General features: G+C 40.4%; 130 protein-coding genes, 1 tRNA gene, 2 pseudogenes, 1 riboswitch and 2 other annotated features (2 of these 136 cut by a window edge). Of the genes and pseudogenes, 12 read left to right on the plus strand and 121 right to left on the minus strand.

The genetic code is table 11. The features are described from left to right. The 11 genes from clpX to ilvE all read right to left on the minus strand — a co-directional run. Nucleotides 1-989: the 5' portion of an ATP-dependent protease ATP-binding subunit ClpX gene (gene clpX, locus BA79_RS06810; protein WP_007501568.1), read on the minus strand. It extends 277 nt beyond the left edge of the window; only the first 989 of its 1266 coding nucleotides appear in the window; the start codon lies at nucleotides 987-989; its stop codon lies off the left edge, out of view. 251 nt (nucleotides 990-1240) lie between these two features. Further along, nucleotides 1241-2515 carry a trigger factor gene (gene tig / locus BA79_RS06815; protein ID WP_035701776.1) on the minus strand — a complete coding sequence of 425 codons (1275 nt, stop codon included), beginning with the start codon at nucleotides 2513-2515 and terminating at the stop codon, nucleotides 1241-1243. Between the two features lie 240 nt (nucleotides 2516-2755). Beyond that, nucleotides 2756-3763: a DNA damage checkpoint antagonist DdcA gene (gene ddcA, locus BA79_RS06820; RefSeq protein ID WP_007501571.1), complete on the minus strand. Its 1008-nt coding sequence runs from the start codon at nucleotides 3761-3763 to the stop codon at nucleotides 2756-2758. A gap of 123 nt (nucleotides 3764-3886) precedes the next feature. Beyond that, nucleotides 3887-4486, minus strand: a complete 600-nt coding sequence (gene leuD / locus BA79_RS06825; protein WP_008342843.1) for a 3-isopropylmalate dehydratase small subunit — start codon at nucleotides 4484-4486, stop codon at nucleotides 3887-3889. A 15-nt stretch (nucleotides 4487-4501) separates the two neighbouring features. Then, nucleotides 4502-5917, minus strand: a complete 1416-nt coding sequence (gene leuC / locus BA79_RS06830; RefSeq protein WP_007501575.1) for a 3-isopropylmalate dehydratase large subunit — start codon at nucleotides 5915-5917, stop codon at nucleotides 4502-4504. A 42-nt stretch (nucleotides 5918-5959) separates the two neighbouring features. Continuing rightward, complete coding sequence (gene leuB, locus BA79_RS06835; protein ID WP_035701780.1) at nucleotides 5960-7057, minus strand: 3-isopropylmalate dehydrogenase; 1098 nt, start codon at nucleotides 7055-7057, stop codon at nucleotides 5960-5962. A gap of 18 nt (nucleotides 7058-7075) precedes the next feature. Next, nucleotides 7076-8629, minus strand: a complete 1554-nt coding sequence (locus BA79_RS06840) for a 2-isopropylmalate synthase (RefSeq protein WP_008342850.1) — start codon at nucleotides 8627-8629, stop codon at nucleotides 7076-7078. Further along, nucleotides 8616-9644 (minus strand): ketol-acid reductoisomerase, encoded by a 1029-nt coding sequence (ilvC, locus tag BA79_RS06845; protein ID WP_007501581.1) that lies wholly within the window; start codon nucleotides 9642-9644, stop codon nucleotides 8616-8618. The genes BA79_RS06840 and ilvC overlap by 14 nt, the downstream gene beginning before the upstream one ends. An 18-nt stretch (nucleotides 9645-9662) precedes the next feature. Further along, nucleotides 9663-10181: an acetolactate synthase small subunit gene (gene ilvN / locus BA79_RS06850; protein WP_007501584.1), complete on the minus strand. Its 519-nt coding sequence runs from the start codon at nucleotides 10179-10181 to the stop codon at nucleotides 9663-9665. Next, nucleotides 10178-11902: an acetolactate synthase large subunit gene (gene ilvB, locus BA79_RS06855; protein ID WP_035701783.1), complete on the minus strand. Its 1725-nt coding sequence runs from the start codon at nucleotides 11900-11902 to the stop codon at nucleotides 10178-10180. Before ilvB ends, ilvN begins: the two co-directional genes overlap by 4 nt. A 122-nt stretch (nucleotides 11903-12024) precedes the next feature. Continuing rightward, nucleotides 12025-12272: a binding site (T-box leader), on the minus strand. An 8-nt stretch (nucleotides 12273-12280) separates the two neighbouring features. Further along, nucleotides 12281-13195, minus strand: coding sequence for a branched-chain-amino-acid transaminase (gene ilvE / locus BA79_RS06860; RefSeq protein ID WP_008342856.1), 915 nt, complete (start codon nucleotides 13193-13195; stop codon nucleotides 12281-12283). Nucleotides 13196-13627: 432 nt separating this feature from the next. On the opposite strand from ilvE, the gene BA79_RS06865 reads away from it, so the two are divergent. Continuing rightward, a complete protein-coding gene (locus tag BA79_RS06865; RefSeq protein WP_035701785.1) occupies nucleotides 13628-14671 on the plus strand; it encodes a lactonase family protein in 1044 nt (347 codons plus the stop codon). A gap of 31 nt (nucleotides 14672-14702) precedes the next feature. Here the strand turns inward: BA79_RS06865 and BA79_RS06870 are convergent, their stop codons facing one another. From BA79_RS06870 to BA79_RS06960, 21 genes and pseudogenes are all read right to left on the minus strand, one after another. Then, nucleotides 14703-15122 (minus strand): YkvA family protein, encoded by a 420-nt coding sequence (locus tag BA79_RS06870; protein WP_008342863.1) that lies wholly within the window; start codon nucleotides 15120-15122, stop codon nucleotides 14703-14705. 95 nt (nucleotides 15123-15217) lie between these two features. Continuing rightward, on the minus strand, nucleotides 15218-16384 hold the full coding sequence (gene dltD, locus BA79_RS06875) for a D-alanyl-lipoteichoic acid biosynthesis protein DltD (RefSeq protein ID WP_035701787.1): 1167 nt from the start codon (nucleotides 16382-16384) through the stop codon (nucleotides 15218-15220). Next, the gene (gene dltC / locus BA79_RS06880) at nucleotides 16384-16620 is read right to left on the minus strand and encodes a D-alanine--poly(phosphoribitol) ligase subunit 2 (RefSeq protein WP_017367737.1); all 237 of its coding nucleotides are present in this window, start codon (nucleotides 16618-16620) and stop codon (nucleotides 16384-16386) included. The genes dltD and dltC overlap by 1 nt, the downstream gene beginning before the upstream one ends. A 21-nt stretch (nucleotides 16621-16641) precedes the next feature. Further along, the gene (gene dltB, locus BA79_RS06885; protein WP_035701789.1) at nucleotides 16642-17826 is read right to left on the minus strand and encodes a D-alanyl-lipoteichoic acid biosynthesis protein DltB; all 1185 of its coding nucleotides are present in this window, start codon (nucleotides 17824-17826) and stop codon (nucleotides 16642-16644) included. Further along, nucleotides 17823-19328, minus strand: a complete 1506-nt coding sequence (gene dltA / locus BA79_RS06890; protein ID WP_035701791.1) for a D-alanine--poly(phosphoribitol) ligase subunit DltA — start codon at nucleotides 19326-19328, stop codon at nucleotides 17823-17825. The genes dltB and dltA overlap by 4 nt, the downstream gene beginning before the upstream one ends. A gap of 14 nt (nucleotides 19329-19342) precedes the next feature. Then, the gene (locus BA79_RS18980; protein ID WP_024427820.1) at nucleotides 19343-19492 is read right to left on the minus strand and encodes a teichoic acid D-Ala incorporation-associated protein DltX; all 150 of its coding nucleotides are present in this window, start codon (nucleotides 19490-19492) and stop codon (nucleotides 19343-19345) included. A 254-nt stretch (nucleotides 19493-19746) separates the two neighbouring features. After that, nucleotides 19747-21045 carry a Kelch repeat-containing protein gene (locus BA79_RS06895; protein WP_035701792.1) on the minus strand — a complete coding sequence of 433 codons (1299 nt, stop codon included), beginning with the start codon at nucleotides 21043-21045 and terminating at the stop codon, nucleotides 19747-19749. 456 nt (nucleotides 21046-21501) lie between these two features. Continuing rightward, nucleotides 21502-22110, minus strand: coding sequence for a DUF4241 domain-containing protein (locus BA79_RS06900; protein WP_035701793.1), 609 nt, complete (start codon nucleotides 22108-22110; stop codon nucleotides 21502-21504). A gap of 48 nt (nucleotides 22111-22158) precedes the next feature. Next, nucleotides 22159-22884, minus strand: a complete 726-nt coding sequence (locus tag BA79_RS06905) for a hypothetical protein (RefSeq protein ID WP_035701795.1) — start codon at nucleotides 22882-22884, stop codon at nucleotides 22159-22161. A 383-nt stretch (nucleotides 22885-23267) separates the two neighbouring features. Further along, entirely contained in the window at nucleotides 23268-23672 is a 405-nt protein-coding gene (locus tag BA79_RS06910) for a DUF3800 domain-containing protein (RefSeq protein ID WP_155923901.1), read from the minus strand. 40 nt (nucleotides 23673-23712) lie between these two features. Continuing rightward, on the minus strand, nucleotides 23713-24429 hold the full coding sequence (locus tag BA79_RS06915; protein ID WP_035701800.1) for a hypothetical protein: 717 nt from the start codon (nucleotides 24427-24429) through the stop codon (nucleotides 23713-23715). Between the two features lie 351 nt (nucleotides 24430-24780). Then, nucleotides 24781-25062, minus strand: a complete 282-nt coding sequence (locus BA79_RS06920) for a hypothetical protein (protein WP_050827536.1) — start codon at nucleotides 25060-25062, stop codon at nucleotides 24781-24783. Between the two features lie 750 nt (nucleotides 25063-25812). Then, nucleotides 25813-25886: transfer RNA gene (locus tag BA79_RS06925), tRNA-Arg, on the minus strand. 120 nt (nucleotides 25887-26006) lie between these two features. Next, complete coding sequence (locus BA79_RS06930) at nucleotides 26007-26531, minus strand: YfcE family phosphodiesterase (RefSeq protein ID WP_035701804.1); 525 nt, start codon at nucleotides 26529-26531, stop codon at nucleotides 26007-26009. A 14-nt stretch (nucleotides 26532-26545) separates the two neighbouring features. Next, complete coding sequence (locus BA79_RS06935; RefSeq protein ID WP_155923902.1) at nucleotides 26546-27148, minus strand: XTP/dITP diphosphatase; 603 nt, start codon at nucleotides 27146-27148, stop codon at nucleotides 26546-26548. A gap of 10 nt (nucleotides 27149-27158) precedes the next feature. After that, entirely contained in the window at nucleotides 27159-27887 is a 729-nt protein-coding gene (gene rph, locus BA79_RS06940; protein ID WP_007501599.1) for a ribonuclease PH, read from the minus strand. Between the two features lie 151 nt (nucleotides 27888-28038). Beyond that, entirely contained in the window at nucleotides 28039-29100 is a 1062-nt protein-coding gene (locus BA79_RS06945) for a GerMN domain-containing protein (protein WP_035701809.1), read from the minus strand. A gap of 101 nt (nucleotides 29101-29201) precedes the next feature. After that, on the minus strand, nucleotides 29202-30020 hold the full coding sequence (gene racE / locus BA79_RS06950) for a glutamate racemase (protein ID WP_007501604.1): 819 nt from the start codon (nucleotides 30018-30020) through the stop codon (nucleotides 29202-29204). Between the two features lie 7 nt (nucleotides 30021-30027). Beyond that, a complete protein-coding gene (locus BA79_RS06955; RefSeq protein ID WP_007501606.1) occupies nucleotides 30028-30468 on the minus strand; it encodes a MarR family winged helix-turn-helix transcriptional regulator in 441 nt (146 codons plus the stop codon). Between the two features lie 149 nt (nucleotides 30469-30617). Further along, nucleotides 30618-30704: pseudogene (gerE, locus tag BA79_RS18985) on the minus strand (spore germination transcription factor GerE); the annotation flags it as partial. A gap of 34 nt (nucleotides 30705-30738) precedes the next feature. Then, entirely contained in the window at nucleotides 30739-32262 is a 1524-nt protein-coding gene (locus BA79_RS06960) for a recombinase family protein (protein ID WP_035701812.1), read from the minus strand. A 159-nt stretch (nucleotides 32263-32421) separates the two neighbouring features. Here BA79_RS06960 and BA79_RS18720 point away from each other — a divergent pair, with 159 nt between their 5' ends. The 3 genes from BA79_RS18720 (at nucleotide 32422) to BA79_RS06975 (ending at nucleotide 34261) form a co-directional block, all read left to right on the plus strand. Further along, a complete protein-coding gene (locus tag BA79_RS18720; protein ID WP_051626181.1) occupies nucleotides 32422-33363 on the plus strand; it encodes a hypothetical protein in 942 nt (313 codons plus the stop codon). 73 nt (nucleotides 33364-33436) lie between these two features. Further along, a complete protein-coding gene (locus BA79_RS06970) occupies nucleotides 33437-33625 on the plus strand; it encodes a hypothetical protein (protein ID WP_035701814.1) in 189 nt (62 codons plus the stop codon). Between the two features lie 144 nt (nucleotides 33626-33769). Next, entirely contained in the window at nucleotides 33770-34261 is a 492-nt protein-coding gene (locus BA79_RS06975; protein ID WP_035701815.1) for a hypothetical protein, read from the plus strand. A 272-nt stretch (nucleotides 34262-34533) separates the two neighbouring features. On the opposite strand, the gene BA79_RS06985 is transcribed toward BA79_RS06975, so the two are convergent. The 53 genes from BA79_RS06985 to BA79_RS07210 form a co-directional block, all read right to left on the minus strand. Beyond that, nucleotides 34534-35355, minus strand: coding sequence for a peptidoglycan recognition protein family protein (locus BA79_RS06985; protein ID WP_035701820.1), 822 nt, complete (start codon nucleotides 35353-35355; stop codon nucleotides 34534-34536). A 46-nt stretch (nucleotides 35356-35401) separates the two neighbouring features. Then, nucleotides 35402-35821: a phage holin family protein gene (locus BA79_RS06990; RefSeq protein ID WP_035701821.1), complete on the minus strand. Its 420-nt coding sequence runs from the start codon at nucleotides 35819-35821 to the stop codon at nucleotides 35402-35404. Between the two features lie 42 nt (nucleotides 35822-35863). Then, nucleotides 35864-36043, minus strand: a complete 180-nt coding sequence (locus tag BA79_RS06995) for an XkdX family protein (RefSeq protein ID WP_035701823.1) — start codon at nucleotides 36041-36043, stop codon at nucleotides 35864-35866. Beyond that, nucleotides 36040-36339 (minus strand): hypothetical protein, encoded by a 300-nt coding sequence (locus BA79_RS07000; RefSeq protein ID WP_035701826.1) that lies wholly within the window; start codon nucleotides 36337-36339, stop codon nucleotides 36040-36042. The genes BA79_RS06995 and BA79_RS07000 overlap by 4 nt, the downstream gene beginning before the upstream one ends. 17 nt (nucleotides 36340-36356) lie before the next feature. Continuing rightward, complete coding sequence (locus BA79_RS07005) at nucleotides 36357-37715, minus strand: BppU family phage baseplate upper protein (protein ID WP_035701829.1); 1359 nt, start codon at nucleotides 37713-37715, stop codon at nucleotides 36357-36359. A 13-nt stretch (nucleotides 37716-37728) separates the two neighbouring features. Beyond that, entirely contained in the window at nucleotides 37729-39603 is a 1875-nt protein-coding gene (locus BA79_RS07010) for a right-handed parallel beta-helix repeat-containing protein (protein ID WP_035701832.1), read from the minus strand. 37 nt (nucleotides 39604-39640) lie between these two features. Continuing rightward, on the minus strand, nucleotides 39641-41392 hold the full coding sequence (locus BA79_RS07015) for a phage tail protein (RefSeq protein WP_035701835.1): 1752 nt from the start codon (nucleotides 41390-41392) through the stop codon (nucleotides 39641-39643). 11 nt (nucleotides 41393-41403) lie between these two features. Then, on the minus strand, nucleotides 41404-42240 hold the full coding sequence (locus BA79_RS07020) for a phage tail domain-containing protein (protein WP_035701838.1): 837 nt from the start codon (nucleotides 42238-42240) through the stop codon (nucleotides 41404-41406). Beyond that, nucleotides 42240-46673 carry a phage tail tape measure protein gene (locus BA79_RS07025; RefSeq protein WP_035701841.1) on the minus strand — a complete coding sequence of 1478 codons (4434 nt, stop codon included), beginning with the start codon at nucleotides 46671-46673 and terminating at the stop codon, nucleotides 42240-42242. The genes BA79_RS07020 and BA79_RS07025 overlap by 1 nt, the downstream gene beginning before the upstream one ends. Before the next feature lie 182 nt (nucleotides 46674-46855). Further along, complete coding sequence (gene gpG, locus BA79_RS07030) at nucleotides 46856-47218, minus strand: phage tail assembly chaperone G (RefSeq protein WP_035701843.1); 363 nt, start codon at nucleotides 47216-47218, stop codon at nucleotides 46856-46858. A 54-nt stretch (nucleotides 47219-47272) separates the two neighbouring features. Beyond that, a complete protein-coding gene (locus BA79_RS07035; RefSeq protein WP_035701845.1) occupies nucleotides 47273-47884 on the minus strand; it encodes a major tail protein in 612 nt (203 codons plus the stop codon). A gap of 2 nt (nucleotides 47885-47886) precedes the next feature. Then, nucleotides 47887-48285, minus strand: coding sequence for a tail completion protein gp17 (gene gp17 / locus BA79_RS07040; protein WP_035701848.1), 399 nt, complete (start codon nucleotides 48283-48285; stop codon nucleotides 47887-47889). Continuing rightward, nucleotides 48282-48686: an HK97-gp10 family putative phage morphogenesis protein gene (locus BA79_RS07045; protein WP_035701851.1), complete on the minus strand. Its 405-nt coding sequence runs from the start codon at nucleotides 48684-48686 to the stop codon at nucleotides 48282-48284. Before BA79_RS07045 ends, gp17 begins: the two co-directional genes overlap by 4 nt. Continuing rightward, a complete protein-coding gene (locus BA79_RS07050; RefSeq protein ID WP_035701854.1) occupies nucleotides 48686-49000 on the minus strand; it encodes a phage head closure protein in 315 nt (104 codons plus the stop codon). Before BA79_RS07050 ends, BA79_RS07045 begins: the two co-directional genes overlap by 1 nt. Continuing rightward, nucleotides 48990-49298 carry a head-tail connector protein gene (locus tag BA79_RS07055; protein ID WP_035701857.1) on the minus strand — a complete coding sequence of 103 codons (309 nt, stop codon included), beginning with the start codon at nucleotides 49296-49298 and terminating at the stop codon, nucleotides 48990-48992. Before BA79_RS07055 ends, BA79_RS07050 begins: the two co-directional genes overlap by 11 nt. A gap of 12 nt (nucleotides 49299-49310) precedes the next feature. After that, nucleotides 49311-49709: a collagen-like protein gene (locus BA79_RS07060; protein WP_035701860.1), complete on the minus strand. Its 399-nt coding sequence runs from the start codon at nucleotides 49707-49709 to the stop codon at nucleotides 49311-49313. Nucleotides 49710-49735: 26 nt separating this feature from the next. Then, nucleotides 49736-51031, minus strand: coding sequence for a phage major capsid protein (locus BA79_RS07065; protein ID WP_035701863.1), 1296 nt, complete (start codon nucleotides 51029-51031; stop codon nucleotides 49736-49738). A 39-nt stretch (nucleotides 51032-51070) separates the two neighbouring features. Continuing rightward, on the minus strand, nucleotides 51071-51694 hold the full coding sequence (locus BA79_RS07070; RefSeq protein WP_035701867.1) for an HK97 family phage prohead protease: 624 nt from the start codon (nucleotides 51692-51694) through the stop codon (nucleotides 51071-51073). Continuing rightward, complete coding sequence (locus BA79_RS07075) at nucleotides 51657-52937, minus strand: phage portal protein (RefSeq protein ID WP_035701868.1); 1281 nt, start codon at nucleotides 52935-52937, stop codon at nucleotides 51657-51659. The genes BA79_RS07070 and BA79_RS07075 overlap by 38 nt, the downstream gene beginning before the upstream one ends. A 4-nt stretch (nucleotides 52938-52941) precedes the next feature. Beyond that, nucleotides 52942-53121: a hypothetical protein gene (locus BA79_RS07080; RefSeq protein ID WP_035701870.1), complete on the minus strand. Its 180-nt coding sequence runs from the start codon at nucleotides 53119-53121 to the stop codon at nucleotides 52942-52944. Further along, on the minus strand, nucleotides 53121-54812 hold the full coding sequence (locus BA79_RS07085; protein WP_035702173.1) for a terminase large subunit: 1692 nt from the start codon (nucleotides 54810-54812) through the stop codon (nucleotides 53121-53123). The genes BA79_RS07080 and BA79_RS07085 overlap by 1 nt, the downstream gene beginning before the upstream one ends. 14 nt (nucleotides 54813-54826) lie before the next feature. Then, entirely contained in the window at nucleotides 54827-55342 is a 516-nt protein-coding gene (locus BA79_RS07090; protein ID WP_035701873.1) for a phage terminase small subunit P27 family, read from the minus strand. A 228-nt stretch (nucleotides 55343-55570) separates the two neighbouring features. Then, nucleotides 55571-55936: an HNH endonuclease gene (locus BA79_RS07095; protein WP_035701875.1), complete on the minus strand. Its 366-nt coding sequence runs from the start codon at nucleotides 55934-55936 to the stop codon at nucleotides 55571-55573. Next, nucleotides 55926-56282 (minus strand): hypothetical protein, encoded by a 357-nt coding sequence (locus BA79_RS07100; RefSeq protein ID WP_035701878.1) that lies wholly within the window; start codon nucleotides 56280-56282, stop codon nucleotides 55926-55928. Before BA79_RS07100 ends, BA79_RS07095 begins: the two co-directional genes overlap by 11 nt. A 74-nt stretch (nucleotides 56283-56356) precedes the next feature. Further along, entirely contained in the window at nucleotides 56357-56596 is a 240-nt protein-coding gene (locus BA79_RS07105; protein WP_035701880.1) for a hypothetical protein, read from the minus strand. 130 nt (nucleotides 56597-56726) lie between these two features. Further along, entirely contained in the window at nucleotides 56727-57590 is an 864-nt protein-coding gene (locus BA79_RS07110) for a DUF5677 domain-containing protein (protein ID WP_035701882.1), read from the minus strand. Nucleotides 57591-57709: 119 nt separating this feature from the next. After that, on the minus strand, nucleotides 57710-58081 hold the full coding sequence (locus tag BA79_RS07115) for a hypothetical protein (protein WP_035701883.1): 372 nt from the start codon (nucleotides 58079-58081) through the stop codon (nucleotides 57710-57712). A 240-nt stretch (nucleotides 58082-58321) separates the two neighbouring features. Next, nucleotides 58322-58864 (minus strand): site-specific integrase, encoded by a 543-nt coding sequence (locus BA79_RS07120; RefSeq protein ID WP_035701886.1) that lies wholly within the window; start codon nucleotides 58862-58864, stop codon nucleotides 58322-58324. Further along, entirely contained in the window at nucleotides 58861-59310 is a 450-nt protein-coding gene (locus tag BA79_RS07125) for an ArpU family phage packaging/lysis transcriptional regulator (RefSeq protein WP_035701888.1), read from the minus strand. Before BA79_RS07125 ends, BA79_RS07120 begins: the two co-directional genes overlap by 4 nt. A 13-nt stretch (nucleotides 59311-59323) precedes the next feature. Beyond that, a complete protein-coding gene (locus tag BA79_RS19805) occupies nucleotides 59324-59446 on the minus strand; it encodes a hypothetical protein (RefSeq protein ID WP_017358206.1) in 123 nt (40 codons plus the stop codon). An 89-nt stretch (nucleotides 59447-59535) separates the two neighbouring features. Then, nucleotides 59536-59925: a beta-sandwich lipoprotein gene (locus BA79_RS07130; RefSeq protein WP_035701891.1), complete on the minus strand. Its 390-nt coding sequence runs from the start codon at nucleotides 59923-59925 to the stop codon at nucleotides 59536-59538. Between the two features lie 167 nt (nucleotides 59926-60092). Then, complete coding sequence (locus BA79_RS19695; protein WP_035701893.1) at nucleotides 60093-60518, minus strand: hypothetical protein; 426 nt, start codon at nucleotides 60516-60518, stop codon at nucleotides 60093-60095. 18 nt (nucleotides 60519-60536) lie between these two features. Then, nucleotides 60537-60803, minus strand: a complete 267-nt coding sequence (locus BA79_RS07140; protein ID WP_035701897.1) for a hypothetical protein — start codon at nucleotides 60801-60803, stop codon at nucleotides 60537-60539. After that, nucleotides 60800-60976 (minus strand): hypothetical protein, encoded by a 177-nt coding sequence (locus BA79_RS19545; protein ID WP_169738187.1) that lies wholly within the window; start codon nucleotides 60974-60976, stop codon nucleotides 60800-60802. Before BA79_RS19545 ends, BA79_RS07140 begins: the two co-directional genes overlap by 4 nt. 15 nt (nucleotides 60977-60991) lie before the next feature. Next, a complete protein-coding gene (locus tag BA79_RS07145) occupies nucleotides 60992-61258 on the minus strand; it encodes a hypothetical protein (RefSeq protein WP_035701901.1) in 267 nt (88 codons plus the stop codon). A gap of 15 nt (nucleotides 61259-61273) precedes the next feature. Next, complete coding sequence (locus tag BA79_RS18990; protein ID WP_081826980.1) at nucleotides 61274-61753, minus strand: hypothetical protein; 480 nt, start codon at nucleotides 61751-61753, stop codon at nucleotides 61274-61276. Continuing rightward, entirely contained in the window at nucleotides 61750-61926 is a 177-nt protein-coding gene (locus tag BA79_RS19380) for a hypothetical protein (protein WP_155923903.1), read from the minus strand. Before BA79_RS19380 ends, BA79_RS18990 begins: the two co-directional genes overlap by 4 nt. Beyond that, nucleotides 61913-62296: a hypothetical protein gene (locus tag BA79_RS18725; protein WP_051626182.1), complete on the minus strand. Its 384-nt coding sequence runs from the start codon at nucleotides 62294-62296 to the stop codon at nucleotides 61913-61915. Before BA79_RS18725 ends, BA79_RS19380 begins: the two co-directional genes overlap by 14 nt. A gap of 3 nt (nucleotides 62297-62299) precedes the next feature. Beyond that, nucleotides 62300-62887, minus strand: a complete 588-nt coding sequence (locus BA79_RS07165; protein ID WP_035701904.1) for a dUTP diphosphatase — start codon at nucleotides 62885-62887, stop codon at nucleotides 62300-62302. A gap of 21 nt (nucleotides 62888-62908) precedes the next feature. Next, on the minus strand, nucleotides 62909-63370 hold the full coding sequence (locus BA79_RS07170) for a hypothetical protein (RefSeq protein ID WP_035701907.1): 462 nt from the start codon (nucleotides 63368-63370) through the stop codon (nucleotides 62909-62911). Nucleotides 63371-63397: 27 nt separating this feature from the next. Continuing rightward, nucleotides 63398-64657: a DNA cytosine methyltransferase gene (locus BA79_RS07175; protein WP_035701909.1), complete on the minus strand. Its 1260-nt coding sequence runs from the start codon at nucleotides 64655-64657 to the stop codon at nucleotides 63398-63400. After that, on the minus strand, nucleotides 64654-64902 hold the full coding sequence (locus BA79_RS07180) for a hypothetical protein (protein ID WP_035701911.1): 249 nt from the start codon (nucleotides 64900-64902) through the stop codon (nucleotides 64654-64656). Before BA79_RS07180 ends, BA79_RS07175 begins: the two co-directional genes overlap by 4 nt. After that, nucleotides 64899-65150, minus strand: a complete 252-nt coding sequence (locus tag BA79_RS07185; protein WP_035701913.1) for a hypothetical protein — start codon at nucleotides 65148-65150, stop codon at nucleotides 64899-64901. Before BA79_RS07185 ends, BA79_RS07180 begins: the two co-directional genes overlap by 4 nt. A gap of 33 nt (nucleotides 65151-65183) precedes the next feature. Then, nucleotides 65184-65393 carry an XtrA/YqaO family protein gene (locus BA79_RS07190; RefSeq protein WP_035701916.1) on the minus strand — a complete coding sequence of 70 codons (210 nt, stop codon included), beginning with the start codon at nucleotides 65391-65393 and terminating at the stop codon, nucleotides 65184-65186. A gap of 70 nt (nucleotides 65394-65463) precedes the next feature. Then, entirely contained in the window at nucleotides 65464-65637 is a 174-nt protein-coding gene (locus tag BA79_RS19550; RefSeq protein WP_169738188.1) for a hypothetical protein, read from the minus strand. A gap of 15 nt (nucleotides 65638-65652) precedes the next feature. Then, a complete protein-coding gene (locus BA79_RS19385; RefSeq protein WP_155923904.1) occupies nucleotides 65653-65787 on the minus strand; it encodes a BH0509 family protein in 135 nt (44 codons plus the stop codon). After that, nucleotides 65787-65930 carry a hypothetical protein gene (locus BA79_RS19555; protein ID WP_169738189.1) on the minus strand — a complete coding sequence of 48 codons (144 nt, stop codon included), beginning with the start codon at nucleotides 65928-65930 and terminating at the stop codon, nucleotides 65787-65789. Before BA79_RS19555 ends, BA79_RS19385 begins: the two co-directional genes overlap by 1 nt. Beyond that, nucleotides 65896-66429 (minus strand): hypothetical protein, encoded by a 534-nt coding sequence (locus BA79_RS07195; protein WP_035701919.1) that lies wholly within the window; start codon nucleotides 66427-66429, stop codon nucleotides 65896-65898. The genes BA79_RS19555 and BA79_RS07195 overlap by 35 nt, the downstream gene beginning before the upstream one ends. After that, complete coding sequence (locus tag BA79_RS19560) at nucleotides 66426-66581, minus strand: DUF6906 family protein (RefSeq protein ID WP_169738190.1); 156 nt, start codon at nucleotides 66579-66581, stop codon at nucleotides 66426-66428. Before BA79_RS19560 ends, BA79_RS07195 begins: the two co-directional genes overlap by 4 nt. 101 nt (nucleotides 66582-66682) lie before the next feature. Continuing rightward, complete coding sequence (locus tag BA79_RS07200; protein ID WP_035701922.1) at nucleotides 66683-67549, minus strand: AAA family ATPase; 867 nt, start codon at nucleotides 67547-67549, stop codon at nucleotides 66683-66685. After that, on the minus strand, nucleotides 67488-68348 hold the full coding sequence (locus BA79_RS07205) for a phage replisome organizer N-terminal domain-containing protein (RefSeq protein WP_035701924.1): 861 nt from the start codon (nucleotides 68346-68348) through the stop codon (nucleotides 67488-67490). The genes BA79_RS07200 and BA79_RS07205 overlap by 62 nt, the downstream gene beginning before the upstream one ends. Before the next feature lie 77 nt (nucleotides 68349-68425). After that, nucleotides 68426-68578: a hypothetical protein gene (locus BA79_RS19565; RefSeq protein WP_169738191.1), complete on the minus strand. Its 153-nt coding sequence runs from the start codon at nucleotides 68576-68578 to the stop codon at nucleotides 68426-68428. A 147-nt stretch (nucleotides 68579-68725) separates the two neighbouring features. After that, complete coding sequence (locus BA79_RS07210; RefSeq protein WP_035701927.1) at nucleotides 68726-68944, minus strand: helix-turn-helix domain-containing protein; 219 nt, start codon at nucleotides 68942-68944, stop codon at nucleotides 68726-68728. Between the two features lie 142 nt (nucleotides 68945-69086). Here BA79_RS07210 and BA79_RS07215 point away from each other — a divergent pair, with 142 nt between their 5' ends. Next, nucleotides 69087-69506 carry a helix-turn-helix domain-containing protein gene (locus BA79_RS07215; RefSeq protein WP_035701930.1) on the plus strand — a complete coding sequence of 140 codons (420 nt, stop codon included), beginning with the start codon at nucleotides 69087-69089 and terminating at the stop codon, nucleotides 69504-69506. A 211-nt stretch (nucleotides 69507-69717) separates the two neighbouring features. On the opposite strand, the gene BA79_RS19810 is transcribed toward BA79_RS07215, so the two are convergent. The 5 genes and pseudogenes from BA79_RS19810 to BA79_RS07235 form a co-directional block, all read right to left on the minus strand. Beyond that, nucleotides 69718-69840 (minus strand): hypothetical protein, encoded by a 123-nt coding sequence (locus BA79_RS19810; RefSeq protein ID WP_259407143.1) that lies wholly within the window; start codon nucleotides 69838-69840, stop codon nucleotides 69718-69720. Between the two features lie 18 nt (nucleotides 69841-69858). Then, nucleotides 69859-70947 (minus strand): AimR family lysis-lysogeny pheromone receptor, encoded by a 1089-nt coding sequence (locus tag BA79_RS07220; RefSeq protein WP_035701934.1) that lies wholly within the window; start codon nucleotides 70945-70947, stop codon nucleotides 69859-69861. Nucleotides 70948-71138: 191 nt separating this feature from the next. After that, nucleotides 71139-71288: pseudogene (gene gerE / locus BA79_RS07225) on the minus strand (spore germination transcription factor GerE); the annotation flags it as partial. Between the two features lie 206 nt (nucleotides 71289-71494). Continuing rightward, nucleotides 71495-72811 carry a CitMHS family transporter gene (locus BA79_RS07230; RefSeq protein WP_017358236.1) on the minus strand — a complete coding sequence of 439 codons (1317 nt, stop codon included), beginning with the start codon at nucleotides 72809-72811 and terminating at the stop codon, nucleotides 71495-71497. Nucleotides 72812-72966: 155 nt separating this feature from the next. Then, nucleotides 72967-73827: a LysR family transcriptional regulator gene (locus BA79_RS07235; RefSeq protein WP_007501609.1), complete on the minus strand. Its 861-nt coding sequence runs from the start codon at nucleotides 73825-73827 to the stop codon at nucleotides 72967-72969. Nucleotides 73828-73962: 135 nt separating this feature from the next. Here BA79_RS07235 and BA79_RS07240 point away from each other — a divergent pair, with 135 nt between their 5' ends. Continuing rightward, a complete protein-coding gene (locus tag BA79_RS07240) occupies nucleotides 73963-75093 on the plus strand; it encodes a 2-methylaconitate cis-trans isomerase PrpF family protein (RefSeq protein ID WP_035701937.1) in 1131 nt (376 codons plus the stop codon). 144 nt (nucleotides 75094-75237) lie between these two features. Here BA79_RS07240 and BA79_RS07245 read toward each other — a convergent pair whose 3' ends face one another. The 5 genes from BA79_RS07245 to BA79_RS07265 form a co-directional block, all read right to left on the minus strand. Then, nucleotides 75238-75954, minus strand: coding sequence for a biotin--[acetyl-CoA-carboxylase] ligase (locus BA79_RS07245; protein ID WP_035702183.1), 717 nt, complete (start codon nucleotides 75952-75954; stop codon nucleotides 75238-75240). Nucleotides 75955-76025: 71 nt separating this feature from the next. After that, a complete protein-coding gene (locus BA79_RS07250) occupies nucleotides 76026-76484 on the minus strand; it encodes an acyl-CoA thioesterase (RefSeq protein ID WP_007501614.1) in 459 nt (152 codons plus the stop codon). Nucleotides 76485-76607: 123 nt separating this feature from the next. After that, the gene (gene sdhB / locus BA79_RS07255) at nucleotides 76608-77372 is read right to left on the minus strand and encodes a succinate dehydrogenase iron-sulfur subunit (protein ID WP_008345969.1); all 765 of its coding nucleotides are present in this window, start codon (nucleotides 77370-77372) and stop codon (nucleotides 76608-76610) included. A 1-nt stretch (nucleotide 77373) separates the two neighbouring features. Continuing rightward, nucleotides 77374-79134 carry a succinate dehydrogenase flavoprotein subunit gene (sdhA, locus tag BA79_RS07260; protein WP_008345971.1) on the minus strand — a complete coding sequence of 587 codons (1761 nt, stop codon included), beginning with the start codon at nucleotides 79132-79134 and terminating at the stop codon, nucleotides 77374-77376. Between the two features lie 37 nt (nucleotides 79135-79171). Then, on the minus strand, nucleotides 79172-79780 hold the full coding sequence (locus tag BA79_RS07265) for a succinate dehydrogenase cytochrome b558 subunit (protein WP_007501622.1): 609 nt from the start codon (nucleotides 79778-79780) through the stop codon (nucleotides 79172-79174). 283 nt (nucleotides 79781-80063) lie between these two features. On the opposite strand from BA79_RS07265, the gene BA79_RS07270 reads away from it, so the two are divergent. Continuing rightward, nucleotides 80064-80507, plus strand: coding sequence for a YslB family protein (locus BA79_RS07270; protein ID WP_008345974.1), 444 nt, complete (start codon nucleotides 80064-80066; stop codon nucleotides 80505-80507). A gap of 374 nt (nucleotides 80508-80881) precedes the next feature. On the opposite strand, the gene BA79_RS07275 is transcribed toward BA79_RS07270, so the two are convergent. The 15 genes from BA79_RS07275 to zapA form a co-directional block, all read right to left on the minus strand. Beyond that, complete coding sequence (locus BA79_RS07275; protein WP_035701939.1) at nucleotides 80882-82117, minus strand: aspartate kinase; 1236 nt, start codon at nucleotides 82115-82117, stop codon at nucleotides 80882-80884. 131 nt (nucleotides 82118-82248) lie between these two features. Continuing rightward, nucleotides 82249-82426, minus strand: a riboswitch (Lysine riboswitch). A 61-nt stretch (nucleotides 82427-82487) separates the two neighbouring features. Further along, the gene (gene uvrC, locus BA79_RS07280; RefSeq protein WP_007501627.1) at nucleotides 82488-84260 is read right to left on the minus strand and encodes an excinuclease ABC subunit UvrC; all 1773 of its coding nucleotides are present in this window, start codon (nucleotides 84258-84260) and stop codon (nucleotides 82488-82490) included. Between the two features lie 139 nt (nucleotides 84261-84399). Then, nucleotides 84400-84714: a thioredoxin gene (gene trxA, locus BA79_RS07285; RefSeq protein ID WP_007501629.1), complete on the minus strand. Its 315-nt coding sequence runs from the start codon at nucleotides 84712-84714 to the stop codon at nucleotides 84400-84402. A gap of 246 nt (nucleotides 84715-84960) precedes the next feature. Further along, complete coding sequence (locus BA79_RS07290) at nucleotides 84961-86439, minus strand: alpha-N-arabinofuranosidase (RefSeq protein WP_008345980.1); 1479 nt, start codon at nucleotides 86437-86439, stop codon at nucleotides 84961-84963. Nucleotides 86440-86514: 75 nt separating this feature from the next. Next, on the minus strand, nucleotides 86515-87492 hold the full coding sequence (locus BA79_RS07295) for an electron transfer flavoprotein subunit alpha/FixB family protein (RefSeq protein WP_008345982.1): 978 nt from the start codon (nucleotides 87490-87492) through the stop codon (nucleotides 86515-86517). A gap of 44 nt (nucleotides 87493-87536) precedes the next feature. Further along, nucleotides 87537-88310, minus strand: coding sequence for an electron transfer flavoprotein subunit beta/FixA family protein (locus BA79_RS07300; protein ID WP_007501632.1), 774 nt, complete (start codon nucleotides 88308-88310; stop codon nucleotides 87537-87539). 31 nt (nucleotides 88311-88341) lie between these two features. Continuing rightward, nucleotides 88342-89121, minus strand: a complete 780-nt coding sequence (locus BA79_RS07305) for an enoyl-CoA hydratase (RefSeq protein ID WP_035701941.1) — start codon at nucleotides 89119-89121, stop codon at nucleotides 88342-88344. 25 nt (nucleotides 89122-89146) lie between these two features. After that, nucleotides 89147-89731 (minus strand): fatty acid metabolism transcriptional regulator FadR, encoded by a 585-nt coding sequence (gene fadR, locus BA79_RS07310; protein WP_017367816.1) that lies wholly within the window; start codon nucleotides 89729-89731, stop codon nucleotides 89147-89149. Nucleotides 89732-89905: 174 nt separating this feature from the next. Continuing rightward, complete coding sequence (locus BA79_RS07315; protein ID WP_008345988.1) at nucleotides 89906-91615, minus strand: AMP-binding protein; 1710 nt, start codon at nucleotides 91613-91615, stop codon at nucleotides 89906-89908. 100 nt (nucleotides 91616-91715) lie between these two features. Beyond that, nucleotides 91716-92171 (minus strand): Imm63 family immunity protein, encoded by a 456-nt coding sequence (locus tag BA79_RS07320; RefSeq protein WP_035701944.1) that lies wholly within the window; start codon nucleotides 92169-92171, stop codon nucleotides 91716-91718. Between the two features lie 162 nt (nucleotides 92172-92333). Beyond that, nucleotides 92334-92738 carry a DUF350 domain-containing protein gene (locus tag BA79_RS07325; RefSeq protein WP_007501637.1) on the minus strand — a complete coding sequence of 135 codons (405 nt, stop codon included), beginning with the start codon at nucleotides 92736-92738 and terminating at the stop codon, nucleotides 92334-92336. Between the two features lie 14 nt (nucleotides 92739-92752). Beyond that, nucleotides 92753-95110, minus strand: coding sequence for an endonuclease MutS2 (locus BA79_RS07330; RefSeq protein WP_035702186.1), 2358 nt, complete (start codon nucleotides 95108-95110; stop codon nucleotides 92753-92755). Nucleotides 95111-95131: 21 nt separating this feature from the next. Beyond that, the gene (gene polX, locus BA79_RS07335) at nucleotides 95132-96844 is read right to left on the minus strand and encodes a DNA polymerase/3'-5' exonuclease PolX (RefSeq protein WP_017358250.1); all 1713 of its coding nucleotides are present in this window, start codon (nucleotides 96842-96844) and stop codon (nucleotides 95132-95134) included. A 114-nt stretch (nucleotides 96845-96958) separates the two neighbouring features. Beyond that, nucleotides 96959-97492, minus strand: coding sequence for a CvpA family protein (locus BA79_RS07340; RefSeq protein ID WP_025207758.1), 534 nt, complete (start codon nucleotides 97490-97492; stop codon nucleotides 96959-96961). Between the two features lie 7 nt (nucleotides 97493-97499). After that, nucleotides 97500-97757: a cell division protein ZapA gene (gene zapA / locus BA79_RS07345; protein ID WP_008345998.1), complete on the minus strand. Its 258-nt coding sequence runs from the start codon at nucleotides 97755-97757 to the stop codon at nucleotides 97500-97502. 134 nt (nucleotides 97758-97891) lie between these two features. Between zapA and rnhC the strand changes: the two genes are divergently transcribed. Continuing rightward, a complete protein-coding gene (rnhC, locus tag BA79_RS07350; protein ID WP_008346000.1) occupies nucleotides 97892-98815 on the plus strand; it encodes a ribonuclease HIII in 924 nt (307 codons plus the stop codon). 246 nt (nucleotides 98816-99061) lie between these two features. Here the strand turns inward: rnhC and pheT are convergent, their stop codons facing one another. The 3 genes from pheT to BA79_RS07365 all read right to left on the minus strand — a co-directional run bounded on the left by pheT (nucleotide 99062) and on the right by BA79_RS07365 (nucleotide 103646). Beyond that, the gene (pheT, locus tag BA79_RS07355; protein WP_035701947.1) at nucleotides 99062-101476 is read right to left on the minus strand and encodes a phenylalanine--tRNA ligase subunit beta; all 2415 of its coding nucleotides are present in this window, start codon (nucleotides 101474-101476) and stop codon (nucleotides 99062-99064) included. 15 nt (nucleotides 101477-101491) lie between these two features. Then, a complete protein-coding gene (gene pheS / locus BA79_RS07360) occupies nucleotides 101492-102526 on the minus strand; it encodes a phenylalanine--tRNA ligase subunit alpha (RefSeq protein WP_008346004.1) in 1035 nt (344 codons plus the stop codon). Between the two features lie 376 nt (nucleotides 102527-102902). Further along, nucleotides 102903-103646, minus strand: a complete 744-nt coding sequence (locus BA79_RS07365; RefSeq protein ID WP_035701950.1) for a TrmH family RNA methyltransferase — start codon at nucleotides 103644-103646, stop codon at nucleotides 102903-102905. Between the two features lie 113 nt (nucleotides 103647-103759). Between BA79_RS07365 and sspI the strand changes: the two genes are divergently transcribed. Then, nucleotides 103760-103981, plus strand: coding sequence for a small acid-soluble spore protein SspI (sspI, locus tag BA79_RS07370; protein WP_008346010.1), 222 nt, complete (start codon nucleotides 103760-103762; stop codon nucleotides 103979-103981). A 45-nt stretch (nucleotides 103982-104026) separates the two neighbouring features. Here sspI and cstA read toward each other — a convergent pair whose 3' ends face one another. Together cstA and BA79_RS07380 are read right to left on the minus strand one after the other, a co-directional pair. Next, nucleotides 104027-105823, minus strand: coding sequence for a carbon starvation protein CstA (gene cstA, locus BA79_RS07375; RefSeq protein WP_035701952.1), 1797 nt, complete (start codon nucleotides 105821-105823; stop codon nucleotides 104027-104029). Between the two features lie 349 nt (nucleotides 105824-106172). Next, nucleotides 106173-107261, minus strand: a complete 1089-nt coding sequence (locus tag BA79_RS07380; RefSeq protein WP_017358255.1) for a M42 family metallopeptidase — start codon at nucleotides 107259-107261, stop codon at nucleotides 106173-106175. A gap of 180 nt (nucleotides 107262-107441) precedes the next feature. Here BA79_RS07380 and BA79_RS07385 point away from each other — a divergent pair, with 180 nt between their 5' ends. Beyond that, nucleotides 107442-107846: a hypothetical protein gene (locus BA79_RS07385; RefSeq protein WP_008346017.1), complete on the plus strand. Its 405-nt coding sequence runs from the start codon at nucleotides 107442-107444 to the stop codon at nucleotides 107844-107846. Nucleotides 107847-107863: 17 nt separating this feature from the next. Here the strand turns inward: BA79_RS07385 and BA79_RS07390 are convergent, their stop codons facing one another. The 4 genes from BA79_RS07390 to infC all read right to left on the minus strand — a co-directional run bounded on the left by BA79_RS07390 (nucleotide 107864) and on the right by infC (nucleotide 109326). Further along, nucleotides 107864-108130 (minus strand): DUF1294 domain-containing protein, encoded by a 267-nt coding sequence (locus BA79_RS07390; RefSeq protein ID WP_008346019.1) that lies wholly within the window; start codon nucleotides 108128-108130, stop codon nucleotides 107864-107866. Nucleotides 108131-108193: 63 nt separating this feature from the next. Beyond that, the gene (rplT, locus tag BA79_RS07395; RefSeq protein ID WP_007501659.1) at nucleotides 108194-108553 is read right to left on the minus strand and encodes a 50S ribosomal protein L20; all 360 of its coding nucleotides are present in this window, start codon (nucleotides 108551-108553) and stop codon (nucleotides 108194-108196) included. A gap of 31 nt (nucleotides 108554-108584) precedes the next feature. Further along, nucleotides 108585-108785 carry a 50S ribosomal protein L35 gene (gene rpmI, locus BA79_RS07400; RefSeq protein ID WP_003216324.1) on the minus strand — a complete coding sequence of 67 codons (201 nt, stop codon included), beginning with the start codon at nucleotides 108783-108785 and terminating at the stop codon, nucleotides 108585-108587. A 25-nt stretch (nucleotides 108786-108810) separates the two neighbouring features. Beyond that, nucleotides 108811-109326 (minus strand): translation initiation factor IF-3, encoded by a 516-nt coding sequence (gene infC, locus BA79_RS07405; RefSeq protein ID WP_024718649.1) that lies wholly within the window; start codon nucleotides 109324-109326, stop codon nucleotides 108811-108813. Between the two features lie 71 nt (nucleotides 109327-109397). Continuing rightward, nucleotides 109398-109529: a sequence feature (ribosomal protein L20 leader region), on the minus strand. 336 nt (nucleotides 109530-109865) lie between these two features. Between infC and BA79_RS07410 the strand changes: the two genes are divergently transcribed. Together BA79_RS07410 and BA79_RS07415 are read left to right on the plus strand one after the other, a co-directional pair. Beyond that, nucleotides 109866-110441, plus strand: a complete 576-nt coding sequence (locus BA79_RS07410) for a DUF4352 domain-containing protein (protein WP_035701957.1) — start codon at nucleotides 109866-109868, stop codon at nucleotides 110439-110441. 136 nt (nucleotides 110442-110577) lie between these two features. Beyond that, entirely contained in the window at nucleotides 110578-111357 is a 780-nt protein-coding gene (locus BA79_RS07415) for an HAD family hydrolase (protein WP_035701960.1), read from the plus strand. Nucleotides 111358-111412: 55 nt separating this feature from the next. Here BA79_RS07415 and BA79_RS07420 read toward each other — a convergent pair whose 3' ends face one another. Then, a complete protein-coding gene (locus BA79_RS07420) occupies nucleotides 111413-112333 on the minus strand; it encodes a methyl-accepting chemotaxis protein (protein ID WP_019743725.1) in 921 nt (306 codons plus the stop codon). 171 nt (nucleotides 112334-112504) lie between these two features. Further along, nucleotides 112505-113306, minus strand: partial view of a threonine--tRNA ligase gene (gene thrS, locus BA79_RS07425; RefSeq protein ID WP_007501674.1) — the final stretch only. The gene runs 1139 nt beyond the window's last position; only the last 802 of its 1941 coding nucleotides appear in the window; its start codon lies off the right edge, out of view — the gene reads right to left on this strand; the stop codon is at nucleotides 112505-112507.

Genomic DNA, 113306 nt, shown 5'->3' on the forward strand with positions numbered 1-113306 from the left:
TGCTTAACGAGCGCATTTTTAGGCTTCGTCAAGATTTCTACAAGTGCTTTTTCATCTAACGGCTCTAGGCTTGCAATAACCGGAAGACGACCGATGAATTCTGGGATTAAACCGAAGCGAAGTAAGTCTTCTGGCAGAACTTTTGATAGAAGGACTTCTTTCTCAAGATCTTCAATTTTATTTTCCGCACCGAATCCAATGACTTTTTGACCTAGGCGGCGTTTGATGATTTGCTCAATGCCGTCAAAGGCTCCACCACAAATGAAGAGGATATTTGTTGTATCAATTTGAATGAATTCTTGATGAGGATGCTTACGTCCACCTTGAGGCGGTACACTAGCGACTGTTCCTTCAAGAATTTTCAAAAGGGCTTGCTGTACACCTTCCCCAGATACATCACGAGTGATAGAAGGGTTTTCTGATTTTCTTGCTACTTTATCGATCTCATCGATGTAGATAATGCCTTTTTCAGCTTTTTCTACATCATAATCTGCTGCTTGGATCAGCTTTAGTAAGATATTCTCTACGTCTTCCCCAACGTAACCTGCTTCTGTTAAAGACGTCGCATCTGCAATCGCAAATGGAACATTTAAAATACGTGCAAGCGTTTGAGCAAGTAATGTTTTACCGCTTCCTGTAGGTCCAATCATAGAAATGTTACTTTTCGAAAGCTCAACATCATCAATCTTACTGTTGGAATTAATCCGCTTGTAATGGTTATAAACCGCTACAGCTAAGGATTTCTTCGCATTCTCTTGTCCGATGACATATTCATCAAGAATCTCCCGGATTTCATGAGGTTTCGGAACATCCTTGAATTCAACTTCTTCCTCAGTACCGAGCTCTTCTTCAACTATTTCCGTGCAAAGCTCGATACATTCATCACATATATATACGCCAGGTCCTGCGACCAGTTTACGCACTTGATCTTGCGTTTTTCCGCAAAACGAGCATTTTAATTGACCTTTTTCCTCGTTGAATTTAAACATTCTTTCACCCCTTATTCTTCTTCACTTGCCTGTAGCTAACAGTCAGCTACCCTTCTGGGTCCAGTATGTATGCATTTTACCATACTTTCCTAAAAGACGGTAATGATGTGTTTGTAACACTGCACATTGAGATATGTATGACAGAAAGATGCGACTTACACTATCGTTTCCAAAAGAAGCGATGATAAGTCAAAAATTGTACAAAACAAGGCACGAGTCACTCGCGCCCTGTTTTATTATTATGCACCATATTAACGGTTTTCTACAAGAAAATCAATTGCTTTACGAACTTTTAAATCTTCTTTCATTGCTTCAGTAGAACCGATCGCTTGTTTGATATTTTCAACTGGCATGTTGTATGCTTCAGCCATTTTTGAAAGTTCTTCTTCCACTTCTTCATCAGACACTTGTAGGTCTTCTGCAGCAGCAATTGCTTCAAGAGTAAGATTAGATTTTACGCGTTTAGCAGCATCTTCTTTCATTTGCTCTTTTAGCGCCTCTTCATCTTGTCCAGAGAACTGGAAGTAAAGCTCAAGGTTCATCCCTTGCATTTGAAGACGTTGTTCGAATTCTTTCATCATGCGGTCTAGCTCAGTGTCAACCATCGCTTGAGGAACGTCAACTTCCGCATTTTCAGAAGCTTTTGCTACTAGCTCTTCACGAAGTTTGCCTTCTGCTTCGTTTTCTTTTGCTTCTTCAAGACGTTTCTTCGTTTTTTCAGTTAATTCAGCAATCGTTTCTACTTCTTCATCAACATCTTTAGCGAACTCATCGTCAAGTGCTGGAAGTTCTTTTGCTTTGATTTCATGAATTTTCACTTTGAATACAGCTGGTTTACCTGCAAGGTCTTCAGCATGATATTCTTCTGGGAATGTCACTTCAACGTCTTTTTCTGCACCTGCTTCAAGACCAACCAATTGCTCTTCGAAACCAGGGATGAATGAACCAGAACCTACTTCAAGAGAGTAGTTCTCAGCTTTTCCACCTTCGAATGCTTCTCCATCAACGAATCCTTCGAAATCAAGAACAACTGTATCGCCGTTTTCGATTGCGCCTTCTTCTTTGACAACAAGCTCAGCTTGACGGTTTTGCATAGCTTTTAACTCTTCTTGGACATCTTCATCAGATACAGATGTGTCGTCTTTTTCTACGTTAAGACCTTTGTAGTCACCAAGTTTTACTTCTGGCTTCACTGTTACTTTTGCAGTGAAGATTAAGCTTTCGCCTTTTTCGATTTTCTCAACATCGATTTCAGGGCGGTCAACCGGCTCGATACCAGCTTCGTCGATTGCTTTCGGATATTCAACTGGAAGAAGAATATCTAGTGCATCTTGATAAAGAGATTCTACTCCAAAACGCTGCTCGAAAAGACCACGTGGTACTTTCCCTTTACGGAATCCAGGGATTGATACTTGCTTAACTACTTTCTTAAATGCATCATCAAGTGCTTTGTTAAATGTTTCAGCGTCAACTTCTACTGTTAAGACACCTTCGTTACCTTCTTGTTTTTCCCATTTTACTGACATGTGTGTTTCCCTCCAAAAATCTATTCAGATTGTGCGTTGTTACATTCTAAAGCATCATAAAGACTTCGTCCAATCAAAAACCACGCACTCCGCTAAAGAAGCGGTCTTATGTATACAACATTTGACTTGATTATACATAACGTCTTTCAACCGTTGGAATCTTACAACCGCACGATATATGCACAAATACAACCATTATATTATAACATAACAAGTCCGTCTTTCAACTAAATCGACAAATTACAAATAAGAAATTTCTTCAATATCTTTCAGCATTGTACAAGCTTCTCTCAGCTCTCGTTCGTTAAAATCATACAATAAATGCAATTCTTCGAGATCAATCTCGATCCCATGCATTTCATAGCCGACTTTATGAAGTGCCGCAGCCCAAAGACTCGGATCCGTATATTTAGGAAGAAATGGATATAGCACAAATAAGTGCCGGCGCCATAACTCTTCAACTCCTTGGTAAAGGGTTGGGTTCTCATTGCCGAGTGTGTCATCGAGCTTTCGAAGGACTTGCTGAAGCAGTGGCATTTGCTCTGGCTTGACAGCCTCAGAAGGAACAAGCGTTAAAGAATCACCGAACTTCGTCACATGAACCGGCTTTGCCACATCATGATCTGACAGAAGTTGCAGGATCAATGATTTGACCAATGGGTTTCCATCAGGCTTTTGTAGGATCGTATTTAATAGACCCATATGCGGCGTGATGTTTCGGTCTTTCAGCGAATGGATGAACTGCACCTGCTCTTCTGGCCGCTCGAGCATTTCATCTATATTGATTTCTCCGCTGCCTTCCTCGTCTTCATCTAAAATCTCTTCTGGTGATTCAATCATCTTTCTGCTAAATTCAAGCAGCTTATAAAAATGCTCCGCACTTTCTGCTGGAAGGTGATTTTCTTCAAGGACAGCCTCAATTGTTTGTTTGACTTCCTCGTACTCTTTCAGCTGAATTAAGATGGTCATATATACTTGAAGCACAGTGAAATAGTGGCCATATCCTTCATGTAGCATCTTTTCACAGACTCGCTTTGCATCCTGCAGCTCACCAAGCTCTAGAAAACAAATCGCCATACCGAGATGAATATCGGATTCTTCATCGTCATCATACGATTTCGCTTCTGAAAATAAGTGAAGCGCCTCTTGATACTGTTTATCTTTTAATGCTGCCATTCCTTTTTCAATCAGTCTTTCTTTCAGACCAGGAAACAAAATGACATTATCTTTCTTCTTGTCATGTTTCATGCTTACGTTCCTTTCGGGCGCATATTTTTTATCAGTTTACCAACGAAGGTTAGTAAACACAAGTAACGAGAGGTTTTCATGCAAAAAAGAAGCCGTCACACCACGGGGACGGCTTCTCGTTGTTTATGCACGCAGCCAGCTGCTACGTTTCTCTTCAAATGCCTGAATCTCATCTTCTAGTAACAATGTTAATGAAATCTCATCATAACCATTCAGAAGCATTTCTCTCCAGTGTGGATCTACATCGAAAGGAGTAACATTCCCTTCATGGTCTTGAATCTGTTGTTTTTCCAGATCAACTGTCATTTCATATCCTTTATTTTCATATGATGCAGCAAACGTTTTCCACACATCATAATCAAGGCGGATTGGAAGCATCCCGTTTTTAAAACAGTTTTGATGAAATATATCGGCGAAAGATGGGGCAATGACAATTTTGAAACCATAATCATCAAGTGCCCAAGGCGCGTGTTCCCTTGATGACCCGCAGCCAAAGTTTTCGCCTGCGATCAAAATAGAGGCTCCTTCATAAATCGGCTGATTGAGTTCAAAATCTGGATTCGGACTGCCATCTGCTAAATATCGCCAGTCAAAAAAGGCAAATCGGCCATATCCTGTTCGTTCGATTCTTTTCAAAAACTGTTTTGGAATGATTTGATCTGTATCTACATTTATACGGTTAAGCACAGCGGCTTTTCCTTTATGAGTGACTAAAGGCTCCATCTATGACACAACTCCTTACACGACTGTTTTCTCTTGATTAAACTTCCTGACATCGACAAATCGGCCATGTATGGCAGCCATTGCAGCCATTGCCGGGCTGACAAGATGCGTTCTTGCACCCTTCCCTTGACGTCCCTCAAAGTTACGGTTTGATGTAGATGCACAGCGTTCACCTTCTGGCACCACATCGTTATTCATACTGAGGCACATACTACAGCCAGATTCTCTCCATTCAAATCCTGCTTCTAGGAAAATTTCATGAAGACCTTCTTCTTCTGCTTGCAGTTTGACACTTTGTGAGCCAGGAACCACAATCGCTCTGACATGATCAGCTACTTTTTGTCCTTCAATCATAGAAGCGGCTTGGCGTAAATCAGTCATTCTTGAGTTCGTACATGAGCCAATAAACACATGCTCAATCGTAATATCTTCAATACGCTGATGCGGGTGAACCCCCATGTATTCATAAGCACGTTTTGCTTCTTTTTGGTCATCTTCTTGTGCAAAGTCTTCAGGTCCTGGAATGGCTGCATCCACAGGTAGCACCATTCCTGGGTTAATTCCCCACGTGACCATTGGTGAAATATGATTTCCATCTAAAACAATGGTTTTATCATAGGTCGCACCCGGATCTGTTCTTAGTTCTTTCCATTCTTTGATCGCTGCTTCAAAATCTTCACCCTGCGGTGCGTATTTGCGTCCGCGGCAATATTCAAAGGTCACTTCATCAGGTGCGATCAATCCTGCTCTTGCGCCTGCTTCAATTGACATATTACAAACGGTCATCCGCTCATCCATTGACATGTTTCTGAATACTTCCCCAGTGTATTCAATGACATAACCTGAACCGAACTTCACGCCATGTGCACCAATGACTGCTAAAATGACATCTTTGGCTGTTACCCCTTTTTGAAGCGTTCCGTCTACTCTAATTTCTAGTGTCTTCGGACGCTGCTGCCAAAGTGTTTGTGTGGAAAGCACATGCTCAACCTCACTTGTGCCAATCCCAAAGGCAAGTGCACCAAATGCGCCATGAGTAGATGTATGACTATCTCCACACACGATTGTTTTCCCCGGAAGTGTTAAACCAAGCTCTGGTCCAACGACATGAACGATTCCTTGGTCTACACTGTGAAGGTCAGCTAGACGGACCCCGAATTCAGCACAGTTGCGCTCTAGAGCACTCACTTGCTTCTTCGCAATCTCATCTTTGATCACAAATCGATTCACAGTCGGAATGTTGTGATCCATCGTCGCAAATGTGTTTTGTGGTCTTCGCACCTTGCGCCCTTTTTGTCTTAATCCTTCAAATGCTTGAGGTGACGTCACCTCATGCACCAAGTGCAGATCAATATATAAAAGGTCTGGTTTTCCCTCGCCATTTTTGACAACATGCTGATCCCATATTTTTTCGATGATTGTTCGAGGCATAACCCTTTTTCCTCCCTCTACCTAATTCAACAAGATTTCTATTTATACAATGGTTTTCGCCCGTTGTTTGAGTGCATCTACAACGGCTTTCGTGATATCATCAGTCGTTTCATACGTTCCCTCTTTTGATGCTAGGTCCTTTGTTCGTTTGCCAGAGGCAAGGACGGCTTCCACAGCTGCTTCAATTGCGGCCGCTTCTTCTTCTAAAGCAAAGGATGTTCTAAGCAAGCTGGCTGCTGACAATATAGTAGCCAGAGGGTTTGCGACATTTTGCCCCGCAATATCGGGTGCTGAACCATGAATCGGCTCATATAAATGAAGGCCGGTGCTTGATAAACTAGCAGATGGCAGCATGCCGAGTGAGCCAGTAATCATAGATGCTTCGTCACTTAAAATGTCACCAAACATATTCTCTGTCACGATGACATCAAATTGAGCGGGCTTATAAATAAGTTGCATCGCGGCATTATCGACGAGCATGTGCTCATATACGACATCTGGATATTGGGGTGCAACTTCTACTACCGCATCCCGCCATAGTTTACTCGAAGCGAGAACATTTGCTTTATCCACAGACGTTACTTTTTTCCGTCTCGTTAATGCCATGTCGAACGCTTCTTTTAATACACGAACAATCTCTTCCTTTGTATAAAGAAGTGTATCAACCGCAGCTTCTTTTCCTTCATCATCCGTGTAGCGCTCACTTGGTTCGCCAAAGTAGAGGCCTCCAGTTAATTCACGAACGATGACGAAATCTACTCCGCTAATGTGATCTTGTTTTAACGGTGAAGCCTCACTCAAGCTATTAAATACTTTGACAGGGCGGATGTTCGCAAATAAGTCCAGCTGCTTGCGAATGGAGAGCAAGCCTTTTTCTGGGCGAAGTTCTGGCGGGTTTTGATCCCACTTTGGTCCGCCAACAGCTCCTAATAAAATCGCATCTGCGCTTTTGCACACTTCTACTGTTTCTTTAGGGAGCGGATTGTTTTTTTCATCTATCGCTATACCGCCAATGAGAGCTGTTTCGAATTCAAATTCGTGTTGAAATTGAGCCGCTGTCTCTTTCAGGACAGCGACGGCTGATGTGACGACTTCCGGTCCGATTCCATCGCCGGGCAAAAGTGCAATTTTCTTTTTCATGAGTCCCTTCCTCCTTTCTTATGAGATGGCGTGATGTTTCTCAATTTCTATTAGGTTTGATTTAAAGATTAAATGTCTATTCACTGCATTGACGTAAGCTTTAGCCGATGCTTCCAGCACATCTTGCGCTACACCGCGTCCTGCTGTTTCTTTTCCTTCTATTGAAACAGTGACATATACTTCCGCTAGTGCGTCTCTGCCTTTTCCATTTGATTGAATACGATAGTCTAGCAAATGAATTCTTTCCTCCATACAGCGCTCAAGCGTGTTGTACACAGCTTCTACACTGCCTGCACCTGTAGCTGCTTCTTGAATGACTTCCTGCGTTTCTTGATTTTTAAGAGAGACTGTTGCTGTCGGCATTTGCTCTGTCCCATAATGAACTTGAAGACTTTCAAATTCATAGCCAATTTTACGGTCTGCTACTTTTTCTTCTAATATAATAGAGATCAAATCATCATCTGTGATTTCTTTCTTCTTCTCTGTTAAGTTCTTAAAAGTTTCGAAGAACTTATTGATTTCTTCTTCAGTCAATTTAAAGCCGAGTGTTTTTAAGCGGTCTTTAAACGCGTGTCTTCCGGAGTGTTTACCAAGGACAAGCACATCTGTTGTGACGCCTACAAGCTCTGGAGAGATAATTTCATAGGTTGTTTTTTCTTTGAGGAATCCATCTTGGTGAATACCTGATTCATGGGCAAATGCATTGTTTCCAACGACTGCTTTATTACGCGGTACAATCATACCTGAGTATTTGCTCACTACATCACTTGTGCGCTTAATTTCATTCAACTGAATGGTTGATTCGACTTGGTAAAAGTCTTTGCGAATATGAAGGGCAACTGCAATTTCTTCTAAAGCAGCATTTCCTGCGCGCTCTCCAATACCGTTGACAGCTGTTTCAATTTGATCTGCTCCGTTTTCAATGGCAGCAAGTGAGTTCGCTACAGCCATTCCTAAATCATCATGACAGTGTGCTGACAAGATGACTTGATCGATATTTGGAACGTGTTCCTTCATATATTTAAAGATATTTCCGTACTCTTTTGGTGCTAGGTATCCAACAGTGTCAGGTAAGTTAATGACACTTGCGCCTGCGTCGATCACTTTTTCTACAATTTCTGCTAGGAAAGAAAGATCTGTCCGGCATGCATCTTCTGCTGACCACTGAACAACTGGGAAGCGCTCTTTCGCATATTTCACCATTGAAACAGCTTGTTCAACCACTTCTTCTCGTGTTTTCTTTAGTTTATGCTTGAGGTGAATGTCAGAAGTCGCAATAAAGACGTGTATTCTTGGTTGAGCTCCATCTTTTAATGCGTCCCATGCAGCATCAATGTCACCTTTCACACATCGTGCAAGTCCTGCAACTGAACAGTTCTTAATCGTTCTTGCAATTTCTTGTACGCCTAAGAAATCCCCTCGGGATGAAGCGGGAAAACCCGCTTCAATAATATTAACCCCAAGGCGCTCAAGCTGCTTAGCAATGATTAGCTTTTCTTGTGCATTTAAGTTCACTCCTGGTGATTGCTCTCCATCTCGAAGTGTTGTGTCAAAAAAATTAATTTTTCGCACCGACGCTCACCGCTTCCTTTTTCTTTCCTTGTTTAACGAAAGGCATCATTTCACGAAGCTTTCTTCCGACGATTTCAATTTGGTGCTCATTTTCATTTGCATTGATTGCATTGAAACGTGGACGATTCACTTGGTTTTCAACAATCCATTCTTTCGCGAATGTTCCGTTTTGGATGTCAGTCAAGACTGCTTTCATTGATTCTTTTACTTTTGCATCCACAACGCGTGGTCCTGATACGAAGTCACCCCATTGCGCTGTATCAGAGATTGAATATCTCATACCTTCTAATCCTTCTTCATACATAAGGTCAACGATCAATTTCAGTTCATGCAGACACTCGAAGTATGCAAGCTCTGGCTGATAACCAGCTTCTGTTAATGTTTCAAAACCTGCTTTTACTAATGAAGTAAGACCTCCACAAAGAACTGCCTGCTCACCGAATAGATCCGTTTCTGTTTCTTCTTTAAATGTTGTTTCAAGAACGCCCGCTCTTGCTCCACCGATTGCTTTTGCATAAGCAAGTGCTTTGTCTTTCGCTTGACCTGATACATCTTGGTAGATAGCAAATAGTGCAGGTACACCAGCGCCTTGCTCATATGTTCTTCTTACAAGATGTCCTGGACCTTTTGGAGCCACAAGATACACATCTACGTCACTTGGAGGAACAATTTGATGGAAGTGAACGTTGAATCCGTGTGCGAATACAAGTGAATTCCCTGCTTCTAATTGATCTTTGATTTCTTCATCATATACTTTCTTTTGCTGCTCATCTGGAAGTAATACCATGACGACATCTGCTTGTGCTGCTGCTTCTTTTACTGTGAATACTTGATGACCGTCTTCTTGTGCTTTTGTATAAGATCCGCCTTTTCTTACGCCGACAATGACATCTACGCCGCTCTCTTTTAAGTTCAATGCATGTGCATGACCTTGTGATCCGTAACCAATGATAGCTACCTTTTGACCGTTTAATACGTTTTCTTGAATATCACCGTTATAATATACTTTTACCATTTGACTCTCTCCTTTTGTTTAGACAATTGAAATTGTTTTATTTGTTTGCGGCTTTTGCTGATTATCTCTCGCAAAGGCCGTGGTGCCAGTTCTGGCGACTTCTTTAATGCCGTATGGCTTAAGTAATTCAATGAGTGCTTCAATTTTTGAAGACTCACCTGTCACCTGAATGACGACACTCTCTCTGCTCACATCTACAATAGAAGCCCTAAACGGTTCAATGACCCCCGTGATCTCCATTCTAGATGCTGGTGCAGATACGACTTTTATCAAAGCCAGCTCTCGCTGAACGATTGATTGGTTTGTAATGTCTGTTACTTTCAGAACATCGATTTGTTTGTTCAGCTGTTTTGTCAGCTGTTCGATGTCTTTCTCCTGGTCTACATGGACGACGAACGTGATGCGTGATACATCTTGAATCTCAGAATGGCCGACCGTAATGCTTTCAATGTTGTAGTGTCTTTTAGTAAAAAGGCCTGTGATTCTGTTCAGTACGCCTGATCGATTTAATACAGTCAACACAATAATTCTTTTCAAGGTTTCACCCCCACCATCTCATGAAGTCCTTTCCCCGGTGCTACCATCGGGAATACTTTCTCATCTCTCGCTACATTGACATCGATGAAAACAGGCTCTCTAGACGTTAATGCTTCTTCGAGCTTTTCTTGCGCCTCTTCGTCTGATGAGATTCTGATCCCTTTAATGCCATAAGCTTCAGATAATTTCACGAAGTCTGGCTGCTCTGAAAATTTAGAATGTGAGTAGCGTTCTTCGTAAAAAATTTCTTGCCATTGTCTTACCATTCCAAGACTGTGATTATTGAGAACAATCACTTTCACTGGAAGGTTCAGCTCACGGATAACGGCAAGTTCTTGCAGGGTCATTTGGAAACCTCCGTCTCCTAAAATCGCTACAACCGTTGCCTCTTGATCAGCTAGCTGCGCGCCAATCGCTGCCGGTAAACCAAATCCCATTGTGCCAAGCCCACCAGATGTCACCCATTTATCGGCATTTTCAAATGGATAGAACTGTGCAGCCCACATTTGATGCTGTCCAACATCAGTTGCCACAATGGCTTCACCTTTTGTGAATTGATGAATGTATTCAATCAGCTTTTGAGGTTTAAAACCTTCAGCTTCGTTTTCGACATACCAGAGTGGATATTCTTCTTTCCACTGATTTAGCTGGCTCTTCCACTCGTCTGATTCACCTTGTTTCCCGTCCTGCTTGATCAGTTCTTGAAGCACTAGCTTACTGTCACCAACAACTGGGATATGGGTGTGAATGTTTTTACCAATTTCCGCTGGGTCGATGTCAATGTGAGCCACCTTCGCATGCTTTGCAAAATGATTGAGGTTGCCGGTTACCCTGTCATCAAATCTCGCTCCGATTGAAATGAGTAAGTCACATTGATTTAGTGCCATGTTCGCTGCATATGTGCCGTGCATACCCGCCATTCCTAGGAAAAGAGGATGCTTTGCCGGGAATCCACCAAGCCCAAGCAATGTATGAGCGACAGGGATTTGTTGCTGCTCTACATATTGCCTTAATTCTTCCGACGCTTTGCCGTGAAGAACGCCAGCTCCTGCAAGAATAACTGGTTTCTTTGCTCTGCTTACAGCTTCTACTAACTTGCGAATTTGCAAATAATTCGGCTCAATTTTCGGCTGATAACCTGGCAAATCGATTGGCTGATCGTATTCAAATGTCCCTTCAATGCCAGCGACATCTTTTGGAATATCAATCAAGACTGGACCAGGTCTGCCGGTTGTTGCGATGTGAAATGCCTCTTTAATGACACCCGGTAACTCTTCTGGACGTCTCACTTGATAGCTGTGTTTTGTGATTGGCATTGTGATACCAAGTACATCTGCTTCTTGGAAAGCATCTGATCCAATGACTGAGGTTGCCACCTGTCCAGTGAAGATAACCATAGGTAGTGAATCAATCATCGCATCCGCAATTCCTGTGACTAGGTTTGTTGCCCCCGGTCCTGATGTGGCAATAACAACGCCTGGTTTACCAGATACTCTTGCGTATCCCTCCGCTGCGTGAATCGCTCCTTGCTCATGTCTTGGCAGGACATGAAATAAACCGGAATCGTAAATTTTATCGTAGATCGGTAAAACAGCTCCGCCAGGATAACCAAAAATGACTTCTACTTTTTCTCTTTTGAGTGCTTCAATTAACATGAGTGCACCGTTCATCGTTTGTGGTGCATTTGATTTTTCCGTCTCCATTTGTACATTTGTCCCCATTTGATTTCCTCCTCTTTGTCTTGCTTCAGTCAAGTCCTTTCACCCTTTTCCATTCAAGATAGAGATATGAGACCATATAAAAAAGCCTTCTCACCCCACAATGACACTACTTTTCACTAGGTCAAAGGGGCGAAAAAGCTTTGTTTTTCGCGGTACCACCCTTGTTCACGGCAAATCATGCTGCCGTCTCATGGACATCTTTCATCCATTTTGGTAACGAGTGATGCAATGTCACTCGGTCTGCCCTACTATCATTTCAAGCAGACACTCAGAGGTGAGTTCACTTTAGAAAGTAACACCGGTTTCCAGCTAGCACCGGCTCTCTGTAGATACTGACTCTAAAGCTACTAGTCCTCTTCAACGTTTATCGATATCTATTTAGCTTGCGTGAATGTTCTCATCGGTAAAGACTACTTTTTCTCCTTCTTCAACGACTCGCTTACGGAATTGTTCAAGAAGTTTGTTTGTGTGGAACCCTGGTTTTCCTTCGCCAATGATACGACCGTCAACTTTTACAACAGCGATGACTTCGGCAGCGGTTCCTGTCAGGAAGACTTCTTCAGCTGTATACACATCATGTCTTGTGAAAGGTTCTTCTTTCACTTCGTAGCCTAAGTCTTCTGCTATCTCCATGATGGCATTTCTTGTGATGCCTTCAAGAGCGCCGATATAACCTGGCGGTGTATAGAGCTTACCTTTTTTATAAATAAACACATTGTCTGCAGAACCTTCTGCCACGTACCCTTGATCGTTCAGCATCAGCGCTTCACTCACACCGGCCATATGGGCTTCAATTCGGACAAGAATGTTATTCAAATAGTTTAATGATTTCACTTTCGGACTCAATACGTCAGGACGATTTCGCCTTGTCGGTACTGTCACAATATCAATACCTGTTTCATATAGGTGCTTTGGAAAGATGGCCAGCGGTTCTACAATGATCACTGTGTTGGCTCTCCCGCAGTTGTTTGGATCTAAGCCAAGATCACCGGCTCCTCTTGAGACAACAAGGCGGATATAGGCATCTTTTAGGCCGTTCCTTTCAACTGTATGAATCATTTTTTCAGTGAGCTCCTCAAGTGAATATGGAATGTTCAGCATAATGGATCTAGCGGAATCATACAGGCGATCTAAGTGTTCTTTCATTCGAAAGATATTTCCGTTATATACACGTATTCCTTCGAACACACCGTCACCATATAAGAAGCCATGATCATAAACTGAAATTTTCGCATCCTCTTTTTTCACGAGTTCATCGTTTAAAAAGATCCACTGTTCCTTTTGGTCTTCCATCTTCAGTGAGCACCCTCTCTTTCAAACAAAAAGTAGTTGAATTTTCAGACACTTTATATTGAAGTGTCTCACGCTTACTCTGCGTGTCTGTTTGCTTTTGTTGAACCCATCTTACGCCGCTTTCCATACAGTGTCAACAGCATTTTTAAAATTATTAGACAATTTAGACTAATCAAAATAAAATGTATACGCTTACACCTTTGCTAGACAAGGAATGAAAAAACTTAAAATTTTTTGTATTTTTTCTTCAATTTATTTACTCTACATGAACGGTTTTCTTTTGAACAAGCTTTTGTGATATTTTTTCACACGGTTTTTGAAGAATATTGTGAGATTTCATTGCGTTTGTTTTTTCCTTCAGCATGCCTTTCTAAAGCGTTTTCCTATGAATTTGTGATAGAATGAGAGCATCTAATAGAAGGAGGGCAATACATGGCTAACATCAGAGGTTATATCGGAACGTATACAAAAGGAGACAGCGAAGGAATCTATTCTTTTACTTTAAATACGGACAAGCAGCAGATTGAACAAGTAGAAGTGGCTGCAGAACTTGAAAATCCTACATATTTAACTGTCTCAGATTCTCAAAAGTTTGTGTATGCTGTTGTGAAAGAAGGAGCACAGGGCGGTCTTGCTGCGTATCAAATTGATGCCGACACCGGCGCACTTCGTTTCATCAACCAAGAGCTTGCCGATGGGGCTTCTCCTTGTCACGTCAGCGTGGACAGCCAAACGAAAACGGCGTTTACAGCAAACTATCATAAAGGAACAGCAGAGATGTATGAAATTGATGCTGAAAACGGCTCAGTGATCCGCACGCTGTCACAGGCGCAGCATGAAGGCACTGGACCAAACGAAGACCGTCAAGAAAAACCGCACACTCACTTTATGGGTTTGACACCTGATGAACAATTTGCAGTGGCTGTTGACCTTGGCACAGACGGTATTTATACGTATAAGAAAGAAAACGGCAAACTTGAGCTTGCCCATACATTTGAAACAAAACCAGGCAGCGGCCCTCGTCATATCACATTCCACCCAACGAAACCTGTGGCATATGTCATGACAGAGCTCAGCTCAGAGGTCATTGTACTTCGTTACTTTGAAGATGGTCATTTCGAAGAGATCCAAACGATCGCAACCATTCCTAATGACTTCACAGAGAATAATCAAGGCAGCGCCATTCATGTGTCTTCTGACGGTCAATTTGTGTATGCAGGAAATCGTGGACATGACAGCATTGCCATTTTCAAAGCAGATCATGACGGCAAACTAAGCCTCGTTGAAATTACTTCATCTGAAGGAAATTGGCCTAGAGACTTTGTCCTTGATCCAACAGAAGAATTTCTCGTTGGTTCAAACCAAGAATCTAGCAACCTTGTGTTATACAAACGTGACAAAGAAACCGGTCGACTCACTGTCTTACAATCAGACATCACCGTTCCGCATCCGGTTTGCGTGAAATTTTTAGGATAATGAAAAAAGCCTCCGTTTAGGAGGCTTTTCTTTAAGCAGACGGCATACCGCCATCTTCAAGCTTTTGATCAATGAAAGACGTATCGCTTTTTTCACCGAACCATTTTCCCAGCCTGTCTTTCGCTTTTCCTTTGACATCGTCATCAATGTACATTGCCACTTGAAGCAGAGCAAATGTGATGGCGCCTAGATCATCTGTGTAGCCGATCCCCACCAATGTATCAGGGATCAGATCAATCGGAAGGATAAAGTACCCTAGCGCCCCAATGATGAGGGTTTTCGCTTTAACCGGTACTTCGGGTTTTTGCAATGTATAATAAAGTAATAACACAGCATAGACAAGAGAAACTCCAGCTTTTTGTGCCGTCTTTTTTAACTTTTCCCAAAAGGCATGATCATTAAAATGCTTCTTTGAACGCTTTAATAGTTCTTTTTTCTCAGAACGATTCATCGTATCGCCTCCATATTCAGCATAGCCCTTCCACTTTATTTATACAAGAAATCCACTCATTCGACAAACAAAAAGCAGCAGAAAGCTGCTGCAATCTACTGCTCTTTGTAAAACTTTTCGATCGCCTTATCGATGTATACCCATCCTTTATACGACACATGAATCGTATCCTTAAAGAAATATGGGTCATACTCATGCGAAGTCAAATCTGCGACTTCATACCCATTATCTCGAATTTGACGATTGATTTTTTGATAATAATCTGTACGTCCCTCTTTCGGAAAACCAGTGTAATCATACCATTTTCCGTTGACGGGAATCGTCACAAATAAAGGCTTCGCCCCTGCCTGTTTTAAAATATCCAGCATGATCTGGAAATCTTTATATTCAGGTGATTCTGCATAAGAATTGTCGCGACGAGAATCCTTCATCTTTTTCATGATCGGCTTCAGCTTGCGGTCAAACAGTCTCTGATCAATATAAAACGGGTTGTCCCCTGCTTTTTCAGATCCTAAGACGCTCGCTTCTTTTTCAAGCTCAGTCCATGTTTTCCCTTTCACTGAAGGAGACGGACGAAGCTTGCGCTCATGCCCAGACCCGATCGTATAGTACATGTCTTTCTTTTGAAGCATGCCATAATACATTTTTGCAATAGGAGAAATCGCGCCATAGGCGAATTTGTTCCCAGAAAGCTCTGCTTTAAAAAGCTCTGTGATGACCATGTCGTTCTTTACTGCCTTAAACTTCATGATTCTTTTGATGAGCTCTTTTTTAACAGCTGGATCAATTTCTTTATTATAAGCGAGATCAAGCGCCTGAAGCGCTGAATAGTTAGGAGCAAAGTGATTCTCGTCTGATCCCCATTTGACAAACCACTGCGGGGACACGATAAACACAAGCTTTTTCCCTTTTAATTCATCCATATGCGCTGCAAAGTTCATGGCATGAATTAATGATTGCGATCCACCTTTTCCAACAAGATAAGGTGTAAACCCTTGAGGATTTTCATGAAAGACATTCGAAGGGTGATATGGATCAAAACGTGAGAGTTCAGAAGATCCATAGATCGGCAAATAAGTTGGATCTTTTAGCATTTCATCTTGTAAATAAAGCCCTTGGAACATCCCTGGATCTAATTCTGTGGCTGACTTTTGTAATTTGTCTTTTGGGATCAGATGTGAGAGCCATGTATTTGGTACAAGAAGAACACCAATGAATAGAACAGCCGCTAAAATAAGCGGCCCAAAAAAACGCTTTTTCATTACTTCATCTCTGCCAGCTGCTCAGCAATGTGATTCGGTGTATCCCACACATCACGATCAAATTCTGTAATTGGAACCATAATTCCTAGCTGACTTTCAATTGCCATGAGCAATTCAACTGTACCAAATGAATCAAGAAGACCTTCTTCAAAAATCGCAATCTCTGGATTTTCTTTCACAACGTCATCCTGACAAACCTCTGCAATAATACCGTATACTTGATTTTTAAATTCCATAATTTTCTACTCCCTTATCCATTAATGATGAAATGGTTTTCCTGAAAAAATATAAAAACCGAAACAAATGACGTGGAATGTAATAATGATCGACACAGCCATTGTGACCTTATTATCCGGCCACCACTTGTGCTTTTTATTCCACTTCTCAAATAAATTGTAACCGGACATCACAACTGCATGGTATAGTCCGTAAATAATATATTGAAGGGCGAGACCATGCCAAGCACCCATCAATAGAAAGAGGACAAAGTACCCAATATTTGATACAGCCATCCGGTTCTTGATCCACTTCTTCTTTGTCATAAAGAACACAAATCTCATAAACACATAATCTCTGAACCAGAAGGATAGCGACATGTGCCAGCGATTCCAGAAGTCTTTAATATTACGGCTGATAAACGGTTTATTAAAGTTTTCTGGTGATTTAATACCCATGATATAACTCACACCTACAGCAAATGCTGTATATCCAGCAAAGTCAAAGAACAAATACATACTGTACGCATACATATACGTTAACTGTTGAACAAAGTGACTGCTGCTAATGTGGTGAATATTCATCAGAATATACGTGTGAATGAGATAACCAATAATGAACTTATATAAGAACCCGATAAAAATTTTATGAATCCCTGCATATAAAAGATCACTGTACACTTCTTTTTCAGGCGGTGTATCCATATCCTTTTCAAACCGGCGGTAACGGTCAATTGGACCTGACGAAATCGTCGGGAAAAAGACGATGAAATAGACCAAACGGTGAATCGGGATTTTCTTTTTAATCAAGCCGTCTCTCGTCTCGATAATCAACTGAACACCTTTAAATGTTAAGTACGAGATCCCTAAAAAGCTCAGCCAGTTCATTGGTGGCGGTTGATGCGGCTGATGAGTTAAAAAGAACGGTAAAACCTTTGATAGTACAAGCGGCAAAATAGATGCCACCACTGCCATATAGAAGACAGACGCCCTGTTCGCCTTCAACCGGTACGCAAGATATAGGCGGATAATCAAGACTTGCCATACTGTGAACAAGAACAGCAACAAAGCGCCATGTGCATCCTTTGAGAAAATAAGCGCGAGTGCCACAACCGTTGCAAACATGTTGTAGCCCTGCATTCTTTTGCCGCAAAGACCAAGAATCATCGTCGGCAAAAGAAGAATACCAATTAGAATGAAGAAAAAGAATGAACTAAACGGAATCATAGAAGAACCTCTTTCGCGATTCTTTTACGGTCAACCTTCCCGTTTGGCGTCATGTACAGCTGCTCAAGATAGACAAACTTTCTTGGAATCATGTACGCAGGCAGTGAATCCGCCATTTCTTTCTTAATCGCACTTGTCAGCTGATATTCTTTTTCAAAGGAATGCTCAGTTGGGACAATTGCTGCAATTAAGTACTCCACATGCCCGTTTGGCTGAAACGGCACAATCACACAAGCATTGACATAGGTTGTCTCGCTTACATGATATTCAATTTCTTCAAGCTCCATTCGGTATCCATGTAGCTTAATTTGATAGTCCAGACGACCGTGGCACGTAATCAAACCATCCTGCGCCACACCTGCGTCACCTGTGCGGTAAGCAGGGCGTCCTTCGTATTCAAAGAACACTTTATCCGTTAAGGCTTGTTCACCTAAGTAGCCTCTCGTGACGCTTGGCCCCACGATGACAATTTCCCCTTTTTCCCCATCAGGGAGTGTCTTGCCTTCTTCATCTAAAATGACGATATCTGTATCCGGTTTGGCATAACCCACTGGTAAAGAATCGTGCTGATCAAGAATCTCCTGCGTGACTTCAATCGATGTAATCGCAACAGTTGCTTCAGTTGGACCATACGTATTAAAGACCTGCGCCTTAGGAAAACGCTCAAGAAGCGCACTTGCTACAGAGACAGGAAGTGCCTCACCGCAGAAAAGGAAAACGTTTAGCTTTGGTAAAAGCTCCCCTGTAAAGGAAGGATCCATTAAGCACATTTGCACAAAGGAAGGTGTGGATGTCCACACTTCAACGTCAGATTGACCAAGCGCTGCAAACATATCCTTCGGCTTATTCACAAGATCTTTCACTAAACAGTAAAGCGTGCCGCCTGATTGAAGCGTTGGATAGAGATCCATCACTGATAAGTCAAAAGAAAATGGCGCTTGATTTAAGAACGTGCGCCCCTCACCAATTGGGAAATCGCGGCACATCCACTCTGTAAAACTTTCTAAATTATTGGCTGTTACCTGAACGCCTTTCGGTTTTCCGGTACTGCCAGACGTATAAATAATGTAGAAAACATCATCTTGTTGAACCCACTGCGTGGATGGCGGTGCTTCTTTTTCAAGTGCTAAAAGCGATGCCGCACTCTTCACTTCAATGTGTTCTTCTACATCTAATACATTCTTCTCATTTGCACATATCAATAGACTGGCTTTTGAGCTTTCAATGATTGAGACGATGCGCTCGACAGGTATGGAGATGTCGACCGGAATATAAGGTCTGCCTGATTTCACAGTACCTAAGAAAGAAATCAGCATCTCTGGCTCCATATGACCGTAGACAATGACAGGTTCACTGCCAGCTGCGACTGCATCGATCGCACCAGCCATTTGGTCTGATAGACGCCAAAGCTCATCATATGTGATCGAAGCATGTTGAGAAACAAATGCTGGCTGTGTCGGTTTCGTTTGTTGGTATTCATGAATCGTGTGTAATAGTTTCATAGTTTAATCTCCAATTAAAAATCGTTGTAAATGAATGATCCCGTATTTGCTGTATGGAATCCGTAAATAAAGAACAATAATAGCAAAATAAGTAAGTAAAAGCTTGTATATCCTATCCATTTTACAGACTTATTTTCTGATAGCTTTTTGAATAGCATATTGATAACCTCTTTTCTTTTGACACTTATAAAGACGCATGGATCATCAAAAGAGTTTCATATCAAAACATAAAAATTTTAAGAATTGATGAAAAAAAGATGTCCAAAGTATGAACGTGTCTTCGGGCAAAGCTGTCTTATTGTAACAAAGATTTAATGTAATTGAAATGAAATGGAAGCTTAAATTTGCCTTAAAATTGATGAAAACTGTCGAACAAACGTAAAAGCCACCTAGTTTGACTAGATGGCTTTGATGTTATTTACTTTTTATATTTATTCACTTCGAACATGAGAATGTTGTTGAATACCACATAGTCCTTTTTACTTTCAAAAGGACCTTTGTTGTTGTCATGCTCGTCAATTTCATAAAACCCTGGACCTTCGCCAGCATCACGTTTTTTGTACCAGGATAGGAAGGCGTTGACTTCTTTCATTGAAAGGTCATACTCCTTTTGCAAACCATTGACCATTGTGATGATGAGAAGTGCATCGCCGTCTTCATCTGTTGTATCGTCTTTTGGTGGTGTGGTTGGTTCTGGGTCTTTGTCGCCTGGATTAGTTGAACCGTCTTTTGGTGGTGTTGCTGGATCTGGGTCTTTGTCACCGGGTGTTTCTGTATTGTTTGGAAGTTCCAGATCTTTTAAGGAGATAGAGATCACCGATTTATAGTTTCTATCAGCTAATCTTTTAAAACTATTATTAATACTAGATTCTTTTCCACCTATTACATACAAAGTATCATCGATTATTATTGAAGAAGCTGCTTGACGCATTTCAGTTCTTGTAGTGTTTATTTTGAGCAGTTCTTCCTTATCTAAAGAGTACACATAAAGATTGTATGGATTAACTGCTGGTACTATAATGTGATTTTTGTATGCAGAACTGGTGCGATATTCTGCTTTCATCCCATTTTTTTTAGTAGTCCAATTATTTGTAGAAGGATTAAATTCGTAAACTAGATTTTTGTTATTGCCAGACAGAACATAAAATTTATCATTTACCACTACACCAGTAGCAAATTTCAAATCAGCTGCTGGGTCATTTTCAGCCTTCCATTCATTTGTTTCTAGATTATAACTATGAAATTCGTTTCCTCCCCCTAAGACATAAATCTTATTACCGATAAATCCAGCATAAACATTATATTCCCCCTTTAATGTTTTAAAAGGAATATCCTCTAACTGAGTCCACTTGTTAGACTTAGTGTCATACACTTCAAATTTATTTAATGTTTTATTTTCTGATTCACCGCCTATTACAAATATCTCACTACCGACAACTACAGTTGCTGCTCCACCTCTTGGTGACAACATTTCTTTCTTTTCAGTCCATTTGTCTATACTGGGATCATACATAAAAGTTTTATTTGAATAAACACTAGTTGGAGTACCTCCACCAGCCAGATATATCTTACCGTCAACTACACCCACACTTGCGCCAACTCTTGCTTCAGGTAAATCAGATAATTTGTTCCATTCTAATGTTGTAGCATTTGCAATTTGCTTTGAATGCATAAAAGATAAAACTAATAACATAAATATAAAAATAAACTTTTTCAAAAAATGACACTCCTTTTTAAATTACCATAACTAGAATTTTTGTGATGACATAATCATATTTCCACTCAAAGAAATATGATTATTTTTTTATAAATTTAGCCCCTTCCCAAATTCTACTTCTTAGATTTTTCAAGTAGTTTATACCTATCATTATACACATTAACCATAATTTTACTAGTTTATAATTGTTCCTATTAGAGTATTATTTTCAAACAAAAGACCAAACACATAAAATCGAATGCTCTCAATTCTTTAAGAACAAAATCAGATTATGTGGGCATTTTCTTCTTAATTGAAGCAAATAATAATTTCTCATTTTTTAAAAAGAAGTGAATAACATCTTCACAATTAAAAGTAGCATAATGTCCTATTGATGGTATTTTCTCTAACAACTGAATCTATTCAAAAAACCCATGATTTCATGGGTTTTTCATTAATCCATTATAAGAAAATCCGTCACAAGGCTCCATTTCCATCCAGTCCCCAAAAGCTTGGATACATCCCGTCGCCGAAGCCTGTTGTAAACATGGAAATATCCACCTTGTCATGAAAACGGGTGACGAGCCAGTCCCATGTGAGCTTGTAGTTTTGCTCAAGTACTTCTGCAAATTCCTCATAAAAATAAAAATCATTGTCCTCTTTATATCGCTTATCCTCATACGCTTGAAGATATATAGCTGACTCCGCATCCATATAGCAGCCCATACCCGTATTTACACCGTATCCGAAGAACTCGTCTTCTTTCAATTGATTGAGTTCTTGCCCTATTCTTGTAGCAAGCTCCCATTCTATTGCTAGCTCGTTTGTAAACTTGATCATTGCATAGGCTACTCGTTCGTCTCCGCTTTCCAACCGCTTAACTACAAGTATAATAGGATATTTTCCTAGAGTAATCTTCCTCGTAAAAGATTGGTCCCCTTCTGAAACAAAAGGATCACAGGCAACAATATGACCGCTCGTGATCTCGATATTTCCGATCTGTTTGGCGAATAATTGATCACCTTCTTGACTGCTTGTTGTCTCTCCATTTCTATATAACAAGTAAGTTGGATTGATGTTGTACAAGTGATCTTTCTCCTTTCAGCATTTTGGACTCTTATTCTTAGTCGATATTTAGTAATATATATAAAAACCCTTGAAATAGTTATGTATATCAAGAATTTTATCGCCAATCTTCTTATAGTCTTCTTCTTTCTGTAACATTCCTTCCAGTTCAACAATTTTTCTTGCCAAGTCTTTTGGTAATATTGAAATGTATTTGTATATGTAGCCGGACAGTATTTCCTTAGTATCATTTCTGAAAACGCTGAGATTTTCCGTAGTTATACTAGAAGCTTCCATAGCTTTATTTAGATAGTAATTAGTGTGTTCATGCAGTAATTTTTTACTATCGTAATCTTCAGACTTAATTCTTTCTATATCTCCCTTTATAGAAAAATATATGTTAGATAAACACACTGTTAACTCTAAGTGTTGCACACCAATGGTATAAAATGCTTCTTCTTTTGCTTCCCTCCCCTCAATTTTCTTTTGGGTATTGTTCACAAGTATTGTAATAAAGATGGCAGTCACAGGTATGAGTAGGAAATCCACAATTAAATTAGGTAATATACTATCTAACCACTGTGAACAGTTGTACCTATTCATAAACACTGCTGTAAGTATAGCACTTAGAAAAAATGAAAGAGCAGCAATCCACTTATACTCTTTAGGTATATTTAAGTGTTTGTATTTCCTCCTTATAAAAAGTGTTAAGTAAGTTATGACTAGATATATTCCAATAATTATCGTTAAACTTAATAACTCATTGCCTGGAAAACATGAAGCAATACCATTCATAATAATTTCCCCCTTTTATTATTTAAGAACTTCAGTTTGTTTTTATCCTTTCTATCTTCTCTTAAAATAAAGTAATATATCAATTATGATTAGGATGTTAAAATTCCAATAAATTTTCAATTGAGATGTCAACTTTATATATTAGTATCGGCCATTCCATTAATCAACAGTTTTCATTAGGAATTATATTGCTGAAAATTTATTGCATTTGATAAGTGAGTAACAAATATATAAGCGTGTCCACGGGGCATTTTGATAAATTCTAAATTGTTTGTTCTAAATTAATTTGTCTTTTTTCCACAAATAATTTAATCGAACATAGAAAAAGACACTTTTCTATATAAAAGTAAAGCGCCTTCGTTATATATATTATTATTATTTTATTAATCATAAACATGGATTGTTGCCATATCTGTATTCAATCCATCTTCTACATCATTTAACAAATTTTCTATAGAATATCGTATTTCCTGAAGTCCAACCTTATCTATTATATAATCTGCTAATTCATCCTTATTGTTTTTATTACCTCCTTTTGGCCGAACATTATAGAGCCTATTTAAACTACCTGTAAATAAATCTGCTGCTTGTATTAATCGACTCAATTTTGAATCTAGTGGAACATAGTTATTAAGTACTAGATCATCTCCGTATTGTTCTTTAAATTTGCTACTTAGTAATTCAGAAAACTTACTAATGTTATAAGTATTATCATTATCATCTCTATCTTTGAAATAATTTATTTGCCTTGGTAGCACCACTCTTCCAGTTAGAATTTCATGTTCCATACCTTTAATTGTTAATCGATAGAATAAATCATTTATTATCTCATCGATAGGTGTTCGATAGTTTGGATTTGTTCACTGCGATCGCTCTAAAACTGACCATTGCGGAATTATCCAGCAAAACCTTAAAGAAGTCCTTGTATAATCTTAGTTCATCTCTATTTTTATTATTTAAATTCTTAAAGTGAAACTCATCTGGAAACCTAATATTTTCTTCTTTAGCTTTTTTTGTCCACTCTATTAACTCATGATTCAATAAACCATTATGTCTGTCATCTAATGCCCACACACTTCCTATAATTATATATTCGCTGTCTTTACCTGTCTCATCAGCATAAAGATGCATAATAGGAACTGTTGGTTTGTCTAATAAGGCCGCTTCCTTTTCAATTTCTTCACGTTCTCTTCTAATTTTTCTAGTTCTCTCATCTGATAAGAACAATTTGTATTCATTTTGGATTTTCGCTCTTGCTCTTACCAATGAACTTAACCTTTCATATTCATACATTTTCTTCAAATCTACTTTTTTGGAAGTATGTCCATGAAATTCTTCCCAAAATTTTATTTGCAGTGTAATATCTGACTTTCTTGCTTCAGGGTATTTGTTTAGTATTTTAGCAACCTTTTGCCTTAAAGTATTTGTAAGTCCAGATTGCACAGCAGTTATTAAAGCTTGTGCTTCCTGTCTTTTCCTCTCCTCTATAACTGGATCGATTACTTTTTCTTGAATTTCAATTTCTTTTTCATTTGAATGATTCATAGAAAACAGCCCCCTATATTCAAAAGCAATTACAAGAGATGATTGTCTTATTATTCTAAAGTTTAATTTTATTTCCACCTATTTTGCTAATCGAGAAATCCAAATTTTATGTTCCCCTTCTATTTAGACAAAGACTAAATCGTTAGACTCCAATAAGAAATAGTGTTCAGTATTTTCGGGATAATAAATTTGATCTCATTTCCCTTGATAAATTCATCAAAAATCTTTCAAGTTTGCCATAATTGAACTGTGTTTTGTTGTTGTTTGATTTGTCTATATTATCAACTCCTACCTTTATATCGGCAGGAAAAGAGCACACAGAACTATTCTCGAAATTTGTCGATCGACAAATCAATTTTCACCTTTCTCTTTCCTAGCGTAGACTTGCTCAAATGTTCTTAACATTAAGACAGCAACACTTCTGGCTCTTTTTCCTTTAATTACTATTGTTATAATAAAAATAAGTGATATAGCTGTGGTAACTAAAGCTAAAGCTTTACTTACATTAACATTAAATTCCATAGTGAAATATACAGCCACTAAAGGGACAAATGCTGGATAGTACTTAGAGACATCTCTTATGTTCTCAATATGGGCAAACCTCGATATTTTCTGAATATGTATAGATAACATCTTCTAACTCCATTAATTTCTTTGAGTATATTTCATTATCTAATTTCTTAATTTTCTTATTCTGTCTTTTATTTTTTATTACACGTTTCTTTCCTTTACCCAAATCTACTCACTCCTTGATTTTAATATCGGAGAAAATTGATAAAGTTGAGGTGCTTGCAAAATTTGTCGAACGAATCCTATAACTCGCTAAAGCAAGAAAAAATATATTAAATTTCAGAAAATTATACTTCTCCGTCCCACCTTCCATCTTTCAGTCCTAGCTCCCTGATCTTTTCTCCTTCAAACTTGTGTGTTGACGTTTCTATTGCATACTCACGTTCCTCAAGTTTCCAAAGACGTTTAAACAATCTTTATTCCTTCATATCCATGCACTTAATTCAGATTGGCTCTCTCCTTTGCTATCTTTTAGTAAATTGCCTCGATGCCATGTTGAGCAATCCACCAGCTGCTTTAAAGATTGCGGCCTGCATATTTGGTCCGTTTTCACGCTAAAGTTATTCAAAAACAATTAGGGCATACAAAAATGGATACAACTATGTCAATTTACGCTCATGTCATTGAAGAAGCTGATCAGAAATCAGCCACCCATTTTGATAGCTTCTTTGATACAAAAACAGGGAACGGAAATACTTAAAAATAAATCCGCTCCCAAAATCCTTTTTTGAAGCGATTTACGAACTTATGTTCTAAAGAACAAAAAAGCCTGAAACCCTTTATTATCAAGGGTTTCAGGCTTTTAATTTAATACGTCCCAGGAGAGATTCGAACTCCCGACCGACGGCTTAGAAGGCCGTTGCTCTATCCTGCTGAGCTACTGGGACATGTTGTTATGTAGTGTGCTTTGGTGTATTACCTCAGCGACAAGATTTATTATATTACTATTGTTCTTTAAAGTCAACGGTTTTTCGAAAGTTTTTTCATAAGGGGCAAATGCTGCACCCTTATGAAATACCTTCCAATATGACAGTGTTTTCGAGGTCTTGTATGACGTGACCTTCGTCCGTGAAAAACTGTACGTTTGCTTCGCTTCCATCTAGTGTCAGTATAGCATAGCTGCGCTCTTTGCGCACTCTTGGCAGGTGCACGCTGCCTGGGTTAATGAGCAGTTTTCCTCTTAGCAGTTCACTGCCAGGGATGTGCGAGTGGCCAAAGCAGATAATGTCTGCGCCTAGCTCTTCTGCACGGTAGTAGACTTGGAGCAAGGATTGTTTGATGCCATGCAGATGTCCGTGAGTGAGAAATAGTTTTCCGCCTCCATCCAGTGGGAGCAGGAGCTCTTCTTCAAAATCGCCCATAAAGTCACAATTTCCTTTGACGACTTTGTATCCTTCGAGTGCTGGGTGGTTCGTTTCGAGTTCTGAATCTCCGCAGTGAATCATCATGTCCACTTCATTCGCATGCCGTTTGGCAATGGTTTGAAGTTCGTCTGTGAGTCCATGACTGTCACTAATGATGAGTATCTTCATGGCTTCATTCCCCCTTATTCATTTGCGTCTAGCAGTGATGAAAGCTTTTGAAGCGCGACCGCTCGATGGCTGATCTTGTTTTTTTCCTCTGGTGATAACTCGGCCATCGTCTGGTCTTTGTCTTTGACGATGAAAATTGGGTCGTATCCGAAGCCGTTTTCGCCGATCGGTTCTTCTGCGATGAAGCCTTCTACTGATCCTTCTACCGTTTTTGTTTCTTTCCCCGGTATACTGACAGCCAGGGCACATCTAAATCTAGCAGTGCGGTCTTCTTTTTCGATGCCTTTTAGCTCATTCAGCACCTTTTCCACGTTCTCGGCATCGTTTTTATGCTCACCCGCATACCTCGCTGAATAGACGCCAGGTTTTCCGCCAAGGTAATCAATCGACAGACCCGAGTCGTCTGCAATCACCATTTCACCTGCTTTGGCTTGAATGGCCTCGGCTTTGATGATCGCATTTTCTTCAAAGGTATGTCCTGTTTCTTCGATCTCTTCCGTAAATCCGATGTCCGCTAGTGTTTTGACCGTGAATCCTTTTGGCTCAAGAATGGCTTTGAATTCTTTCGCTTTGCCCGCATTGTGCGTTGCGATGATGGCAGTTTTCATCCTGATCAAACCCTTCTCTTTATTCGATAACTTCTCCTGTCACTGCTTTTTGCTTTTCAATTAATTCTTTGATGCCTTTTTCGGCTAAATCAAGCAGTCCGTTTAGTTGTTCTCTTGAGAATGTCGCTTCTTCGCCAGTGCCTTGAAGTTCAACAAAGCGCCCAGCACCTGTCATGATGACATTCATATCCACTTCAGCTGAAGAATCTTCTTCATAATTTAAATCTAACAGAAGTCCCTGTTTAGAATCAATTCCGACGGATATCGCAGCTAAATAATCAGTGATCGGATTTTCTTTCAAAACGCCTTCTGATTGAAGCTTTTGAATCGCTAGTGTCATGGCCACAAATGCACCTGTAATAGATGCTGTGCGTGTTCCGCCGTCTGCTTGAATGACATCACAATCAATCCAAATGGTGCGTTCACCAAGCTTTTCTAAGTCAACGACTGCGCGCAGAGCTCGTCCAATTAAACGCTGGATCTCCATTGTACGTCCTGTGACTTTTCCTTTAGATGATTCTCTTATCGTTCTTTGAGCCGTTGCTCTTGGAAGCATGCTATATTCTGCTGTAATCCAGCCTTTTCCTTCTCCTCTTAAAAAAGGAGGTACGCGGTCCTCGATAGATGCGTTACAAATCACCTTCGTATTTCCCGCTGAGATTAAGACAGAGCCTTCTGGATGCGTGATGTAGCCTGCCTGTATTTCAATTTTTCTTAATTCGTCGTATTGTCTTTCATCTAATCTCATGTTTTACCTCCGTTACAATATACATTCCGCGCGGGTGTCAGCGTGGTTCTCCTATTAACTTTGACAACCTCGATCCGTTCTAATCGCTTGGAATAAAAAAGAGGCAGCGAATGTGCATGCCTCTTTTTCTCCATTATATCAATGTGTGACGTTAAAAACTACCTGTATTCACTTGTTCTGGTCTTGAAACTGGCTTTGTGAGTTCTGTTCCTTTTTCGTTCACAAGCTCTGCCTTTCCGTTTACCTTCACTGACACGCTTTTCACATCTGGCAGCTCTGTTAATGTCAGCACAATGCTATCAAGAACTTTTTGTGAAATGACCTTTTTCTTTTCATCTGCACTGCCAAAAATGGATTCATTGAAATCTAGTGTCACATGACCGTCTTTTACTTTCGGGACATCATTCAGCTTCACATCTTGATCAAAGTCTGTCAGCAATTGGCTTGTTTTGCTTGGCCCAGAGACGAGCTCATCAATGGCTGCTGTAATTGGATCATCATCGTCTTTTGGTGCTCTTTTGGTCACCGGGACATAGTACGTCTGTTTGTCAGATTCAGCTAAATAGTAGACGGTCACAGGCTTTGTCGATGTCATATCAGCCGCAGCCTCGTGCTGAATATTAATGCCGTCCTCTCTGCTTAAATCATCTGAAATCGGTGTCCCATTCACAGGCATCTCTTTTAATTCATGGCCATTCATCTTTAATTTGACTTTCGCTACCGAATCAAACTGCGTTAATGTCCAAGTGACTGATTGTAAAATGCGCTGTTCGTCTTCTTTTTTATAGTTTTTGAATTCATTTGAGAAATCCACAACCGCTGTGCCATCTTTAATATCGACAGATACGCTCGTGTCCGCCGGCAGCACGGCTCTGAATCCATTTGGCATCAGGTTAGAAATCGGTCCCCCGTCTACGAGGTATTCAAGTGTTTGTTTCGCACTTCCTTCATTTTTCGGCAGCGGAATGGATTGAGACACAACATACCCATTTTTATCAATTAAATATAATTCTCTCATGACGGTATCTGCTTGCTTCTCTTCTTTTCCTTCTTTCGCTGTTTGTTTCTCTTCTTTATTTTCTTTCACAAACGTGACATTTTGTGGTGGATCAATCTCTGTTTTCGCTTGGTCTGTTTGAAACAATCCGCATCCTGATAAAAGCATGGCTGACGCAATACACGTAACAGCTGCTGTAGTTCCTTTTTTCAGCATACTTCACCCTCCTCTAGTGGTTTGTACTAGTATGTATACGAGCTCCCTCAGAGGATTAGACCCTTTTCATAAAAAAATAACCCACTTCCATGAGAAGTAGGTTATTGCTGATATACGTGTTCAAGCGAAACCGTTTCGACCTTTCCTGGCAGGTAGCCGAACCAGTCTTGAGCGATGTTTTGAAAGTTTTGCTGCTGCCCTGTTGTATAAAAAGTATGAACAGGCTCTTCCTTCGAATCATTTAACAGCCCTTTATATGAAAGAATGGTGCTCGCTTCTCTCGCTGTCTCATCTCCTGAAGAAATGATGTTGACGCCACTGCCCATAAAGCGCTGAATCGGTTCTTTTAAAATCGGGTAGTGCGTGCAGCCAAGAATGAGCGTATCAATGCCTGTTTCTTTCATCGGTTCAAGAGAAGCTTTTACGACTTCATCTGCTGCATGATCTAAAAACGTACCACTTTCCACAAATGGCACAAGCAATGGACATGCCAGACTTTGAACAGTTAGTCCTGCTTTTAAAGAAAGCAGTGCTTCTTTATAGGCCTCACTTTTGATCGTATTGACTGTGCCGATGACGCCAATATGCTGATTGTTTGTCACCTTGATCGCTGTGCGGGCTCCGGGCTGGATTACGCCAATGACCGGGATATCAAGTGTTGCTTTAATTTCATCAAGTGCTATCGCCGTCGCAGTGTTACACGCAATGACAAGCATTTTAATATGGTGATGTCTTAATAGGTAGTGTGCCATTTCCCATGTATATTGAAGAACCTCTTCTTCTGCTCGAGGGCCGTATGGACATCGTTTTGTGTCGCCTACATAAATAATCTTTTCTTTTGGCAGTTGTCTCATGATTTCCTTCGCAACGGTTAAACCGCCTACACCGGAATCAATCACGCCGATGGGTTGATCCAACAAAATCGCCTCATTTTCTTTTCATTTGCTGCTGTAGTTTCGTTAAAGATTGGTTGAAAACGATGGCTTCTTCTTCTGAGAAAGCCCCTAGAAGTTCACTGACGTATTCTTGGCGTTTGACAATCACTTCTTGAATGATCCGCTCACCTTCAGGTAATAAATGAATGCGAACCACGCGGCGGTCAGACGGATCTTTCACCCGTTCAACAAGTTCACTTTTTTCCATTCGGTCAATTAAATCGGTTGTCGTGCTGCAAGCCAAATACATCTTTTGTGATAGCTCACCTATTGTCATATCTCCGAATTCATAAAGCCACTGAAGCCCTACAAATTGAGGAGGTGTAATCGTATATTGATTCAGAATTTCTCTACCTTTTTGCTTAATGATTGCAGCAATATGGCGCAATGATTTTTCAATTTCTGCAACATGGCCTGACTCATTCGTTTCCATTTCATTGATACCTCACTATAGCATCTCACTTTGATTAAAACGTACATTCCTATTTTCCTCGTTTTTCAATGAAATTGCAAGAAGAGACTCATGGAAACGATATAGAAATAACCGGCTCCTCCCTGGTGCGGAAGGAAAACCGGCTGACGTTAGAGCTCTAGCTCACCCATACGCAGAAGCTCGACTACGGCCTGTGAACGACCTTTGACTCCTAGCTTTTGCATGGCATTTGTTATGCATACCTTTTACAAATGAGTATAACTTACAGGATCATTTAAATCTATAATGAAAATTCATTTTTCCGTTTGGGTGGATGACAATATGATCAATGAGCTTATCGAACACATGCTTTAAATCTTTCTCTTTGTCTTCAAGCTCTCGAAGAACCGCTTGCATTTCCATCATTGAACTTTTCTCATCATGCACCTGCTGTAAGGAAAATAAACTCTGTTCAAGTTTAATTATATTAGATTGAATTTCATTGCGCTTTGTTTGGAACTCGGCTTTTGAAATAATCTGATCTTCTAAGTAAAGTTCCAGCAATCTTTTATTCTGTGTTTCTAAAGATTTCAACTCTACTTTAACAGACTTCATTTGTTTTTCTTTTTGTTCAATTGCATTTTTTCTGTAATCATGTGATATATCCTTGGAGAATTCGATTAGATTTTCAATGACTAAGTCCCTGACCTCTTCATAAGTAATTGGAACATGGTTAACACAACCTTCTTGACCAGCTCTTCTGTAATTACTGCATTTAACGTATTTCCAATACGTTTTTTCACCATTTTTTTTGGCTCTGCTTGTTTGGATAATCACCATATTAGAACCACATTTACCACAAATAAGTAATTGTCTCAACTCATTCCACGGTGTGAATTTAGTTTTTTTATTGACAGTCAGTTTATTATTTGCTTTTTCCCAATCCTCTCTTGATACAATCGGCGGGCAAAAGTCTTCGTAAACGGTCCATTTTTCTGGTGGATTTCGAATGAATTTTTTTCGACCATCAACTTTTATTGTAGTATGCCTATTAGCTATATGCACACCGCAATATATAGGGTTTCTTAAAATGGTTTGAACTGTTGTGAGCTGCCAATTACTACGTTTTTTTGGAGGTGGTATTTCACCTAGCTTACATTTTTCTTGCAAAGCGTATGTAACCCTTTTATGGCCCAAGCCCTCGTTATTATAAAGGTGAAAAATTAATCTAATAACTTGAGCTTCATTTTCGTTAATTACAAGGTGTTTACCCTCTTTCATATAACCGTAGGGCACTCGACCAGAATGTTCACCCCGCCTTGCTTTTGCTGCAAGTACACCACTTATATTGACTGACATAGACTTAGGTAACTGCTCCGCAAACAGAGCAGACATTTCAAATTTCATTGACGCTTTACTCTCGTAAAGAGAGTCATAGTCCTCTTCAAGAGTCACTACTCGAACCCCATTAGAAACCAAAATTTCTCTGATATATAAAGCGTCTTTCAGATCCCGAGCAAGACGAGTGATAGATTTAAAAATCACCATCTTTATTTCTTTCTTTTCCGCCAATGAAAAAATGTATTTCATGGCTGCCCTATCTTCAAGGACGGTTCCACTGATACCATCATCTAACAAAACAGAACGGTCATCCCATTCATAATTATGTTGCTCGATCCAGTACCTGCAAACGTCGATCTGGTTTTCTTTAGAACTTATTTGTTCATCTCTGTCCGTTGAAACCCTTGTATAAATTTTATAAGGGTAGTCGTCATATTTAATGATTTCTTCAACTGATGATTTTTTGAAATACATATAACACACCCCAATTGTTAATTGTTCTTACTAAATTATAACATCTTGATTGTTGATTTCGTTATATTCTTAATTATGAGAAATTACATTATTTCCCCTCTTTCCAATAAAAATTTGTGTTAGACTTAATTGGAAAATATTTGGTCTGGAGGGTTTGCATTGAATCGCATTAATTTCTTTCTCTTTTTAATTTTGTCCGCCTTATTCATATCTGCTTGTGGCAAAGCAGATAACACATCCACAAGTAACTCTAATAAAAAAGAAGAAAGCATTGAAACTAAAGAAAAATTAAACGTAAAGATCACCTTGAATAAAAAAATTAAAGACAATAAAAAAATTCTCATTAGCGGAAAAAGCAATTTACCTAAAGATACAGCATTATCAATTGATCTAAAATGTCCGGAATGTTCAACCTATTATTACGACTTCTCTACTGGTGTAAATGTTAAAGAAGGTGGAATGTTTGATTATGAATTTTCTAATGAAGAAGGCGAGGAGTTTGAAGGAGGGAAGTATATTGCTTATGTAGAAACGTCACCCGAAAATCTGCAAACTGAGGATGTTAGAGCGATTTTTGGAAAAGATGGAGCTAATCTTGTAGGTTCTAATGTTAGCGGTGATACTGATCGAGTAGCTACTGCTGAAATTAATTTTAAAATAAAGAATTCCTCAAAAGTTAAACAAAAAAGTAAGAAAGACAATGCTGCAGAAGTTACTAAAAAGAAGGATGAAGAACTGTCTATTTTGAAAAGTGAGACGGAACATGAAATTGAATCTATTGTAGAGGATAATTACAAGGCTGCCTCAATTGAAAAGATCGAAATTAATCAAGATATGAGTACTGACCAAGATAACAAACTAATCGCTCTTGTTTACCTGTCGTTTGATTTTAAAAATTCTGCTCAAACTTCTTATAACATGGTGGAAATGTTTAGTGATGATTTAGCTTCAAAAATTGGAACTGACAATAACACAATTAACCAAATCGCTGTATTTTGGAAAGTTCCTTATATAGATGAAGATGAAACATTAGCTAAATTCTCATACGAACGTTCAGGAGAACATATGATAATCACTGATAAAGTATCTTCTTTAAGATAACCCTTCGACTTGAAGGGTTTTTTATTTACGCTTATAATCGAACATATATTCTGTTTTTACAGGAGGGTATGCCGTGACGGATCTTGAAAGGAAGCTTTACCGAATCATCTACAACATGAGCCGGTTCCGTAAGAATCCCACGATCAATGAGCTTAAAAGGAAAACGGGTCAGGATGAGTCGACGATTCGTAAGGCGGTTAAAAACTTAGTTTCTCGCAAAGAATTAACGTGGGATAAGGAGAAAAGGGAATGGCGGTTTTAATAAGGGTGTTTCACAGTCTCGTCACAAATGACGGGACTTTTTTTAGTCTATTTTTACCATTTTTATAAAAAGTGTGGAAAATAAACCCTGTTAATTGTTACCATACGGGTGTGGGACAATACTTTTAGGGGGAGGATGTTTAGTATGAACGGTTTATTGCGCAAGCTGAATGTAAAACTTACACTTGTGTTAACACTTATTGTGACTCTTGGAATCACATCTGCTTTTGGTCAGGTATCAGCCAAAGAACAGTGGGACCCTCAAAAACAACAAAGAATTGCACAGGCTATTTTCGAAGCTGCTGCATACAATGAAGTAGATAAAACTTTTTCCTTTGATGAATCCAAAGTTATCAACGCTGGTTTACCAAAGGATATTTCATTAGAGATCAAAAATCATTTAGAATCATTGGCCGGAACTGATGCTGAAAAAGTGTATCAAGATCAATTAGTTGCACAGAAAAAAGGTGAAGTGACAACTATGGTTGCTCCGCTAGTGATATGGGCGGCCAAAGTATTGGCTGGCGCAGGTCTAGCATGGTTAGGTAAAAAGCTTTTAGATATGGGCGGCCATGAATTTTGCAAACGTTACAAGAACGAAAATAAAACAACTAAGTATGTTTGCAAATTCCTTTAATTTTTGAAAGGAAGTGGTTTAATTGAGAAAAACAAATTGGTTTCTGTCTGTGTTTATAACTGCTTTAATCTCCTTTGTAATTCAATCGGGATTAAGTAAATTTGGTGTTATTAACCTGTCCAATATTTGGGCAGACTTAGTTAGTTGGATTATAATTTTCTTTGTCGTTTTCATTGGCGTTGAAGCATCTTTTAGGACGATCAATAAAATGAAGCATCGAACTGAATAAAGACAAACAAAAAAGCCCCTCCAATAAGGAGGGGCTTCTCTGTTTACTTCAAGAGTGCTTCGAGTTTTGCTTTAGTCTTTGGACCATAGATGCCGTCTGGGGTTAACCCATGCATCATTTGAAATCGAGACACTGCATTCGCAGTCTTGGGTCCGTAGTACCCATCGATTCCATTGTTGATCGCTCCTTTATCAGGATAGAAATAGAGTGCTGCTAGTGCTTCTTGGATTCTCCTTACAGCGTCCCCTTTCATCAAAGGTGCTTTTACCTTAAAGATACCTGTTGGGAGCTTGTACACCTTCTTAGATGCTTTTTTCTTAGGCGTTGTTGCTGAGGTTGTTTTCTTAGGCTCAGAAGATGAAGTTTTTCCAACAATCGCCTTTAACTCTTTTTCAATGGCCGCTTTAAATGAGTTCCATCTACCTTCACCAAGGATACGGTGCGGACAATACTTCCCATTCCAGTCTTGATGCTTGCGTACTCGATCAACACCCCAACCACGTTCTTTCAGTAACTGCGCCACGAATTGAATGGCCAGCTTTTCCGCAGCTTTGTATCTAGCACCGCCAGACTCACTATAACAAATTTCAATCGCAATGGACTTGCGGTTACCAGTACCATTTGTACCATCACCTGAATGCCACGCATTGCGATCTAACGGAATAGCTTGAATCACCTCTTCATCGTCCACTGCAAAATGGTAACTCGTCGAACTTGTGTTATTGATCATATAGTTAATTTCATTTTCAGCTGCTGCGTCATTCGCTGTATTGTGGATTGTAATGTATTCCGCATTCATTACATTTGGACATTTTAAACCGTATCTGCTGGATGGAACCATTTTCTTTTTCACTTTGATTGCCATTCTTATCTACTCCTTAATTTGTTTTTATATAGAAAAAAGCCGCCGATTACTCAGCAGCTTTCTTTTCTGATTCTTCTTTTTGGCTGTCAGACTCGATCACATGAAGACGGTCTGTAATGGAAGCCGGAATTTTAACGCCGATCTGTGCAAGGTTCTCTACGATAGACAACCCTTCGTTTGCAATATAAAAAAGCACTGTCCCAAAGGTCAGCACTCCATTTAAACCCATAATCTGATCAATGATGTTAGCCACAATCACGACAACAAAACTAAGCATTTTCCGCACGTAACCGAACCATGCTGTACGACTGCGTAGCTTGCCGATCTTCCATGCTTTAATGATTCCTGTCAACACGTCGATGACACTCAACAGCAAGAGCAAGTCCAGAAATTTCACTCCACCAAATAAGTATGTCTTCGCTAAATCTAAAGTTTCAAAGTTAATAAACAATTTTATATCCCCCATTCATTTGTCACCTCCTTTCGAAGGCAAAATAAAAAGCACCTGTTAAGATGCTGTTGAACCTAAATCCACTGAGACAGCTGGCTTGTCAAACTTCAAACCTGTTATCTCTTCAAACTCTTCTTTTGTAATTACTTTCAATGAAACGTATTCCCTCATAATTTCCGGTGTATAAACGCCCCAATCCCAAAACACTTTTATATCGGCCGACGTTGGGTAGATCATGATGCCCCGCCTTTCTGCAACTGCGAAAACTGCAATGTAAGGAGAGCGACTTGTTTTTTTAGCATCATTACATCATCTGGTGGCGGTGGATCAGGCTGCAAACTATCAATGTATTCTTTAGTTGCTGCCTCAAACCATTCTTCTTTTTGAGGATCATACTTTGCAATAAATAGCCCATCTGGCGGTTGTTTATCTGTATAGCCTTTAGGTATTGCTTCTCCGTTATCTACATCTATTAAAATATCTTTGCCTGCTTGCCAAATGTAATTTTCATCATATTTATAAACCCAGATCATATTCGCACCTCCCATGCTTACTTTGCTTTAAAACGGAAACCAAACGTAATAAATTCATTGGGATTTACCGTATTAGAACAAGATTGAACGCAAACCCGACCGTCAGTGCCTATATAGGTTCGGTGATATTGCGGTACTCCTGGTGTTCCTACGCTTGATGCTACTCCAATAAAGTGCATGGATTGCAATGGTAAATATCCATCAAGCAATGTAAATGCCTCGACATCATTACCTATCACCCCACCAGTAATAGATCCAATTATCTCCACCACGCCAAAAGCATCTTTTGTGTAGCGTAACGTGTGCGGAAAGCCGTCTGATGATACATATTGCTTCCATCCTTTTGACAATGATGGTGTTTTCCAAGTGACTACGGCATCTCCGTCTGTTATGAGACGTTTCCAACCTCGAAAGCCTTGTGCATGGAACGTGCCAATCCAAGTCATATTATCAAATGACCTTGTGGCAATAATCCGTTTGTAATTAACTTCATTTTGCACATATGATGTTTCTAAAACTTCAATGTAATAGAAGCTGGAATCATTCTCTACTGGAAGATTTAACAGATTTGCTCCCATATAAAAACCTGTAGGCAGTAAAAAAATATCAGTACCGTTTGGCAACCTTGCAACTTTACCGTCGTTAGGTGTAAGCCTGTGCAGCTGGCCGTTATTCCAGCTACTTTTTTCTGATTCTGTTACGTGAATCTTTTTGTTTTCAAAGTGTGGATCGACATATTCTTGCGACTTTTTCAAGGCTGCATTTGCTTTATCTTGAGCGCCGTCGGGTGTCTCTGCATATTCATTCGTATATTTCTTAGCTGCCGCAAGTGCTGCATCTACTTTAGACTGCGCGCCTTCTTTTGTTTCGATTTTCTCTAGGTCATCAAACTTGACCCTCAGATCTTCAATTGTTTGTATAGACTCTTCGTAAAGCTCATTTATCTTAGCTCTTAAAGCCTCGAACTCGTCCACATAATACTCAGTGATCGGCACAATATCTTGATCTATAAGTGACTTAGATATATTGAAAGAGAACTGATGAACAGACATAGATTGATCATTCGTATAGTACAAATTTAATTCAGCTTGTACTATACCGTAGTGCTTGATCTCTTGATCTGACAAAACGTACTCGGCGTGACCGTTCACTCTATCAACTATCGTTACGTCTCGAATGAATCGGCTGCCGTCGGCCATAACTAATACAAGTTTTCCTGTGACAGCTGCTAGGGGCAGTGGTACTCCATCTTTCGTGAGCTTGAATATGAGCCTTGCTGTCTGACGATCCTGCGTCCAAAAATTTATACTGGTTGATATGCTTGAACTGGTATATGCGTTTACATCAAAATCAAGTGGACCGTTCTTGCGAATCATGTTATCACCTCTCTCATGTTACATTCTCGATTGTTTTAATTGGATCGACACTATCATCTTTTAAACTGCCTTCTGCGCCAGCTCCTTTAAGCCTGTTCCCAAAATGCTGAATCCGTGAACATTTGCTAGTCAAATACATTGCATACCTGCATTTCTTTCCTTTGACAGTCACAAATTTAACCGAAGAATCTTCTACACCATCCATCAAGATGACCCCGTAATATGGATTTGAAGAGGAAGTGCGCTTTCCCGCATTGTTGATATTAGCTCCGTCAATATCAATGCTTTTTGAGTCTCCAGAAACTGATATTCCTGAATACCCCACTTCATCTAGTCGCGTGCGGTTAATGCTGACGTTTTCGCATCCAAACTCCACTCGAATACCGTTTCCTTCAATATTTTTTCCAATGCTCAGATCAACTTGTCCATTCTTACAACGAGTCAGTAAAACCCCATGATGTCCTACATTATTAAACTCGTTGTCTGAAACAGTGAAGCCTACTACGTCAGATAGATGAATAGCATGCTTTACTTTAACGCCATCTATAAAGTTTCCATTAATTTTTACATCCTCGATTGTTTGATAACCTTTACGTCCATAAACTTGTATTGCATGACGGTCTTTTACGTTAATAAAAGTATTTTTTGAAACAATGTGCCTTTTCACTTTATTGACTCGATTTGTAGGATTCCCATTCTTATCTTGCGTATATTTCGATGTAACGGCCGGAAGTAGCAACCTTACACCAGACGCACAATTTAAAAAGGTGTTCCCTTCAATTAAAACATCTTCCCACTTGTTTCCCGAGATAGCCCATTCAGTTGTATCTTCCACAACGTTAAATAGAAATTTGATATTTTTATACCAAAATCCATCTGTGCTTGTATGTGAATCCATCGCACGTGCATAGCCGCCTAGCTTATCTGATTTACTGAAATGGCACCTTTGAACGATTATATTTTCAGAAGGGGTATTGTCATAGCTACCAAATGCCCCAAAGTTTTCAGAAGATCTCATAAGATCCAATTGAATAGCTGCTGAAAACCACCTATCGCCCTTATAATCTGCAAATCCAGAGAATTTGACATCATCTATCAATACGTTTTTGTTACCAGCGCAGTCTATGCCGTGTCCACCACATACATCACGTATGCTAATCCCTTTGATAACTATTCCATCTGCGTGAGCAAATCCTAAAACAGAACACTGTTCCTTATATTCATCACCAGCGCTATCAAACATCCCCTGACCGTCAATCAGCAAATTCCCATGTCCCTCATAGCCTTTGGTTTGATCGTCTTTGTCACCATTTACAAGCATTGACCCTATAAAGCCGCGCCGTATAACTGCACCAGCCTGTAAGGTCAAATGAGTATTTTTATAGATGCGGGCTGTCTCCATCAGCTTGTAATTACCAGGAGGAACGACAATATGCACAGGATATAATTTCGCAAGACTTAGTGCAGCCTTAAATCCAGATGTAAAACTCCCGTATTTCTTGATGAATTTTTTGAGATTAAGAGAAACCGCAGCATCTTCTATTTCCTGCTCAAGAATTTGAAAGTCATAGTCCAATCTGTCTTTTGCGGTGGGATGAATGGATGCATCCCTAGCGACACGAATATCTACGACTTCCTTTACGTCTTTTCCATCATGATTCAATACAAGATTGATAATCCTAGACCATAAGTTGTCTATACGATTTGCAACTGAATACAAACCGTGTTTGATTTGATTTGACGTATGAGCAATATCACTTGTTTTATGTCGTTTCAAATCATCTTCATTCTGATTCAAATGATTTTCTATAGACTGCATATCCTCTCGCAGCTGCTCTGCGTATTTCGAGTTTCGTCTAGTGTCATAGTCCTTTCTAAGCCTCACCATGTTCTCACTCTCCTTTTTTGGCAAAAATAAAAAGACCCTATCTAAGCGTCTTGAGCATGTCGTTTATATATCGTTGTAAATTTTTCATTTTCTTCACTTGATCTACATTAATACGCTGAATGTCCTTGCGGAAGTTCGCAAATGTTATCGTTGGGCTGCTATACGGATTGAGAGGGTTATGCTGAAATGATACAACCCTTAGATCATCCTCAAAGGTTATTCCATCTGCAGTATCCGCAATAACATGGATTGTGTCACCTAACCAAAAATCTTGTTCAATTTCAAGCAATTTCGGCTCATAGATTTTTTGGAATTCTACTTCCACAGTCATTTCTGGGTAAGGGTTAACATGCTTCTTTAACGCAGAAATAATGCTGCTAGATTTTTTGTACCTCTCGTCTTTAATTGGCTCCGCCCAACGTGGTTTACCTTCAATGAGAAATTTATCTTCATCGGGATGAATGTAAAGAACTGGCTCAAAAACATACTCAGGCTCTTTCTCTTCATCTTTTTTCACTTCTTTTTCATCTTCTGTTGTTTTGCCATCAACTTTTGAGTCAGAATCGGAATCTATTTCTTTTTGTGCGCCGTATCCCCACGCACGAGTAGTACAATTTTGGGAATCTGTCGTTATAGTGATACCTGGCATGTTATAACGACTATCAAGCACAAAGTCTATTTCTTGTCCCATCTTTTTGTAAACATGGATTTTGTAATTATCTACGTCTAACTCTATGTCATAATCTTCAATGATTTCATCCAGAAGCTCTGTGGAATTTTTTTCACCGAAGTTTTCTTGTTCCGCAGAAGAAATTTCATCATCTTTTGCATGAATGACATATTTGAAATCAGTTCCTTTGAGGGCAATATCTAGCGCTTCTTTAATGCTTAACTTCTTAGAAACTGTTTTTTCAATTCTGTTATTAATCAACAGGACAGTGAAGATGTGCGCAGCTGTAACCGTTTTTGTCAGCATTCCATTTTCTTGATGAAGACTCACGTTGGTAATATAGTATTTTTGATGATTATATTTCTTTTCATCGAGGTATAAAATGTTATCCACCACTAACAACTCAAACTCTGCAGCATTTTCCTGTGTACGAACTAACGAGAATGTAAACGATTTTTTACCTGTTGTATCAACTGTGAAATCAACTGACGCACCTGTGATTTCTATGACTTCCTTTCCATCCTTGCTTGAAACATGCAGCTGCGGGAAATCCACATCAGACGGTAAATTTTGATTGAGTGGTATGTCTATCCCATCGTATTCCCTGCTTGGGTAATCAGGACCAGTCGGTGTTTCTGGTTCACTCGGTTCTTCTGGTAGATCATCCAAATTATCATATTGTGTGAGCTTGTAAGTAAAAATGATGCTGTTTAATTTTGTAGCATAATTGATATCAGTCGCATAACCACCCTTTGCAACAGCAGCTGTAGCTTTTTGGTAGTCTTTTTCACCGACCACATCTTTATAACGACTCAAACGTGTGTATAGACTTCCTAGATCAGCAAGGCTCTCTGCATATGATGGATACTTTCTAAAGCGCGCTTTTACTCTCGTTTCATTGCCGTTCTTGTCCTGTTCTTTGGTCCACATTAATAAATATTTTCCGTTATAAGTCCCTTTGACTCCAAAGAGGTTGTTGGCTTGCTGAGATAGATCACTAGCGCCGAATCCACTTTCAAGGCAGCCTTGAGCGATGACAAGGCTTGCGAGTACATTGTACTTTTTTTGGACCCTTTGCGCTCCCGGTGCTAATTTTTTGATAAAGTCAACCGCAGCCATGTCATCCCTCCTTATGCATAGTAGAACCTTGTGTCAAAAACAATTTCAATATCACTTGCGTTCTGTATTTCAAAATCGTTTCGGCCGATATCAAGTGAGGGGAGCCTGCCAGATGTCTTTAGACGTTTTTTATTTGCGACGGTGTACTGTTTAATAAAAGAAACTTCCCTTGATTTAGATAGTTCATCTTCAATTTTCAATTGCTCCCCCGTTGTATGATTGATGATGGTTACACCTTTTCCCTTGGCTTTCAACGTCACTTGGTAATCATGTCTAAGTGGATTGATGCTGAAGTCCCCAATGTTGTAGATGCTGAACGTTTTTTTGTTTTTGAATGAATACTCTAGATCGTCACGCATCTCGATATTCATTCCGGGACTCCATCTTTCACCCTCAAAAGTTTGAGGATTTAGTGATGTACTTTTCGATTCAGCAGCACCCAAAACATCGGTGAATTCAACGCTAAAAACAACATGGTTCTTTTCTTTTTCCTTCGGAGTAGTGAAATTCCCCTCACACGTCACTAAAAACCTTCTGTTCGGAAGCAGGTCACATGAGATGTAGTATGGGAACGGTTTAACTAATAAAGCATATAGTTCACTTCTATAACTGTAGAAATTTTCAGCAATGATTGAGTTCATATATATTTCAAGCTGAATCTGTCTTTCTTTGTACCTCACATCCCGCGGATGTTGTGGCAATACAATACCGTTAATTCGTTGTAATGACACCGTCTCAAATTCTACGATTGGTGAGGCAGGTGTCAGGCTTAACGGATGGAAATGAGGAAGCAAGTCATTTAGACTTTGCTCACCTAATCCATTGTTAAAATCAATATATAACTCCATTACCTCACCCCACTCATAAATGCTTCTTTTCTAAAACGTTCACCTGTCGTTTGATCTAGCTTTCGACCATCCATGTAGTTGTTGCTATCTTTTGAGATTAATTGTTCAAAGCCTTTTTGCATCATCATTAATCCTTGAGACAGCAGGTCTATTTGTTGAGCCATAAGACCAATTTGCTTGTTTTGGTTCTCGATCATCTGTCTCATATCAGATCCATCTTGCTGCCTGCTCTGAGACTTGTCTCGTTTATTACTGATGCGATCAAGCATTTGTAAAGCAGTGGAGATCATGCCCTCCCCAAAACTAGGCACTCCAAGCTCTTTGCCGAGATTAGAATACAGCTGTAAAGAGCGCTTACGGTACTTTGGCTCAGTCGTGATAGCATATTCTCGCCAGCCATTTTCCCCTAATTGAGCGATCTGATGATTGTCAATCACACCACCAGATGCATAACCGATGTAAGGGCCACCGCGCGCCATAGACTTTAATCCCGGATGGTTATAGATACCGCCATAACGCTTGTTAAGATAGTTAATTGCAGCAACAATTTGATGAACTGGATGTTTGATGTTTCCATATCCGGGCTTTTTGTAAGCAGCAAATGTGCTTGGTATGAATTGCATAAGCCCTTGTGATGGATGACCAGCTCTGGCGTTGCTATCCCATCGGTTAACTAAGGTCGGGTTTCCACTTGATTCCTTCATAGCAATTGTTTCAAGAGCCTTTGCATATGAAGGGGAAATTCCCGTGATGCTGATGGCTTGTGCAACCCACTTTTTGACTGCAGCACTACCCCCTACACCTTTGAATGATCCTCCTTCTCCTCCAAAATCACCTAACGATTTTGTTAGAAATCCTAAAGCACCTTTTTGAATTGTCTTTAAAATACCTGTTCCAAGTCCGTCTATCCCTTTACCAGTTTTAAACGGAATGAGACCGCCAAATATATTGCTGATAATTCTCTTTGGACCAGCCATCACAAGGTCAAAGATATCTGATCCAAAATCTTTCACCTTACCGACTACTTCACCAGCTTTTTTAACGCCCTTTTTAAAGAAATCACCAACACCGCCTGCGTAACCCGGCAAACCCTGCGAAGTTATTTTTTTAGTCTGGTCATGTGGCAAAACCGATGTTCCGCGCGGCAAATCCCAAATTTGAGGACCGCCAACACCGACCATGTATGTTCCGATACCAGGAGTGTGAGCTAATTCATAGCCTTCTTCACCTACAAGCGCGCGGCCACCCGGATGATAGTCTGTTCCTTTGGCGTAAGAATGCTTTGCTCCATCCTTTTCTCCCCCATATCCTTTAGGTTTCCATGTTGGGATAGTTTTTAAGTTCATGAATTCAAGAACTTTATTAATACCGCCAGTAATGGTATTGACCACCCCTGCTAAATCCACAAGAAACGTATCCCAAGCGCCGAGAACTTCACCAGTCTCCCAATCAACTTGCTCGATATGTCCTGCAGCCTGTTTTTTCGCTTCTTTTACAACGCCCTTATGACTTTTTTCAGCTTCATTTATTGTTTTTTCTTTTTGTTTTTCCGCTGCTTTTACCGTAGCATCATGTTCTTTTTGGCTAATAGTGCCTTTGACGTAACGCTGGTCATCTGCAGCTTTTACAACAGCGTTGTATTGTTTTTCAGCATTACTAATAACTTTGTCTTTTGCTGATTTACTATTTTTAACTGTCGCGGCTGCTTGTTTGGCCGACAAAGTAGATGATTCTTCTTTTAACTTTTTAGAAATGAGTGTTTGCTCATCCTTGCTTTTTGTAAGAGCCGTTTCGACTTCTTTACTCATCTTTTGGGTGATACCCTTGACTTCATCCCATTCTTTTTGAGTGAGAGAGCGATGTTCTTTTGCTGCTTTGTCATATATTTTTTTGACTCGACTCTCGTACTTTTCTATTTGCTTCTGCTTCTTTTCATTCCCTGTTTTGATTTTATTGAGGATGTTTTCCTCATCTTTCTTCTTAAGTGAATTATTCTTTGAATAGAAATCTCCTAAAACGTCAAGAGACTTGTCAGCACTATCTTGATAGCCTTTTTTTATGGTGTCAGCCATTTTTGAAAATCGCTTATTCATGTTGTCAGCTATCTTATCCGTGATCTTCGTTTGATTGAGATAAAGGCTATTTAATTTCGCATTGGCTTTTGTCTCCATATCCGAATAAGCATTTACAGCTTTCGAAGTGGATTCAGACACTTTATCGCCAAAATCTATTGTTGCTGGTAAGACACGTTTTTGCAGGTTGTCATAATATTTAAACCCTGCTTCGCCTAGAAGCGTGACACCCGTTATTAACATACCTACAGGACCACCAAGCACAGATAAGCCGCCTCTAAGCAAACTCACAACACCTGCACCTTTTTTAAGGATGTTAAACAGGCCAAAACCGCCCTTTGCAAGTTTCATAAAACCGCCTGCGCTTTTCACGGCGTTTATCCCAGTCATAACAATACCTTTACCGAATTTAAGTATCTCAGGAAGAAAAGAGAGTGCAAGACCTCCAATCATACCCATTGGCCCGCCAAACATCATTAAACCGCCGCCGGCGATTCGAGACGCGCCGCCAAGTCCACGCACTGTCCTTGATGTTCTTGTGGCCGTTTGATTTAGACGGCCCATACGTGTAGTCGCTAGACCAGTGTTTTGTTGTAAACGGCCCATACGAGTGGACATAACGGCCGTTGATGCTGCAGCTGTGTTAATACCTGTCGCCGCTGTTCTTGAAGCTACACCCGCAGCAGTAACTTGTGTCGTGTATACTCCTAGACTTGCTGATGATCCTCTGACAGTTCCCGTTAAATAGGTACCTGCAGTTCGCAACACTCGCCATCCCTCTGCCATTCGGGGAATTAGGCTCAATAGTAATAAAGAAGCCCCACCTAAAAGGCTGAAAGCTGTTACGGCTGCACCAGTAACGGCAATAGTTCCCATAACAGATGGTGGCAGATGATCAAACCAGTTTACGACTTTCGTTAATCCATCTACCACTTTACGGGCTGTAGGGATAAATTGATTTCCTAATGAAATAACTGCGTTATTTACCGCAGAACGCAGGTATTCAACAGATCCCGCTAGGTTGTCCATTTGGTCTTTTGCAACTTTTTCAGCTATACCACCACTGTTTTCTATTTCTTTTGTGAATTTGTCGATCTTATCACCACCTGCATGAAGCAAAGTGATAAAACCAGATAAAGCATGCTGACCAGCCAATTGCTTTGCAATACGAATTTTTTCAGTTTCCGTATAGTTTTTCGTCTTTTCGTTAATCTGATCTATGATGTTTGATAAAGGTTTCATGCGGCCGTTTGCGTCAGTAATACTCAGGCCAAGCTCGTGTATTGCGTTACCAGCTGGCTTCGGAGGTGCCGCAAGCCTTGTTAATGTGGATCGTAATGCGGTACCTGCCATATCTGCCTTGATTCCACTGTTCGCCATGATACCCGTTGCGGCCGCTAACTCTTCCATGCTGACACCTGCTGTTTTCGCAGCTGGCCCAGCATATTTCATGGTCTGGCCAATCTGCTGCAATGTCGCATTTGAGTTCGTGAACGTGTAGGTCATGGCGTCCGCCACACGGTTTGTATCTTCGGCAGCAATATGGAATTCTGTGAGGATGTCAGATACAATATCCGCTGTTACACCTAAATCTGTTTGCCCTGCTGCCGCAGTAGCAAGCAAGCCCGGCATGGCACCAATAATGTTATTTGTCTTATAACCAGCCATTGCAAGGTATTGCATTCCTTCGGCAACCTGTCCGTCTGTGAATTGTGTCGTAGCCCCCAAATGACGCGCCGTTTCCGTGAGACGGCCCATCTCGTCATTCGATGCATTCGCCACAGCACCGACCCTGCTCATAGCCTTTTCAAAGTCTGCGGCCACTTTGACAGCTCCGCCTATTGCGACGGTACCTGCTACACCGATACCTGTTAATGCCTTCCCTGCCATTCCCGCAGCAGAGTAGACAGATTGTAACTCTTCTGATACTTCCCCAGCGTTCTTCTTAAAAACAGAAAAAACACCAGCTGCTTTATTGCCGGTGCTTTGCAAATGCTCAAATTCTTTAGATACATCTCGTAATTCTTTTTCTAGCTTTTGATGAACAGCGATGGAGTCGTTCAGTTTGCGGGCATGTATTTGTGTTTCTCGCGCATCACGGCCCTTTTCTCTGACAAGTTGTTCATATCGTTTTCGATGTTCCTGAACAATTCGACCTTGAAGGCGATATTTGTTGTTAAGTCCCTCTACTTGTGATTGTAATTGCTTTGATTTATCACCAGTATTTTTATAAATGGCCGCAGATGCCTTCATTTCAGAGTTGGTCAATCTCAATTGCCTTTGAAGCCCTGTTATACCTCTATTAAAACCCGAATCATCCAGATTGACCTTAGCGACCATATTGCCAATTGCTTGAGTCATTTATGTACCACCCCGCTTTCCTGACGAAGATTTCAAGACTTAGAATATTTGATCAATCGTAACTTCTTTTGTTTTGCTTGATTCAGCGTTCAATTCTAAGAAATGATAAATATCCATTTCATCAATTTCTTTCATTCTCCACCCCTGTTCTAGGAGTTGTTTATAAATATTCTGCATTTGGTTTATTGCTCGCTCGTAGCTCCAGTCTCCGTCGGTTGCAAAAAATCAGGATCTTCTTCATCAATTTTTTTATAACCCACTACTTCGGCCAACACGCGACTGATTTCAGCAGAAATTTCAAATGACTGTAATCCTTCAACAAATTCATCATAAGTAAACTGTTTTCCAAAAATATCAACCATGAATTTAATCTGTTCTTCTAATACTTTGATGCTTTTTTCCAAGTCCTCCGCAGTATCCTCGGCCTTTTTATTCAAACGCAAAGCATCTAGAAGTGTTTTAGCACTTGTGCGTGGCGCTACATAGGTTTTTTCTTTTTGTTCTGCATCGGACCATAATTTGATAGTGATTCTTTTCTGAGTCATAGTGATTCCCCTTATTTTTTATTTTCCAATTAAAAAAGAGAGCTTTTCAGCCCTCTAAGCACCTTTTCCAATATCAACACTGCTGCTGTTTTCTGTTTCGTCTTTGTATACATCACCAAAAACCGATTTATAAAAGGCATCAAGATTAAAGTTTTCTGCATCTTCATCTGTGACCACTTTAAAAAGATCGTCCTGCTCACGATCAACAAATTCCGCAGACAGTTTAATGGTTTGGAAATCTGTCTTATCTTCTTTTGTCTTCCACTCATCGCCCGGAAGAGAAAAACGCCCTTTTACTAAACCGACATGACGAGACTTCCCGTTTGCCTTTGGACCTTCAAACGTCATTGCGACCCATGGTGGGGTAATGTTCTTTTTGAACAAGTACAACCCATTTTTGTCCTGTTCGATTCCTAGCAGCTTCGCAAGAATTTCCATAGGAAGATCCCGCATTTCAATTTCTAGCTTTGTAGAACCAGTTGAAACCACTAAATCGACCAGCTTGTTATCTGCATACTGCTTCTCGGTTGACGTCTCAGTTTCCACCTTCATATTGATTGCATATTCATATCTTAAAATTTCAGTAGGCACAAAGAATTTACCTTTCTTTTGCAGTGGTGCAAACTGAACATTTTCCAACCCGGTTACTGAACTGTACTCAGCCATAGTTAGCCTCCTAGTATTATATTTTTTTCAAAACGATACCCTTTTCTTATCAATCTCTCTTTCTCTAAAAAGTCATTGATGGGTATAGTGGGCGCAAAATCTAAACGTTCCATCACATCCCCGATTGCAGCCATGATAGGTTGCGGATCGGCATTGTGATAAACATCTATTTGATAGGTTGCACTATCTTGTATGGGCCTGTTATCAGCCCATTTGATTGGTTTGTAGTTGATTTCTTGCAGCACAACATACGGCGGACTCGACTTTGTACCCTCTGGGACCGCAAGCTCATAGATGTCAGCTTTGTCTATTAAAGACAAAAGCGCTGGATCATTCTCCAACGCTTCAAAAATGGCATTCTTGCAAGTATCTGCACGCCTTATTAAATTTTGATTGATCATAGTTTACTCAGCGCCTGTCGATATTTTTCTGCTACTCTTCGTATGGCCTCATCCCATTTTGCATCAACAGTTCTTGTAAAGAATTTTTGCGCAGGCTGATGTAATGTACCGAATTCAGGGAAATGAATTCTCCAATGAGTATCCTTCCTCGACTTAGATTTCGGCCAACCAACCGCCACGTACTTCATCCCGTCTCCATCAGTACGAAGCCGCGTAATATCAAGATCATCTTGCATGTGTTTCTGGGCTTTGTCGGACCTTGGTGTGTTTGGGTGAAGTTCATCTTTTATGACTGTTGCACCAGCTGTAAGAGCTTCTTTATGCATCTTGCTGACCTTTCTTTGCATGTTTCCAATGGCGTTTTCTAATTCCTCTAAGCCATCGATTTGTAAATTAAACATCACTTCACCGCCTTTGCCCTAACTGTGAGGAAATGAAGCCTTGAATGATTCGGTAATATAGACTCAATTTCGTAGGTTTTCCCTTTGAATAAGATCCTCATATGATCGTCAATATCTTCCCTGTGGCGAATGGTGAATTTGATTGTATGTTCTTTTTGAATGGCAGCTGCAGCATAATATTCAGCGCCATTTAATCCCTCTGCTTTGGCCCAGCATTCAACCACGGTTTCCCAACCGTTGTCACCATCGACAGGTAAACGAGTCTTTTCTTTTTTCTGCTGAAATTGGATGCGGTGTCTCATGTCATTCAGCATCTTTTTCACCGTCCACAACCAAGTATTTGAGTTGATTGACCATTGTTGTGAGCACCCCATCAAGATTCGAGGTCGTTCCTGATATTTGCCTATTCTCATACCAATGAGTTGTAAATGACATGACCGCCAGCTCTGCTTGTGCTAAATTGTTAGGAAATTTTAGACCCGTTGCATTCGTGATGTACTCCTTTGCTGCAGCAATGAAATGTAAAATCAAATCATCCTCCGCATCACCATCAATGCGAAGGTATTTTTTTGCTTTTTCAAGCTCTTTTTCTTTTTGCTCTGCCTCAGTCATCCGGCATCACCTTTATTCAGATTTTGGGTTTTCTATTGCTTCGACTTTTTCTTGAAGGTCAGTGATCATTTTCTGTACTTCTGAATTGATATTGTCCCACTTGACACTCCCTTTACCGATTGTCCGGGAATTAACTGAACCATCACCTAAATGTTCATTTTTAATTGAGCCAGTCTCAATTACTGCAGCATCACCCTTATCACCTTTCGGCCCCTGCTCTCCTTGATCCCCTTTTTCACCTTTTGGACCTTGAGGACCTTGTTCACCAGGATCACCTTTCAATCCCTTAACAATAAGAGGGTTTTCTTCGCTGTTGTCTCTGATAGAAACAGGCGTGATAGGTTTACCGTCAGGCCCAGCCTCTGCAGATGTGAATACTCCGTTACTTTCATTTAAAAAATCTTTAGCCATGATAGATCAATTCCTTTCAATTTTTCTTATTTCCCAGCGTCTACGGACTTATCTTCAGAAGGTGTTTCAACTTCTGCTTCTTCACCAACAACTAAATCAGTAACAATAACTGCGGCTTCTGGATCAATAACTTTTCCGTCAAATCGTTCAATACCTCTGAAATATGTTTGATCAGTTAGATATGCATCTGCACCGATATCAGTTGATTTGATCTCGAATTTTTGGCGATCAAACATAAAGTATGCATTTTTAAAATCACCGAATAGAATATGAGTTTTTTGTTTATCGTCTGTGACAATCTCGTCATACACTTCAACAGGTCTTCCGAATAAAAGAAAGCTGTCCTCATTGCGTGGGTCCTCTGCTAAGATTCCGCGGCCGTTTTTATCTTCAATGTTTGCAAGCGTTTCAAATGCTTCTGTATTCATAACCCACTTAGCATTTCTTCGGTAACCCTTTTTAAGTTGATTTTTGACTTTCCTCAAAAATTTAATAGTGATAAGTGAAGGTGCCTTGAGAGTTTTATATTTTTTGCTTGAGATAATTCCTTCTATGTTTTTGTCTCCACCTTTTCCATAGAAGACTTCCTCATTTTCAGTTACAGTTGCGCATTCAGAAAGCCATTCTACAATTTCTCTTGTGAAATTAAGAAAAGAATCATCAAGCAATTCAGCTGAAATAGGTAAAAATCCAGCGAATTTCTTAACGTTGTATTGGATTTCTTCAAACTCCATACTTTTGAGCTCTTTAATTGCCTCTTTTTCCCCAATGTTATATAGCTTTCCAGCAGTACCTTTTCTTACTGGATAAGTGCCAGATGGTGATTTTTTTGGCACAATGCGAACTAGATTACGAACAGAATTTAATTCTTGAATGGACTTAATAATCTGTTTCGAAATGTCATCCGGTACTGTGTATCCACCATCCTTATCACTGCTAGATGAAAGCTGTCTATTTTCTTTTAAGACTTCCTGCAGCATTTTTCTTTCTTCGTTACCTAATTCATCATCACGTCCAGTCAATACCTTGAACCATGCATTTCTATATTCTTGCGTTCCTGTTAAGCTGCGTTCTTCATCAGAAGAACCAGATTCAGGATCTCTTTTCTGTTCCGGGACATGATGTCGGTCTTCAATTTCTGGTGCAGCGAGTTCTCTTTCCTCAGACATCATTTCAATTCTTTTTTGCAGAGCCTTTGCTTCATCAAGCATAGAGCGTGCTTCTTCATCTTTTCCTTCACTTATTAAATTCCTAGCTTCTTGCTTTTTCTGCGTGAACTGCTGGCGCAATTGACGTTCCTCTTTACTCATCGTTACTGGCATAGATTTTCCTCCTTGATTTTGAGCATAAAAAAAGACCCACTATATAGTCAGGTCTAATAAGTCTAGTTCCAGCTCAATCCTCTTATTTGATGTGTTTTTTTGTCTTTTTAAAACTTCTACTTTTTCTAGACTTCTTTCTCCTACAACAGCTTCCGTATCGCTATATGCAGGAGTTGTCACAAGTGAAATGTCAAAAATGCGATTGATTCGATTAATTCGGCGCTCATATAACTTTTCTTCTTCATTTCTTGTCCATTCATCAGGTTCTTCATCACCTGAATGATCAAGAGAAAACGAAAAAGAACATTGATTGATGACGCCTGCTCTCAAATTCTTCATCAAATCTTGTCCATAAGTGGTGTCTGTTGGCTCAAATCTAAATTTCAGCCCTATTGCATCAACAGTTAATTGGAGACTACCAGCTCCCGTTGAAACAGTGTTTCTTGCTAATGGATAATCAATTTTATGATTAAATAAAGCAATTACATTGGACATATCTGCTTCGTCCAACGCTCCACGGCTGATGATTTCCTTAAACCACCCAAGACGCTCAGACCATTTTTCAAATTTAAGGGCATACCCCTCAACATATTCACTTTTGCTTTCATCATCAAGTGACCTAACTTCAATTTCCGTCGTTAGCTGTCTGATTTCCTTCGGCATTATTCGGATCACCTCCTTTATGGCCTGCTTTAGCCATCTGATATTGATCTAACATATCTAAGAAAGTGTAATTCAGTGAAACTAAGTGTCTGTCCCCATCAGGAATAGCATTCTTTGACTCAAGGGCACGAATTTCATTTATATTCATAGCTCCAATTCGTTCCATAATTTCATAGAATTCAGCTCTTGATTTTGAATCACCGCGCAATTCACTATTAACATTAAATTGAACATATAGCCCTTGCCTTATTTCAGCATCAGTAAACAGTTTTGTATTGATTTCTTGTTCAAAGGAAACGATCCACGGCTGTAAAGTGTTCTTCACATATTCTATAGATTGATGTTCGATATTACTAAATGTAGCGCGATCCAATTCGTTTATTTTATGAAGGGGAACTTTGAATATGGAAGCAATTTGAGCCTTATTGAATTTCATAGACTCTACAAATTCGGCATCTTTTAGAGGCATTGATATAGATTGATAGTCGAGACCAGCATCGACAATCGCAATGCTTTCTCCCGCATTTACTCTCATCCATTCTTTTCTTGCAACCTCTTTTGCCTCTGGTTGTAACAGGGTTGGGATTTTCAAAATACCTCTTGGTGTTGCATCATTTTTATACAATTTCGCGTTAAACTTTGTTGCGGCAGATTGAGCACCAATATTTTCTCTTGCAACCCGAATTGGACTGAGACCTACTATCCCATCTTCCGTCATTCCTTTAAAGTGCAGAACTTCCTCCGCATGTAATTCAGCTCGTTTGTTATTGATTATTGTTTCGTACCACAACTCCCCTGTTTTTGGATCAAGATAAGGATGTGTATTCGCTGGATTAAGAGGGATTAATGTTTTGATATCACCCGTTTTATCTGAAAGAATCAAAGAATATGCATTTCCCCACATACAAACATGCGTCATCATTAATTTTTTCCAAGTAAAAGCTGTCATATATTGATTGGGCTTTAAATAGAGCAATTTAAAAACAGGATGGTCACGCTCTCCTGAAATATTCTCTCCCAGCCTCCTAAACATATGGACAGATAGTTTTGCTATATCATCTGACAAAACATTGATACAAGAAAAAACATCAGGATTTTTTAACGAGGTCGATTCACTCACTTTCTCCCCGCTTGCCGTTTTACCACCACCGAAAATATCAAACACCCATTGCGGGACTTGTGACATGCCCCAGCCACTGTCTGAATCTGCTGATCTCTTAGAAAACATACCTTCTAATAACAATTAATCACCTCCTTCGGCTCATTAAAATTGCTGTAAATATAAAAAAACCACCAGTCACTAAAAGACCGATGATTTCATGTATTTTATAAGCTGCTATAGTAATAAAGATTGCCCCGGCAAAAAATACTAGGTCATTTAATATTGAGTACAGAAAAATCATAACTTGCTTAATGATATTTTTCATTAGAATGAAAAGCCTCCTGACAAAATATACTCATTCAAATCTAAATGATCATCATTTTGACTAGCTCTCACATGAGCGTTTATAAGTGCAGCTGCTGGATCAATACGTTGTGACGACTTTGATTTATCAAGCATGATATTCTCCTGCGCGTCAATCTTTGTGACGGCATTCCCCATCGCCCACGTCAATAGATCATTGTTGTCATGGATTAATTTTCGCGCTTTAGCTTTCTCACGTAAATCTTTGGTCGGCTCAGATAAGGTTTGCACCCCTTGCCTGATCTCGATCATGACATATCCATCAGCTTCCATCTGCTGCGCAAACTGCGTTGCGTTATATGGATCATATCCAATCTCTTTGATTTTCCATCCTTTATCCTTTTCCATTTTCTTGATGTACGCACGAATATAATCATAGTCAACGACAGCACCATCAGTAAGAGTTAACCAACCTTTTTTGACCCACAAATCATACGGTACCTTGTCAGTTTTCATCCTTTCATGAAAAGTATCTTCTGGCATAAAGCCATGCGCTGTAACATAATACATCCCATTTTCGAGTGGAAATTCAAAACTGGCAGCTGTTAAATCAATACGTTTTGATAGGTCAATCCCTGCATAACATTCCTTACCTTTTAAATCTGGTAGACCTTCACTCACCCCGCAATCAGACCATGCCTGCATATCCATATATCCGTTTGATCGCATGTTCACCCAAATATCCATATTTTTGGTGAGGAAATCTCGCATTTTTTCCGGTACATTCAAAGCCATTTCCAAACGCCGTCTTAAATAATTTATGCCAAACTCGTGTTTTGCAAGTATCGGATTTGCTTTTTCCCATTTACTCTCGTCTTTAATATCATCATCTGCATCTAACTCATTAATCATTGCAAAGTAATGGTCATTTTTCTCTACCATATTTGGATCTAAAAGACGAGAAGCAAAATTGTACTCGACACGGTAAGCAGGATTATTCAATTCAGGTCCAGCAGTTGTGATAATTACCATTAACGGTTGTGATCTTGCTCCCATACCCGATTCAATAACATCATATATTTCTGATGTTGGATGAGCATGATATTCATCAATAATTCCACATTGAGGGTTAAATCCATCTCCGGTTTTCCCGGCATCTTTTGCAAGTGGTGTGATAATTGATTTTGTTTTAATATGTTCAATTGTCCCATATGCTACCTTATATTTTTTTGATGGTTTATTGAGAAGGTCGCTACCCTCAATTTGAGCATTTATTTCTTTCCAGCAAATCTTAGCCTGCTCTTTTTTGGTTGCACCTATATAAACCTCCGACATACTTTCTCCAAGCGCCATTGCTTCATATGATCCAACAGTTGCTAAGCTTTGAGTCTTTGCATTTTTACGGCCAACTTGCCAATACACAGTTGTAAAACGGCGAATATCGGTATCTTTGTGGACCCATCCATAGACATTGCCAAAAATGAAAATCTGAATAGGATCAGGATCAATATTTTCACCTGCTAATGGTCCTTTGGTATGTTTAAATTGAGTCATCCAAAAAAGAAATCTGCGGGCCTTTTCTTCATCGAATACATATGGAAACTCTTCTTTTCCTTCTCGTTCAACATCATTCAAAAAACGCTGACAGGCCCAAATGTGTTTTTGACAAGCTACAATTTTCCCTTGTAGAACATCATTTGAGTAATCAATCATAAACTGCTTAATTGTCACACGTTATCAAACTCCTTCTCAGCAGCCGTCTTTTCTCGAATCTCCTGCGTTTTGGTGATCGCTAGTTTTGCACGGGCTGATGGAGTAAGACCAAAATCATTTGCAGCTGACTTCATTTGATCAAAGAAGTTCTTTTGTCTTTTCAATAATGGGTGTTCTTCCCCAATCAATTCAATTGGATTTCCGTCCTCATCAAATCCATCTTTATGAACCATGAGTCCATCTTCTTCTATCACTTTAGTTATTGAAATATATTGTGAATAGGCATTACAATAGGCGGCCAACATGCTGATATCTGCCTCCGTTATAATGTCCACTTCCTTTAATAGCTCGGCAATCCGTTTGAATTCCTTTTTAGCAACCTTATCCAACCAGGATGGAGGTTTAATGTTGTTTGATCGCATTTTCATTTTCTGTTCTTGTTCGGCGCGCATTTCCAATTCGTCAGTATTTTTCTTGTTTGGGTTACCTTGTATCAATTGAAGTGTTGCGGATTTTGCAGGTCTCGGCATATTTCCCACCTCATTCCGTTTCAATTTTTTATACTTTTTGCTTGTTTTTGAGCGAAATCATGCTATGATCGAATTAACAACAAAACCAGTCGTACCAAGCCCTCTCGGCATTTTCACCGAGGGGGTTTTTCGCGTTTTTGGAAACTTTGAAAAGCGGTGTTTGTTTGCAGACGACGGCTCACCGATCTTCACAAAGCCGTTTTCTAGGGATTTAATGCCGGGGGGTACCTATGACCCTCGTTTACCATGAACCTTGTTGTGACAGCTATTACACAGGCTTTCGAGGTTGTTTAGGTCTAATCGCTTGCCCCAATCTTGTTTAAGTTCGATCTTGTGATGAACCATGTCAGCAGGTACGACACGATTTTGTTTTAAACAGCTTTGACAAAGATAATTGTCTCTCATTAGAACAAGTTGTCTTGTCTGTTTCCATTCTCTTGATTTATAAAAACTTGTTGAATGTTTATCTCGAACATGATTGTTGTAATACTTCGCTTCCTGCTGCTTGCCATCAGCATGAGCAGGACAATAACCATCCCTTGTTAACTCCCTGCACCCTCGCAGCTTACACTCTCTCAATGGTTTAGGTGGCATCTAATTCACCAGCTTTTCTCTCATCTATCATTGCAAACAAAACAAAGGCATGAAGATGCCCCACTTTCTGTACAGCATAAAACTCCCTGTACTCCCTTTGATATGATGCTAGATAGGATCGTGCTGCTTCATAGGGTAGAATCTGGCTGACATGCAGGAGGCTGTCTATAGCTTGCCTGTCCCTCACACCGTAAGAACCAAGCATGCCTAACCCCCTGATGATCTCCCCATCTGCCCATATGCATCCCCTTTTATTAAGGGCTTTAGTACCGTTATACAATTGGTCTGTCCTTATTGCATGTCCAATTGCTGTGTCAATGATTAGTTCCCTGAGTGAGTTGTCCACGTTGTGTCCCTCCCCAAAATAAAAAGCACCTATCACACAGACAGGCGCTTTTCAGTCTTATTTTTTGTTGTGGTTCAAGAAATAATGTCTTGCTGCATCTTCACTATACGTTCTTGCGCTTCTTTGAAAGACATATCCCCAGCATCATAAAATGTATACTCTGATTTAATCCTGTTGCCCTTGTGTTTAATTTCAGCATGTACAACGACATAAGGAACTCGTTTGACAGTTTTAATATGGTTAGTTTCTTGTGAAAAAGATTCTTCTATCTCTTGTAAAAATCGTTCCATCGACATTACAGTAAGTTCAGCCACAACTGACACCTCCATATAAAAAAGCGAATTCCTCATTGGAAGTCGCCTTCAATTTATAACCTAATACCATATTAACCGTTCTAAAACAAAATGCTTTGCCAAGATCGTGCCAAAAATGTGCCATTTTTTCTTATAATGGATTTAAGAACCCTTGCATTTTTAGTTCTCCTTGTCTCATTAAAAGAGGCAAAGTAGCAAAACAATATCCATAGAAGACTCTTAAATTATAGGTCAACTCATTCTTAGGATTTATATATAATATATTACAGAAATCTCCTACACTATCGTTTATAAAGTTCATAATAACACTTATTAGTAAAGGCACTTCATACAGATAAGGATGAAAATCAAAGATCATTTCTTCTGATTCTCCTTGTACAAAATATCTATGGAAATGATTAGAAGATGTGTGAGTATCTTGACATAAATTTTTATACATAGTGTTATACATTTCTAATTCCATTCCACCACAAGTTTGCGCCATCTCTTTTATTTCAAAGTACTTATTTACGTGTCTTTTACCATTATTCATATCCTTAGTACCATCATAAGTTGGTGTGAATCCTAATGACTTAATTTCATCGAGTATATCCTGTTCCTGTTTATTGTGATCAACAAAATTAGCTATTGGGAGATACTTATTCTCTTTTAATTGTCTTACAGCAAATAGACGAGTAAATAGGTCATTAGCGGATGAATACTTTAAGAATTTTTCTGGTTCCAATATTAATTTTCTTCCTATTAGTTTAATTTCAAATAATGATCGAGCTAAAACCCTAGCAGACACAATATTCCCCTCTTTAATTAAGTTGACAATTGCTTTGAGAGTATTAACAGTCTTACTTAAGAGAACAATAGCATTTTTTTGTATTTTATTAGGTGACTTAATTTCCCTTATCACTTTTAAATAAAAAGGTTCATAAACTTTATTTACAAAAAAATCAAAATGATTAATTATGGGCCGTTTATAAAGGTAATTATCTTGGAATTCCATATTGGTCCCCTTTGTTTTTTTTAATTATTATAACTGAAAATTTTACCAATTAACTATAATAAAAATAGCGGCATTCCCAACGGAAGCCGCTCCTAAATTAATTACCTTTCGTGATAGCTTTAATCATTTGCCATACCCTCTTTCATCTTTTGTAACATCTTTTCAGTATCTTTATCGGTTTTTTTATTCAACCATTTAAGTAATGCTGTTGGAACATGACTGTGATCCATTGGTTGAGACCACTCGTCTTCAAAGCGGGTTTTCAGATCACCAAAAGTCATTTCACTAACACTTTCTAAAGAAACATTGAATTTTGTGCTTATTAATTTGTTCACAATTTGGTCAGTTGAGCCAACTTTTTCAGACAACAGAAAATTCGAATGAACATCGTTATCCTCTTTCTTTCCACCAATACGATTTACATATTCTTCATAACGGTCTCTTATAAACTCAAGAATTTTATCCGATGGCGTGACATGCTTTCTAATCATTAAACCCGCTCCTAACGAACTGTAATTATATTCTAATTATATCATCATCAATTTTGATTATCCACACAATCCACCAATTCACCATATCTAATATTGTGTCTAACTCAAAGAATCGCTGAATCCATTGTCCCTCTTGCTTTTCAGCCATTTCCCTAAAATGAGTTGGACATTTTCTCGTTATGGTTAGCTGGTGAAAAAGAGCACAAAAAAAAGACCCACCTGCCATTTGAACAGATGAGTCTATAAGCCAAAGTCGTCCATTGTTCTATCCATTGTGTCTTGTGTGATCCCAATATATCTCAATGTAATATCTGGGCTTGAGTGGTTGAATATTTCTTGCAGCAAGGCCACATCCTTGAATTTCTTATAATGCCAGTAACCAAACGTTTTCCTTAGTGTATGTGTCCCTATGCTATCGAGGCCTACATACTCCGCTGCCTCTCTCAATATATTGTATGCACTGCTGCGGCTGATTGATTTGTTAAGTCCTTCTCTGCTTTTAAAAAGGTATTCTTGATCATCTTTGTCCTTGATATATTGATCTATCGCTTTTCGAAGAGTTTTGTTTATTTTGATTCTTTTTTCTTTACCTGTTTTTTGTTCTCTTAGAGATACATATTGTTTCCTTACATCCTTCACTCTCAATTCTAGCAGATCGGATATACGCAAACCTAGATTGATTCCAGCCACAAAAAGCAACAAGTTCCTTTTGTTTCGCTCTCCAAGATATTTCTTTATATAATGGATCTGATCAAGGTCCCTTATTGGCTGAACAAAATTCATGATTTATCCCCCTGCTTATACACTTCTTCTCTAAGTGCAAAGGCCAGTCGATAGTATGCTTTGTTTTTAACACGATAGTAATTCCGCTGGCTGAGGCCCATATCTGCGTAAATCTCGTAATCATACATTTCTTCATCCTGCATATAGAGCATAACTAAAATGCGGCGCTCTTTTTGCGTAAGACGATTGATTGCACGCTGAATCCGTTTCATGAACTGATCGCGCTCGATTTCCCAATCCATTTTTTTTAGCGCTGCTTCTTCTGTGGTTGAGTGGAACTGATTTGAGAAACTCGGCGGCGTAATGGTGTATGTTGTTGTGATCTTTGGAAGAAAGTCTTCCGGCGTTTGCAACCTAAGTATTTTATATTTTTCCATCATCTTTTCCATTTTGAATCTTGTTTTTTCCTCGTCGATCTGCGGAATATCTAAGCTTGTTTGATTCATGATAATTCCCCCTTTATTTTCGGCGCATGGCCCCGCCTTTGGCTCTTTTTAACCGCTGCATGTTTTGCCCCATCAACTCTCTTAAATCTCTGTCAGTGAGCTTCTGCGGCTGTTTTTTGGGCTTTTCCTTCTTCATGGCTGCTCCTTTCTGACAAAAAGAAAACGGACACCAACCAGCACCCGTAAAAGGTGTTGATCAGTGTCCGCAGGCTCTCCGTCTTGGACTTATTTACTTGTCTGCAATTCAATATCTGGAATAATATTTTCTGGCCGGAACAAAATTTTGTAATGAAATGGATCTTCTTTATTAGCCTCAAGCTGTTCAGCAAAGAAGCTAACGTTATCACTCAAGCCAAGGTAGTGCTTCTTATATTCGTTTTTACCGACCTTGCATGTCACTGTCATTCTTAGATCGTTGTCACCATTTCCAAGAGCACAAAGTCCTTCTACGGTAAGTAAGTACTTATCAGTGATGCCATTAAAGAAAACGACTCTTCTCTGGACCTCAAATGAGTCAGACGATTTAGAAATGTTATGCGATACTGTATCGGCCTCGCTACATCCAGCCATAACCGCCATTACAGCAATAAGTAACACTAATAATTTCTTTTTCATGTTCATTCTCCTCGTTTTGTTTTTAAAGTACGGTCAATCTGCTCACCTATTGTAATTAAAGCGGACTCAGCCTTTGCAGTTATTAATAAAAACGATTTCCTAAGAATGTGTATCTTGCGCTAGAGTTTTGGCCGCTCCTGCTGAATTACGAATTTCTTCTTCGTGATTCATTTGACATTAAATTTAACGGACTCGAACGTTCCGATGTAGTTTCGTTTATTGGAATCGGTGTAGCAGTCCAGCTGGATCACGTATGTTCCTCTGCCGGTACGCTTGCGAATTTCTTTAACACTAAATGACTTTAGAGGCGTTGACGTTTTGAAGCTGCCCCTTTGAACTAGGTTAGTATCTGTTAAACCGCCATTGGATCGCTTTTTGTAAACGCCAGCAGTGTAATAAAGCGTGCTCGATCCTTTCTTTTCAGTTCGCCAATCAACTGTCTTGGCGCCTGCATAGTAATTGGTGTCATCCGTAAAGACTCTAGCTTGATGCCCGTATCCCTCCGTTTGCCAGTTTGACCATACTGCTTGAGCAGACGGTGCATAAAGCACCGCCGCAATAATAATAGTTAGTGTGATTAGTAGTTTTTTCATAACGTTCCCCTTTCTAAGTCATAAAGTAATGTATTGAACCAATGTGTCTGTGAACGATTTTTCATAAGTGGACATTATATACATTATCCAATTTATATCTACTCCAGATACGTGAAGTCTAAAAAAGCGCTTAAAGTCTTCATCCGACAATTCCAATCTATACTTATTCGCACTTTCTTTAACTTTTTTAAAATGAAAGAGTAACTTACTAAGTTCAAGTGTGTACATCGTACCTTCTGTCACAAGCTCTGCCTCAAGATGATCGTAAGGGATGGCGTATTTCATACAGAAACCTCCTTTACAATTTCGATAGCCTGATCAAGTGGTAATCGTTTCAGATAACATTGATAACCAAGTTCAAGAGTGTACACAGTTCCTTCGCTTAAGGCTTTATCTCGTTGTATTTCCTCTAGTGTTTTACCGTTATTCCTCATTTTCAAATACACTTCAATTGTCATTTTCATTCCCCTTTCTTATATCAAACTTCTGTCCATGCCTAGTAACATTTCTTCTTCATTCGTTATATCTTCAATCACTTTTTCAATGCTTAAAATTCTTTCATCCGCATCGACAGTACGGCTGTGTCTGATTGCTGCATATGCTTCTGTAACTTCGGTTATTTCTTCTGATAATCCGCCATCATCATCAGCGACAACATCAGTATAGATTGTCATAGCATTTTCTTCGGTTTTCGCCTTGATCAATGCGTAATATGGATCATGCACCTCGTAAAATTTCATCTTCATTCCCCTTTCTTATATCAATCTTCCGTCTACTGCCAATCGCATTTCTTTTTCGTTCATTAAATCATCAAGGACTTCTTCAATTGGAACTGTTTTGTTATCTTCTCCAGTACAGCGACTATACTTTGTTGCTGCATATAGTGCCGTTACTTCTTTGATACTTTCCGCAAGTTCTTTCTCTTCATCAGCAGTAACGTCATTATTGTAAATCTCCATTGCACGTTCGATATTGCGCGCTTTGATTAATGCATAATAAGGCTCGTGCGTCTCATAAAACTTCATTTCCTCTTTGCTTTTAACCTGTTCCTCCAGCAACTGAATGGCCGCTTCTAAATACGTTGTAAAATCAATTGCTTCTTGTTGAGCATGTTCTAACCAGCCTTTCAGATCATAAGAGGAGGTTTTTACTTCCTCACCGTACTTTTGCAGGCCTTTTTCCTGCTGCTTGTACAGCTTTGTAATTACAGATGAGATAATCGGGTTTTCGTTCATCGTGATTCCTCCTTTAGTGATTCCATATCAACGTTTAAGACCTGTAACATCCAAAGAAGAGTAGCCATTCCGGCAACAGCTTCTTTATCCGCTCCATTCGAACGAACTCCTCTTTCTCCAAAGTCGTTCATCCGTTCAATGATTTGATTTTGTTGCTTTTTATTCAGCTTCATCGGTGTTCCCCTTCCAGTGAGGGTAATCTTCGAACTGAGGAATATGCTCATCATGTGATGCTGCATACTCCTTCTTTGTTGCGTCCCAGCATTCTTTACACATGCTTGAGCCGATATCACCCATAAATGGTGAAGGCCGTACTTTGTTTGATAGTTCATCGCAGTAATCACACAAGCCGCCATTATGAAAAGAAACTTCAATCTTTTTTAGTTGTTCATCTGATATTTCAACTTGTCCTATTGGTTCCTGACAAAAGATATGCGTTTCTACTAATTCAGGAACCCCGCTAAACGCTTTATGCTGACTCTTTTCGCCCGCTCCAAGATCAATAACGAGTCTGTCGTCAATCAAATATAGTGAATAGTTCATAATCTAGTAACCCTCCTGCTGCCGCTTATGATTGACGGCGTTTTTGTTCATATACGCTTCTTCGATTTGTTCGGGTGTGAAGCCGAAGCCAACGATTCCAATTGCCAAGAACAGCCCCCAAGCTATATGGAAGTGTTGTTTTTTATTTTCTTCATCCTTGAGCATTCGAGAATTCAATAAGCTCCATTGCATCTCCACGAAAACTCCTGAAAGCCCTCCGTCAAATCCTGCTTCTTTGAAATCCTCAATCGCTTCTTCTCGTATGTTTAATTCTTCTTTCCATCCCTTTTTAATCGCAATTGATAAGAAGAAGTGCAGACAGTCCACGTATTCTTCTAAGAGTGGGTTTTTCTCTACCCATTGATTTCCACCTAGATCCTCAGTTCGATATTCTAAGTAACGATCTTGATTTCTGGCTCTTTGATCATCACTCCAATGCTTGAACCAGCGTCCTTCATTAGCAAATTCGCCTAGTTCGGTGATGAGTGCAACATATGTGTTAGGCAGCAGGTCTTGACCTTCCAGCCCTTTTTCTCGGATGATGCGGTTGTCTAACTCCGCCTGCATTTCAAACATTTTTTCAAGGTTCATTTCAGTTAGCCCCTTTTCGATTTAATTTAATGAGAATGATGGAACTGCTTCAAACCCTATTTCTTTACGTTGTCTGGACCAACCGTTTATAAATGGTTTTGAATTTCTGTAAAGTATCTCCCACTTTTCCTTGCAAATATCTCTATGAAAATTCCATACCATTACATCCTCATTGAGTGATCCTTCAATATCGTCACGTTCCCACAAGCCCCAATTGTCCCAAGCATCACTTTCTAGCCAACTTTCTAAAGCATAATCAGATTCAAAGACGAAGAAAGAATCACCATCATCGAGCGAATACAGTAGAAACAATTCATCGTGCATGTTACCTTCCTCCATAGTTTCTGATGCTGAACTAGGGTCCAAGGTTCGAATTACATCTAGGTTTCTTGTGTTTCGCTCGTCCGTTTTTTTCAGTTCGTCCTTTATAAATTCAACCGCTTCCCTAAGCGTTTCAAATTCCTTTAACACATGTTCACTCATACCGTTTCCTCCTAAGCCGCTAGGCTGTTAGTTTGCTTTGCTATAATATTTGTTCATATGCTCAGGTACGCACATCTCTGGGAGGTTAGCCCGCACCAGCTGCTCTGCGAATTGCGGTGGAACACTATTCCCCACCCTGCGTATTTGGTCGGATTTATTACCAATATTGAATGTATATCCAGGTGGGAACCCCTGCCCTGCAAATAGTTCGTTTGGTTGCAACATACGCAATCCAATGTCTGCAATCCTCAGACCATTTGTGCAAACTGTTGTTAATGCGAAACGGTCTTTTGTTGTAATGGTATGCAATGGCTCGTCTAGTCGCTGTCCTACTCCTTGACCGTAATACTTAGTCAAGAAGGCAACCGTAACTAATCCAAATCTATTGCCGCCAGCTGTGATTGTGTGTAATGGTCGATCAAGCGAAAGGCCTCTTACCTCTTTATCTGATTGCTCAGTATAATAACTGATCAAGAATGCCGCTTTACTCTTATCCGGCACCATTACAGGACTTGGATTGTTTACGATGAATTTATCAATACCTCTTTTGATTCGTTTCATCGTATTTTCAACTAGTGGCCGTTTCCTGTTGAATATACTAGGGACACCTATGGACCAATCTATAATCTCGTAAGAGGATCGCCACGGCTTGAGCTTTCCCGTTTGAACTAGAAGACTTTTTGGATCACCATGTGTTGGTTTCGGCCATACGATTTCTTTTCCGTCACATCTTGCAACCATAAAGAATCTTTTTCGTATGGTTGGCGCTCCATAATCGCAGGCCGTCAACTCTCTGAACTGCACTTCATATCCAAGTGATTCCAGCGTTTTGACGAATGATTGAAATGTCTGTCCCTTTTGTTCCTTGATCGGTTTACCTTCTTTAGAGACAGGCCCCCAATCTTTGAATTCCTCGACGTTCTCAAGCATGATGACGCGTGGTTTTACCGCTATCGCCCATCTAACAGCAATCCACGCAAGCCCTCTGATACTCTGTTTTACAGGCTTGCCGCCTTTTGCCTTTGAATGATGTGTACAGTCAGGGGAAAACCATGCCAAACCTACTTTTCGCCCTCTAACTGCTTGTTTCGGATCAACATCCCACACAGATTCACAATAATGTTCCGTGTCAGGATGGTTTACCTCATGCATTGCAATGGCAGCAGGATCATGATTGATAGCTATATCTACTGATAAGCCTGTTGCAAGCTCGATGCCTGTACTCGCTCCCCCTCCTCCTGCAAAGTTATCTACAATGATTTCACGGAATAGATTGAGCTGATTCATTGCATCAACCCAGCGATCACGATAATTGCCATGAAACCCAGCACCGTGAGAATGACAGGCCCGTTTGATTCCCTTTTCGCCATGATCACGTTACCCTCTATAACAAGGTCATCATTTTCACGTACCAGCATTGGTACAACGTTTTCTGGCACTTTAAGATGAGCAGCTGCCTCCTGAATCGTGATCGCTTGATGTTTGCAAGCTTTTACAGTCTGTGAAAGCTCGACATGTTTTGGTAGACTCATACTCTTTCACCGTCCAATCCCTTTCCAAAAGCTCGTTCGTATTTCTTCTCGATGTTTCTCATGGCTGCTAATCCACCTCTGTGGAATTCATCTTTACATGCTTCGTAATTACGCTGCTCCCAATTCAGTTCGTTTAAGAAAAGCTTTGAGAATCCGTCGATCTGCTGATTCTTTTTCTCTATTTCTCTTTTCAAACGTTCGACTTCACCCAAAAGGGCCTCAACGTTCATTTGATCTTTTGATAACATCGTGATTCCTCCCCCGCAGGGGATAAACCCCTGCTATCGTTTAGTTTTATAACTGAAATCAAATCTAACTCGGTCAAAACTTCCTTTAATCGTTTCAATGATTGTGTGACCATGTTCGGGAGCCTCTATGTAATGCGCTGTGTTGTTGATCCCGTCCAGCACGATCACTTGTACCTTGCCTTGTTCAACTAATGTTGTGAAAGGCTCGTTTTTTGTTAATGAGATAGTCTGCGGTCTATTCACAATCTTCACTCCAATGTGATATAATTAAGGTTCCTAAGTTTAATTACTCACATTGAACTGATGTGAATTCTTACCGCTGAGACTCGACGGATTGATCTGTGCGCTGCCAACGCCAGTCTTTACGTTTGAGTCTCTTTTTATATGGCTTGGGTGGATGTTGCTGCCTATAAACTGCAAGCTCATCCTCTGACATAACCCACGCTTTCACTGGACCTGCTTTGTATGGATTGTTAACAGTCTCCAATATGCTCACCTCCTCTCATTCGTCACGCTGCGGAACGTTGAGATTGTAGATTCTTTCGAGTTCTTCGTCTGATAAATTCTCGCAATAATCGCGACCAACGTTTGCGAGACTCAACCACTCGATCATTAACGCTCTATCGTCACTGCTCATCACTTGATGCCTCCTCTCTTTTTGAGGTGGCGCACGGCTGCTGTCTTTAGCTGTTTCGGACAAGCTTCATATCTCGCAATCACTTCAAGCTGACGCGCTGTGGCTTTCTCAAATGGCAGCAACAAGGCGCTTTTTTTCTTCACGTAGCTTTTCCCCCTTTCCAAAAATCCCACCCTTACGTGGTTCGATCTTGCCTAACTCAGCCTGATCTATAATCAGCAACAGGATGTCATCAACCTTGCGTGCTAAACGATTCGCAATATGTCTGATCGGCTCATGATCCTGCCACATCTTCCGAAAAGCTATAATGTCCCTCTCGCACCAGATGAAATCGTTTTGCGGGCAAGCATAGTAAACCGGTTGTTGTTCAAATAGCTTGTTCATATCTCTTTTTTTGTAGTTCATTGTGCATTTTTTGATATACATAGGCTCGTTTGCGCCGACACCGTTCGGTCGCTCCTTGATCTTTCCTCGTTTACTAAAATCAATCATCAGTATTAACACTTCTTCTGATGGTCGGTTAAATAACTCCGCCATCTCTTCAATCGACCTGCCTTCGTACCAGTAATCAAGAAAACGTTTAAGGCCAACAATCGTCCATTCAAAATTGACATGATCCAAAATGATTCTAGTAACACTCATTTCGCAATTTCCTTTCTCCGTCCGACTTCTTTATGCACAATATGCATGGATGCTGCCAGATTCTTTTCCACGTGCCAGTAACGAGGGTTCAACCCATTCACTACTAGGATTTTTCTTTCTGAGCGTGTTGGTTTTCTGCCGCCTTTTCTCATATTCAGCGCGCCTCCTTATGTTTTTTTATATTCGTTCAGACTTATTTGTAGCGATCTATTAAACTATCAACTTTCTCGGATGTGATTTTGCTTTACACTTCCTAGAATGGTAATTCCATCTCGCGTTTGTCTGATGTCTCTTTGAAAACAATGTATTGCTGTTTTTGCATTATCCGTGATACTAGCTTGCTGTCATACATTTGATATAACTTTTTGCTAGTGAGATTCGTTGTGTAGATCGTAGCCTTGTCCTGTCGTGCGGATGTCACTTTGTAAATCAGACGATGAATAAAATCGCTGGCTCTGCTATCCGAGTGTTCTGATCCTGTTTCTGCACCGAGATCGTCGATCACAAGGTAATCAGCATCACCCATGAGCTGCGTTACATATGATTCCGTATATTTACTCTCTTTGTTGCTGAATGTGTCTTTAATAGCCGAAGCAGCTTCTTCCATGTTGATAAACAAGCATGATTTTCCCATGTCCTTAGGGTCGTCAGGATCAGGAGGCACATTGAGTGCTTTGAGTGCTGCATAAGCTAGATGACTTTTCCCAACTCCGGGATGACCTTGAAGAAAAGTGTTGAATACTTCGCCTTGTTTTAAATAACCAACCAGTTCCATCGTGCGACCCTTATTTGCCGTTTCCTCACGCTCGGCCACTTTGTAATTATCAAACGTCGCTTGTGCAATGGTTTTGTCTCTGAACATACTGTGTTTTTCAAGCATGTTAAAATTCTTTGTGCGCTGGCTGAACTCTATCTGACTTTCCAAGTCTCTTTGAAGCTTTTTTTCATTCGCCTCCAGTTCACACCGTGGACAGACCACCTTGCCATTGAGGATCATCATACGAACAGGCTTTACGACATCTTCACTACCTCGTGTGAATGTGTGCTTATTACAGTAATCAGAATGGAAGGTCATTCTGGCGTTTAAGGCCTCTGCCGCCACTGATTTGATGCTCTGCATTTTTTATCACCCCCGCACCTTCATTCAGGTATCCTTCAAACTTGGTTCCAAATAATGTCGTTGGCTGCAAGTATTTATTCATCTTGTCGTCTTTAAGCCATTGATTAGTTTTTGTAAGGATCACTGTTTTAAAGTCTTCAAACCTGAATCCGTCATTCCAGCGTGCTTTAATTAATCTTTGAGTAGCAGCAGATGTATGTCTGAATGACTTCCCTGTCACTTTGTTCAAAAGATCAATAATTAGCTTGAATGGAATTTCTGATTCTTGAGTTTTAAGATCAGCAGTCGGGTTTCCCGACAATATATCTTTTAATTCTTTATCTTTATCTAATTCTTTATCTATATCTGTTGCGTGACTTGCTGTGACATTGATCGTGACGTCACGTGACATGTTATTTTTTGGTTCTGCAAGACTTAGTTTTTTTCGTTGTTTTTGCTTTCTCAAGCGATTCTGTTCCCTAATCTTTTCGAGCGCATCTAAATTTTGATGCTTTTCCCAATTACATATACTGATAAAATTCTGATCATTAATTTCAATCATTCCGAACTTTCTAAATGTATCTAATGCCATGCGAACAATTCCTAACGGCCTTCCAAAGATGTGTGCTAACATTTCGTCTGTATAAGGCACGTTTTCACTTAGATAAATAAAACCAGAAGCGTTAGTTTTACCTGCTTGAGCAAGTAATTTAACCCATATAATCAACAGAGTGTCAGATTCGGGCATTTGTTCAATGAGTTTGATTTTCTCATCGTCGAACATCTGGGTACTTAATTTCACCCATTTGACTTCCCCCATCGGTTGATCCTCCTATTTTTTTCTTAATTAGCTTTTCAATTTGAGCTTGTCCTTCAAAAAAAGGTGAAACAGAAGTTTCAAGCCTCTTTATTTTTTTTGTTCTTTTCTTTTTTTACTGGTGTGTAATAAGGCGCCACAGCCTCAGTGAAAAGTTTTTCTCTGTCTTCTGTTCCAAAGAAAACTTCTCCGAGAAACAGGTTGCTTTTTCTCTTTTGTTTTTTCTTAGCCATAAAGATCACCTCGAAACATAATATGCAATGTGGACAATAGGACTACCCACCAAAATTATTGGTGTTTTTTGTATAAACTCATTCAATATAGAATTTCATAATAAGCCGTACCTCCTCACCGAAAATGTTCCTGTAGGAACTTTGCAATTAAAAAAAATAACCAATATTTAAATTCAACTTATTACAAAATTGTAGAACACTCTTGATAGTCGGGTTAATTTTATAATTCTCTATCTTAGAGATATAGGAGCTCGTAAATCCCGTTAATTCAGCAAATTCAATAATGGACATTTTCTTTTCTGAACGAATTTGCTTTATTTTGTTACCGAAAATAATCTTAAAATCCAAACCTAAACACCACCTCATAATGTTCCTACAGGAACTTACAAGACAAATATAACATCCTGCCTAACGCATTGTAAAGTTGTTTTTCTAATTTTTTTCCCAGAGGAAAAAACATGTTATAATAGTATGTATAAGAAGCTCTACAGAAAGGTGATTGCTGTTTATGGATGATATTAATAAAGTCATAGGGCAAAATCTAGCCGATTTAAGAAAAAGCAGGAGTTTAACACTCGCTCAAATATCAGAAGAAATAGGGGTTACTCATAGTTATTTATCGAAATTAGAAGCTGGAAAAATAAAAAAGCCGTCATTTGAAAATTTAAATACAATTGCAAAATATTTTAATGTTGATCTTTCTTATTTCGTAACCAATAAAGATGAACTTAATAAAATGAGTGATGAAGAAAAAGAACTCGTTTTCTCCAGAAAATTAAGCCTAGATCTCATTGAGAAGACAGATATTATAGATAAACATGGTAATAAAATAACAAAAGATGAAAGAGAATTTATGCTTAATGCACTTGAAAATTATCGAGAATCTAAAGCGAAGTTTTTAGGAAGTGCTTCCGTAGAAGAAGAATGAGATGGTTCTTCTTTTTTTGTTTGTTTTGATACCTTTTTAAGTAATTCCTCATAAATAATTGACATAATATATCCCCCTAAACAAGAACATACATTCTCATTATATTGTATTTTTTATCTTTTTGAAAGAGTTTCCTGTTTTTAAGATTTCGCAAAACAGGAAACTTCTCTTTAAAACACGAAAGACGTTACCATTTCTGGTAGCGTCTTTTTTACATGCCTACTTTTACATCTTTAGTTTGATAAACAGTTTCTTTTGCTGACATAGTGGTTTGGTACCCTGATACAAACAGAATAACGCTGGCTAAAATCAGCACTTTAGTAAATTTTTTCATGCATTCACCTCCTGACTATTAGAGTTTATAGTCTAGTTCCAATTTTTGCAACTCTAATTTAGGAATGTTAGCTCTGAAATACTCTCGTTTTTCTGAGAAATAGTGAAGCGATAAAAGAATTTTATCTGCTCTAGCTTCCTTAATTCCATCGAATAAGTACGCATAGGGCTTAAGACGCCCATCACTATAATAATCAGATAATACACTGTGATTCTTTAATTTACTGGTAAAATCAGAAACGTTATATCTTGAATCTATACTAGCTTTCCAATAATACTGGAGAATTGCAATTTCCTCTTTATTTTGAATAATCTCATCTACTCTTTCTGGATGCTGCTCCATGAGATTTAAAAATATGTTGTAATACGCAATCGATTTTTCATAAGATGTTAAGAAATAAGAGAGTGCCAACAAATGGTTAGCGGTTATCTCATGACTTTCACTCACTTTATTTTCAAGAAGTGATTTAGCTGCGAGTCTTGCAAGTTCAACATTGTTTTCTTGCTTTAAATATACATTAGCTAATACCTCATCTATTCTTGCACTGAAGCTTTTCCTAAGAAATGGATCTTTGATTTTAGTTATGTATGATCCTGCTTTACTAATATAAAAGTGAGCCATATCGTATTTTCCTAAATTATAGTAACCATAAGTTTCAAGGATTAGTAATAATGCTTTTGCCTCCATGGATTTAAAATTATTATTACGTAACTTACTGATATGTTGCATGTTAAAATTTCCTCTATAATTTAGAATCCATTTGTAAAGTGAACAAGGTTCCGGCGTAACCGCTGAGTATTCTACAATCAAGTATCTCATAACATCAAACATTTTTTGTGTATAACAATACTCCAAAGCACAAAACAAATACTTTTTATCAATACCGCTTTTGCAGTAATCTCCCATCAACTCTTTTTCTTTTTCTGGAAGTATGCAATTAACAGCCTCTATCACCATCCAGAAAGCTATCTCTTTTCCAGATAAGAATTTGCTCATGTAACCCTTAGTAATGCCAATTTTTTTTGCGATATCTAACTGAGTCATTTCAGATGAAATTAATCTGTCTTTGAGAATTTCCCCTATTTCTTTTTTTGCAACTACACTCATATGATCACCTTTCAAAATCAATTTAGCACACTAAAGTCGAAAAAGCTGTCACAAATTGTCGAATAAATATGAATTTTTAATAAGAATCGGCAGACTAATGATTGTATTATAATCCATTTGTGGTATAGGTTTACATATGACTTTTGGTGCAATTTTGTTAAATGTTGTATTTGTTTGTAAAGGATATGCTTAGCATTTGAAATATGATTTCGAACAGTCTTTTCGCTAATAAAAAGCTCGCTTGCAATTTCTTTTGTTGTTTTATCTTGGACGAGCAATTCGAATACTTCTCTTTCTCTTTTGGTTAATAGCGGCTTGGATTGAAACTCTTTCTCCTTCAAGTATTGTAACCCTCCTTGCTAAGGTGAGAGCTCTAGTCTCTATAGAATGGGATTCTGTATAGTCGAGATATCATATGCCGGGTACTTGAGGTAGGTGACGTTAAAATCGAGAATTCCCGTAGATGAGCGTCCAATTTCCTCCCCTTCAAACCGCACAAAAAAGGACGAGTCCCCTATAGAGACATCGTCCTTTATCAAACAAGCTGTTAAAATATCGAAATGGCTCCTGTTAAAAGAGCAATAAGTGTTGTAAACAGGGCTGTGAGTACGGTCCATAACAGTGCGTACTTTTGCAAATCACCGATATCTTTATTCAGCATACTCACAAGTAGTAATGTGGAAGCCACAAGCGGACTCAGTAAATGGACAGGCTGTCCGATAATAGAGGCGCGCGCAATTTCTACTGGATCAATTCCGTAAGCTGCGCCGGCTTCAGCTAAGATTGGCAGCACCCCGAAATAATACGCATCATTTGAAAGAACAAATGTAAATGGCATACTCGTCAAAGCGACAATGAGTGGAAAAAATGAGCTGTATGAATCTGGAATCATGTAAATAACCAAGTTAGCAATGGACTCCACCATTTTTGTTCCCGAAAAAATGCCTGTGAAAATTCCTGCTGCAAACACAAGGGTAATGACCGTTAAAGCATTTCCTGCATGCGATAAAATCCGCTCACGCTGATCTTCAACTTTTGGATAGTTGATCATAAGCGCAATGACAAAGCCAATGAGAAAGAGTACAGGAATCGGTACGATATCCAATACAAGTGTGACCATGACAGCAATCGTCAGGAAGAAGTTGACCCAAATTAGGTTTGGTCTCTTCATATCTGCAACGCCATCTTCAATTGATGCCGCCAATTCAGGAGAGATCGAGACCTCTTCTTTATACTGAATCTCGGCAACCCCAATGCGCTTCCGTTCTTTTTTTCCAAGAACATACGCTGTAAAAAGGATAAAAAGACCGCCCCCTATCATCGTCGGGAGTAATGGAATGAAGAATTCCGCTGCATCTAAACCAAGTGCAGCAATCGCACGAGTAGCTGGACCGCCCCAAGGCGTCATTCCACTCATAATGCCTAGTGATAATAATGAAATCGTCCCTAAAATCAGTGGGTTCATCCCAATTCTTAAGAAAAGTGGCAGCATAGCTGATACGGTAATCATGTACGTTGTCGTTCCATCACCATCTAATGCAACAAGCATAGACAAAATCGCTACCCCAAAAGCAATTTTGACCGGATCGCCTTTCACAAGACGTAAAATCAGTTTAATCAATGGGTCAAACAATCCAGCATCCAGCATGACACCGAAGAATAAGATGGCAAATAACAATAAAGCAGCAGATGGTGCAACGGTCTTGAGTCCATCAAGCATCATGTCCCCTAATCCGCTATAAAATCCACCAATTAATGCAAAGATGATTGGCACAACGGTTAGAGCCACCACCGGATGCATACGTTTTGTCATAATAAGAAATGTAAAAGTCACGACCATCAAGATCCCTAAAATAGCTAGCACTTCATATCCCTCCATCCTCTTCTTTACACGATCCACAAGCGCCCCTTTTGCACTTGCGGCCCGAAATGTTAGCGCTTTCTATTTCAAGGATATAATAGCTTTTTTTATAATGAAAATATTGATTTTTTCGTCTATTCAATAAATTTTTTTTATAATTAGCCTTGCTGACTTCTTAAAAACTCAATGAATGCTTTCACAACAGACAAATGAAGCGAATCCGGCTGGTACATGAGCCATGTATCTCTTAAAACGGGCTGTCCATCTTTATACGAAAGACCTTTTACAAATAGCTCATCACTTGGTCTGAGGCAAATTTCCGGGACAATGGCATAACCTAAACCATGCTTCACCATCTCTTTTGATGTATCTTGCCTGTCTGTCTCCATTGTCACAAGCGGAGGCATCGTGAACGTCTCCTGCCACCATCTGTTAATCAATCGTTTTAATGAACTATCCGTGTGATAGTCAATGAGCGGCAGTTTCGGAAGGTCCTTTAGCTGTATTTCTGATTTTGAAATGATACAAAGGCGTTCTTTATCAAGCAAAAACCGTTCTCCATTCCAGTCGTAATCTCCTCTTAAAATCCCTAAATGTACACTTGATGTCCCTAATAAATCCATGACTTTTGTGCTCCACCCTGTGTTCACCATAAATTGAACATGTGGATACTGCTTAGAAAACTCTCTTAAAATTTCCGGCAGTTTATATTGAGCAAAGTTACTCGACACCCCTAACCTGATCGTTCCTTTGACCTTTTTTTGCATATTGAGCATGCCATCTTTCGTTTGCTGGAGCTGCTTGAGCATGTCATTTGCGTATTTAGCCAAGTATTCGCCCTCTGATGTAAATTCAATGCCTCGTTTTCTTTTAAAGAAAAGCTTCATGTCAAATTCCTCTTCAAGCTGTTTCAATCGATAACTTAAGGCAGGCTGCGAGACAAATAATTTTTCTGCCGCTTTTGTGATGTTCTTCTCTTCATATAGCACCTTTAAAAACCGCCAGTCTTTCTCATCCATTGTGTGCCCTCCTTTTGACCTTGTTATAAAAATATTTTATCATTTTCTCTTAAAATAATGTATTTAACTTATTTCTTATTATACTTTACCATTTTGATTAGATAAATAGTAACTAAACAATTGAGGGTGAGAGCAATGAGAAAAGTTCCAATCACAATCATGCGAGGCGGTACAAGCAAAGGGGTCTTCATTCAAGCCAATGATGCACCTTACGAACACGATGAGCTCGAAGAATTTCTATTAGACATTATGGGTAGCCCTGACCGGCTGCAAGTTGATGGAATCGGGGGCGGTAATTCTTTAACAAGTAAGGTGGCCATTATCGATAAAGCCACTCGTCCAGATGTGGATGTGAACTATACGTTTGCACAAGTCAGCATCAATGAAAGATTTGTCGACTTTAAAGGAAACTGTGGGAATATCTCATCAGCAGTTGGACCGTATGCCATCATTAAAGGACTTGTCCAAGCAGTTGAGCCTGTCACAACAGTACGTATTCTGAATACCAACACGAATAAAATCATTGTGGCAGAGGTAGAAGTCGAGAACGGAGAAGTAAAATTTGAAGGACAGGCAGAAATTCCAGGAGTGAAAGGAACAGGTTCTCCCATTTATTTATCCTTTGAGAAACCTGAAGGCGCTGTCACAGGTAAAACCTTTCCGACTGGAAACAAAATGGATACGATCCAGACAAAGTTTGGAGAGATTCCGATCTCAATCGTTGACATTGCAAATCCAATCGCCTTTGTCCGTGCCAAAGATATTCAATTAAAAGGAACTGAATTGCCTGAGGAGTTTACAGACGAATTGCTGGATGATTTAGAAGAGATTCGCTCCATCGCTGCTGAAATGTGTCACTTCGCACCAAAAGAACTGGCCACATTACAGTCTCCAGCTGTTCCTAAGCTTGCAATTATTAGCGAGCCTGCTGATTATGTAGATACAAATGGAATATTGAGAAGAGCAGCAGATATGGACATCATCGTTCGGATGCTATCGATGCAAAGACCGCACCAAGCACTTGCCATTACCGGATCTGTCTGTGTGTCAGCCAGCTGTTTCATGGATCAAACGCTTCCGGCACAGCTGTTTGAAGGTCAAGATGATACACTTCGAATTGGTCATCCTGCTGGTATTATGCAAACTGAAATTGATATCTCACAAAACAGAGTGAAAGTCATTCGAACCGCAAGAGAAATTCTAGATGGAGTGGTCTTTACAAAAAAAGACTACATGGTTCAACCTCAAATAAAAAGAGAAGCATAAATGAGACGTCATCTTGTCGACAAAGAGCTAAAATGAACTGATTTTAGCTCTTTTGTCTTTTTTTCAGTGTGAAGATCTTAAAGCAACTCCGTTCTAACATCGAATACAACGGTTTGTCTACACACTCATCGAACAAGAAATTGTCTACTTGGGCGGTGCATCAATATCTCCTGCTGAATGGGCTTTTATATGTCCTTGATCATCTTTTAACTGAATATGACCATAACGGTTCACACCACAGCAAATCCCTTCCTGCCATGTTTGCTTTTCACGATCTAATGAAATACGAAGCGATTGATTCAGCCGATATAATCGTTTGTTATAGAGGGCTATGAGGGCTTCAAATCCTTCCATTTGCCAGCGTGCATGGTATTTTTCAAAGGCCGCTGCCAAATCTTTCACTAGCTGGTCCGCTTTCACCTCAGTCAGTTCTGATAGGCAAACGGTTTTATACGGAACGTGCTCGGGCTTTGTCTCTACATTGATGCCCACACCGATGTAAATGGCGCTGCGGTCTGCTTCAATTAATGTACCAGATACTTTCGCTTCATTAATCAATAGATCATTTGGCCATTTGATCGCCAGCTGATCATCTTTTCTCATGAGTGGTTTGAGTACATCATAAATGGCGAGTGCCGTCAGCGGGGCAATCGTTGATTGGGTGGAGATATCTACTGGCGGTTTTACTGTCATCGTGACAGCCACATTCCCTGTAGGCGTTTCCCACGGTCTGCCAAGCCTGCCTCTTCCTGCTGTCTGCTGCCGGGCATATACAGCAAATGAAGGGGTTTCTCCTTGCTGAATGAGCCTTTTCGCTTCATTATTTGTACTATCAATGGTGTCGTATTGAAAAATCTTCATGTGATCTCCTTTTGTTTCTTCTTCATCTGATTTTTTTATTATAACAAAATGAAGCATCTACCCGTGATTCTTTAATGTCGCTGGGCTTGAAAAGTTTCTTTTTCCTCTTCTGTAAACGGTACAGGGGCACCGGTGTCTTTACTTATTTGCACCATCGTAACAGAGCCTGTAAAACACGGTTCTTGCTGCTCATTTTCTCCTAAATAATGAAGGATGAGGGAGCTTGACCCAACCTTTTCTGGCTTTACATACACACGCAGCCTCTCACCGATCTCCACTTGCTTGATGTAATCACATTGAAGGTTTGCCACGACCGTAATCGTCTCTCTCGCGCGCTTCATTCGTTTATCCACAATTCCTGTTTTTTGAAAGAAGGCAATCCGCGCCTCTTCAAAATACACAAACGGGGTGACATTGTTCATGTGACCAAACATATCCGTTTCTGAAAAACGGACGGTTGTTTCCACATAAAATCGAAACGATGCCCTCCACTCTTCAAACGGTTCTTCAATATATGACGGCAGCCTCATTTGATCCACTCCTTATTCGCAAACAAAACGCCTCTCCCGTATTGGAAGAGGCGTTTGTTATGTTTTTGCATCCAGCCTCTTGTAAACACTCATCATGATTGGCAAGGAGGACTGAATGTGATGTTATTCTGCGTGATCGCTTCCGAAGAAATTACGGAAAGCTTGTAATGTTGTATCTCGGTTAAGTGCTGCAATTGATGTTGTGAGCGGGATTCCTTTCGGACAAGCCTGCACACAGTTTTGAGAGTTCCCACAGTTTGCAAGACCGCCATCACCCATAATTTCTTCTAAGCGGTCAGACTTATTCATTGCACCTGTCGGATGTGCGTTAAATAGACGAACTTGTGAAAGCGGTGCAGGGCCCATAAAGGAAGACTTATCATTCACGTTTGGACAAGCTTCAAGGCAGACACCACATGTCATACATTTTGAAAGCTCATACGCCCATTGACGCTTTTTCTCAGGCATTCTTGGTCCAGGTCCAAGATCATATGTGCCATCGATCGGCACCCATGCTTTGACTTTTTTCAATGAATTGAACATACGGCTTCGATCAACCTGCAAGTCTCTCACAACCGGGAACGTTTTCATCGGCTGAAGACGGATCGGCTGCTCTAACTTGTCAATCAGTGCAGTACATGATTGGCGAGGCGTTCCATTAATGACCATGGAACAAGCGCCACATACTTCTTCAAGACAGTTCATGTCCCAGTTGATCGCCGTTGTTTTTTCACCTTTTTTATTGACCGGATTACGTCTGATTTCCATGAGTGCAGAAATGACGTTCATATTCGGACGGTAAGGGATTTCGAATTCCTCATCATAAGGCTTGCCATCTGCTGTATCTTGACGTGTGATAATAAATTGAATCGTGTTTTTTTCACTCATCTTATTTCTCCACCTTTTTCTTCGAGTAATCTCGTTTACGAGGTGCAATTAACGATACATCGACGTCCTCATAGTGGAATGCAGGTTTTTGGTTCTTCCCTTTGAACGTAGCCATCGTTGTTTTTAGGAATTCTTCATCGTTTCTTTCTGGGAATTCCGGTTTATAGTGTGCGCCTCGGCTTTCATTCCGGTTGTAAGCCCCAATCGTAATGACGCGTGCCAGCTGAAGCATGTTGTCAAGCTGACGCGTGAAGGCAGCGCCTTGGTTGCTCCATGAAGCTGTATCGTTGATGTTAATATGCTTATAGCGCTCCATCAGTTCTTCAATCTTCTGATCTGTTTTTAAGAGCTTCTCGTTGTAACGAACCACTGTCACGTTGTCCGTCATCCATTCTCCAAGCTCTTTATGAAGCACATATGCATTTTCTGTGCCATCCATGCTAAGGATGTTGTCCCATTTCTCCTGCTCTTTCTTCACGGCACTGTCGAATGTTGCAGATGATAAATCTTCTGCAGACTTTTCAAGACCGCTAATGTATTTCACAGCATTTGGTCCAGCAACCATTCCGCCGTAAATCGCAGAAAGCAATGAGTTTGCACCAAGTCTGTTTCCGCCGTGCATAGAGTAATCACATTCTCCTGCAGCAAACAAGCCTTTGATATTCGTCATTTGATCATAATCAACCCATAAGCCGCCCATTGAATAATGAACAGCCGGGAAAATTTTCATCGGAAGCTTACGCGGGTCATCACCCATGAATTTTTCATAGATTTCAATGATTCCACCAAGCTTAATATCAAGCTCTTTTGGATCTTTGTGAGAAAGGTCTAGATACACCATGTTCTCTCCGTTGATGCCAAGCTTTTGCTCCACACATACGTCGAAAATTTCACGCGTTGCAATGTCACGCGGTACAAGGTTCCCGTATGCTGGGTACTTTTCTTCAAGGAAGTACCAAGGTTTTCCGTCTTTATATGTCCAAACACGTCCACCTTCACCACGAGCTGATTCACTCATGAGACGCAGCTTGTCATCTCCTGGGATCGCTGTTGGGTGAATTTGAATGAATTCTCCATTAGCATAATGAGCACCTTGCTGATAAACGATCGATGCAGCTGATCCGGTATTAATCATGGAGTTCGTTGATTTACCGAATACGATACCAGGGCCGCCTGTTGCCATAATGACAGCATCTGAACGGAAGGATTCGATTTCCATTGTCGTCAAGTTCTGTGCGACAATGCCTCGGCATACTTCTTCGTCATCTAAGACAGCGCCAAGGAATTCCCAGCCTTCATATTTCGTCACAAGCCCCGCTACTTCATAGCGGCGAACCTGCTCATCTAGTGCGTATAATAACTGCTGACCTGTTGTCGCACCAGCAAATGCTGTACGGTGGTGCTGTGTTCCCCCGAAACGGCGGAAGTCCAGTAATCCTTCTGGTGTTCTGTTAAACATTACACCCATACGATCAAGTAAGTGGATAATGGACGGCGCTGCTTCACACATTGCCTTTACTGGCGGCTGGTTAGCTAAAAAGTCTCCGCCATATACCGTGTCATCAAAATGCTCATAAGGTGAATCTCCTTCACCTTTTGTATTGACCGCTCCGTTAATTCCGCCCTGTGCACAAACAGAATGCGAACGTTTCACAGGTACGATTGAAAATAGTTTAACAGCTGTTCCCGCTTCTGCTGCTTTGATAGTTGCCATGAGACCAGCTAGGCCGCCTCCGACAACGATGATGCTAGAATTACTCATTGTAGCCCCTCTCCCTCTTCTACTAATCTATTTCCTCTTAAACAAAAGCGAAAATTGCTCTTAGCCCTACATATGAAAGCGCTATAAATATACCTAATGTCACATATGTGGAGATTCTTTGTGAGCGTGGTGAAACTGTAATTCCCCAGCTGACAGCAAATGACCACAAGCCATTAGCAAAGTGGAAAATAGTAGATAAAACGCCGACAATATAGAAACCTAGCATAAATGGAGAGCTTAAAATATTCGCCATCATGTCATAGTTTACTTCAGCTCCAAGCTGCGCTTGAATGCGTGTTTCCCATACGTGCCAAGTGACAAAAATCAATGTGATGATACCTGTAATCCGTTGCAGTCTGAACAACCAGTTTCTTAAGTAACTGAAGCGAGACGTGTTGTTTTGTGCCGTAAAGGCTATGTACACCCCATAAACAGCATGATAGATCAGTGGTAAGAAAATCACGAACAGCTCAAGTGCATATCTGAATGGAAGCTGTTCCATAAAGTGTGCAGCTTTGTTAAACGCCTCTGGTCCATTCGTCGCAAAGTGGTTAATCACTAAGTGCTGTACTAAAAATAGACCGACCGGAATGACGCCAAGCAAAGAATGCAATCTCCGATAAAAAAATTCTTTGTTCCCCGACATTACTTTACCCCCTAGTAAAAAAAGTGCAATTGCTTGAAAATTGTCTTACCCCCGCTTCTTTCAATTGTAAGCACTTTATTCAAATTTATTGACAATTTCATTTTACTCCTATGTCAAAAAAGCGTCAAGAAACCGCGTACATAAATTAAAATTTTCCGAAATTTAAAAGTTTTAAATCAAAATTCGTTTTACTACAATAAGAATTTCTTAGACTTCAGGGAAAACTCTGTCATCATATGCCCACATAAGCTATAATAAATTGTTGAAAGAGGGGAGCCATACAATGAATAAATTCGAATCTAACTTAGAACAGCTAAAAGAAATTGAAGTCAATGGATTTGCCTACGAGCTGATACGCGAAGTTCTGCTGCCTGACATTCTTGGTCAGGATCATTCATCTATGATGTATTTTGCGGGTAAGCTACTTGCTCGTAAATTTCCTCAAGAGTCATGGGAGAAGATCCCCGAATTTTTCCATGATGCCGGATGGGGAACTCTCACGATGGTCCATTCTAAAAAACAGGAAATTGAGTTTGAGCTCGAAGGTCCACTTGTATCGAATCGACTCAGCTATCAAAAGGAGCCATGCTTTCAAATGGAAGCAGGTTTTATCGCTGAACAGATTCAGCTGCTCAATGAGCATGTGGCTGAATCCTATGAACAAGTAAAAAAGCGTGCTGATAAAGTCATTTTGACCGTTAAATGGGATTTAAGAGACCCTAGCTAACACTGCTTCTGAAAGGCGATGACTTCGTGTCACGCCTTTTTTATATCCCCTTCTATCATAGCACAGTTGGCGTACCGGTTTACGCATGTTTTTCTTTCTTCATATGCTGATGATTTCCAATATAAAAAAGAGGTGTATCCTTTCATGGGATACACCTTTCAGATTGTTGTCAAAGGGCTAAAATGAACTTTATTTTAGCTCTTTGTCTTCTTTTCAGCGTGACAGAAAACCTTTGCAGTCTAGGAAAGACGAGTACTGGAGCGGAGCGAATTTGGCATTCGTGAGCACCAGAGCGCAGGACTGACAAAGAATGCGAGGGTTTGTCTACACGCTGAGAGGTGTATCTTTTCATGGGATACACCTCTTTTGAAGATTTAAGAATGAGCAGCGGCGCTCACCTTTGATAATTCAAACGCATCATGAAGGGCTTCTACAGCTTTCACCATATCTTCACGATCAACGACTGTTGAGACTTTAATCTCAGACGTACTGACCATTTTCACTTGAATGTCTTTTTGAGCTAACACAGCGAACATTTCAGCCGCAACGCCTGGGTTTGAAACCATACCAGAACCCACGATGGATACTTTGGCTAATTTGCTTTCTGTCTCGATCTGCTCATAGCCAAGCGCTCCTTTATATTCTTCTAATACTTCAACTGTTTTAGACAAATCATCCGTTTTCACAGAGAAAGAGATGGAGGTCTGATTGGTGCTTGTGACAGACTGAATGATGATATCGACATTGATATTTTGCTTTGCAAGTGTCGTAAAAATCGTCGATAGCGTTGTTAAACCGCTTGAAAGGCCGCATACCGTCACGCGTGTCATCTGATCTTCAAATGCAATGCCTCTTACAACTAAATTTTGTTCCATGGATGATTCCTCCTCAATTAACGTACCCGATTCATTTTCAATACTAGAACGGACTTCTAGTGGGATTTGATAATTTTTCGCAAATTCGACCGCTCGCGGATGCAGCACACCTGCTCCTAAATTGGCTAACTCAAGCATTTCATCGTATGAAATTCCTGCAAGTTTTCGCGCAGACGGTACATAACGAGGATCTGTTGTAAACACACCTGGTACGTCCGTATAAATATCACATTTGTCCGCTTTGAGTGCCGCAGCTAGTGCCACTGCTGTCGTATCTGATCCACCACGCCCAAGTGTTGTAATATGTAGATCATCCGCAATTCCTTGGAAACCTGCTACAACGACGACTTTTCCCGCACTCAGTTCTTCTTTGATTCTTGCTTCATCGATGTCCACGATTCTTGCATTTCCGTGCACCTTCTCTGTTTTCACCCCAGCTTGCCAGCCTGTAAAGGAAATGGCATCATAACCTTTTGCTTGCAGTGCCATCGCTAATAATGAAATGGTCACCTGCTCACCAGTTGTCAGTAGCATATCCATTTCTCTTTTGCTTGGATCATCTGTGAGTTCTTTCGCTAGGTCTACTAGAACATCCGTTGATTTGCCCATCGCAGACACAACCACGACCACATCATTTCCTGCCTCGCGTTCAGCGATGACTCTCTCTGCGACATTGCGAATTTTTTCTGTCGATCCAACAGATGTTCCACCAAATTTTTGTACAATTAGTCCCATGTCTACCACCCTTTTTCAAAAGATCACGTGTGAGAGAAGAGGCTGCGGAGACTGCTCTGTTCACTGCAAATAAAAAAGCAATGAGAGAACAAATCTCCCATTGCTTTAAAATCATCATCAAACGATGCAAACAATGAGATAGCCCTCCAAGAAATACATTCTTGACAGCCCTACATTTCTTCAATGTACAGCCAGCGAATAAAATGAGTGGATTTTATTCACTTCGGCGACGCTCCCCTTTCAGCCCTCTTCCTAGATCCCCTCGATCTCTGAAGGCTTACTCTTGAAGTTCGCACCTCTATCTTCAACAAACAACACGTTCATTTATTAAATTAGTCACATCTTAACAGACTTTTGGAAAAAGTACAATCTATTTTTTTAACGCCTCCATTAAAAGTTCAGCCGTTTGTTTCGGAATACCAGCGTCCTGAAAATCCTGGATAGAGGCTTCTTTCATCTTTTTCACAGAGCCAAAATGTTTCAGCAACTGCTTTTTGCGCTTTTCCCCGATACCTGGGACATCGTCTAGAATAGACTGGAATGCATTCTTCCCTCGCAGCTGCCGGTGAAAACTAATCGCAAATCGGTGCACTTCATCTTGAATACGCTGCAATAAATAAAAGGCCTGACTATTCCGCTCGAGCGCAACAATTTCAAGCGTATCACCCATCATCAGATTCGATGTCCTGTGTTTTTCATCTTTCACTAGACCTGCCACAGGAACAGACAGATTTAATTCATTTTCGAGCACATCTATGGCTGCGTTGATCTGTCCTTTTCCTCCATCGATTAAAATCAAGTCAGGAAGCGGCAGTTCATCCTTTAACACCCGGGTATACCGCCTTCTAATGACTTCACGCATGGAGGCATAATCATCGGGGCCCTCAACGGTTTTAATTTTGTATTTTCGGTATTCCTTTTTATACGGCTTCCCGTCTTGGAAGACAACCATAGCGGATACGGGGTCTGCTCCTTGGATATTGGAGTTATCAAAAGCCTCAATCCGGTATGGCATATAAATATTGAGTGCATCTCCAAGCTGTTTCACTGCACCAATTGTCCGTTCTTCATCACGCTCTATAAGCGAGAACTTTTCTTTGAGAGCGATTTTGGCGTTTTGGTGGGCGAGTAAAAGCAAATCCTTCTTCTTTCCTTTTTTCGGCTGATGAACATTCGTTTCAAGCAATTGCTCAATCATCTCTTGATCTACGCTGTCCGGCACCAAAATTTCTTTCGGCAGAAAATGGTTGTTCTTTTCATAAAACTGCCCCATAAACGTGAGAAATTCTTCCTCAGGGTCTTGATACATCGGAAATAGGCTGACATCACGTTCGATTAATTTCCCCTGTCTGATGAAGAAGACTTGGACACACATCCAGCCCTTATCATAAGCATAGGCAAACACATCACGATCGGATAAGTCACTCATCGTCATCTTTTGCTTTTCCATCGTTGAGTCAATGTATGCGATTTGATCTCTCAGCTCTTTTGCCCGCTCAAATTCTAATTGTTCGGCCGCTTCTTGCATCTTTTCTGTTAATTCTTTCTTGATTTGCTGATGCCCTCCATTTAGAAACCTTGTGATTTCGTCGACGAGCTGTTTATTCGTTTCTTCAGAAATGTCATACACACACGGAGCAAGACATTGCCCAAGATGATAATAAAGACAGACTCGGTCAGGGAGTGTCGCACATTTTCTAAGTGGATATAAACGGTCGAGCAGCTTTTTCGTTTCTCTTGCTGCTTGTACGTTCGGATATGGACCGAAGTATTTCCCTTTATCCTTTTTCACATTGCGGGTGACAATCAGCTTAGGGTGACGTTCATTCGTAATTTTAATAAAAGGGTACGTTTTGTCATCCTTGAGCATGACATTGTATTTCGGGTCATATTTTTTGATTAAATTCAGCTCTAAAATAAGTGCCTCAATATTTGAAGAGGTGACAATGTATTCAAAGTCTTCGATTTCACTGACAAGCCGCTGCGTTTTGGCATCATGAGATCCTGTAAAATAAGAGCGGACCCTATTTTTTAATACCTTTGCCTTTCCCACATAAATGATCGTATTTTGTCTATCTTTCATTAAGTAACAGCCTGGTTGATCAGGTAAGACTGACAGCTTTTCTTTGATCAATTTGTTCATATTTTCATCCGTCCTTGTTTTCCTCTTTCACTCCTTCTAGTGTATCACGAACATTTGTTTTATACCACGATGAAAGAAAAGCGGCTCTCGACTATACGAGAACCGCTTTTGAGATCATGCCACGTGGGCATAGATCGGTTTATAGATGTTTGTTTACTAGCTCAGCTAGTGCTTCTTTTGGTTTGAAACCAACAGACGTTTCGACGACTTCACCGTCTTTTAAAACAAGAAGTGTTGGGATACTCATAACGCCGTATTTACCAGCAGTTTCTTGGTTATCATCCACATCAATTTTTACAATTTTCATTTTATCGCCCATTTCTTGATCAAGTTCTTCAAGAACTGGAGCAATCATTTTACAAGGTCCGCACCAAGGTGCCCAAAAGTCTGCAAGAACAACACCTTCTGCAGTTTCTTGTGAAAATGTTGCGTCAGTAGCTTTTACGATTGCCATTATTCATTCCTCCAATGTAAATTATGCTTTTTAGTATAGCATCTACCAATGTGACTTGCGAATGAAATGCTTACGAATCATTTTTTATGAAATGAATTAAAAAACAAACCGTATAATCGCACCAATAACAACAATCGCACCGATGATCATCAGAATGGTTCTAAGCATATGACATGACTCCCTTTCCGCTTCATTTACAATGTATGATGCCCCAACATTCTTCTCATCAAACATTGAAATATGCGATCAAGCCAGATCGACGGTCAACATGACAACCGACATAGGCGGCAGATCAATAGTCAGCTCGCCGTGCTTAACAGCAAATTGCCGAAAGTCCGCAGGCTGAACGGAATGAGGATCATCGAACGTGTTGTGCGCATTCATCCGATCAGCAGTCAGCACACGGCCATTGACCTTCGTTTTTGCATCGATTCCCTCTATCGCAAGAGATACGTCTGTTTTTTCATGAGGATTCACATGACATAAACTAATATGCATCTTGTCAGATGACCGCGAGGCTGACACACTGACTTGAGGGATTTTTTCACCCCGGCGTTCATACGAAGGAGCATTCAATTCTACTTCAAGCGCTTCTTCTTCTTGATGCACTTGAAACATGTGAAATACGTGATAGGTAGGTGTCAGGAGCATCTTTTCGTCCTGTGTTAACACCATCGCTTGCAGCACATTGACGGTCTGGGCAATATTCGCCATATGAATCCGCTGGCAATGGCGATGAAAAATATGAAAATGCAAGGCACAGACTAGAGCATCTCTTAATGTGTTTTGCTGATACAAAAACCCTGGATTTGTCCCCGGTTCTGGATCATACCATGTCCCCCATTCATCAATAATCATCCCGATTCGCTTGTCTGGGTCATAACGATCCATGATCTCTCCGTGATCTACAACAAGCCGCTCCATTTCAGACGCCTTTTTCAGCGTTGTAAACCACTCATCCTCATCAAAATCGGTCGCTGACCCTTTCTTCTCCCATGTTCCTGGGACCGTATAGTAATGCAAACTGAGCCCATCCATCCAAGGCGCTGCACGCTCCATTAATACTTTTGTCCAATTCACATCATTTGAATTCGCACCGCATGCAATTTTGTAAATGCGCTGACCAGCAAATTCTCTCACATACGTTTGGTAGCGTTTATATAAGTCTGCATAATACTCTGGCGTCATATTTCCACCACATCCCCAGCTTTCATTGCCTACACCAACATACGTCAGCTCCCACGGTTCTTGTTTTCCATTTTGAATCCGCCAATCCGACATAGGTGTCCCTTTAGGAAATGTGATATATTCAATCCATTCTGCTAATTCTTGAACAGAACCGCTTCCAACGTTTCCACAAATATAAGGCTCACATTCAAGTAATTCACACAGTCTCATAAATTCATGTGTACCAAACGCATTTGATTCAACGGTGCCACCCCAATGAGTATTCACCATCGGCTTTCGTTCACTCAGATCACCGACGCCGTTTGCCCAATGATACTCGTCTGCAAAACAGCCACCCGGCCACCTAAGCACTGGGATATGTAATGCTTGAAGGGCCTTTAGCACATCAGTACGAATCCCTTCAACATGATCAATCTCTGAATCTCTCCCTACCCAAATTCCGTCATAAATTCCTCTTCCTAAATGCTCTTGAAAGTGTCCATAGATGTGTTTAGAAATGCGTCCAATCACTTCATTGACTTTTACTGTCCCATTCACTTGTAAACCGCTCCTTTGTTTCGTGATGACATACAAAAAAACCCAGAATACCTAGGCATTCTGAGTGTATGAGCGTTAAGAATGGATATTCATCTTTTTTAACTCTTCATTTAAAAGCGGAACGACTTCGAATAAGTCACCGACAATTCCGTAATCGGCAATTTTGAAGATTTCAGCTTCAGGGTCTTTGTTGATCGCAACAATAACTTTACTGTTGGACATACCGGCTAAATGCTGAATAGCTCCTGAAATTCCGCAGGCAATATAAAGGTCAGGTGTAACGACTTTACCGGTTTGACCAATTTGCAGGGCATAATCGCAGTAGTGAGCGTCACATGCACCACGCGAGGCACCGACTGCTGCGCCGAGTGTTTGGGCAAGTTCTTTCAGCGGTTCAAAGCCTTCTTTGCTTTTAACTCCTCGTCCTCCTGCGACAATGACCTTCGCTTCAGATAAATCTACACCTTCTGATGTTTTTTTAATGACTTCCTTCACGATTGTTCTTAGGTTTTGAATATCGACAGAAACTGGCGTCACTTCTCCGCTGCGTGACGCATCACGCTCCAGCGGTGCCACGTTGTTTGGGCGGATAGTAGCCAAAAGCAGACGATCTGTTGAAATGACTTTTTCAAAAGCTTTTCCTGAATAAATCGGTCTAGTGAAAACAAGGTGTTCACCGGTAACGCTTACATCTATTGCATCTGAAATTAAGCCTGTTTGCAGGCGCGCAGCTATTTTGGGTGACAAGTCTTTTCCGATCGATGTATGACCGAAGAGCACTGCATCAGGATTGACTTGATCTAATATTGCCTGAAGCGCCTGCGCAAAACCATCAGACGTATAATAAGAAAGATGCGGGTGCTCGACGAGCATCACATGATCCGCTCCATAATAAAGCAGTTCATCCGCTTGATCTTTGACGTGATCCCCTATTAAAACGCCAATTACTTCACCGCCATCAGCCACCTCGTGAGCGGCAGCAATCGCTTCAAATGTCACATTTCTTAATTTACCGTCACGACTTTCTCCAAGTACAACAACTTTTTTACTCATCCTATAAGCTCCCCCTTGTTCTCGTGATATCGTAAAGTGGATGTTTAGATGACTTTTGCTTCATTTCTTAGCAGGTCTGTCAGTTCCTTGACCTGATCCTGAAGCTCGCCGCTCAGCACCTTGCCACCCTCTTTTTTCTCCGGTAAGAAACGTTCGATTGTTTTGATTTTAAATGGCACATCGTCTTCATCTAGATCTAGATCGTCTAATTCCAGTTCTTCTAAAGGCTTTTTCTTTGCCTTCATGATTCCTGGTAACGATGGATAACGAGGCTCATTGAGACCTTGCTGCGCGGTGACCACTAGCGGAAGCTCGGCAGAAATCACTTCCACATCTCCCTCTGCATCTCGTTCAATTGAAGCTGAGCCGCCGTCGATTTGAATACTTGTAATGGTTGTGACATATGGAAAACCGAGTAATTCAGCAAGACGCGGGGCCACCTGTCCAGACCCGCCGTCAATCGCTACATTCCCTGCTAAGATCAAGGAAGCTTCTTTATCCTTGAAATAGTGATATAGAATTGTAGAAGCGGAAAATTGATCCCACTCCTCCAAATCATCTTCAACATTTAATAAAACGGCTTGATCGCAGCCCATTGCAAGTGCTGTTCTAAGCTGTTTCTCCGCATCTTCATTGCCAACTGTCACGACTGTTACTTCTCCCCCGTGCTCATCCCGAAGCTGAATCGCTTCTTCAATTGCGTACTCATCATAAGGATTAATAATGAACTCTGCCCCATCTTCTTGAATAGCACCAGACTGAATAGAGATTTTCTCTTCCGTGTCAAACGTACGCTTCATTAAAACAAAAATATTCATTCATTTCTCCCCCTTGTGTCGTACTAATCCCTTATTCCCCTTTAAAATTCGGTTTACGCTTTTCGATAAAAGCTTGGATGCCTTCTTTGGCATCATTCGACTGGAACACCTCACCAAACTTTTTGGCTTCCAGCTTCATTCCGCCATCATATGAGTACACTTTTGTCGCATTCAATAACTCAAGCACATACTCAAGCGTTTTAGGGCTTTTCGCTGCAAATTTCGCCGCCAATGTTTTGGCTGTTTCCAGCGCTTCGTCCTCTGTTTCCGCAAGTTTTGAAACAAGTCCGCAGGCAAATGCTTCTTCTCCTGTAATTGGCTCAGCTGTTCCCATCATTTCAAGTGCTTTAGCTGATCCAACGTAGCGAGGCAGGCGCTGCGTTCCGCCGAATCCTGGGATAATACCGAGATTTAATTCCGGCAGTCCCAGCTTTGCATCTTTTGTGGCGATTCGAATATCACACGACATCGCCAGCTCAAGCCCGCCGCCTAATGCTGCCCCGTGAATGGAAGCAATCACCGGTTTTGGACATTGTTCAATTCGTTCAAACACTTGCTGTCCTCTGTCTGCAAGGCTGGCATAATCAGATTCTTCCTGCAAGGTCGTAAATTCTTTAATATCAGCACCTGCTGAGAAAAATCTACCTTCTCCATGAATGACAATAGCTCTCACTTCACTGTTTTGTTCAAGCTGATCAAACATGTCGTTGAGTTCAGTGAGAAGCTGAGAGGATAAGGCATTTGCAGGCGGGTGTTGAATCGTGATGAGTGCTGTCTGTTCGTCTTGGTGTAAGCTAAGTATTTTTTCCATGTCAATCATCCTTTTTCAATTGTCTTTAAGATTGATGTATTCCGTTTAAGAGAAGATCATGTACACTTTCTGCGAGTGCTGGCAGGTCATACTTTTGATCATTCATGACCCATGTTGTAGCGGTTTCATCAATCGTCCCAAATACCATTTGTCTCGCTAAGCGGACATCTAGATTTTGTCTAAATTCTCCTGTCTTCTTTCCCTCGGTTAAAATGGAGTCTAGCATATTTAAATACCCTTTCAGCACCTCATTGATTTTTTGGCGCAGTTCAAGGTTTGACTGCCTGAGTTCAAGCTGTGTCACAAGGGCCAAATGATGGTCTTGCGATAGCAGGCGAAAGTGTTCTCGAATGAGGAGAAGAAGCTTTTCTTTCGCAGACGGTTTCTTTTGAATATCGTTTTCCATCCGTTCGATGAATTGTCCCATTTTTTCTTTAAACAACGAGATCAGAATATCCTCTTTGTTTTTGAAATAGAGATAAATGGTTCCGTCTGCTACTCCTGCTTGTTTGGCAATCTTTGAAACTTGTGATTGATGGTAGCCGTTCTCTGCAATCACCACAACGGCTGCATCAATAATTTGCATGTACTTCGGTCTTTTCTGCTTCAATGTGCTTCGTCCCTTTCTAAATTGAATGAGCATTCATTCATAACTTTATGTTAAAAAGAAACGAGTGATTTGTCAAGTGATGTTCTTCTTTCTTTTCAACCTTTAGCATACCAGAGCAGACACGTACAATTCAAATCATCCGGCCGCTTGACCGGATGATGCTGGTTCATTCTCTCATTGATCGACTGGTTCTTCTGTTGAAGATGATTGCTTTCTTTTTTCTTCTTCAATTAACACTCTGCGCAAGATTTTCCCTACAGCCGTTTTAGGCAGTGATTCCTTAAATTCGTAGACACGCGGCACTTTAAATGAGGCAATTCTTGTTCTAACAAAACGATCCAGTTCATCCTCTGTTACATAGGCATCCTTTTTCGGGACAACAAAGGCTTTTACTGTTTCCCCTCTATACGGATCTGGAATACCCGCCACAACCACTTCTTGTACAAGCTCATGCTCATAAAGGGCTTCTTCAACCTCTCTTGGGTAAATATTATAGCCGCTCGCGATGATGACATCTTTTTTCCGGTCTACGATATAGAAAAAACCATCCTCATCCATATACCCAATGTCTCCTGTGAAAAACCAGCCGTCTCTTAACACTGCCGCTGTCTCATCCGGCTGATTCCAGTACCCTTTCATGATTTGAGGACCTTTGACGATAATCTCTCCATGCTCATATGGCGCTTTGAGTCCACCCGTTTCTTCACAATAAATACCGGCATCCGTATTCGGCCAAGGGCACCCGATACTTCCTATTTTGTTCGCTCCCCATAAGAAATTGGCATGAGTGACAGGAGAAGTTTCTGAAAGTCCATATCCCTCCACCAGCCTTCCTCCTGTTAGTTTTTCAAAACTCTGTTTGACTTCAACAGGAAGAGCGGCCGATCCGCTTAAGCATGCCGTGATGGATGATAGGTCATACTTCTCAATATTCGGATGATGAAGCAGGGCAATATACATCGTTGGTGCTCCTGGGAACAGCGTCGGTTTCTGTTTTTCAATAGTCTTCAAGGCATCCGCTGCATCAAAACGCGGAAGAAGAATCATTTGATGACCTTCTTTGACTGCAAGGTTTAGCACGGTCGTCATGCCGTATACATGAAAGAACGGAATGATCCCTAGAATCCGTTCTTTTCCACGGTTCGTTTTATACATCCAGGATGCACACATTTCTGTATTGGCTACTATATTTTCGTGTGTGAGCATGACTCCTTTTGGTAAACCGGTCGTTCCGCCTGTATATTGCAAAACTGCGACATCCTCTTTCGGTTGAAAGGATATTTGCGGAATCTGTTCTCCTGACGACTCTTTCATGATCTGTGAGAAATGATGAATGGAATCACTCTTCTCCACTTGGATGACCATGTTGTTTTTCCTTCGCTGGACAATCGGAAACAATATGTTTTTCGGAAATGGCAAGTAATCTTGTAATTTTGTGATGATCAAATGTTCCATACTTGTCAGCGCTTTCATTTTATAGGCCTTTGGATACAGTAGATCGAGAGTGATCAGCACCTTAGAGCCGCTGTCCTCCATTTGATATTCCAGTTCTTTCTCCGTATAAAGCGGATTGGTTTGAACGACAATGCCGCCTGCTATTAAAACCGCATAATAAGAAATCACCGATTGCGGGCAGTTTGGCAGCATAATCGCTACTCTGTCGCCTTTTTTGACACCGATGTCAATCAAGTGACTGGCTAATTTCAGCGCATCTTCTTGTAACTGCTGGTAGGTGATGTTTTTTCCTAAAAAATGAATGGCTGTATGCTCAGGTGCTGCCTCTGCGGAGCTGAATAAGTAAGATTGCAATGTTTCATTTGGGATGGTGAGTTCGTGGGGAATTTGATTCGGGTAATGCAGAAGCCATCGTTTATCTGACTGCATAAAAACCCTCCTTCCTGAACTTTCGTACTATTTTATTATAGCAAACTTTTCCTTATGGCAGTTTGCTTTTTTCAAATCGAGCTCGTTCTATGGCACATCTTCATTTTTTCGCCGGTGTTTCTATAGAGGCTCTTTTCCCTTCATGATGCCACTTTTCGTATAATCCACCGATCGCACGAAATGACTCATGGACTCTCTCCACAATCTGTTTATGGATACTAGGGTCATTAGGTAAATGTGTTTGGATGTTGTCCACTTGATATTGTCTCATCATGTCTAGATACACAGTTAGAAAGATGGTGTCTTCTAAAATCCAATATACGACTTCATCCGCCTCTTTTGTTCTTTTATGAAGCACTTTAATCCCTCGTTCATATTGAATAAGAATATAGCCGGATGGATCAATGTCGATATATGGACTCAAATCATCAAAAAAACCAGTCGTTTGAAAAGGACGCGCAACATACGGTTCATATATGTCTTGGGGAAGAGATGTCTTTTTGAGACAACTGTCAATGCGCTTTATGAGTTCGTCTTTTTGCAAGATTTGATTCATTCTGATTCGCCGCCTTTGATGAGTGAAAAGCTGTCAAGGTTTTCCCTGACAGCTTTCTAGAATGTATTCTTCATTTTACAGGAACATGTAAACGGCACCAATAACCGCAAAAGTGCAGGCAACTACAATTAATACTTTGGCTAGTTTTTCCATGTCGTCTCCTTAAATGCCGGCTGCAACTACATAAGACAGCCCAACAGAAATAATGAGTGAAATAAACCCGACCGCTCTATTATCATTCTCAATCTCTTTGTCTACTTTAAATCGTGGTGTTAAAAATTCAAAAATGAAATAGCTGACGAGCAGCATCACAAAGCCGTATACGCCCCATCCGACCATTTGAAGAAGCGAGTTGTGCTGGGCGATGGAATGCTGAAAGACATTGGCAATCCCAAAAATCTTCCCGCCGGTTGCCATAGCAACAGCTAAGTTCCCCCGCTGAATCTCTTCCCAGTTTTTATAGGAGGTCACGAGTTCAAATATGGTCAGAAATAAGACAAGACATAGGACGGCCACGCTGTAATAGGCGGCAATTTCCACAAGTTCATTTTCCCAAAAGGCTTTCATGCGTTTTCTCCTTTTTACTTTAATTCGACGATGGTGACGCCTGATCCTCCCTCGCCTTGTTCTCCAAAACGAGCATTTTTTACACTACGGTGCTGTTTTAATAATTCCTGGACCCCTTTTCTCAAGGCGCCAGTGCCTTTACCGTGAATGATCGACACACGCGGATAGCCAGCTAAGACGGCATCATCTAAGTATTTCTCGACTCTGCTTAAGGCATTCTCATACCGCTCTCCTCTTAAATCAAGCTCAAGTGATACATGATAGTCTTTTCCTTTGACCGCCGTGATGGCTTTCTCTTGCTTAAATTCCGGTGCTGATTTGATAAATTCCATATCTTTTTCTTTTACTTTCATTTTTAGAATGCCCATTTGGACACTCCATTCTTTGTTACCCGTTTGTTCGATGAGCGTTCCTTTTTGGCCAAACGTCAGCACTTTGACTTCATCGCCTGGCTTTAGCTGTCTTGCTGCTTTTTTCACCGGCTCTGGTTTTTTCTTACGGTCAAACTCAGGGACAGCTTCTTCAAGACGCTTTCTCGCATCAATGAGTTCATGTTCTTTAAACGAACGATGCTCACTTTTAATGGACCGAAGCTCTTGAATAATCTCTTCTGCTTCTTTTGTTGCTTGTTCAATTTTTTCTGCCGCTTTTTGTTCGGCTTCTTCCAGCAGTTTGTCCTTTTGTTCATTCCATTCAAGGATTTGTTTTTGCAATTCTTTATGGAGCTTCTCTGCTTCTTTTCTATAAAATTCCGTCTCATGCAGTTCTTCATCTGCTTGTTTTTTGCTGTCTTCTAATGAAGCAATCATCTGATCGACTTCATTATGTTCCGCATGCATATCTGCTTTTGCACGGTCAATTAAATGATGAGGCAGTCCTAGACGCTTGGAAATTTCAAATGCATTACTTCGTCCCGGCACCCCAATGAGCAAGCGATATGTGGGGGATAAGGTTTCAATATCAAACTCTACACTCGCATTTGTGACGCCTTCTCGGTTATATCCGTATGCCTTCAGCTCAGGATAGTGAGTCGTTGCGATGACGCGCGCATTTGTTTGATGAACTTCATCTAAGATGCTCATCGCAAGTGCTGCACCTTCAGCAGGATCTGTCCCCGCACCTAATTCATCAAATAACACAAGTGAATTAGACGTCAAATGTTTTAAGATATCCACAATATTGACCATATGAGATGAGAATGTACTCAAGCTCTGTTCAATAGACTGCTCGTCTCCAATATCAGCAAAGACTTGATCGAATACAGCCACTTCTGATCCTTCTTCGACTGGAATATGAAGACCTGCCTGCGTCATCAGCGTAAGAAGTCCAAGTGTTTTTAAAGTGACGGTCTTACCGCCTGTATTTGGACCTGTGATGACGATCGTAGAAAAATCTTTGCCTAGCTCAATATCATTTGCCACAACCTGATCTCGTGGCAATAGGGGATGTCTTGCCCGTTTTAAATAAATCTCCCCTTGGTTATTCACAGTAGGTTTTGTGGCTTTTTCTGCTTTTGCATATTTGGCTTTGGCGAAAATAAAATCTAATGTCTGAAGTTCATTCACATTATGAAGCAATTCATCAATGTGCTCTGACACACTCGCTGTCAGCATTTGCAAAATCTTTTCAATCTCTTGCTTTTCTTTTAGGCGAGTTTGCTGCAAGGTGTTATTTAAATCCACGACCACTTGCGGCTCAATAAAAAGAGTTGCGCCTGAAGAAGATTGATCGTGAACAATCCCCCCATAATTCGAGCGGTACTCTTGTTTTACGGGAATGACAAACCGATCATTACGAATGGTCACAATGGTGTCTGACAGCATTTTCGAGGCAGATTGTGAACGAATCATTGATTCTAATTTATCTCGTACTTTTGATTCTAGTGATCGTAACTGCGTTCGTATGGTGCGGAGGGCTGGCGTTGCGTGATCAAGCACTTCTCCATTATCACCAATACAGCTTTCGATTTCTTTTCTCACGTCTGGCAGTAAAATCAGCGATTCTGCATATGTATGAAGACGGGGTATCTCTACTCCGTCCTCATACATAGAGGCGAGAAAGTGCTTCATGTTTTTTGTGGTATATAACAGCGCCGCAATTTCCATCAGCTCAGAAGGGCTTAATATACTGCCTATTTCTGCTCGTTTGACGCCTCGTCTAATATCCGTTAACCCGCCAAACGGCGCAGATCCTTTTAAACGAATCACATCTTGCGCTTCTGCTACCTCTTCTAACAGATGCTGAATGCTCTCGATATCTGTGAGTGGTATTAAGTCCTGCGCTTTTTCTTTCCCTAAAGTCGAAGCAGTATAGGACATGACTTTTTCTTTTACTTTATGAAATTCTAATGATGCTAACACTTTTTGTTGCAGCATGGTCCAGCCTCCTAACGACTACCTGTCACGCGTTAAAAACTTTTTCATCTCATTGAGTGAAAATGTATTCACGACATTTGCTTTTGGTGTCCATCCTTTTCTTGCAGCTGTGACACCGACGTCCATATGATCGAGCATGGCGATGTTGTGTGCATCTGTGTTGATCATGATGTTCACACCCGCTTCGTTTGCTTTCATTAAATGCTCTGTTTTTAAATCCAGTCTTGACGGGTTGCTGTTGAGTTCCAGTGCAGTGCCCGTTTTTTTCGCAAGCTCTATGAGCTGATCAATATTTAAAGCATAGCCGTCTCGTCTACCGATCAAACGGCCAGTTGGATGGGCAATTAAATCCACATGCTGATTATTCAAGGCATTTTCTAGGCGCTCCATAATGACTTCCTCCGGCTGAGAGAAGCTAGAATGAATAGACGCAATGACAAAATCCATGTCTGCTAGAAAGTCATCATCATAATCTAACGATCCATCCGGCAGAATATCCATTTCGACCCCTTTGAAAATGTGAAAATGTTCGAATTCTTGATTCAGCTTGTCAATTTCTTTTGCTTGCAAACGCAAACGTTCTTTTGTTAAACCGTTTGCTACTTTTAAATATTGTGAGTGGTCTGTGATCGCCATGTATTCATAGCCTTTTGCGATACATGCCTCTGCCATTTCGCGAATAGAAAAAGCGCCATCACTCCATGTCGAGTGCATATGAAGATCGCCTTTGATATCTTTTCGTTCCACAAATTGCATACTTTCTTTATACGTATCAATCTCTGCTCCGGTTTCACGAATTTCTGGCGGAATGAGCGGAAGTTGGAAATGTGCATAAAAAGCGCTTTCGTCTTCAAATGTTTTCACATCCCCAGTTTCGATCGTTTCAACCCCATATTCACTAATACGCTCACCGCGCTCCTTCGCAAGCTGTCGCATACGAATGTTATGATCTTTTGAGCCAGTGAAATGGTGCAGCGTTGTTGCAAATTGGTCTGTTGTCACAAGGCGGAAATCTACACTGATTTCAAAATCTAGTGCAAGTATGACCGATACCTTCGTATCACCGCTCGCAATGACATCTTTGACATCATCAAGAGCAACAAGTTGTTCTCTCACTTGTTCAGGGTTATCAGTCGCAATGATGTAATCTAAATCTTTAACCGTTTCACGCGCACGTCTTAAACTGCCCGCTCTTGAAAAACGGATGATTCCCTCCATCTGTTCCAGCGCATCATCAATTCGCTCTGCCACATCTAATGCAAAACCAATTGGCAGTCGTTCTGGCTGCTTTCCCGCCTCCTCAAGAGCGGCAAGAATCTTTTCTTCTGTTTTTTTGCCAAACCCAGCAAGCGTTTGTACTTTTTCCGCTTCACATGCTTCTTTTAAAGACTGTGCATCGTGAACACCAAGCTCTTGGTAGAGCTTAGCAATCTTCTTCCCGCCGAGTCCTTGCAATTTTAAGAGGGGGACAAGTCCTTCAGGCACTTCTTTTTTTAATTGTTCGAGTGTTTCAGACTGTCCTTTTTCGATATACTCTGTGATCACAGCAAAGGTTCCTTTGCCAATACCGGGTAATGCTAATAGGTCATCTATTTGAGAAAGGCTGCGGTCATCTTGTTCCAGTGCCGCAGCTGCTTTACGAAAGGCAGAAATTTTAAAAGGATTGTCTCCTTTTAGCTCCATATAGACTGCAATTGTTTCAAGAAGTTTGATAATATCTTTTTTATTCATCTCTCATCCTCCAGCCGCTTTGGCATCTTCCTATATAAATATACAAACTTTCCCTTCATCCGACAACTTTCTGTCATGGAATGAGAAAAAACTTCTCCAAGAAAGGAGAAGTTCTTAAACTCCATACGTCGACCAGAGGTCTTTGACAAGACCGGACAGGTAAGGGGTGCTATTTACGATCACATCTGCTAACATTGATTTGCTCATCATCGTTTGAAGCGCATCGACTGGAAGTAATGCGGCCACAAACAATAAAATAAACACAAATAGATAGGTTTCAAGAAATCCTAAAACAGCGCCAAGCAGTTTGTTGACCTGTTTAATCACAGGGATACTTGCAATGGTTGTGAGCAATCCGCCGATGATAGCGAGCAGGATTTTGGTCAAGATAAACAGAATGATAAACGCAATGGTATTATAATAAGCTGTTTCTAGATTCCCACTAAAGAAAGCAAGCTGCGCTTGACCGCCGCTAAAATTAGGTGCTGGAATCCACGTAAGCTGTGGTGCAAGTGACTGATAAAACAGAGAAGCCACTAAAATAGAAACAACAAAGCTAATCAATTTAATAAATTGAAGAATAAACCCGCGTTTTAGACCGACAAGCGTTCCCATAAGAAGCAAAAACAAAATGATGATATCGATCACGGTAATTTCATTCCTTTTCTTTTAGATGAAGCTCTAGTTTTTCGTATTGCTCTTTTAATTTCAAGTAGTCGTGGACGACATTGACTGCTGTCAGTACAGCTAATTTGTTTATATCAAGGTATGGATTTTTTTCATTGATTTCTCTCATTTTATCATCAACAATTGAAGCAACATGTCGCATATGCATCTTCGTTTCTTGACCGATGATCGTATAGGACTGTCCGTAAATCTCAACTGTTGTTTTCGTTTTACCGCCGTCAGACAACGTTTCTCCTCCATTCCACGAGAATCCTAGTCTCTATCATAACATGTTTAGACATTGAATGGAAAGACGAGCCCTTCCCTGTTATGGTACACTTTAGAAATCAATGATATCAAGGTAAAAAGGAGTTATCCACTGTGCCCCAATCCGTCTTAAAAGCAACATCAGAAGACATGAAAAAAATGAAGAGCGTGTACGCTCAGCATTTAACTGACACTTTGCCGCCAGGCGCTCTATTTCAAGCAAAGGTTCCCGGCTGTACGATTACAGCTTACAAATCTGGAAAAGTGCTGTTCCAAGGACAAAAGGCAGAAGCTGAAGCGAGTCAGTTCAACCATTTACAAGCAACTGAAACAAAAAGCAAAAAAACACCATCCATCACACAGTACAGCCCACCACCCGGCATTGCTTCCATGTCGGTTATTGGCTCAGATGAGGTCGGTACTGGCGATTATTTTGGACCCATTACGGTCTGTGCGGCTTATGTTGATTCCAGTCAGCTTGCTCTCATGAAAGAGCTCGGGGTGAAAGACTCAAAAGGACTCAAAGATCCGCAGATTATCAACATTGCCAAAGACTTGATCAAAACCATCCCGTTCAGCCTTCTCGTGCTTCGGAATGAAAAATACAATGCGATGCAGGAAAAGGGCATGAGCCAAGGGAAAATGAAGGCACTGCTTCATAACCAAGTCATCACCTCCGTGCTAGAAAAACTGGATGGCAAGAAACCAGAAGCCATTCTCATTGACCAATTTGCCGAACCAGGCATTTATTTCAGGCATCTTGCGGGGAAAAAGATCATTCGAGAGCGTACATATTTTAGTACGAAAGCAGAAGGCATTCACTTATCAGTTGCTGCAGCTTCTATTATTGCAAGGTATGCTTTTTTAATTGAAATGGATAAATTATCAAAAGCAGCGGGCTTTGACATTCCAAAAGGGGCCGGTCCGCATGTTGACAAAGCGGCAGCAAAGCTGATGAAACAGCACGGCGAAGAGGCTTTACGCCAATTTACAAAACTTCATTTTGCCAACACCCAAAAAGCGAAAAAATGGTTATAATCAAAAAAGAGCTATCGCCCATAAGGTGATAGCTCTCAGATTGTTGACAAAGGGCTAAAATGAACTTGATTTTAGCCCTTTGTCTTCTTTTCAGCGTGATAGAAAACCTTTGCAGCCCTAGGAAGGACGAGCACTGGCACAGAGCGAATTTGACATTCGTGAGTACCAGCGCGCAGGACTGACAAAGAATGCGAGGGTTTGTCTACACGCTAAGAGCTATCGCCCATAAAGCGATAGCTCTTTTGATTATCCGCGCAAGACGGCTTGATACGTATCTTCTAATGCTTTCAATACGTTTGTATGAACAGCCGTGACTTCTTCCTCAGTCAACGTTTGTTCTGGGTTTAAATATTGCAGAGAGAATGCAACAGACTTTTTACCTTCTTCCATATGCTCACCCTCATACACATCAAAGACGGAAAGGTCTGTGAGCAATTGTCCGCCAGCTTCATAAATGACTTGCTCCAGCTGTCCGCTTGAAATATGCTGATCGACGACAAGTGCGATGTCTCTAGTCACTGCTGGGAATCTCGGAATAGCCGTATATTTCATATCCTCTGTTTCAGACGTCATTACATCTGTTAAATCAAATTCAAATACATACGTTTCTTTTAAATCTAATTCCTTTTCCACTACTGGATGAAGTGCAGCTACAAAGCCAATCACTTTTCCATTTAAATGAACATCGGCTGTACGTCCTGGGTGAAGGCCCTCACGCTCTGCTTGAACATACGTGATCTCTCCTGATACACCAAGCTTTTCAAACAGCCCTTCTGCAATACCCTTCGCTACATAAAAATCGACAGCTTTTTTCTCGCCCTGCCAAAGATTTTTATGCCATAAGCCTGTCAGCGCACCAGCGACATGTTCTTTCTCCACCGGTTTTGCCCCTTCAGCTTCTGCTAAGAACACAGAACCCGTTTCATAAAAGGCAAAAGAATCAGCTTGTCTTGCTAAGTTATATGCAACAGAATCAAGTAAGTTTGGCAGAAGGCTTTGTCTCAGCACACTTCGTTCCTCACTCATCGGCAAGGAAAGTCTTGTTTGATAAGCTGGATTTAAAGCAAAGGCTGTGGACTTATGCTGATTCGTTAATGAATACGTAATCGCTTGAGAAAGCCCTGCGCCCTCTAAGAAACGTCTCACCTTTCTGCGCTTCACTTGGTATGGCGTGAGACCGCCAACGGTACCAGCTGTCGCAGGGAGTGTAGATGGAATATTGTCGTAGCCGTATAACCTCGCGACTTCTTCAATGAGGTCTTCTTCAATCGTAATATCCATTCTGCGGGAAGGAACCGTTACAACAAGCACATCATTTGATTCGCCCACTGTAAAGCCTAGTTTGTTGAAAATCTGAATCATATCTTCTTTTGAAATGCTCATACCAAGCACCTTGTTCACACGCTCAGTTGATACGTGGATGACATTCATACTTGTTTCAAGGTGGTTTTCCTCCACAGTCCCGCTTAACACTTCACCACCTGCATAGATGCTGATCAATTGTGCTGCTCTTTCGGCTGCTGATTTCGTCCGCTGCGGATCGAGCCCTTTTTCAAATCGTGTGCTTGATTCACTGCGAAGCCCTAAGTCTCTAGATGCTTGACGGACGGTTTGACCGTTGAAATATGCCGCTTCTAAAAGAATCGTTGTCGTCTCATCACGCACCTCTGATTCAAAACCGCCCATGACACCTGCAACAGCATGCGCTTTTGTGCCATTTGTAATGACAAGATGCTTCGAAGACAATGTACGTTCTTGTTCATCTAGAGTTTGAATCATTTCATTTTCAGCCGCTTTACGTACGACCACCTGCTTTGAACCAAACCGGTCATAATCAAAGGCATGTAGTGGTTGACCGTATTCAAGTAAGACAAAATTCGTAATATCCACGACGTTGTTAATTGGGCGGATACCTGCATTCATCAATCTTGTTTGTATCCAAAGTGGTGCTGGTCCAATCTTTACATTTTTAATGATCTTCGCTGCATAAAGTGGATTCGCTTCTTGATCCTCAATTTTAACAGAAATATAGTCTGCTGCTTTTTCAGAAGAAGTGTCATGTGCTGTATCAGGAAGCTTGATGTCACTCCCTAAAATGGCGGCAACCTCATAAGCGACACCTAGCATATTAAGGGCATCAGCACGGTTTGGTGTTAAGCCAAGCTCAAGTACCGCGTCATCTAATTGAAGTGCTTGAAGGGCATCATCCCCTGGTTTCACGTCATTCGGGAAAACAAAGATGCCTTCTGCATATTCTTTTGGTACGAGCTTGCTCTCTATGCCTAATTCTTGCAGAGAACAAATCATGCCATGAGACTCTTCACCGCGCAGCTTTGCTTTTTTAATTTTAAAGTTTCCAGGAAGGACTGCACCAACCGTTGCGACAGCCACATGCTGTCCTTTATCCACATTTGGAGCCCCGCATATAATTTGCACCGGTGCGTCTTCGCCGATATCAACAAGACATTTGTTTAATTTATCCGCATTCGGATGCTGTTCACGTTCAATGACGTGTCCAACGACAACGCCTTTGATGCCTTCGCCTTTATACTCAACGGCTTCCACTTCAATTCCGCTTCTTGTGATTTTCTCTGCTAATTCATCCGGCTGAATGCCTTCTAAATCGACATAGTCCTCTAACCATTTATATGAAACAAACATGTTGATTTCCTCCTCTTAGTCCTGCTTAAATTGCTTCGTGAATCTAATATCATTTGTGTAGAAATGACGAATGTCATCTATGCCGTATTTGAGCATCGCAATACGTTCAACACCCATTCCAAAAGCAAAGCCTTGGTAAGTATCTGGATCAAATCCGCTCATTTTTAATACATTCGGGTGAACCATTCCTGCACCTAAAATTTCAATCCAGCCTGTTCCTTTACATACGGAACAGCCTTTCCCGCCGCATTTAAAGCATGACACATCAACTTCAACGGAAGGTTCTGTGAATGGGAAAAAGCTTGGGCGCAGTCTAATTTCACGATCTTCCCCAAACATTTTTCTTGCGACTGTCTCAAGCGTCCCTTTGAGGTCACTCATGCTAATATTGTGATCTACCACAAGTCCTTCAATCTGCATGAATTGATGCGAGTGAGTGGCATCATCGCTGTCACGTCTATATACCTTACCAGGGCAGATGATTTTCACAGGGCCTTGGCCTTTATATTTCTCAAGTGTACGTGCTTGAACGGGTGATGTTTGTGTTCTCATGAGTGTGTCTTCAGTAATATAGAAGCTGTCCTGCATATCACGCGCCGGATGTTCTTTTGGAAGATTGAGCGCTTCAAAGTTATAGTAATCTGTTTCCACCTCAGGGCCCTCTTCAACGGTATAGCCCATTCCGATAAATAAATCTTCAATATCTTCTACGACAATCGTTAATGGATGTCTTGCCCCGATTTTGATCGGACTTGCTGGCAATGTGACATCAATGGTTTGAGAAGCCAGTTTCTTTTTCACTTCTTCTGCTTCTAGCTGCTCATTTTTTTCAGCAATGGCACCAGCAATCTGCTCTCTCACTTCATTTGCAAGTGCGCCCATTTTTGGTCTTTCTTCAGCGGAAAGCTTGCCCATTCCGCGCAGCACTTCTGTAATCGGACCTTTTTTCCCTAAATATTGAACACGAATGTCATTGACTTCTTTGAGCGAGCTGGCTGCTTCTACCTTCGCTATCGCTTCTGTTTCAAGCTGTTTTAACGTTTCTTGCATGAGTGTCATCCTCCTTTTAATATACAAAACCGTCTGAATAAACGGGTGTTTGATTGTTTGAAGACAATAAAAAAACCCGCCCCTCCAAAAAAGAAGGGACGAGTTGTGGTCGCGGTACCACCCTTGTTAAGCACAAATACATGTGCGAATAAGCTTCATTGACATAACGGAATCAAACGAATCCGGTCCACCTTTACGCAAAACCTGCGGTCCCGGTGACAACTCCAGAGGTGAATTCCTGTTTCAGCATTCCTTAAATGCACTTTCAGTCTACGATGCATTCTCCCTATTAGGACGCTCCGTGAAACAATCTTCCTCTATCATGGTTTTTAAAATATTAGTTTCATTATAGTGAAAAATAGGACGTGTTGCAACACTATCCGCGCAAATGATAGACAAGAACCGCTGCTGCCACAGCTACATTTAAAGATTCTGCCTGGCCGTACATTGGAACATATAAATTTTGATCTGTCATTTGAAGAATCTCTGGATCAATACCTGCTCCCTCGTTGCCTACAATTAGCGCAAATGGACCTTCTGATGCTATGTGTCTATACTCTTTCGCATTTTTTAAAGCAGTGCCATATACAGGTATACCTTGCGCCTTTAATGCTGGAATTGTCTGTTGAAGTGTTTGTTTTAAGATAGGCAGGTGAAAATGAGACCCTTGTGCTGAACGGAGCGTTTTTCCGTTAAACGCATCAACGGTTCCGTCTCCTAGGATCACAGCATCAAGCCCCGCTGCATCTGCTGTCCGAATGAGGGTGCCTAAATTCCCCGGATCCTGTACTGCATCTAACAGAAGCATTCGTTCATACTTTTTCTCCTCAAATACAGGAATTGTACAAACCGCTGCGATTTGCTGAGGTGTTTCCGTTTCCGTCATTGCAGTAAAAGCCTCTTCACTTAATTCATACAGCTCAATGTCAGGCTCGATGTCCGCAGGGAGCATGTCAGGCGTTGTGATCATTAACTCTTTTACAACCCCGCTTTTCAATGCTTCTTCGACTAAGTGTTTTCCTTCAACAAGGAACAGCCCTGTTTTCGTTCGTTCTTTTTTTGTATGGAGCTTTTTCCATTGTTTAATGTGTGCGTTTTTAGCTGATTCTATATATTTCAAGCGACTTTAACTCCTTTAAATATCATGAATTTATTATATCTCAAGCACACTACATAATAAACCTGTCTTTGAGACAGAATAGGGCTATCACCATCAAAAAAGGAGTGTGGGCAATGGATTTTAATTTAAGAGGCGCAGTGATTCAAAACATTACTGGCCATAATCAAGAGCAGCTTGAGCATACGATTTTAGATGCGATTCAAAGCGGCGAGGAAAAAATGCTGCCAGGTCTTGGCGTTTTGTTTGAGGTGTTATGGCAAGAGGCATCAGAAGATGAAAAAAATGAAATTCTTGAAACATTAGAGCAGGGCTTAAAGCCTGAACATCAGCAATAACAAGAAGCCGGTTTGCTTATTTATGAGCAAGCCGGCTTTGTTCATTTAGCCAGTGATTGGCGTCTCCATTCGAAGAGCTGGATCGCGCCAAATCTCGATCCATTTTTTAATAGCGAACACGATAATGACAAAACCTAAAATCAGCATAATCATCGAAAGCACGGCATTCAGTACACTGTAGCCAGATGCTTCAAGATTGAGATAGACATTCACAACCATCCAATAACCCGCATAATTCACCGTCACATATAAGTAAGCAAGTGGAATTAAACAAGTCAACATATACCGCCTTTTATCCGCAATTTTTAACACAACCGTCGCCCCAATGATTAATCCGACCGAGGCCATTAGTTGGTTTGACACACCAAAGAGTGCCCAAATGGACCCAATGTCTCCAGAGTAAAGCAAGTATCCCCACATAAAACAAGCAAGTGCACTTGCAAAGACTGACCCTGGTACCCAGTCATTTCGTTTCAGTGGTTTATATGCTTCTCCAAAGAAGTCTTGGATCAAATATCGCGCGACACGGGTTCCTGCGTCAATCGCCGTTAAAATAAAGACGGCTTCAAACATAATCACGAATTGGAAGAAATAAGAGGCCAAATGACTAAAGAACGGAATACCCGTAAAGATGTACGCCATCCCTACAGCTAATGTAACAGCTCCACCTGTTCTTCCTTCTAAGTCAAGACCGATTTCTTTGCTTAGTTGAGGAAGATTCTCGACACTCATACCAAGCGTACGGAACACTTCAGGTGTACTATTAATTGCAAAATAATCTCCCGGATGAAGCGCAGTAGCGGCAATTAACGCCATAATTCCCACTAAACATTCTACGAGCATCGCGCCAAACGCCACCGGCTTCATATCACTCCAACGATCTAGCATTTTTGGCGTTGTGCCTGAGCCAACAAATGCATGAAAACCAGAAATCGCGCCACAAGCAATGGTAATCGAAATAAAAGGCCATACAGGTCCAGCTAAGACAGGCCCTCCTCCATTTACAAACTCCGTAAACGCCGGAAATTGGATGGTTGGATTAACCACAAAGATTCCCGCAATCAGCGCAATGAAAACACCAATTTTCATAAAACTGCTTAAATAGTCTCTTGGTGCCAAAAGCAACCAAACCGGCAGGGCCGCAGCAAAGAACGCATAGATTGGCAGGGCAAGAGCAAGCGTTTTTGTATCAAGTGTTAACAAATCTCCAAGTGCTGTTCCTTGAATATTCGGTCCAAGGAATACCCCCAACATCAGTAATATGAATCCCGCAGATGTCGCCAGCTTTAAATTGCCTGTCTTTTTATAATAAAGGCCGACTCCCATCGCTATTGGAATGGTAATACCAACTGCAAAGGTTCCCCAAGGATTTCGTTCTAAAGCATGAAGCACAACCATGGACAGTCCTGCCATTGTAATTGTAATAATAAATAACATGGCGAGCCCTGTGCAAAATCCTGCCACAGGACCAAGCTCCTCTTTCGCTACCTCTGATAGTGATTTCCCCTTTTTCCGCATCGAAGCAAACAAGACCACGAGATCATGAACAGCTCCGCCAATCACCGCTCCAATTAAGAGCCAAAGGAGACCAGGTAAATACCCAAATTGTGCGGCTAAAATCGGACCAACTAATGGACCAGCAGCGGCAATTGCAGCAAAGTGATGCCCAAATGTGACCCATTTGTTTGTTGGCACATAATCTTTCCCATCCTCGAGTGCATGAGCCGGTGTAGGATGATCATCTGTGACCTTTAGTACCTTCACCATCATAAACGTGCCATAGAGGCGATAGGCAATCGCTAAAATACACATCGATCCTATCACAATTGAAACCGCATTCATTTAACCATCCCCTTTGTATAAACAATTTGTTACAAATATAACATAAATTGAGTGATTTTTCTTTCTTTTAAAACCAAGTTGACAAATAGGAATAATTGATTTAATCTAAAATAAGCTTCACCTACTTCCATAAACTCTCTTTTAACAGAGCCTCAATTGGCTCTGTCCTTTTTATTGATTTCATCTTACATAAATACAAGAAGGATCACATGTGCCTTCCTCACTAGAAAAATATCACTTCATTTACTGAAAACAGTTCTTTTGACACAACTTACATTCCAACGTTCATTTCCTGGGAAATTCAACGCAATTAAAAAACCTTTCCCCATACTGAGGAAAGGTTTCATCATTAAGAACCGTACGTAATTTGTTCGACCGTTTTTTGATCAAGTCTTTTGATGACTTCTGTTAAAAGCTTCACCGCATTTTCATAATCATCTCGATGAATCATAGCTGCATGGGTATGAATATATCTGCTTGGAATTCCGATGGATAGTGATGGAACACCATGACCTGTTAAGTGAATACCTCCAGCATCTGTTCCTCCACCTGGCATGGAATCATATTGATAAGGAATGTTTAATTCATCTGCAGTTTGGACAACAAAATCGCGAAGCCCTTTATGAGAAACCATGGAAGCGTCGAATACGACAATCGTTGGTCCTTTGCCAAGTTTGCTTGTTGCTTCTTTTTCAGTAATACCTGGTGTATCACCTGCTACTCCAACATCAATAGCAAATCCAATATCAGGCTGGATGGTAGCTGCAGCTGTTTTAGCTCCGCGTAAGCCAACTTCCTCTTGGACAGTTGCTACACTGTATGCAATATTTTCATGCTGAGTATCCTTTAAATTCTTCATGACATCAATCGCTACTGCACAGCCGATACGGTTGTCCCAGGCTTTTGCAAGAAGCATTTTTTCGTCATTCATTACCGTAAACTCAAAGTAAGGTACGATTTGATCTCCAGGGAGGACGCCCCATTCCATTGCCTGTTCTTTGCTCGAAGCCCCAATATCAATGAACATATCTGTGATTTCGATTGATTTCTTTCGTGCTTCTGGTGATAAGACATGTGGCGGTTTAGAACCAATCACACCTGTAATGTCTCCTTTTTTCGTCACAATGGTGACACGCTGCGCCAGCATCACTTGAGACCACCAGCCACCGACCGTTTGAAAACGAATATAGCCTTTGTCATCGATTTTTGTCACCATGAATCCTACTTCATCTAAGTGACCAGCAAGCATCACTTTAGGCCCATTTGCATTTCCTTCCTTCTTAGCAATTAAGCTGCCAAGGCGGTCTGTAGAGACTTCATCCGCATATGTTTCTATGTATGACTGCATGACTTTTTTTACATCACGTTCATTTCCTGGAATCCCTTTTGCATCCGTTAGGTCTTTCAGCATAGTTAATGTTTGATCTAGTTTTGTCATTCTGTGTATCCTCCTTTTTCTTCATGGTGCATTCTTATTATACAAAACCTCTTTCGTTCAATACGATCTTTTTATGAATATTTTTTCGTTAATCGAAATATTTTTTTTAAAAAAAGTTGAAACCTTTTGACTTTCTCATTCGTAGTACATCAGATAACGGTATTGGAGGTGCATCCTGTCATGTTTGTCATCCTCATTAGACTTGCTCTTGTTGCATTGCTTGTCTATATTTTCTACATGGCGGTAAAATTCTTCTCAAACCCGAGAAGAAAGCTGAAACAAGCACAATTAAAAGAAGGCTTTTATTTTATGGACGAACAGCAAAATGCCCGTAAAAATTTTAATTTCGTCTATAAAGGTGTCTTGTTTGAAGGGGAGAAGCATGTTCCTTCTAAGGATCATCCTCTGTTTGTCCACTCCATTTACGTTTGGACCGAGTCACCTGAGAAGCTAAATGAATTCACATTAGAAGACTTTGAAAAACTTGAGGAAAACATCATTGAACGGTATCCTCAAACAAAAATTGATTGGGATCAGCCCATCAAAAAAATCAAACAAAAAAAGGGAGCAGACACGCCGACTTAACGGCGTCTGCTCCCTTTTCAGATGAGATTGAGATAGACCAATATCACCAATTGGACAACAATTAAAGCAGGCATACCCATTTGAAAGGCAGGATGCTTCGTTTTATGACGGAAATACTGCATGCCAAGAAATGACCCAGCAGCACCAAAAAGTACTGCGGCACTCCATAAGTGCGCTTCTGATATTCTCCATTTGTGTGCTTTCGCCCGGCGTTTATCCTCTCCCATGAGACAAAACCCATAGACATTGACCAAGATGAGCAGCACGATCAGAGCGATATTCATTGATTTCACCTCACATGATGAGAAAAAAAGATCACTCCTTGGCGGAATGATCTTTTATATGACTTACTTGTCTAGTTGTGCTTTTGCAGCATCAGCAAGCTGGTTGAATGCGTTTAGGTCATTCACAGCAAGATCAGCAAGCATTTTGCGGTTTACTTCGATACCAGAAAGCTTTAAGCCATGCATTAAACGGCTGTAAGAAAGACCGTTCATACGAGCTGCAGCATTGATACGAGTGATCCATAGTTTACGGAAGTCACGTTTTTTCTGACGACGGTCACGGAAAGCGTAGTTTCCAGATTTCATCACCTGTTGGTTTGCTACTTTATATAATCTATGTTTTGAACCGAAATAACCTTTTGCTAATTTAAGAACCTTTTTACGACGCTGACGCGACACAGTTCCGCCTTTTACTCTTGGCATTGTAATTCCCTCCTATGTTTCCTATTCCAGATTACTTGATGTTTGCAAGTTGTTGTTTGATACGTTTGAAATCTCCAGCACTTACGATTGCGCTCTTACGCAATTTACGTTTTTGCTTTGTAGATTTGTTAGCGAACAAGTGACTTGTGTACGCATGAGAACGTTTAAGTTTACCAGAACCTGTTTTTTTGAAACGTTTAGCAGATCCGCGGTGAGTTTTCATTTTTGGCATTGGATGTTTCCTCCCTCTGTTACTTTTACTTTTCGACTTTTGGTGCAAGCATGAGGAACATGCTACGTCCGTCCATCTTAGGTTTTGTTTCTACTGTTGCTACTTCAGCGCAAGCTTCAGAGAAACGGTCTAACACGCGCTGTCCGATTTCTTTATGCGTAATCGCACGGCCTTTAAAGCGGATAGAAGCTTTCACTTTATCTCCCTTTTCAAGGAATTTGATTGCATTACGGAGCTTCGTGTTAAAATCATGTTCATCGATTGTCGGGCTCAACCGAACTTCTTTTAAGCTAATGATTTTTTGATTCTTACGTGCCTCTTTTTCCTTCTTCTGTTGTTCGAATCGGAACTTACCATAGTCCATGATTCGGCAAACAGGTGGTTTTGCATTTGCAGCAACTAACACAAGGTCAAGATTGGCTTTCGTAGCAATTTCCAGAGCTTCCTGGCGGGTTTTAATCCCAAGCTGATCGCCATTTTGTCCGATCAAACGAACTTCACGCGCACGAATACCTTCATTAACTAATTGATCTTTGCTAATAGTGAGCCACCTCCATGAGATTTTGAATTGAGTTCACAATTCATTTTGACCATTTCGTTGTATGTTTTACAGGCAAACAAAAAGTGTGGGCATATAAAACACCCACACTGCGAACATTTGCATGAAAAAATAAATGTACGGTCAACCTGTCAACTACAAACATGTGTCAATCAGGTGAGAAGCGGGTGCTTCTGCTTGTGATATCTATTCAATTCGTTAACTATTCTACACAATTTTCATTTGTCCGTCAAGTAACCGAACTCTTGAAACAACTTTTTCATTTTAGCATGACGAAATGATTTGAGCAAGACTTATTTAAAAAGAAATAAAGTCTCTTCAAATCCTTCAATTTTTCATTAACACACCGATATAAATCAAGTTGTATACATAAATAAACCAAAATATAAATCATATTCCATATAAAAAAGGGTATTATATCTATTTTTTCAAAAAAATGATTGATTTTATAATTCTTTAGTCTTATCATTGGTGAGGTATTCAAATTCATTTAATAAAATAAGGAAAAGTAGGGGATTTATTTGAAAAAGTTTTTTAAGATTGGGTGTCTTAGTATCATTATTCTCATTTTGATTATTATCTTTGTATCTTGTATGGCTGGGGGCGGCAGCAAAAAAGATAATACATCAAATACTGGTTCTAAAAATGCAGTAACGAGTAGCGAAAAGAAAAATGATAAAGAAAAAACGCATAAAATTGGAGATAAAGTAGCAGTCGAAGACTTTACTTATCAAGTAAACAGCGTAACAGAAGCGAAATCTTTACAAAAACAGTATATGAGCGATGTAACGACAGACGGCAAATTCGTGATTGTTGAAGTAACGGTCATAAATACAGGTAAAAAAGATAGAACGGTAGATACTGAGATGTTTAGGTTAATTGGCAAAGACGGTACAGAATACAAATCACTCGCAACAAATAACATGTATGTCAATGATATCGATTCAAGTTTCTTCTTAAAACAAATAAATCCTAAATTATCTAAAAAAGGTAAAATTGCTTTTGAAGTTCCAAACGAAAAGAAATTCTCGCTTCAAGTCTCATCAGGACTAGGATGGACTGGCGGTAAGTATAAGACCATTGATTTATCAAAATAATGTAAGAGTGCACATTTTTGTGCACTTTTTTTATTACTAAATAATCTATTTAAACTCTAAAACTTCTATTGTAAAATGAACATGAGCCTGTCACATGCAATTGAGGGTAACTACATACATAACAAGGGAGAAGATCATGAAAGCCGTATTTTTCGATTTAGATGATACTTTGCTTTGGGATGAAAAAAGCATTCATACCACTTTTCAGGAAACATGCAGGGAAGCGGAAAAGAAATATGGACTTGATCCAGAATCGTTTGAACAGATTGTGCGTGAAGAAGCAAGAAAGCTGTACTCTTCTTATGAAACATATGATTATACTGTCATGATTGGAATTAATCCTTTTGAAGGACTGTGGTCCAATTTTAGTGAGCCGATTAGCGAAGGCTTTCAAAAGCTGAACGCCCTTGCACCAGAGTATCGCAAAAACGCTTGGACGAACGGCTTAAAAGAGGCAGGAATTGACGATGAAGTATTTGGTCAATACTTAGCAGATTTCTTTGCAGCAGAGCGCAGAAAACGCCCGTATGTCTATGAAGAAACGTATCCTGTTTTAGAGCGCCTGAAGGGCAGCTATGAATTACTCCTTTTAACAAATGGAGATCCTAGTCTGCAAAAAGAAAAACTTGCAGGTGTCCCGGAACTTGCCCCTTACTTTAATGAAATTGTGATTTCAGGAGATTATGGGAAAGGAAAGCCTGATCCTGGCATCTTTGAGCACTGCCTTCAGCTGTTAAATCTCACAAAAGATGACGTCATCATGGTAGGAGATAATCCAAAAACAGATATTCTCGGAGCTTCTCGCGTAGGCATTCAAACCGTTTGGATCAATCGTCATGGCAAGAAAAATGAAACAGATGTGACACCAGATTATGAAATTAAAGACTTACACGAATTGTTTGATATTTTAAAATAAACCATAGGAAAAACACCCTTCTCCTGATTGAGATTGGGTGTTTTTTCGTTTTCGGCTAAACAATTGCTGCTAGACTTTGTGCTTGTCGATCTAAGCCGCGTGCTGCTTTTCCTACATTCATGAATTCCTCGCTTGCCTGCTTGACAAGATCCCGGTTTGTAAACACGCTTGTCTTTGCACGGCTTGTTCCGTTGCTGACCTTTTCAACTTCTAAATGGATCGCCTTCACATAACGATCCACCTTTACGATCGCTTCCTTTGAATCTGTCGCAAGCTTACGGATTTCTGCCGCTACGACACTAAAGCCATTTCCATAGGAACCCGCATGCGCAGCTTCTATGGCCGCGTTCAATGCGAGCAGCTGCGTTTGGGAAGCGATACTGTTAATCGTTGTAGCAATTGAGCTGATCGACTCCACCTGCTCTGTTAGCCCTTCTAGCAAACTCATGTTTTGATCCGTTTCACTCGCAATATGTTCAAAAGAAGCATTTACACTTTGACTATGCTGGATGCCGATTTCCGCTCGCTCCATTAATTTTGCAGACATATCCTTTAGGTCTTCTACTACCTGCTTCATTGTGTTTTCTCTCTCCGTAATATCTGTTGCCACTTTCACGACGGCCACTACGTTCCCCTCTTCATTGAGCACTGGTGTATACGTCGCTTCAAGCCATAAGGTGTCACCGTACTTCGTGATCCGCTGCACCTTTTCCTGAAACACTTGACCATTCTTCAAACGCTTCCAAAACATTTGATAACTTGCGTCTTCTGCAATATGCGGAGGACAAAACTGTCTATGCTTTAAACCAATCATTTCTTCCTTTGTATATCTCATGGCTTTTGCAAAAATATCATTGACCCATAGTACCTTACCTGTGACATCAAATTCAATCATCGCCAGTGAGTGCTCTAGCGCACGAAGCACAGCTGATTGCTCCAATACTTGTGTTGATGAAGTGTTTGTTGTTTGAATCATCGCTTTCATTCCCCCAATTTGCCTCTATCTAATAGTACATACTTACCCATACTTTCGTACTATCTAAACGTATCATTTGCGCACTTGGATCACCAGTGGAGAATTTTTTTCCATAAGAAAAAAGCCAGCAACCTCAAGAGATGAGATCACTGACTGTTTCGTTTGCCTTCATTATTTTTTTGCTTCTGCGACTGCATGTTTCACAAAAGCTTCGAGGTCCATTGTTTCTGAATCTTGTTCCCCATATTTTCTTACATTGACCGCGCCATTTTCTGCTTCTTGATCACCGACAACCAGCATGTACGGAATCTTTTGCATTTGCGCTTCTCTAATTTTGTACCCTATTTTTTCATCACGACTGTCTAGTTCTACACGCAGTCCTTCAAGCTGCAAACGTTCTTGCACTTTTTTCGCGTAATCTAGATGGACAGATGGTGAAACCGGGATGACTTGGAATTGTACAGGTGCCAGCCATGTTGGAAGAGCTCCTTTGTATTCTTCAATTAAGAAGGCAACGAAGCGTTCCATTGTGGACACAACTCCTCTATGAATGACAACCGGACGATGATGTTTTCCATCTTCTCCGATATATGTGAGATCGAAACGCTCTGGAAGTAAGAAGTCTAGCTGTACAGTAGACAAAGTCTCTTCTTTTCCAAGGGCCGTCTTTACTTGGACGTCAAGCTTCGGACCATAAAATGCCGCTTCGCCTTCTGCTTCATAGTAGTCATGTCCAAGCTCGTCCATTGCATCTTTCAGCATGGACTGCGCTTTATTCCACATCGCATCATCGTCAAAATACTTCTCTGTATCCTCTGGATCACGGTAAGATAAGCGGAACGTATAATCATTTAAGCCGAAGTCTTGATACACTTCTTCAATTAAACGAACTGTGCGGATGAACTCATCTTTGATTTGATCTGGACGAACAAAGATATGGGCATCGTTTAATGTCATCCCGCGAACACGTTGA

It is taken from the genome of Bacillus altitudinis 41KF2b (assembly GCF_000691145.1).
Classification (GTDB): Bacteria; Bacillota; Bacilli; order Bacillales; family Bacillaceae; genus Bacillus; species Bacillus altitudinis.

What these genes read in the sequence shown, in the direction of transcription:
- BA79_RS07215 (WP_035701930.1), top strand. Translation starts at nt 69,087, where the DNA reads ATGGATGATATTAATAAAGTCATAGGGCAAAATCTAGCCGATTTAAGA.
- BA79_RS06985 (WP_035701820.1), bottom strand. Translation starts at nt 35,355, where the DNA reads ATGGCAATCAAAGTGAAAAAGAAAATGGTTCCATCCAGCAGATACGGT.
- BA79_RS19565 (WP_169738191.1), bottom strand. Translation starts at nt 68,578, where the DNA reads ATGGCTAAGAAAAAACAAAAGAGAAAAAGCAACCTGTTTCTCGGAGAA.
- BA79_RS06955 (WP_007501606.1), bottom strand. Translation starts at nt 30,468, where the DNA reads ATGGAAACGAATGAGTCAGGCCATGTTGCAGAAATTGAAAAATCATTG.
- BA79_RS19695 (WP_035701893.1), bottom strand. Translation starts at nt 60,518, where the DNA reads ATGAAAAAACTACTAATCACACTAACTATTATTATTGCGGCGGTGCTT.
- dltA (WP_035701791.1), bottom strand. Translation starts at nt 19,328, where the DNA reads ATGAAACTATTACACACGATTCATGAATACCAACAAACGAAACCGACA.
- rph (WP_007501599.1), bottom strand. Translation starts at nt 27,887, where the DNA reads ATGAGATTAGATGAAAGACAATACGACGAATTAAGAAAAATTGAAATA.
- BA79_RS07240 (WP_035701937.1), top strand. Translation starts at nt 73,963, where the DNA reads ATGAGAAAAGTTCCAATCACAATCATGCGAGGCGGTACAAGCAAAGGG.
- BA79_RS07300 (WP_007501632.1), bottom strand. Translation starts at nt 88,310, where the DNA reads ATGAATATTTTTGTTTTAATGAAGCGTACGTTTGACACGGAAGAGAAA.
- gpG (WP_035701843.1), bottom strand. Translation starts at nt 47,218, where the DNA reads ATGACTCAGAAAAGAATCACTATCAAATTATGGTCCGATGCAGAACAA.
- BA79_RS07095 (WP_035701875.1), bottom strand. Translation starts at nt 55,936, where the DNA reads ATGCCACCTAAACCATTGAGAGAGTGTAAGCTGCGAGGGTGCAGGGAG.
- polX (WP_017358250.1), bottom strand. Translation starts at nt 96,844, where the DNA reads ATGAATAAAAAAGATATTATCAAACTTCTTGAAACAATTGCAGTCTAT.
- BA79_RS19560 (WP_169738190.1), bottom strand. Translation starts at nt 66,581, where the DNA reads ATGAGAAAAGGCGGCAGAAAACCAACACGCTCAGAAAGAAAAATCCTA.
- BA79_RS07010 (WP_035701832.1), bottom strand. Translation starts at nt 39,603, where the DNA reads ATGGTGAGGCTTAGAAAGGACTATGACACTAGACGAAACTCGAAATAC.
- BA79_RS06990 (WP_035701821.1), bottom strand. Translation starts at nt 35,821, where the DNA reads ATGGGGGATATAAAATTGTTTATTAACTTTGAAACTTTAGATTTAGCG.
- BA79_RS07170 (WP_035701907.1), bottom strand. Translation starts at nt 63,370, where the DNA reads ATGAGTGAACATGTGTTAAAGGAATTTGAAACGCTTAGGGAAGCGGTT.
- BA79_RS06915 (WP_035701800.1), bottom strand. Translation starts at nt 24,429, where the DNA reads ATGAATCATTCAAATGAAAAAGAAATTGAAATTCAAGAAAAAGTAATC.
- BA79_RS06960 (WP_035701812.1), bottom strand. Translation starts at nt 32,262, where the DNA reads ATGTATTTCAAAAAATCATCAGTTGAAGAAATCATTAAATATGACGAC.
- BA79_RS19805 (WP_017358206.1), bottom strand. Translation starts at nt 59,446, where the DNA reads ATGAAGAAGGAAAAGCCCAAAAAACAGCCGCAGAAGCTCACTGACAGA.
- BA79_RS07320 (WP_035701944.1), bottom strand. Translation starts at nt 92,171, where the DNA reads ATGAATCAAATCTTGCAAAAAGACGAACTCATAAAGCGCATTGACAGT.
- sdhB (WP_008345969.1), bottom strand. Translation starts at nt 77,372, where the DNA reads ATGAGTGAAAAAAACACGATTCAATTTATTATCACACGTCAAGATACA.
- BA79_RS07305 (WP_035701941.1), bottom strand. Translation starts at nt 89,121, where the DNA reads ATGGAAAAAATACTTAGCTTACACCAAGACGAACAGACAGCACTCATC.
- leuC (WP_007501575.1), bottom strand. Translation starts at nt 5,917, where the DNA reads ATGCCTCGAACAATCATCGAAAAAATATGGGATCAGCATGTTGTCAAA.
- BA79_RS07060 (WP_035701860.1), bottom strand. Translation starts at nt 49,709, where the DNA reads ATGGCTAAAGATTTTTTAAATGAAAGTAACGGAGTATTCACATCTGCA.
- BA79_RS19380 (WP_155923903.1), bottom strand. Translation starts at nt 61,926, where the DNA reads ATGAAGCTGAATAAAAAGCAACAAAATCAAATCATTGAACGGATGAAC.
- BA79_RS07220 (WP_035701934.1), bottom strand. Translation starts at nt 70,947, where the DNA reads ATGAGTGTAGTTGCAAAAAAAGAAATAGGGGAAATTCTCAAAGACAGA.
- BA79_RS07325 (WP_007501637.1), bottom strand. Translation starts at nt 92,738, where the DNA reads ATGAAAGCCTTTTGGGAAAATGAACTTGTGGAAATTGCCGCCTATTAC.
- cstA (WP_035701952.1), bottom strand. Translation starts at nt 105,823, where the DNA reads ATGAATGCGGTTTCAATTGTGATAGGATCGATGTGTATTTTAGCGATT.
- BA79_RS07005 (WP_035701829.1), bottom strand. Translation starts at nt 37,715, where the DNA reads ATGATTCGCAAGAACGGTCCACTTGATTTTGATGTAAACGCATATACC.
- gp17 (WP_035701848.1), bottom strand. Translation starts at nt 48,285, where the DNA reads ATGATCAATCAAAATTTAATAAGGCGTGCAGATACTTGCAAGAATGCC.
- BA79_RS07025 (WP_035701841.1), bottom strand. Translation starts at nt 46,673, where the DNA reads ATGACTCAAGCAATTGGCAATATGGTCGCTAAGGTCAATCTGGATGAT.
- BA79_RS07000 (WP_035701826.1), bottom strand. Translation starts at nt 36,339, where the DNA reads ATGATCTGGGTTTATAAATATGATGAAAATTACATTTGGCAAGCAGGC.
- BA79_RS07115 (WP_035701883.1), bottom strand. Translation starts at nt 58,081, where the DNA reads ATGATTAGAAAGCATGTCACGCCATCGGATAAAATTCTTGAGTTTATA.
- BA79_RS07275 (WP_035701939.1), bottom strand. Translation starts at nt 82,117, where the DNA reads ATGGGACTAATTGTACAAAAATTTGGTGGAACATCTGTTGGATCGACA.
- dltC (WP_017367737.1), bottom strand. Translation starts at nt 16,620, where the DNA reads ATGGAATTTAAAAATCAAGTATACGGTATTATTGCAGAGGTTTGTCAG.
- BA79_RS07420 (WP_019743725.1), bottom strand. Translation starts at nt 112,333, where the DNA reads ATGATTCAAACAACAAACACTTCATCAACACAAGTATTGGAGCAATCA.
- sdhA (WP_008345971.1), bottom strand. Translation starts at nt 79,134, where the DNA reads ATGAGTAATTCTAGCATCATCGTTGTCGGAGGCGGCCTAGCTGGTCTC.
- BA79_RS18725 (WP_051626182.1), bottom strand. Translation starts at nt 62,296, where the DNA reads ATGAACTATTCACTATATTTGATTGACGACAGACTCGTTATTGATCTT.
- BA79_RS07175 (WP_035701909.1), bottom strand. Translation starts at nt 64,657, where the DNA reads ATGAATCAGCTCAATCTATTCCGTGAAATCATTGTAGATAACTTTGCA.
- ilvC (WP_007501581.1), bottom strand. Translation starts at nt 9,644, where the DNA reads ATGGTAAAAGTATATTATAACGGTGATATTCAAGAAAACGTATTAAAC.
- BA79_RS07125 (WP_035701888.1), bottom strand. Translation starts at nt 59,310, where the DNA reads ATGAATCAAACAAGCTTAGATATTCCGCAGATCGACGAGGAAAAAACA.
- BA79_RS07085 (WP_035702173.1), bottom strand. Translation starts at nt 54,812, where the DNA reads ATGATTGATTACTCAAATGATGTTCTACAAGGGAAAATTGTAGCTTGT.
- ilvE (WP_008342856.1), bottom strand. Translation starts at nt 13,195, where the DNA reads ATGGAAGACCAAAAGGAACAGTGGATCTTTTTAAACGATGAACTCGTG.
- BA79_RS06930 (WP_035701804.1), bottom strand. Translation starts at nt 26,531, where the DNA reads ATGAAGATACTCATCATTAGTGACAGTCATGGACTCACAGACGAACTT.
- BA79_RS06905 (WP_035701795.1), bottom strand. Translation starts at nt 22,884, where the DNA reads ATGAATGGTATTGCTTCATGTTTTCCAGGCAATGAGTTATTAAGTTTA.
- pheS (WP_008346004.1), bottom strand. Translation starts at nt 102,526, where the DNA reads ATGCAAGAAACGTTAAAACAGCTTGAAACAGAAGCGATAGCGAAGGTA.
- BA79_RS07065 (WP_035701863.1), bottom strand. Translation starts at nt 51,031, where the DNA reads ATGCCAGTAACGATGAGTAAAGAGGAACGTCAATTGCGCCAGCAGTTC.
- BA79_RS06910 (WP_155923901.1), bottom strand. Translation starts at nt 23,672, where the DNA reads ATGGAACATGAAATTCTAACTGGAAGAGTGGTGCTACCAAGGCAAATA.
- BA79_RS07070 (WP_035701867.1), bottom strand. Translation starts at nt 51,694, where the DNA reads ATGCCGAAGGAAATCAGACAGCTAACGACGGAAATTGAAGTTAGGTCA.
- BA79_RS07250 (WP_007501614.1), bottom strand. Translation starts at nt 76,484, where the DNA reads ATGAGGCTGCCGTCATATATTGAAGAACCGTTTGAAGAGTGGAGGGCA.
- ilvB (WP_035701783.1), bottom strand. Translation starts at nt 11,902, where the DNA reads ATGGGGACAAATGTACAAATGGAGACGGAAAAATCAAATGCACCACAA.
- sspI (WP_008346010.1), top strand. Translation starts at nt 103,760, where the DNA reads ATGGATTTTAATTTAAGAGGCGCAGTGATTCAAAACATTACTGGCCAT.
- tig (WP_035701776.1), bottom strand. Translation starts at nt 2,515, where the DNA reads ATGTCAGTAAAATGGGAAAAACAAGAAGGTAACGAAGGTGTCTTAACA.
- leuB (WP_035701780.1), bottom strand. Translation starts at nt 7,057, where the DNA reads ATGAAAAAGAAAATTGCACTTTTGCCCGGCGATGGAATCGGACCGGAA.
- BA79_RS07110 (WP_035701882.1), bottom strand. Translation starts at nt 57,590, where the DNA reads ATGGAATTCCAAGATAATTACCTTTATAAACGGCCCATAATTAATCAT.
- dltD (WP_035701787.1), bottom strand. Translation starts at nt 16,384, where the DNA reads ATGAAAAAGCGTTTTTTTGGGCCGCTTATTTTAGCGGCTGTTCTATTC.
- BA79_RS07120 (WP_035701886.1), bottom strand. Translation starts at nt 58,864, where the DNA reads ATGAATTTTGTTCAGCCAATAAGGGACCTTGATCAGATCCATTATATA.
- BA79_RS07200 (WP_035701922.1), bottom strand. Translation starts at nt 67,549, where the DNA reads ATGCAGAGCATCAAATCAGTGGCGGCAGAGGCCTTAAACGCCAGAATG.
- BA79_RS07145 (WP_035701901.1), bottom strand. Translation starts at nt 61,258, where the DNA reads ATGAAATTTTACGAGGTGCATGATCCATATTACGCATTGATCAAGGCG.
- BA79_RS07265 (WP_007501622.1), bottom strand. Translation starts at nt 79,780, where the DNA reads ATGTCGGGGAACAAAGAATTTTTTTATCGGAGATTGCATTCTTTGCTT.
- BA79_RS06995 (WP_035701823.1), bottom strand. Translation starts at nt 36,043, where the DNA reads ATGATCTACCCAACGTCGGCCGATATAAAAGTGTTTTGGGATTGGGGC.
- BA79_RS07130 (WP_035701891.1), bottom strand. Translation starts at nt 59,925, where the DNA reads ATGAAAAAGAAATTATTAGTGTTACTTATTGCTGTAATGGCGGTTATG.
- BA79_RS07185 (WP_035701913.1), bottom strand. Translation starts at nt 65,150, where the DNA reads ATGTTATCAAAAGATCAAATGAACGTTGAGGCCCTTTTGGGTGAAGTC.
- BA79_RS06870 (WP_008342863.1), bottom strand. Translation starts at nt 15,122, where the DNA reads ATGAATCGTTCTGAGAAAAAAGAACTATTAAAGCGTTCAAAGAAGCAT.
- BA79_RS07245 (WP_035702183.1), bottom strand. Translation starts at nt 75,954, where the DNA reads ATGAAGATTTTTCAATACGACACCATTGATAGTACAAATAATGAAGCG.
- BA79_RS07380 (WP_017358255.1), bottom strand. Translation starts at nt 107,261, where the DNA reads ATGACAAAACTAGATCAAACATTAACTATGCTGAAAGACCTAACGGAT.
- BA79_RS07415 (WP_035701960.1), top strand. Translation starts at nt 110,578, where the DNA reads ATGAAAGCCGTATTTTTCGATTTAGATGATACTTTGCTTTGGGATGAA.
- leuD (WP_008342843.1), bottom strand. Translation starts at nt 4,486, where the DNA reads ATGGAGCCTTTAGTCACTCATAAAGGAAAAGCCGCTGTGCTTAACCGT.
- BA79_RS06945 (WP_035701809.1), bottom strand. Translation starts at nt 29,100, where the DNA reads ATGCTGAAAAAAGGAACTACAGCAGCTGTTACGTGTATTGCGTCAGCC.
- BA79_RS07270 (WP_008345974.1), top strand. Translation starts at nt 80,064, where the DNA reads ATGAATAAATTCGAATCTAACTTAGAACAGCTAAAAGAAATTGAAGTC.
- BA79_RS07195 (WP_035701919.1), bottom strand. Translation starts at nt 66,429, where the DNA reads ATGAGTGTTACTAGAATCATTTTGGATCATGTCAATTTTGAATGGACG.
- trxA (WP_007501629.1), bottom strand. Translation starts at nt 84,714, where the DNA reads ATGGCAATCGTAAAAGCTACTGACGCAACATTTTCACAAGAAACTGCA.
- BA79_RS07050 (WP_035701854.1), bottom strand. Translation starts at nt 49,000, where the DNA reads ATGCTGAATGACATGAGACACCGCATCCAATTTCAGCAGAAAAAAGAA.
- ddcA (WP_007501571.1), bottom strand. Translation starts at nt 3,763, where the DNA reads ATGAAACATGACAAGAAGAAAGATAATGTCATTTTGTTTCCTGGTCTG.
- BA79_RS07205 (WP_035701924.1), bottom strand. Translation starts at nt 68,348, where the DNA reads ATGGGGGAAGTCAAATGGGTGAAATTAAGTACCCAGATGTTCGACGAT.
- BA79_RS19810 (WP_259407143.1), bottom strand. Translation starts at nt 69,840, where the DNA reads ATGAAAAAATTTACTAAAGTGCTGATTTTAGCCAGCGTTATTCTGTTT.
- rpmI (WP_003216324.1), bottom strand. Translation starts at nt 108,785, where the DNA reads ATGCCAAAAATGAAAACTCACCGCGGATCTGCTAAACGTTTCAAAAAA.
- BA79_RS07035 (WP_035701845.1), bottom strand. Translation starts at nt 47,884, where the DNA reads ATGGCTGAGTACAGTTCAGTAACCGGGTTGGAAAATGTTCAGTTTGCA.
- BA79_RS07090 (WP_035701873.1), bottom strand. Translation starts at nt 55,342, where the DNA reads ATGCCGAGACCTGCAAAATCCGCAACACTTCAATTGATACAAGGTAAC.
- pheT (WP_035701947.1), bottom strand. Translation starts at nt 101,476, where the DNA reads ATGTTTGTTTCATATAAATGGTTAGAGGACTATGTCGATTTAGAAGGC.
- uvrC (WP_007501627.1), bottom strand. Translation starts at nt 84,260, where the DNA reads ATGAACAAATTGATCAAAGAAAAGCTGTCAGTCTTACCTGATCAACCA.
- BA79_RS18990 (WP_081826980.1), bottom strand. Translation starts at nt 61,753, where the DNA reads ATGAACGAAAACCCGATTATCTCATCTGTAATTACAAAGCTGTACAAG.
- BA79_RS19385 (WP_155923904.1), bottom strand. Translation starts at nt 65,787, where the DNA reads ATGAGCAGTGACGATAGAGCGTTAATGATCGAGTGGTTGAGTCTCGCA.
- BA79_RS07385 (WP_008346017.1), top strand. Translation starts at nt 107,442, where the DNA reads ATGTTTGTCATCCTCATTAGACTTGCTCTTGTTGCATTGCTTGTCTAT.
- BA79_RS06920 (WP_050827536.1), bottom strand. Translation starts at nt 25,062, where the DNA reads ATGTTATCTATACATATTCAGAAAATATCGAGGTTTGCCCATATTGAG.
- rplT (WP_007501659.1), bottom strand. Translation starts at nt 108,553, where the DNA reads ATGCCAAGAGTAAAAGGCGGAACTGTGTCGCGTCAGCGTCGTAAAAAG.
- BA79_RS07390 (WP_008346019.1), bottom strand. Translation starts at nt 108,130, where the DNA reads ATGAATATCGCTCTGATCGTGCTGCTCATCTTGGTCAATGTCTATGGG.
- dltB (WP_035701789.1), bottom strand. Translation starts at nt 17,826, where the DNA reads ATGATTCCGTTTAGTTCATTCTTTTTCTTCATTCTAATTGGTATTCTT.
- BA79_RS07045 (WP_035701851.1), bottom strand. Translation starts at nt 48,686, where the DNA reads ATGTTTAATTTACAAATCGATGGCTTAGAGGAATTAGAAAACGCCATT.
- BA79_RS07180 (WP_035701911.1), bottom strand. Translation starts at nt 64,902, where the DNA reads ATGAGTCTACCAAAACATGTCGAGCTTTCACAGACTGTAAAAGCTTGC.
- BA79_RS07080 (WP_035701870.1), bottom strand. Translation starts at nt 53,121, where the DNA reads ATGAAAAATATCATTAAGCAAGTTATGATTTTTCTGTACTCAATATTA.
- BA79_RS07055 (WP_035701857.1), bottom strand. Translation starts at nt 49,298, where the DNA reads ATGACTGAGGCAGAGCAAAAAGAAAAAGAGCTTGAAAAAGCAAAAAAA.
- BA79_RS07140 (WP_035701897.1), bottom strand. Translation starts at nt 60,803, where the DNA reads ATGAAATACGCCATCCCTTACGATCATCTTGAGGCAGAGCTTGTGACA.
- BA79_RS06975 (WP_035701815.1), top strand. Translation starts at nt 33,770, where the DNA reads ATGAACGGTTTATTGCGCAAGCTGAATGTAAAACTTACACTTGTGTTA.
- BA79_RS07235 (WP_007501609.1), bottom strand. Translation starts at nt 73,827, where the DNA reads ATGGATGAGAAAGACTGGCGGTTTTTAAAGGTGCTATATGAAGAGAAG.
- BA79_RS07165 (WP_035701904.1), bottom strand. Translation starts at nt 62,887, where the DNA reads ATGAACCTTGAAAAAATGTTTGAAATGCAGGCGGAGTTAGACAACCGC.
- BA79_RS07315 (WP_008345988.1), bottom strand. Translation starts at nt 91,615, where the DNA reads ATGCAGTCAGATAAACGATGGCTTCTGCATTACCCGAATCAAATTCCC.
- BA79_RS07015 (WP_035701835.1), bottom strand. Translation starts at nt 41,392, where the DNA reads ATGGCTGCGGTTGACTTTATCAAAAAATTAGCACCGGGAGCGCAAAGG.
- BA79_RS07295 (WP_008345982.1), bottom strand. Translation starts at nt 87,492, where the DNA reads ATGAGTAAAAAAGTTGTTGTACTTGGAGAAAGTCGTGACGGTAAATTA.
- BA79_RS07210 (WP_035701927.1), bottom strand. Translation starts at nt 68,944, where the DNA reads ATGAGGTGGTGTTTAGGTTTGGATTTTAAGATTATTTTCGGTAACAAA.
- BA79_RS07020 (WP_035701838.1), bottom strand. Translation starts at nt 42,240, where the DNA reads ATGGAGTTATATATTGATTTTAACAATGGATTAGGTGAGCAAAGTCTA.
- BA79_RS19545 (WP_169738187.1), bottom strand. Translation starts at nt 60,976, where the DNA reads ATGACAATTGAAGTGTATTTGAAAATGAGGAATAACGGTAAAACACTA.
- BA79_RS06865 (WP_035701785.1), top strand. Translation starts at nt 13,628, where the DNA reads ATGGCTAACATCAGAGGTTATATCGGAACGTATACAAAAGGAGACAGC.